98 protein-coding genes and 1 tRNA gene (1 of these 99 only partly in view) are annotated in these 112,592 nt (G+C 69.1%); 51 read left to right on the top strand and 48 right to left on the bottom strand.

Features of this window, described 5'->3' with window-relative positions:
• A protein-coding gene (locus AC0IZJ_RS11245) for an acyl-CoA synthetase (RefSeq protein WP_471849635.1) crosses the window boundary here: on the bottom strand, positions 1-487 show its 5' portion. The gene continues 1,196 nt to the left of window position 1, outside the view; 487 of the gene's 1,683 nt are visible here — the first part of the coding sequence; its start codon is at positions 485-487; the stop codon falls past the left edge of the window.
• 102 nt (positions 488-589) lie between these two features.
• Positions 590-1,120, bottom strand: coding sequence for a GNAT family N-acetyltransferase (locus AC0IZJ_RS11240; protein WP_471849633.1), 531 nt, complete (start codon positions 1,118-1,120; stop codon positions 590-592).
• Between the two features lie 40 nt (positions 1,121-1,160).
• Between AC0IZJ_RS11240 and AC0IZJ_RS11235 the strand changes: the two genes are divergently transcribed.
• Positions 1,161-2,063, top strand: a complete 903-nt coding sequence (locus tag AC0IZJ_RS11235; protein ID WP_471849631.1) for an alpha/beta fold hydrolase — start codon at positions 1,161-1,163, stop codon at positions 2,061-2,063.
• Between the two features lie 21 nt (positions 2,064-2,084).
• Here AC0IZJ_RS11235 and AC0IZJ_RS11230 read toward each other — a convergent pair whose 3' ends face one another.
• On the bottom strand, positions 2,085-2,354 hold the full coding sequence (locus AC0IZJ_RS11230; protein ID WP_471849629.1) for a DUF4212 domain-containing protein: 270 nt from the start codon (positions 2,352-2,354) through the stop codon (positions 2,085-2,087).
• A 57-nt stretch (positions 2,355-2,411) separates the two neighbouring features.
• Between AC0IZJ_RS11230 and prfB the strand changes: the two genes are divergently transcribed.
• From prfB to AC0IZJ_RS11205, 5 genes are all read left to right on the top strand, one after another.
• A protein-coding gene (gene prfB / locus AC0IZJ_RS11225; RefSeq protein ID WP_471849627.1) for a peptide chain release factor 2 occupies positions 2,412-3,516 on the top strand; the annotation gives its coding sequence in 2 pieces (ribosomal slippage) (positions 2,412-2,492 and positions 2,494-3,516; 1,104 coding nt in all).
• Positions 3,517-3,602: 86 nt separating this feature from the next.
• A complete protein-coding gene (gene pepN, locus AC0IZJ_RS11220; RefSeq protein WP_471849625.1) occupies positions 3,603-6,266 on the top strand; it encodes an aminopeptidase N in 2,664 nt (887 codons plus the stop codon).
• 6 nt (positions 6,267-6,272) lie between these two features.
• A complete protein-coding gene (locus AC0IZJ_RS11215) occupies positions 6,273-7,289 on the top strand; it encodes a class 1 fructose-bisphosphatase (protein WP_471849623.1) in 1,017 nt (338 codons plus the stop codon).
• 33 nt (positions 7,290-7,322) lie between these two features.
• Positions 7,323-7,398 (top strand) — tRNA-Thr (locus AC0IZJ_RS11210).
• A gap of 100 nt (positions 7,399-7,498) precedes the next feature.
• Positions 7,499-8,713, top strand: a complete 1,215-nt coding sequence (locus AC0IZJ_RS11205; RefSeq protein ID WP_471849621.1) for a DUF1444 domain-containing protein — start codon at positions 7,499-7,501, stop codon at positions 8,711-8,713.
• A 97-nt stretch (positions 8,714-8,810) separates the two neighbouring features.
• Here the strand turns inward: AC0IZJ_RS11205 and AC0IZJ_RS11200 are convergent, their stop codons facing one another.
• The 4 genes from AC0IZJ_RS11200 to rpoN form a co-directional block, all read right to left on the bottom strand.
• Positions 8,811-9,278 carry a hypothetical protein gene (locus AC0IZJ_RS11200; RefSeq protein ID WP_471849619.1) on the bottom strand — a complete coding sequence of 156 codons (468 nt, stop codon included), beginning with the start codon at positions 9,276-9,278 and terminating at the stop codon, positions 8,811-8,813.
• A gap of 81 nt (positions 9,279-9,359) precedes the next feature.
• Positions 9,360-10,028 (bottom strand): YiaD family glycine zipper/OmpA-like lipoprotein, encoded by a 669-nt coding sequence (locus AC0IZJ_RS11195; RefSeq protein WP_471849617.1) that lies wholly within the window; start codon positions 10,026-10,028, stop codon positions 9,360-9,362.
• Positions 10,029-10,106: 78 nt separating this feature from the next.
• The gene (locus tag AC0IZJ_RS11190; protein WP_471849615.1) at positions 10,107-10,301 is read right to left on the bottom strand and encodes a CsbD family protein; all 195 of its coding nucleotides are present in this window, start codon (positions 10,299-10,301) and stop codon (positions 10,107-10,109) included.
• Positions 10,302-10,794: 493 nt separating this feature from the next.
• The gene (rpoN, locus tag AC0IZJ_RS11185) at positions 10,795-12,324 is read right to left on the bottom strand and encodes an RNA polymerase factor sigma-54 (RefSeq protein WP_471849613.1); all 1,530 of its coding nucleotides are present in this window, start codon (positions 12,322-12,324) and stop codon (positions 10,795-10,797) included.
• 386 nt (positions 12,325-12,710) lie between these two features.
• On the opposite strand from rpoN, the gene AC0IZJ_RS11180 reads away from it, so the two are divergent.
• From AC0IZJ_RS11180 to AC0IZJ_RS11170, 3 genes are all read left to right on the top strand, one after another.
• Positions 12,711-13,028, top strand: a complete 318-nt coding sequence (locus tag AC0IZJ_RS11180) for a BON domain-containing protein (RefSeq protein ID WP_471849611.1) — start codon at positions 12,711-12,713, stop codon at positions 13,026-13,028.
• Positions 13,029-13,095: 67 nt separating this feature from the next.
• Complete coding sequence (locus AC0IZJ_RS11175; RefSeq protein WP_471849609.1) at positions 13,096-15,426, top strand: response regulator; 2,331 nt, start codon at positions 13,096-13,098, stop codon at positions 15,424-15,426.
• A 104-nt stretch (positions 15,427-15,530) separates the two neighbouring features.
• Positions 15,531-15,983, top strand: coding sequence for a PA2169 family four-helix-bundle protein (locus AC0IZJ_RS11170; protein WP_471849607.1), 453 nt, complete (start codon positions 15,531-15,533; stop codon positions 15,981-15,983).
• Positions 15,984-16,153: 170 nt separating this feature from the next.
• Here AC0IZJ_RS11170 and AC0IZJ_RS11165 read toward each other — a convergent pair whose 3' ends face one another.
• The 5 genes from AC0IZJ_RS11165 to AC0IZJ_RS11145 form a co-directional block, all read right to left on the bottom strand.
• Positions 16,154-16,636: a hypothetical protein gene (locus AC0IZJ_RS11165; RefSeq protein WP_471849605.1), complete on the bottom strand. Its 483-nt coding sequence runs from the start codon at positions 16,634-16,636 to the stop codon at positions 16,154-16,156.
• The gene (locus AC0IZJ_RS11160; protein ID WP_471849602.1) at positions 16,608-17,072 is read right to left on the bottom strand and encodes a phage holin family protein; all 465 of its coding nucleotides are present in this window, start codon (positions 17,070-17,072) and stop codon (positions 16,608-16,610) included. The genes AC0IZJ_RS11165 and AC0IZJ_RS11160 overlap by 29 nt, the downstream gene beginning before the upstream one ends.
• Positions 17,073-17,099: 27 nt before the next feature.
• Positions 17,100-17,486, bottom strand: coding sequence for a DUF883 family protein (locus AC0IZJ_RS11155; RefSeq protein WP_471849600.1), 387 nt, complete (start codon positions 17,484-17,486; stop codon positions 17,100-17,102).
• Between the two features lie 70 nt (positions 17,487-17,556).
• Positions 17,557-18,528: an SDR family oxidoreductase gene (locus AC0IZJ_RS11150; RefSeq protein WP_471849598.1), complete on the bottom strand. Its 972-nt coding sequence runs from the start codon at positions 18,526-18,528 to the stop codon at positions 17,557-17,559.
• Between the two features lie 44 nt (positions 18,529-18,572).
• A complete protein-coding gene (locus AC0IZJ_RS11145; RefSeq protein ID WP_471849596.1) occupies positions 18,573-19,070 on the bottom strand; it encodes a hypothetical protein in 498 nt (165 codons plus the stop codon).
• A gap of 117 nt (positions 19,071-19,187) precedes the next feature.
• Here AC0IZJ_RS11145 and AC0IZJ_RS11140 point away from each other — a divergent pair, with 117 nt between their 5' ends.
• Together AC0IZJ_RS11140 and AC0IZJ_RS11135 are read left to right on the top strand one after the other, a co-directional pair.
• On the top strand, positions 19,188-19,619 hold the full coding sequence (locus AC0IZJ_RS11140; protein WP_471849594.1) for a response regulator: 432 nt from the start codon (positions 19,188-19,190) through the stop codon (positions 19,617-19,619).
• A 145-nt stretch (positions 19,620-19,764) separates the two neighbouring features.
• Positions 19,765-20,211 (top strand): hypothetical protein, encoded by a 447-nt coding sequence (locus AC0IZJ_RS11135; RefSeq protein WP_471849592.1) that lies wholly within the window; start codon positions 19,765-19,767, stop codon positions 20,209-20,211.
• A gap of 63 nt (positions 20,212-20,274) precedes the next feature.
• On the opposite strand, the gene AC0IZJ_RS11130 is transcribed toward AC0IZJ_RS11135, so the two are convergent.
• The 3 genes from AC0IZJ_RS11130 to AC0IZJ_RS11120 are packed head-to-tail and all read right to left on the bottom strand — an operon-like array spanning position 20,275 to position 23,133.
• Positions 20,275-21,447 carry a zinc-binding metallopeptidase family protein gene (locus tag AC0IZJ_RS11130; RefSeq protein ID WP_471849590.1) on the bottom strand — a complete coding sequence of 391 codons (1,173 nt, stop codon included), beginning with the start codon at positions 21,445-21,447 and terminating at the stop codon, positions 20,275-20,277.
• The gene (locus AC0IZJ_RS11125; RefSeq protein ID WP_471849588.1) at positions 21,447-21,977 is read right to left on the bottom strand and encodes a phosphatase PAP2 family protein; all 531 of its coding nucleotides are present in this window, start codon (positions 21,975-21,977) and stop codon (positions 21,447-21,449) included. The genes AC0IZJ_RS11130 and AC0IZJ_RS11125 overlap by 1 nt, the downstream gene beginning before the upstream one ends.
• Positions 21,961-23,133: a glycosyltransferase family 4 protein gene (locus AC0IZJ_RS11120; protein ID WP_471849586.1), complete on the bottom strand. Its 1,173-nt coding sequence runs from the start codon at positions 23,131-23,133 to the stop codon at positions 21,961-21,963. The genes AC0IZJ_RS11125 and AC0IZJ_RS11120 overlap by 17 nt, the downstream gene beginning before the upstream one ends.
• 128 nt (positions 23,134-23,261) lie before the next feature.
• Between AC0IZJ_RS11120 and AC0IZJ_RS11115 the strand changes: the two genes are divergently transcribed.
• Complete coding sequence (locus AC0IZJ_RS11115; RefSeq protein WP_471849584.1) at positions 23,262-23,897, top strand: D-glycero-alpha-D-manno-heptose-1,7-bisphosphate 7-phosphatase; 636 nt, start codon at positions 23,262-23,264, stop codon at positions 23,895-23,897.
• Here AC0IZJ_RS11115 and AC0IZJ_RS11110 read toward each other — a convergent pair.
• Entirely contained in the window at positions 23,884-24,942 is a 1,059-nt protein-coding gene (locus AC0IZJ_RS11110; RefSeq protein ID WP_471849582.1) for a DNA topoisomerase IB, read from the bottom strand. The genes AC0IZJ_RS11115 and AC0IZJ_RS11110 overlap by 14 nt on opposite strands.
• Positions 24,943-25,011: 69 nt before the next feature.
• On the opposite strand from AC0IZJ_RS11110, the gene AC0IZJ_RS11105 reads away from it, so the two are divergent.
• Positions 25,012-26,202, top strand: a complete 1,191-nt coding sequence (locus AC0IZJ_RS11105) for a glycosyltransferase (protein WP_471849580.1) — start codon at positions 25,012-25,014, stop codon at positions 26,200-26,202.
• Positions 26,203-26,207: 5 nt separating this feature from the next.
• Positions 26,208-27,047: a DUF2334 domain-containing protein gene (locus AC0IZJ_RS11100; protein ID WP_471850013.1), complete on the top strand. Its 840-nt coding sequence runs from the start codon at positions 26,208-26,210 to the stop codon at positions 27,045-27,047.
• A gap of 18 nt (positions 27,048-27,065) precedes the next feature.
• Here AC0IZJ_RS11100 and AC0IZJ_RS11095 read toward each other — a convergent pair whose 3' ends face one another.
• Complete coding sequence (locus tag AC0IZJ_RS11095) at positions 27,066-27,317, bottom strand: hypothetical protein (RefSeq protein ID WP_471849578.1); 252 nt, start codon at positions 27,315-27,317, stop codon at positions 27,066-27,068.
• A 76-nt stretch (positions 27,318-27,393) separates the two neighbouring features.
• Positions 27,394-28,848, bottom strand: coding sequence for a sigma-54-dependent transcriptional regulator (locus AC0IZJ_RS11090; protein WP_471849576.1), 1,455 nt, complete (start codon positions 28,846-28,848; stop codon positions 27,394-27,396).
• Positions 28,849-29,515: 667 nt separating this feature from the next.
• Here AC0IZJ_RS11090 and AC0IZJ_RS11085 point away from each other — a divergent pair.
• The 3 genes from AC0IZJ_RS11085 (at position 29,516) to AC0IZJ_RS11075 (ending at position 33,062) form a co-directional block, all read left to right on the top strand.
• The gene (locus AC0IZJ_RS11085; protein ID WP_471849574.1) at positions 29,516-30,961 is read left to right on the top strand and encodes a phospholipase D-like domain-containing protein; all 1,446 of its coding nucleotides are present in this window, start codon (positions 29,516-29,518) and stop codon (positions 30,959-30,961) included.
• Between the two features lie 68 nt (positions 30,962-31,029).
• A complete protein-coding gene (locus tag AC0IZJ_RS11080) occupies positions 31,030-31,506 on the top strand; it encodes a hypothetical protein (RefSeq protein WP_471849572.1) in 477 nt (158 codons plus the stop codon).
• 296 nt (positions 31,507-31,802) lie between these two features.
• Entirely contained in the window at positions 31,803-33,062 is a 1,260-nt protein-coding gene (locus AC0IZJ_RS11075; protein WP_471849570.1) for an SGNH/GDSL hydrolase family protein, read from the top strand.
• Between the two features lie 178 nt (positions 33,063-33,240).
• Here the strand turns inward: AC0IZJ_RS11075 and AC0IZJ_RS11070 are convergent, their stop codons facing one another.
• A complete protein-coding gene (locus tag AC0IZJ_RS11070) occupies positions 33,241-36,396 on the bottom strand; it encodes a TonB-dependent receptor (RefSeq protein WP_471849568.1) in 3,156 nt (1,051 codons plus the stop codon).
• Positions 36,397-37,060: 664 nt separating this feature from the next.
• On the opposite strand from AC0IZJ_RS11070, the gene AC0IZJ_RS11065 reads away from it, so the two are divergent.
• On the top strand, positions 37,061-37,738 hold the full coding sequence (locus AC0IZJ_RS11065) for a GntR family transcriptional regulator (RefSeq protein ID WP_471849566.1): 678 nt from the start codon (positions 37,061-37,063) through the stop codon (positions 37,736-37,738).
• On the opposite strand, the gene AC0IZJ_RS11060 is transcribed toward AC0IZJ_RS11065, so the two are convergent.
• The 5 genes from AC0IZJ_RS11060 to AC0IZJ_RS11040 all read right to left on the bottom strand — a co-directional run bounded on the left by AC0IZJ_RS11060 (position 37,728) and on the right by AC0IZJ_RS11040 (position 43,966).
• The gene (locus AC0IZJ_RS11060; RefSeq protein ID WP_471849564.1) at positions 37,728-38,798 is read right to left on the bottom strand and encodes an aldose epimerase family protein; all 1,071 of its coding nucleotides are present in this window, start codon (positions 38,796-38,798) and stop codon (positions 37,728-37,730) included. The genes AC0IZJ_RS11065 and AC0IZJ_RS11060 overlap by 11 nt on opposite strands.
• A complete protein-coding gene (locus AC0IZJ_RS11055) occupies positions 38,795-39,766 on the bottom strand; it encodes an SMP-30/gluconolactonase/LRE family protein (protein WP_471849562.1) in 972 nt (323 codons plus the stop codon). Before AC0IZJ_RS11055 ends, AC0IZJ_RS11060 begins: the two co-directional genes overlap by 4 nt.
• Positions 39,763-40,608 (bottom strand): NAD-dependent epimerase/dehydratase family protein, encoded by an 846-nt coding sequence (locus AC0IZJ_RS11050; RefSeq protein WP_471849560.1) that lies wholly within the window; start codon positions 40,606-40,608, stop codon positions 39,763-39,765. The genes AC0IZJ_RS11055 and AC0IZJ_RS11050 overlap by 4 nt, the downstream gene beginning before the upstream one ends.
• Before the next feature lie 50 nt (positions 40,609-40,658).
• Positions 40,659-41,711: a LacI family DNA-binding transcriptional regulator gene (locus AC0IZJ_RS11045; RefSeq protein ID WP_471849558.1), complete on the bottom strand. Its 1,053-nt coding sequence runs from the start codon at positions 41,709-41,711 to the stop codon at positions 40,659-40,661.
• A gap of 125 nt (positions 41,712-41,836) precedes the next feature.
• Complete coding sequence (locus AC0IZJ_RS11040) at positions 41,837-43,966, bottom strand: alpha-glucuronidase family glycosyl hydrolase (RefSeq protein ID WP_471849556.1); 2,130 nt, start codon at positions 43,964-43,966, stop codon at positions 41,837-41,839.
• A gap of 238 nt (positions 43,967-44,204) precedes the next feature.
• Between AC0IZJ_RS11040 and AC0IZJ_RS11035 the strand changes: the two genes are divergently transcribed.
• From AC0IZJ_RS11035 to tkt, 7 genes are all read left to right on the top strand, one after another.
• The gene (locus AC0IZJ_RS11035; protein ID WP_471849554.1) at positions 44,205-44,510 is read left to right on the top strand and encodes a hypothetical protein; all 306 of its coding nucleotides are present in this window, start codon (positions 44,205-44,207) and stop codon (positions 44,508-44,510) included.
• A 2-nt stretch (positions 44,511-44,512) separates the two neighbouring features.
• Entirely contained in the window at positions 44,513-46,168 is a 1,656-nt protein-coding gene (locus AC0IZJ_RS11030) for a glycoside hydrolase family 43 protein (RefSeq protein ID WP_471849551.1), read from the top strand.
• A 50-nt stretch (positions 46,169-46,218) separates the two neighbouring features.
• The gene (locus tag AC0IZJ_RS11025; RefSeq protein ID WP_471849549.1) at positions 46,219-47,736 is read left to right on the top strand and encodes an MFS transporter; all 1,518 of its coding nucleotides are present in this window, start codon (positions 46,219-46,221) and stop codon (positions 47,734-47,736) included.
• Positions 47,737-47,778: 42 nt separating this feature from the next.
• Positions 47,779-49,095: a xylose isomerase gene (xylA, locus tag AC0IZJ_RS11020; RefSeq protein ID WP_471849547.1), complete on the top strand. Its 1,317-nt coding sequence runs from the start codon at positions 47,779-47,781 to the stop codon at positions 49,093-49,095.
• 183 nt (positions 49,096-49,278) lie between these two features.
• Positions 49,279-50,745 carry a xylulokinase gene (gene xylB / locus AC0IZJ_RS11015; protein ID WP_471849545.1) on the top strand — a complete coding sequence of 489 codons (1,467 nt, stop codon included), beginning with the start codon at positions 49,279-49,281 and terminating at the stop codon, positions 50,743-50,745.
• A 61-nt stretch (positions 50,746-50,806) separates the two neighbouring features.
• Positions 50,807-51,757: a transaldolase gene (gene tal / locus AC0IZJ_RS11010; protein ID WP_471849543.1), complete on the top strand. Its 951-nt coding sequence runs from the start codon at positions 50,807-50,809 to the stop codon at positions 51,755-51,757.
• A 4-nt stretch (positions 51,758-51,761) separates the two neighbouring features.
• A complete protein-coding gene (gene tkt, locus AC0IZJ_RS11005) occupies positions 51,762-53,765 on the top strand; it encodes a transketolase (protein ID WP_471849541.1) in 2,004 nt (667 codons plus the stop codon).
• Here tkt and AC0IZJ_RS11000 read toward each other — a convergent pair.
• The 3 genes from AC0IZJ_RS11000 to AC0IZJ_RS10990 are packed head-to-tail and all read right to left on the bottom strand — an operon-like array spanning position 53,762 to position 56,672.
• Positions 53,762-54,799: a PEP-CTERM sorting domain-containing protein gene (locus tag AC0IZJ_RS11000; RefSeq protein ID WP_471849539.1), complete on the bottom strand. Its 1,038-nt coding sequence runs from the start codon at positions 54,797-54,799 to the stop codon at positions 53,762-53,764. The genes tkt and AC0IZJ_RS11000 overlap by 4 nt on opposite strands.
• A gap of 35 nt (positions 54,800-54,834) precedes the next feature.
• Positions 54,835-55,809 (bottom strand): tripartite tricarboxylate transporter substrate-binding protein, encoded by a 975-nt coding sequence (locus tag AC0IZJ_RS10995; RefSeq protein ID WP_471849537.1) that lies wholly within the window; start codon positions 55,807-55,809, stop codon positions 54,835-54,837.
• Positions 55,806-56,672, bottom strand: a complete 867-nt coding sequence (locus AC0IZJ_RS10990) for a class I SAM-dependent methyltransferase (protein ID WP_471849535.1) — start codon at positions 56,670-56,672, stop codon at positions 55,806-55,808. The genes AC0IZJ_RS10995 and AC0IZJ_RS10990 overlap by 4 nt, the downstream gene beginning before the upstream one ends.
• Positions 56,673-56,735: 63 nt before the next feature.
• Between AC0IZJ_RS10990 and AC0IZJ_RS10985 the strand changes: the two genes are divergently transcribed.
• The gene (locus tag AC0IZJ_RS10985) at positions 56,736-57,656 is read left to right on the top strand and encodes a LysR family transcriptional regulator (RefSeq protein ID WP_471849533.1); all 921 of its coding nucleotides are present in this window, start codon (positions 56,736-56,738) and stop codon (positions 57,654-57,656) included.
• Here AC0IZJ_RS10985 and AC0IZJ_RS10980 read toward each other — a convergent pair whose 3' ends face one another.
• From AC0IZJ_RS10980 to AC0IZJ_RS10965, 4 genes are all read right to left on the bottom strand, one after another.
• Entirely contained in the window at positions 57,657-57,977 is a 321-nt protein-coding gene (locus AC0IZJ_RS10980) for a plasmid stabilization protein (RefSeq protein WP_471849531.1), read from the bottom strand.
• A gap of 78 nt (positions 57,978-58,055) precedes the next feature.
• Positions 58,056-59,618, bottom strand: a complete 1,563-nt coding sequence (locus AC0IZJ_RS10975; protein WP_471849529.1) for a TonB C-terminal domain-containing protein — start codon at positions 59,616-59,618, stop codon at positions 58,056-58,058.
• 113 nt (positions 59,619-59,731) lie between these two features.
• Positions 59,732-62,317 (bottom strand): zinc-dependent metalloprotease, encoded by a 2,586-nt coding sequence (locus AC0IZJ_RS10970; protein WP_471849527.1) that lies wholly within the window; start codon positions 62,315-62,317, stop codon positions 59,732-59,734.
• 109 nt (positions 62,318-62,426) lie between these two features.
• The gene (locus tag AC0IZJ_RS10965; protein WP_471849525.1) at positions 62,427-66,224 is read right to left on the bottom strand and encodes a glycosyl hydrolase family 8; all 3,798 of its coding nucleotides are present in this window, start codon (positions 66,222-66,224) and stop codon (positions 62,427-62,429) included.
• Between the two features lie 138 nt (positions 66,225-66,362).
• On the opposite strand from AC0IZJ_RS10965, the gene AC0IZJ_RS10960 reads away from it, so the two are divergent.
• Genes AC0IZJ_RS10960 through AC0IZJ_RS10940 form a run of 5 tightly spaced genes read left to right on the top strand, consistent with a single transcriptional unit; the run spans position 66,363 to position 72,566 of the window.
• A complete protein-coding gene (locus tag AC0IZJ_RS10960) occupies positions 66,363-67,520 on the top strand; it encodes an endo-1,4-beta-xylanase (protein ID WP_471849523.1) in 1,158 nt (385 codons plus the stop codon).
• 17 nt (positions 67,521-67,537) lie between these two features.
• Entirely contained in the window at positions 67,538-68,965 is a 1,428-nt protein-coding gene (locus tag AC0IZJ_RS10955; RefSeq protein ID WP_471849521.1) for an aldehyde dehydrogenase (NADP(+)), read from the top strand.
• The gene (gene araD, locus AC0IZJ_RS10950; RefSeq protein WP_471849519.1) at positions 68,962-70,686 is read left to right on the top strand and encodes an L-arabinonate dehydratase; all 1,725 of its coding nucleotides are present in this window, start codon (positions 68,962-68,964) and stop codon (positions 70,684-70,686) included. The genes AC0IZJ_RS10955 and araD overlap by 4 nt, the downstream gene beginning before the upstream one ends.
• Positions 70,687-70,697: 11 nt before the next feature.
• Entirely contained in the window at positions 70,698-71,408 is a 711-nt protein-coding gene (locus AC0IZJ_RS10945; protein ID WP_471849517.1) for a ribonuclease activity regulator RraA, read from the top strand.
• 3 nt (positions 71,409-71,411) lie between these two features.
• On the top strand, positions 71,412-72,566 hold the full coding sequence (locus tag AC0IZJ_RS10940; protein ID WP_471849515.1) for an ROK family protein: 1,155 nt from the start codon (positions 71,412-71,414) through the stop codon (positions 72,564-72,566).
• Positions 72,567-72,575: 9 nt separating this feature from the next.
• Here AC0IZJ_RS10940 and AC0IZJ_RS10935 read toward each other — a convergent pair whose 3' ends face one another.
• Positions 72,576-73,751, bottom strand: a complete 1,176-nt coding sequence (locus tag AC0IZJ_RS10935; protein WP_471849513.1) for a tellurite resistance TerB family protein — start codon at positions 73,749-73,751, stop codon at positions 72,576-72,578.
• A gap of 19 nt (positions 73,752-73,770) precedes the next feature.
• On the bottom strand, positions 73,771-75,360 hold the full coding sequence (gene garD / locus AC0IZJ_RS10930) for a galactarate dehydratase (RefSeq protein WP_471849512.1): 1,590 nt from the start codon (positions 75,358-75,360) through the stop codon (positions 73,771-73,773).
• Between the two features lie 108 nt (positions 75,361-75,468).
• On the opposite strand from garD, the gene AC0IZJ_RS10925 reads away from it, so the two are divergent.
• The 6 genes from AC0IZJ_RS10925 to AC0IZJ_RS10900 all read left to right on the top strand — a co-directional run bounded on the left by AC0IZJ_RS10925 (position 75,469) and on the right by AC0IZJ_RS10900 (position 82,102).
• Positions 75,469-76,203: a FadR/GntR family transcriptional regulator gene (locus AC0IZJ_RS10925; RefSeq protein ID WP_471849510.1), complete on the top strand. Its 735-nt coding sequence runs from the start codon at positions 75,469-75,471 to the stop codon at positions 76,201-76,203.
• Between the two features lie 112 nt (positions 76,204-76,315).
• Positions 76,316-77,227 carry a 5-dehydro-4-deoxyglucarate dehydratase gene (gene kdgD / locus AC0IZJ_RS10920; protein ID WP_471849508.1) on the top strand — a complete coding sequence of 304 codons (912 nt, stop codon included), beginning with the start codon at positions 76,316-76,318 and terminating at the stop codon, positions 77,225-77,227.
• A 35-nt stretch (positions 77,228-77,262) separates the two neighbouring features.
• Entirely contained in the window at positions 77,263-78,234 is a 972-nt protein-coding gene (locus AC0IZJ_RS10915; protein WP_471849506.1) for a Bug family tripartite tricarboxylate transporter substrate binding protein, read from the top strand.
• 12 nt (positions 78,235-78,246) lie between these two features.
• Entirely contained in the window at positions 78,247-79,578 is a 1,332-nt protein-coding gene (gene gudD, locus AC0IZJ_RS10910; RefSeq protein ID WP_471849504.1) for a glucarate dehydratase, read from the top strand.
• Positions 79,579-79,624: 46 nt separating this feature from the next.
• Positions 79,625-80,596 carry a Bug family tripartite tricarboxylate transporter substrate binding protein gene (locus AC0IZJ_RS10905; protein WP_471850011.1) on the top strand — a complete coding sequence of 324 codons (972 nt, stop codon included), beginning with the start codon at positions 79,625-79,627 and terminating at the stop codon, positions 80,594-80,596.
• A 66-nt stretch (positions 80,597-80,662) separates the two neighbouring features.
• On the top strand, positions 80,663-82,102 hold the full coding sequence (locus AC0IZJ_RS10900) for an aldehyde dehydrogenase family protein (RefSeq protein WP_471849502.1): 1,440 nt from the start codon (positions 80,663-80,665) through the stop codon (positions 82,100-82,102).
• Here AC0IZJ_RS10900 and pelA read toward each other — a convergent pair whose 3' ends face one another.
• Entirely contained in the window at positions 82,103-83,410 is a 1,308-nt protein-coding gene (gene pelA / locus AC0IZJ_RS10895; protein WP_471849500.1) for a pectate lyase, read from the bottom strand.
• Positions 83,411-83,503: 93 nt separating this feature from the next.
• On the opposite strand from pelA, the gene AC0IZJ_RS10890 reads away from it, so the two are divergent.
• Together AC0IZJ_RS10890 and AC0IZJ_RS10885 are read left to right on the top strand one after the other, a co-directional pair.
• Complete coding sequence (locus tag AC0IZJ_RS10890; protein WP_471849498.1) at positions 83,504-84,886, top strand: metallophosphoesterase; 1,383 nt, start codon at positions 83,504-83,506, stop codon at positions 84,884-84,886.
• Positions 84,887-85,284: 398 nt separating this feature from the next.
• A complete protein-coding gene (locus AC0IZJ_RS10885; protein WP_471849496.1) occupies positions 85,285-86,721 on the top strand; it encodes a S41 family peptidase in 1,437 nt (478 codons plus the stop codon).
• A 64-nt stretch (positions 86,722-86,785) separates the two neighbouring features.
• Here the strand turns inward: AC0IZJ_RS10885 and AC0IZJ_RS10880 are convergent, their stop codons facing one another.
• Positions 86,786-87,160, bottom strand: coding sequence for a nuclear transport factor 2 family protein (locus tag AC0IZJ_RS10880; RefSeq protein WP_471849494.1), 375 nt, complete (start codon positions 87,158-87,160; stop codon positions 86,786-86,788).
• Positions 87,157-87,624: a VOC family protein gene (locus AC0IZJ_RS10875; protein WP_471849492.1), complete on the bottom strand. Its 468-nt coding sequence runs from the start codon at positions 87,622-87,624 to the stop codon at positions 87,157-87,159. The genes AC0IZJ_RS10880 and AC0IZJ_RS10875 overlap by 4 nt, the downstream gene beginning before the upstream one ends.
• A 46-nt stretch (positions 87,625-87,670) precedes the next feature.
• Here AC0IZJ_RS10875 and AC0IZJ_RS10870 point away from each other — a divergent pair, with 46 nt between their 5' ends.
• The gene (locus tag AC0IZJ_RS10870) at positions 87,671-88,279 is read left to right on the top strand and encodes a TetR/AcrR family transcriptional regulator (protein ID WP_471849490.1); all 609 of its coding nucleotides are present in this window, start codon (positions 87,671-87,673) and stop codon (positions 88,277-88,279) included.
• On the opposite strand, the gene AC0IZJ_RS10865 is transcribed toward AC0IZJ_RS10870, so the two are convergent.
• Positions 88,276-89,460 (bottom strand): MFS transporter, encoded by a 1,185-nt coding sequence (locus AC0IZJ_RS10865; RefSeq protein WP_471849488.1) that lies wholly within the window; start codon positions 89,458-89,460, stop codon positions 88,276-88,278. The genes AC0IZJ_RS10870 and AC0IZJ_RS10865 overlap by 4 nt on opposite strands.
• 71 nt (positions 89,461-89,531) lie before the next feature.
• On the opposite strand from AC0IZJ_RS10865, the gene AC0IZJ_RS10860 reads away from it, so the two are divergent.
• The 4 genes from AC0IZJ_RS10860 to rocF all read left to right on the top strand — a co-directional run bounded on the left by AC0IZJ_RS10860 (position 89,532) and on the right by rocF (position 93,075).
• Positions 89,532-90,458, top strand: a complete 927-nt coding sequence (locus AC0IZJ_RS10860; protein ID WP_471849486.1) for a LysR family transcriptional regulator — start codon at positions 89,532-89,534, stop codon at positions 90,456-90,458.
• Between the two features lie 4 nt (positions 90,459-90,462).
• Entirely contained in the window at positions 90,463-91,209 is a 747-nt protein-coding gene (locus AC0IZJ_RS10855; protein ID WP_471849484.1) for a HesA/MoeB/ThiF family protein, read from the top strand.
• 65 nt (positions 91,210-91,274) lie between these two features.
• Positions 91,275-92,150, top strand: a complete 876-nt coding sequence (locus AC0IZJ_RS10850; RefSeq protein ID WP_471849482.1) for an LOG family protein — start codon at positions 91,275-91,277, stop codon at positions 92,148-92,150.
• Between the two features lie 4 nt (positions 92,151-92,154).
• Positions 92,155-93,075: an arginase gene (rocF, locus tag AC0IZJ_RS10845; RefSeq protein WP_471849480.1), complete on the top strand. Its 921-nt coding sequence runs from the start codon at positions 92,155-92,157 to the stop codon at positions 93,073-93,075.
• A gap of 107 nt (positions 93,076-93,182) precedes the next feature.
• On the opposite strand, the gene AC0IZJ_RS10840 is transcribed toward rocF, so the two are convergent.
• Both AC0IZJ_RS10840 and AC0IZJ_RS10835 read right to left on the bottom strand, forming a co-directional pair.
• A complete protein-coding gene (locus AC0IZJ_RS10840; RefSeq protein ID WP_471849478.1) occupies positions 93,183-94,502 on the bottom strand; it encodes an ATP-binding protein in 1,320 nt (439 codons plus the stop codon).
• A 59-nt stretch (positions 94,503-94,561) separates the two neighbouring features.
• Positions 94,562-95,383 carry a DUF429 domain-containing protein gene (locus tag AC0IZJ_RS10835; RefSeq protein ID WP_471849477.1) on the bottom strand — a complete coding sequence of 274 codons (822 nt, stop codon included), beginning with the start codon at positions 95,381-95,383 and terminating at the stop codon, positions 94,562-94,564.
• Between the two features lie 29 nt (positions 95,384-95,412).
• Here AC0IZJ_RS10835 and AC0IZJ_RS10830 point away from each other — a divergent pair, with 29 nt between their 5' ends.
• A complete protein-coding gene (locus AC0IZJ_RS10830) occupies positions 95,413-97,116 on the top strand; it encodes a GGDEF domain-containing protein (protein WP_471849475.1) in 1,704 nt (567 codons plus the stop codon).
• A gap of 185 nt (positions 97,117-97,301) precedes the next feature.
• A complete protein-coding gene (locus tag AC0IZJ_RS10825) occupies positions 97,302-97,499 on the top strand; it encodes a tyrosine-type recombinase/integrase (RefSeq protein ID WP_471849473.1) in 198 nt (65 codons plus the stop codon).
• A 54-nt stretch (positions 97,500-97,553) separates the two neighbouring features.
• Here AC0IZJ_RS10825 and AC0IZJ_RS10820 read toward each other — a convergent pair whose 3' ends face one another.
• On the bottom strand, positions 97,554-98,783 hold the full coding sequence (locus AC0IZJ_RS10820; protein ID WP_471849471.1) for a class I SAM-dependent methyltransferase: 1,230 nt from the start codon (positions 98,781-98,783) through the stop codon (positions 97,554-97,556).
• 180 nt (positions 98,784-98,963) lie between these two features.
• Here AC0IZJ_RS10820 and AC0IZJ_RS10815 point away from each other — a divergent pair, with 180 nt between their 5' ends.
• The gene (locus AC0IZJ_RS10815; RefSeq protein WP_471849469.1) at positions 98,964-99,626 is read left to right on the top strand and encodes a PEP-CTERM sorting domain-containing protein; all 663 of its coding nucleotides are present in this window, start codon (positions 98,964-98,966) and stop codon (positions 99,624-99,626) included.
• A gap of 82 nt (positions 99,627-99,708) precedes the next feature.
• Here AC0IZJ_RS10815 and AC0IZJ_RS10810 read toward each other — a convergent pair whose 3' ends face one another.
• Positions 99,709-100,380 (bottom strand): histidine phosphatase family protein, encoded by a 672-nt coding sequence (locus tag AC0IZJ_RS10810; RefSeq protein ID WP_471849467.1) that lies wholly within the window; start codon positions 100,378-100,380, stop codon positions 99,709-99,711.
• 53 nt (positions 100,381-100,433) lie between these two features.
• On the opposite strand from AC0IZJ_RS10810, the gene AC0IZJ_RS10805 reads away from it, so the two are divergent.
• Genes AC0IZJ_RS10805 through AC0IZJ_RS10795 form a run of 3 tightly spaced genes read left to right on the top strand, consistent with a single transcriptional unit; the run spans position 100,434 to position 102,862 of the window.
• Entirely contained in the window at positions 100,434-100,892 is a 459-nt protein-coding gene (locus AC0IZJ_RS10805) for a GNAT family N-acetyltransferase (protein WP_471849465.1), read from the top strand.
• Entirely contained in the window at positions 100,885-101,544 is a 660-nt protein-coding gene (locus AC0IZJ_RS10800) for an alpha/beta hydrolase (protein WP_471849463.1), read from the top strand. Before AC0IZJ_RS10805 ends, AC0IZJ_RS10800 begins: the two co-directional genes overlap by 8 nt.
• A gap of 58 nt (positions 101,545-101,602) precedes the next feature.
• Positions 101,603-102,862, top strand: coding sequence for a hypothetical protein (locus tag AC0IZJ_RS10795; RefSeq protein ID WP_471849461.1), 1,260 nt, complete (start codon positions 101,603-101,605; stop codon positions 102,860-102,862).
• On the opposite strand, the gene AC0IZJ_RS10790 is transcribed toward AC0IZJ_RS10795, so the two are convergent.
• The 7 genes from AC0IZJ_RS10790 to secA all read right to left on the bottom strand — a co-directional run bounded on the left by AC0IZJ_RS10790 (position 102,859) and on the right by secA (position 111,946).
• Positions 102,859-103,746 carry a LysR family transcriptional regulator gene (locus AC0IZJ_RS10790; protein ID WP_471849459.1) on the bottom strand — a complete coding sequence of 296 codons (888 nt, stop codon included), beginning with the start codon at positions 103,744-103,746 and terminating at the stop codon, positions 102,859-102,861. The genes AC0IZJ_RS10795 and AC0IZJ_RS10790 overlap by 4 nt on opposite strands.
• Before the next feature lie 37 nt (positions 103,747-103,783).
• Positions 103,784-104,224, bottom strand: a complete 441-nt coding sequence (locus AC0IZJ_RS10785; RefSeq protein ID WP_471849457.1) for a GNAT family N-acetyltransferase — start codon at positions 104,222-104,224, stop codon at positions 103,784-103,786.
• Positions 104,221-106,347 (bottom strand): prolyl oligopeptidase family serine peptidase, encoded by a 2,127-nt coding sequence (locus tag AC0IZJ_RS10780; RefSeq protein ID WP_471849455.1) that lies wholly within the window; start codon positions 106,345-106,347, stop codon positions 104,221-104,223. The genes AC0IZJ_RS10785 and AC0IZJ_RS10780 overlap by 4 nt, the downstream gene beginning before the upstream one ends.
• Positions 106,348-106,454: 107 nt before the next feature.
• Entirely contained in the window at positions 106,455-107,684 is a 1,230-nt protein-coding gene (gene argJ, locus AC0IZJ_RS10775; RefSeq protein ID WP_471849453.1) for a bifunctional glutamate N-acetyltransferase/amino-acid acetyltransferase ArgJ, read from the bottom strand.
• A gap of 93 nt (positions 107,685-107,777) precedes the next feature.
• Complete coding sequence (locus tag AC0IZJ_RS10770) at positions 107,778-108,455, bottom strand: PEP-CTERM sorting domain-containing protein (RefSeq protein WP_471849451.1); 678 nt, start codon at positions 108,453-108,455, stop codon at positions 107,778-107,780.
• A gap of 25 nt (positions 108,456-108,480) precedes the next feature.
• Positions 108,481-108,975 (bottom strand): FxDxF family PEP-CTERM protein, encoded by a 495-nt coding sequence (locus AC0IZJ_RS10765; protein ID WP_471849449.1) that lies wholly within the window; start codon positions 108,973-108,975, stop codon positions 108,481-108,483.
• Between the two features lie 226 nt (positions 108,976-109,201).
• Positions 109,202-111,946: a preprotein translocase subunit SecA gene (secA, locus tag AC0IZJ_RS10760; RefSeq protein WP_471849447.1), complete on the bottom strand. Its 2,745-nt coding sequence runs from the start codon at positions 111,944-111,946 to the stop codon at positions 109,202-109,204.
• A 170-nt stretch (positions 111,947-112,116) separates the two neighbouring features.
• Here secA and AC0IZJ_RS10755 point away from each other — a divergent pair, with 170 nt between their 5' ends.
• Positions 112,117-112,452 (top strand): hypothetical protein, encoded by a 336-nt coding sequence (locus AC0IZJ_RS10755; RefSeq protein ID WP_471849445.1) that lies wholly within the window; start codon positions 112,117-112,119, stop codon positions 112,450-112,452.
• Positions 112,453-112,592: the final 140 nt, after the last annotated feature.

Below are 112,592 nucleotides of genomic sequence, written 5' to 3'. Positions count from 1 at the left end.
GCTCGTCGGCGTCCACCGCGCACTCGCCGACGACGAGGATGCGCCGCAGCGTCGGGCAACGGCCTTTCACTTCGCGCAGCGCCGGCAGTGCCTCACAGGCCGCGATGGCCAGCACCGCGCCGCTGTCCTGCAGGCGGTACTCCAGCGCCTCGGCGCCGAACAGCATGGACAGCGGCATCGCCACCGCGCCGATCTGCTGGATGGCAATGTGGGCCACGGCCGTCTCGAAGCGCTGCGGCAACTGGATGGCGACCCGGTGGCCGCGGCGCACGCCCTGGTTGAGCAGGGCGTTGCTCAGCCGGTTGGCCGCGCGCTGCAGCTGGGCATAGCTGTACTGCGTGCGGCAGCCGCTCTCGCTGTCGAAGTAGATGGCCGTGGCCTTGGGCGTGTCGCGCGCCCAGCGGCCGCAGCAGGCCTCGGCGATGTTGAAGTCGTCCGGCACCTGCCAGCGGAAGGCGGCGTGCAGCTGCTCGTAACGGTCTTGCATGGGCCACCCCCGGTTGGGACAAGGGGGCGGATGCTAGCCAGCGGGGCTCACGCTGGCGTCATGGATTGCCCGGAGCCGACGCCGGGCTGTCAGCCAAAACCTTTACAGCCCCAACCAGGCGGAAGGCGACCACATGCTCGGGCGGTCGCCGTCGCTGTAGCGCTGCAGCGCGTCGCCGGTCAGGCGGCAGATGCGCCATTCGGGCATCACGTCGGCGCCGAGCTTTTGGTAGAAGCGGATGGCGTCCTCGTTCCAGTCGAGCACCGTCCAGTCGAAGCGACCGTAGCCGCGCTCGCAGGCGATCTGCGCGAGGTGCACGAGCAGGCCGCGCCCCAGGCCGCTGCGGCGATGGGCGGGGCGCACGTAGAGGTCTTCCAGGTAGAGCCCAGGCTTGGCCAGGAAGGTTGAAAAGTTCGTATAGAACAGCGCGAAGGCGACCACCTCGCCATTCACCTCGCCGACCATGCACTCGGCAACCGGCGAATCGCCGAAAAGATGGACGTCTAGCTTGTCAGCGGTGACCTCGAGCAGATGCGTCAGGTTCTCGAACTCGGCGAGTTCGCTGATGAGCTGGACGATGATGCTCAGGTCGCGCGGCTCGGCGGCGCGAATGTCGTGGCGGGGTGCGGGCATGGCCCATTGTCGGCGGACGGCCGTGTCCTAAAGTGCGGATATGCCCGATGTCTACACCCCCAGTCGCACGCATCGCGACGAATTTCTGAGCCTGCGCGGCCTGCGCCACCACATCCTGCGCTGGGGCGAGTCGCGCTCGGGACAGCCGCCGTTGGTCATGGTGCATGGCTGGATGGACGTCGGCGCGTCCTTCCAGTTCGTCGTCGATGCGCTGCAGTCCGAACGCGAGATCATTGCGCTGGACTGGCGCGGCTTCGGCCTCAGTGAGGCGCCCGGCACAGACTGCTACTGGTTCCCCGACTACCTCGGCGACCTGGACGCCCTGCTCGACACGTTGAGCCCCGATGCGCCCGTCGACCTGCTCGGCCACAGCATGGGCGGCAACGTGGCCATGAGTTATGCGGGGGTTCGTCCCGCACGGGTACGTCGCCTCGTCAATCTCGAAGGCTTCGGCATGCCCGACGTGGCTCCGGCTGCTGCGCCCGAGCGCCTGACGCGCTGGCTGGACGAGCTGAAGGACCCACCCTCGCTGCGCCCCTACGCCACGCTGACCGACGTGGCCGAGCGCCTGCGCAAGAACAACTCCCGGCTGGCTCATGACAAGGCCGCCTGGCTGGCCAGGCACTGGGCGCGCGAAACAACCGAGGGCTTCCTGCTCAACGCCGACCCCGCCCACAAGCTCGCCAATCCGGTGCTCTACCGCAAGGCCGAGGTGCTGGCCTGCTGGCAGCGCATCGCCGCGCCCACGCTGTGGGTCGAAGGCAGCGACGACCAGCTCAGCCGCTTCTGGGGTGGCCGCTTCCCGCGCGAGGAGTTCGAGGCCCGCCTGGCCGTGGTGCCACGTCTTGCGCGCGCCGTGCTGCAGGACGCCGGCCACATGCTGCACCACGACCAGCCCGAGGCGCTGGCCGCGGTGCTCGAACCGTTCCTGGACAGCCCCTGAAAACCGAGGCGCGCCGCCGGTTCAGGGCCGAGGCTCAGCGGCCTCGCTGACCTCGCTCGCTTCGGCATCCAGCCGCCCCATCGCCCGCGCGTAGACGATGACGATGGCGCAAAAGCCGAGCAGCGCGCCTTGCGACGCCAGCCAGAACGCCAGCGGCCAGCCAAACACCTCGACGCTGAGCTCACGGGCGAAGACCACCGGCACGAAGGCGACAACACCCCAGGCCAGCAGCAGCCAGACCGTCAGGCGGCGCGTGCGGCGCCAGTAATCGTCAGGGGGTGAAACCTTCATGAACCTATTCTGGCCCATGAGAAAATCCGCGTTTTCCCAAGAAGTAGAACGACTGTCATGGACATCGAACACATCAACCAAATTGGCAACTCGTTGGCCGACCTCACAGCGCGTACCGACGCGCTAAGGGGGTATCTTTGACTTCGATCGCAAAGCACTGCGACTGAACGAGGTCAACGCCTCCCTCGAGAACCCGAACGTCTGGAACGACCAGAAGCGCGCCCAGGAACTGGGCAAGGAGAAGCGCACGCTGGAGGCCGTGGTCGACACGATCACGCTGCTGACCAGCTCGCTCGCCGACAACGCCGAGCTGTTCGAGATGAGCCGCGAGGAAGGCGACGAGGCCGGCATGCTGGCCATCGAGGCCGATGCGGCCAACCTGCGCGGGAAGATCGAGGAGCTCGAGTTCCGCCGCATGTTCAACAACCCGGCGGACCCGCTGAACTGCTTCGTCGACATCCAGGCTGGCGCGGGCGGCACCGAGGCCTGCGACTGGGCCGGCATGCTGCTGCGCCAGTACCTGAAGTACTGCGAGCGCAAGGGCTTCAAGACAACGCTGGAAGACGAGACGCCCGGCGACGTGGCCGGCCTGAAGAGCGCGACGATCAAGGTGGAGGGCGAGTACGCCTTCGGCCTGCTGCGCACCGAGACCGGCGTGCACCGCCTGGTGCGCAAGAGCCCCTTCGACAGCTCCGGCGGCCGCCACACGTCGTTCGCGTCGCTGTTCGTCTACCCGGAGGTGGACGACAGCATCGAGATCGACATCAACCCGGCCGACGTGCGCACCGACACCTTCCGCGCCAGCGGCGCCGGTGGCCAGCACATCAACAAGACCGATTCGGCCGTGCGCCTGACGCACATCCCGACCGGCATCGTCGTGCAGTGCCAGGACGGCCGCAGCCAGCACAGCAACCGCGACGTCGCCTGGAAGCGCCTGCGCTCGCGGCTGTACGACCACGAGATGCGCAAGCGTCAGGAAGAGCAGCAGAAGCTGGAAGACACCAAGACCGACGTCGGCTGGGGTCACCAGATCCGCAGTTATGTGCTGGACCAGAGCCGCATCAAGGACCTGCGCACGAACTACGAAACGTCTGCCACGCAGAAGGTGCTGGACGGCGACCTCGATCCGTTCATCACCGAGTCCCTGAAGCAAGGCGTTTGATCGCCAACCCCGAAACGCAGCGCGCCGCCCTCATGGTCGACGCGCTGCGTTTCGATTGAATTCACCGATTCCCAAGGAAGCCCCTCATGCGTGAAGGCACTGCTCCCACGATCCAACGGCTGGACTATCAGCAGCCGGCGTTCTGGATCCGCAAGGTCGACCTGACCTTCGACCTTGACCCGGCCAAGACCCTGGTCACGAGCAAGATGCAGGTCGAGCGCAACCGCGCCGTGCCGCACGGCCCGCTGCGCCTGCATGGCGAGGAATTGAACCTGCTGCGCGTGCTGATCAATGGCGCCGGTGTGTCCTTCCGCCAGGAGGGCGACGAGCTCGTCATTGACAACCCGCCGGACGACGATTTCCTGCTGGAGATCCGCAACACCACCTGCCCCGCCAAGAACACCGCGCTGTCGGGCCTGTACACCTCGGGCGGCAGCTTCTTCACGCAGTGCGAGGCCGAGGGCTTCCGCCGCATCACCTACTTCCTGGACCGCCCGGACGTGATGGCCGTCTACACGGTCACGCTGCGCGCCGACGCCACCAAGTACCCGGTGCTGCTGTCCAACGGCAACCTGACGAGCAGCGGGGCGCTGGACAACGGCCGCCACTTCGCCGTCTGGGCCGACCCCTTCCCCAAGCCCAGCTATCTGTTCGCCGTCGTCGCCGGTGACCTGGTGGCGCGCGAGCAGCGTGTGCGCACCCGCGCCGGCAAGGACCACCTGCTCCAGGTCTATGTGCGCCGTGGCGACTTGGAGAAGACCGAGCATGCGATGAACAGCCTCATCGCCTCCATGGTCTGGGACGAGGCCCGCTTCGGCCTGCCGCTGGACCTGGAGCGCTTCATGGTGGTCGGCGTGTCCGACTTCAACATGGGCGCGATGGAGAACAAGGGGCTGAACATCTTCAACACCAGCGCCCTGCTCGCCTCGCCCGCGACCGCGACGGACGCCGACTTCGCCCGCATCGAGTCCATCGTCGCGCACGAGTATTTCCACAACTGGACCGGCAACCGCGTCACCTGCCGCGACTGGTTCCAGCTGTCGCTGAAGGAAGGCCTGACCGTCTTCCGCGACCAGGAATTCAGCATGGACATGGCCGGCACGCCGTCGGCACGCGCCGTCTGCCGCATCCAGGACGTGCGCCAGCTGCGCGCCAGCCAGTTCCCCGAGGACAGCGGCGCCATGGCCCACCCGGTGCGCCCTGACAGCTACAGCGAAATCAACAACTTCTACACGTCCACCGTCTACGAGAAGGGCGCCGAGGTCGTGCGCATGTACCAGGCGCTGGTCGGCCGCAAGGGCTTCGAGGCGGGCATGAAGCTCTACTTCGAGCGCCACGACGGCCAGGCCGTGACCTGCGACGACTTCGCGGCCGCGATTGCCGACGCCAACCCCGGCTCCGAACTCGCCACCCGCCTGGACACCTTCAAGCGCTGGTACTCGCAGGCCGGCACACCGCGAGTGACCGCCCACGGTGAGCATGACGCCGCCACCCGCACCTACACGCTGCGCCTGTCGCAGCAGACACCCGCGACGCCGGGCCAGGCGACCAAGCAACCGCAGGTCATCCCGGTTGTCATGGGCCTGCTGGACCGCCACGGCCTGGCGCTGCCGCTGGATGCGAACGGCACCACTGAACGGGTGCTCGTGCTCGACCAGGCCGAGCAGACCTTCGTCTTCGACAACATCGACAGCGAGCCCGTGCCCTCGCTGCTGCGGGGCTTCTCGGCACCGGTGGTGCTGAACGACGGCCTGTCCGACGCCGCGCTGCTGGTGCTGATGCGCCATGACAGCGACCCCTTCAACCGCTGGGAAGCCGGCCAGCGCCTGGCGCTGAACCGCATCCTGCACGCGCTGAGGGCCGGCCAGCCGCTGGTGCTGAGCCCCGTCTTCATCGACGCGATGCGCGTCGTGCTCAACCACCCCGACCTGGACCCTGCCTTCAAGGAACTGGCGCTGACGCTGCCGGGCGAGGCCTACATCGCCGAGCAGCTGGACGTCGTCGACCCGCAGGCCATCCACGCCGCCGTGATGGCTGCGCAGCAACAGCTCGCCAGCGCCCTGCGCGATGACTGGGCCGCAGCCTTCGAGGCGCACCAGATCCAGGGTGGCTACACGCCCGATCCGGTCTCCTCCGGCAAGCGCGCGCTGGCCAACCTGGCGCTGTCGATGCTGGTTCTGGACGCACAGGCCACTGGAGACACGGTCTGGCCCGGCAAGGCCTACCAGCGCTTCAAGGACGCGTCCAACATGACCGAGCGCATGGGCGCGCTGGCGGCCCTGGTCAACGCCGGCGCCGAGCTGGCCCAGCCGGCGCTGGAGCGCTTCCACGCGGTGTTCAAGGACGACGCCCTCGTCGTCGACAAGTGGTTTGCGTTGCAGGCCCGCGCGCCGGAGAGCAACGGCCGCGTGTTCGCCCGCGTCAAGTCGCTGATGAAGCACCCCGACTTCACTCTGAAGAACCCCAACCGCGCGCGCAGCCTGCTGGCGGCGCTGTGCATGTTCAACCCGGCCGCCTTCCACCGCAGCGATGCGGCGGGCTATGTGTTCTGGGCCGAGCAGGTGCTGGCCGTGGACGCCATCAACCCGCAACTCGCCAGCCGCATCGCCCGCGCGATGGACCGCTGGGCCCAGCTCGCCGAGCCCTACCGCAGCGCCGCCCGCGAAGCCATTGCCCGCGTGGCCGCCAAGCCCGACCTGTCCTCCGACGTGCGTGAGATCGTCGAACGCGCCCTAGCCTCTGGAAACTAAGCAGTCATGACCCGCCAGACCAGCCTCACCCAATACCTCGTCGAGCAGCAACGCGAGCACGGCCACATCCCGCAGGAGCTGCGCCTGCTGATCGAAGTGGTGGCCCGCGCCTGCAAACGCATCGCCATCTCCGTCAACAAGGGCGCCCTGGGCGAGGTGCTGGGCAGCGCCGGCAGCGAAAACGTGCAGGGCGAGGTACAGAAGAAGCTGGACATCATCGCCAACGAGGTGCTGATCGAGGCCAATGAATGGGGCGGTCACCTGGCGGCCATGGCCAGCGAGGAGATGGACGGCATCTACGTCGTGCCCAACCGCTACCCGCAGGGCGAATACCTGCTGCTGTTCGACCCGCTCGACGGTTCGTCCAACATCGACGTCAACGTGTCCATCGGCACCATCTTCAGCGTGCTGCGCAAGGTGGGCCATTCACGCGGCGTGTCGGAGGAGGACTTCCTGCAACCCGGCAAGCAGCAGGCGGCGGCCGGCTACTGCGTCTACGGCCCGCAAAGCACGCTGGTGCTGACGGTTGGCGACGGCGTGGCCGTCTTCACGCTGGACCGCGAGACCGGCTCCTGGGTGCTGACGCAGGACCAGGTGCGCATTCCCGAGGACACCAAGGAATTCGCGATCAACATGTCCAACCTTCGCCACTGGGCGCCGCCGGTGACGCGCTACATCGAGGAATGCCTGGCCGGCACGACCGGTCCGCGCGGCAAGGACTTCAACATGCGTTGGGTCGCCAGCATGGTGGCCGACGTGCACCGCATCCTGACCCGCGGCGGCGTGTTCCTTTATCCCTGGGACCAGCGCGAGCCCGACAAGCCCGGCAAGCTGCGCCTGCTGTACGAGGCCAACCCGATGGCCTTCCTCGTCGAGCAAGCTGGCGGCGCGGCCGTCAACGGCACCGAGCGCATCATGGATTTGAAGCCCGGCAAGCTGCACGAGCGCGTGGCCGTGGCACTGGGCTCAAAGAACGAAGTCGAGCGCATCGCCAGCTACCACCGGGAAGCCGCTCAAAATTAGTCGCTATAATCTTTGGCTGACTTCACGGTCACGGCCGGCATAGCTCAGTTGGTAGAGCAGCGCATTCGTAATGCGAAGGTCGGGGGTTCGACTCCTCTTGCCGGCACCAGAACAGAAAAGGGCCTGATCGAAAGATCGGGCCCTTCGTCTTTGGGGGTCGTCCCGAATCACGGTGACGCCGGCTAAACAAAGACCTCCAGAATGACCGCATGTCATTCTTCGACCGCCTCCTCGGCCGCCCCACCCTGGAGGGCCTGATTCAAGACGTCACCCGCTGGCTGCAAGGCCAGGGCTGCTCGGACATCCAGGCCTATCCCGAGCGCCTGGAGATCAAGGCCAGCCGGAACGGTGGCGTGCACACCATCTCCTTGACCAACCTGCGTCGCGAATACGAGCAGACGCCACGCGGCGAACGCCAGGCGCTGCTGAACAAGTTCCTGTCCAGCCTGCTGGTGGACCACGCCCTCCCCAGCAGTTACGAGCAGGCCCGACCCAAGCTGATGCCGGTGGTGCGCTCGACCGGTGGCATGGGCATCGCCCGCCAATCCACCCACCTGCCAGACGCGCAGCCGGGCACACAGGCCGCATCGCGGCCGCTGGTGGCCGACGTCGTCGTCGCCCTGGTCATCGACCTCCCCGATTCAATGATGTACGTGCAGGAGCGCTCGCTGACCGACTGGGGCGTCACCTGGGAGCAGGCCCTGCAGGACGCGCTGGACAACCTGCGCGGCCTGCCCGAGCACGGCGGCTGGTCGGAGATTGCGCCGGGCGTCTGGAGCGGCGCCTGGGGCGACACCTACGAAAGCTCACGCCTGCTGCTGCCCGACCTCATCTACCGGCTGGGCATTGCCGACCCGGTCGCCATGGCGCCGTTCCGCAACGCGCTGCTGGTCACCTCGGCCGCCAACGCCGCTGGCGTCGAGCGCCTCGTGCAGATCGCCCATGACGCGCTGGACACGCAGGGCCGCTGGGTCTCGTTCGAACTGCTGCGCCTGCAAGGCACGACATGGGCCCGCGTCGAGTTGCAGGGCGAAGCTGCGGCGCGGCAGGCGCAGATGCTCGTGCGCAGCCAGGCCGAGGACTACGAAGGCCAGCGGCAAGTGCTGGAAGGCCAGCACGAGGCGCAGAACATCGACCTCTTCGTGGCCAGCTACACGCTGATGCAGAAGGAAGGCGGCCCGCTGACGAGCTACTCGGTGTGGTCGGACGGTGTCGACACGCTACTGCCGCAGGCCCAGAGCATCGTGCTGCTCTGCCGAGACGGCGAGGAGACCTGGCACACACGGCTGGCGTGGGCGACGGTGCTGGAACAGTTCGGCCACCTGATGGAGCCCACCGAGCATGTTCCCGCGCGCTACCGGGTCAGGCAGTTCCCAGACCGCGCCGCCCTGCGGGGGCTGGCCGCTTCAGCGTCCCTCGACTAACGCACCCACCGCACGCCACAGCTGCCGGCCGTGGCCAGTCCAGTTCCAGCAAGACGCTGGGTCGTGGCTAAGGCGTTTTCGATTTGCAGGACCGCGTTCATTTGCGGCCTTCGGTCACACGCAGGCCGTGCTGCGTGATGAAGGCGATGGGAACGCCGACATAGAAGATGTGCGCCAGCAGGCCGCTGACGATGTTCCATCCCTGCGGCAGCTTCCAGCCAGGCACGGCAGACAGCGGCACCACGACATAGACCATGGCAACCCAGGTGAGAACGCCGAAGACGCTGCCCCACAGCCAGGGGCGCGCGGCCAGCACGCGCAGCTTCAACGCCGCAGCCAGGAAGATGGCCGCCATGCCCGTGGTCAGCGCAAAGTGGAGCAGCAGGCCCAGCGCGGCCATGCCGATGCCGCCCTGCATGGCCGCCGTGCCGAGCACCCCGCTGGCGATGTACTTCAGGATGCCCTCGGGTGTGGCGCCCTGGGAGGCATAGCTCGCGAACGCCGCGACGATGTCCAGCGCGCCGGATACCAGGCCGGCGACGACGACTGCAACAAGCTTGCGCATGGGGGATTCCAGTCAGATAGCCCGAGACCTTTGTATCTCGGCGCGGCCAACCGCGCATCCCAGGAATCCCCGCTCAGGGCATCAGCCCGAGGTGCCCGGCTCCGACAGGAAGATCTCCACGCGCCGGTTGGCCGCGCGGCCGGCTTCGGTGTCGTTGCTGGCCACCGGCTCGTGCGAGCCGCGCCCCGCGATGCTGATGCGCGAGGACGAGACGCCGCGGGCGCCGAGGTAGTCGCGCACGGCCAGGGCCCGTTCGCGCGACAGCGGGTCGTTGATCTGGTCGCTGCCGGTGCTGTCGGTGTGGCCGACCACGGTCACGCGCACGTTGGCGTCGAGGTTGCGGCCGATCTCGTCCAGCACCGGGCGCATCTGCGGCCTGATGTCGGCGCGGCCGGTGTCGAAGGAGACATCGCTCGGCACGTTGAGCTTGAGGCGGTTGTCGTCGGTGCGTGCCACCTCGACGCCGGTGCCCTGGCTGGCGCGGGCCAGTGCCTCGCGCTTGTCCTCCATGCGCTTGGACCAGAGGTTGCCGGCCACTGCGCCGAGCACGCCGCCGATGGCAGCACTGCGGCCCGTACTGCCGCCGGTCGCGGAGCCGATGACAGCCCCGGCCACGGCGCCGACGCCGGCGCCCTGGGCGGTGCCGCGCTCACGCTCGCTCATGGACGAACAGCCGGCAGTGAAGGCGAGCGCGGCGGCAAGCGCGACGATGCCAACGCGGCGAATGGGGGAAGAAGGGGTGGTGTTCATGCAGGCTCCTGATCGAGATGGCAGTACGGAAAAGGCCGCCGGCCCGGGTGGGCTGCGGCGGCCTTTCGGAGGGCAGGGTCAGATCTTGCGGGTCGTCGCGTGCACGTCCTTGAAGGTTTCCTTGGCGTTGCCAATGGTCTTCTGGGCCTTGCCTTCGATCTGGGTGGCGGCGCCCTTGACCTGCTGATCGGTACTGCCGATGGCTTCGCCCAGCTTGCGCTGCGCCTTGCCGGCGACGTCCTTGACGCTGCCCTTCACTTGATCGCTGTTCATGTGCTGCTCCTATGCGCTTGCCGTCAAGGCGGGATGCCTGGCGGTCTGAATTCAGCGTATGCCCGCACGAAGGCCTGCGGCGCCGGAGCGGGTCGCGTCAGGCGGTGGGTCGAGTCCTACGGCACGTCTCACTGCCGAACGTCCTACGCCACCGCCGGGCGTCGTCCGCTCCCCACGCGCTGCGGCCGAGCCGATGCTTCACCCATCGCCACTTTTTCAGGAGACTCACCATGGGCAAGTATTTCCTAGCCTGGCTGCTCGGCGTTCCGGGCATTGTGTTGCTGCTGGTCTATCTGTTCTTCCGCTAACCACTCAAGTGGCCGTTGCCGCGAGTTGCGCGGCGGCGGCCACTCAGCGTGCGCACCGTCCAGCCGGCGACCGCCGGGCTGGACTGCTCGCGCTGGCTGCCAACCGCGTCACGCTGCGCGCTGCCCGTAGCGACAACGTGGGCAACGCTGCATGGCGCGTGGCGCCCTGCTGACGCGCCACCGCGTCAGGCGACGCGGCGGCGTCGGTCGACCGCCTCGATCTTCAACATCTGCCGGTACTTGGTGACGGTGCGCCGCGCCACCATCAGCCCCTGCTCTGCGAGCTGGCGGGTGATCTCGGCGTCGGACAGCGGCGCCTCGTGTGGCTCCGCCTCGATGATGTCCTTGATCAGCCCGCGGATGGCCGTGCCCGAGCAGGCGCTGCCATTGGCGCTGATCATGGCGCGGCTGAAAAAATACTTCAGCTCCAGCACGCCCACCGGCGTCGCCATGTACTTGTTGTTGGTCACGCGCGAGACGGTGCTCTCGTGGATGCCGACCTCATCGGCAATCTCCTTCAGCCCCAGCGGCTTCATGGCCATGGCCCCGTAGTCCAGGAAGTTCTGCTGCCGCTTCACGATGGCCTCGGCCACGTCCAGGATGGTCGAGAAGCGCTGCTCGACATTGCGCAGCGTCCAGCGTGCCTCCTGCAGATGGGCGCCCAGCTCGGAATTGGCCGGCGTGCGGTGGCGCTGGAAGAGCTTGGCATAGACCTGATTGAGCCTGACCCTGGGCACCACCGCCGGGTTGAGCTGCACCGTCCACTGACCGCGCACCTTCTTCACGATGACGTCTGGCACGACGTAGGGCACATGGGATGAGCCAACGCGCCAGCCCGGCCGCGGGTCGAGGCGGCGGATGCGGTCACAGACGGCTTCGACCTGCGCCGGCGGCTGGCCGAGATGACGCGACAGCCCCGCCACGTCGCGCGATGCCAGCGCGGGCAGGTGCTCGCTGATGATGATGCGGGCCAGCGCGCGGGTTTCGTCGCAGGTGATGGCTGGCAGTTGCAGCAGCAGGCATTCGCCCACGTCACGCGCACCGACGCCGGCGGGGTCCAGCGCCTGCACGCGCTTCAGCGCGATCTGCATCTCCTGCAGGTCGGGCGCCGGGTCCACGCCGGCCACGTCGATCAACTCCTCCAGCGGCGTGCGCAGATAGCCGTCGTCGTCCAGCGATTCAACGATGGCATGCGACAGCAGCAGGTCGCGCTCGGACAGCGGCAGCACATTGAGTTGACCCCGCAGGTGGTCGTTGAGCGAGGTTTCCACGGCCATCAGGTCCAGCGCGCTGAGCTCGCCGTCCTCGCCACGCTTCAGGCCCGAACCGCCGTCGGCGGCCCACAGCTCGCGGTCGCTGTTCATGTCCATTTCCATGTCCATGTCCACCGACGACTCGCGGTCGCCGTCAGCGCCATCGGCAGGGCCTGGCAAGTCGGCATCGGCCGCCAGGCTCGTCGCCTCGGGCGCCGCGTGGGCGGCGCCATCCATCAGGCCGTTGTGCGGGGCCTCGCCGTCCAGCGCGTCGGGCAGTGGCGCCGCGCCGTCGGCACCGTCGCCGTCCTCCACCTCCAGGAAAGGGTTCTTGCCGAGTGTGTCGCGCAGCGTGGCGGCGAAGTCCAGCGAGGACATCTGCAGCAGGCGCACGGCGTGCTGCAGGCGGGGTGACAAGGTCTGCGTTTGTCGGTGCTCGGCACGGATGTCCAGAGAATTCACGGGCGTTCCTCTACTGCTTGGCTGAGGCATTTCGCGCGGTCGTGCCACGCGGTCCAGCTTGGATCTACGCAACCTCCGTGCCGCCGGTGCCCCCTAAGTAGCAAGTCCCTCGGCACCCTTGTCTGCGGGGGTGTTCCGGCGGGCCGGCAGCTTTTGCGAAACGACGGCGCGAAGGATTTACCGATCCCCTTCGGGCGGACACGTCAAATTCGGTAAAGCCTGCATCTGCCGGCGCCGCCATCCGACCAAGGGACAAAGACGCCCAACATCGAGTTACAGGGCGTCGCGGTTGAACTGAGGGTCACTGCGCCTCGATCTGAAGCCTGGGCACGCACCTTGCGTTTCCAGGTCGGCGAGCACACCGCCTCGCCTCAAGGAGACGCCCCATGAAGAACATCCTCATCGCCACCCTGGTCGCCCTGAGCGCGCTCACCACCACCGGTTGCGCCGTCACCAGCGGCCAGACCACCGTAGGCCAGTACGTCGACGACGCCACCGTGGCCACCCGTGTCAAGGCTCGCTTTGCCGAAGACCCGGGCGTCAGCGCCATGCGCATCCAGGTCGAGGCACTCAAGGGCACCGTGCAGCTCGCCGGCTTCGCCACGTCGCAGGCCGAGAAGGACCGCGCTGGGCAGCTTGCCCGGGCCGTGCCTGACGTGAAGGACGTGCGCAACAACATCATCGTGCGCGCCGCCACGAACTGACGTCCGCCGGCCGGCGACCCTGCACGTTTCGATCACCGGCAGGCGTGCAGCTTGCCGGTCTCGCGCCATGCCGCCCTTGCCACATGGCGATACGCTCGCGCCCCAGACGCTGCGCCTGCCCATGCCGGGTGGGCGGCAGCCGCGCCTCTCGATGCCCGTCACCATCCGCTCCCGTCTGCTCTTGCTCGTGCTGGCCGTGCTGCTGCCCGGCATGCTCGGTTTTGGCTGGTTGATCGCCAGCACCTACGCGGCGGAGCGCGAGGCCCACGAGCGATATCTGCGCGACACGGCGCGAGCGCTGTCCATGCTGGTGGACGGCGAACTGTCGCGCCGAGCGACCATCGCCCACGTGCTGTCGCAGTCGCCCGAGCTCGACGGCCCGGCTCCGCTGGAGCAGGACCGGCGCCTGGCTTTCGAGCAGCAGGCGCGCCGCGCCATGCAGGGACTGGGTGGCTGGGTGGAGCTGCGTGCGCCTGGCCGCGTGCTGCTGAGCACGCGATTGCCGGAGGGCAGCAGCAGCGAGGCGCCAGGCCCGGCGACGCTCAGCCCGAAGGCGTTGATGCAGCCGCTGCAGACACCGACCGGTGGCCCCGCCGGCCAGGTGGCGCCCGAGGCCTATGGCGCCTGGGTGGAGCCGGTGCAACGCAACGGTGAACTTCTCTACAACCTGGTCGTCACGGTGCGGCCGTCGGAGCTGCAGCGCGTCGTGCAGACGCAAGCCAACCCGGGCTGGATAGGGACGGTGGTGGACAACGCGGGTCGTGTCGTTGCGCGCCAGCCAGGCGGCAGCGCCTATGCCGGTCGCGTCGTGGGCGACGACATCCGCGCCAGCATGGCCACCGCGCGTGAAGGCAGCTTCCGTTCGGTCTCGCTGGACGGCGTGCCCACTGCCGGCTACTTCAGCACGTCGCCGCTGGGCTGGAGCTATGTCAGCGCCATGCCGCGCGAGGCCTTTGCCGGGCGGCTGCCCGGCGCGGTGGTGCGTCTCGTCGTCGGCGCGCTGGCCCTGCTGGCCCTGGCCGTGGCCGGCGCGATTTGGGTGGCAAGGCGCATCGAGCATCCCATCCGCACCTTGAAGGCCGCCGCGCAGGCCCTGCAGGCCGGCCGGCCGGTGCAGGCTGGCCCGACCGGCATGGTGGAGTGCGACGAAGTCGCGGACGCGCTGGCCGTCGCCGGCCGCAGCATGGCCGGCGCGCAGCAGGAGCTGGAGCACAGCGTGGTCCAGGCCGCTGAACGCACACGGCTGGTGGAGCAACGCGCCGCGCAGAGCCAACGCGTGGAGGCGCTGGGCCGGCTGACGGGCGGCGTGGCGCATGAGTTCAACAACCTGCTGGGCATCATCAGCAACAGCGTCCATCTGGTGCTGCGGCACCCCGCCGCCGGCGAGCTGCAAGGGCCGCTGGGGGCGACGCAGCGGGCCGTGGACAGAGGCAGCCAGCTCACCCAGCACCTGCTGCGCGTCTCGGGCCGGCGCCCCGGCGTGCGCCTGCAGACGCTGTCGCTGACCCGCTACCTGCCCGAGGTGCAGGAGCTGCTGCGCAGCGTGCTGGGCCGGCGCATCGAGGTCCAGGTGAATGTGGCGCCCGACGTCGAGCCCGTGCGCGTGGATGCCAGCGAGCTGGATCTGGCCCTGGTCAACCTCGCGCTCAATGCCCACGACGCCATGCCCTCCGGCGGCGAGCTGCGCCTGCGCGCCAGCATGGCGACGCCGGAGGACCTGGAAGGTTTGCCGCAACTCCTGCCCGGTGAGTACGTGTTGGTGACCCTCGGTGACGACGGCATCGGCATGGACAAGGACCTGGCCGCGCACGCCTTCGAACCCTTCTTCACGACCAAGCCGGTGGGCCAGGGCAGTGGCCTGGGGCTGAGCCAGGTCTACGGCTTTGCGACCCAGTCCGGCGGCACTGCGCGCCTGGCCAGCACGCCGGGCCTGGGCACGACGGTGTCGCTGCTGCTGCCGGTGGCCGGCAATGAAGAGCCAGGCCCGCAGGCGCCGCTGGCGCAGGCGGCCCCGCAGAGCATGAACGGCGCCACCGTGCTGCTCGTCGAGGACGACGAAGCCCTGGGCGACGTGACCGCCGCGCTGCTGAAGGCCCATGGCGCCCGCGTCATGCGGGCCGCGCAGGCCGACGCCGCGCTGCGCCTGCTTGCTGCCGGCGCCAGCATCGACGTCGTGCTGAGCGATATCGTCATGCCCGGCACGATGGACGGCGTGGGGCTGGCCCGGCGCCTGCGCGAGCAACGGCCCGGGCTGCCCGTGGTGCTGATCAGCGGCTTCACGAACCGGCCGATGGCCGAGGGCGAGTTCACCCTGCTGCGCAAGCCCTGCGCACCGACCGAACTGCTGGCGGCGCTGCAGGCCGCGCTGGCCGTGTCCCGGTCGGCAAAGCTGCCTTAGCGGCAAGGGCAAGGCGGGCACGCCACCTGCCAATGAGTGGGTCTGCGTGCTGAGCTTGCTGACTGCAGCGAAGCGCCTTTTCCACCTCCTGAAAGGACCTTGCCATGAGCAACGACGACATCATCGACACGCTGAACGACCTCATCGAAACCAGCAAGGACGGCGAGTACGGTTTCCGCACGTCGGCCGAATACCTGAAGGACGCGACGCTGAAGCAGAGCTTCACGAGGCGCGCCGAGGAATGCCGCCAGGCGGCTGCCGAGCTGCAGCAACTGGTGGTGAGCCTGGGTGGCGACGCCGAGGACAGCGGCACGGCTGCCGGCGCACTGCACCGCGGCTGGGTGGCCGTGAAGGGCACGCTGGCCGGCTACACCGACAAGGCCATCCTGGAAGAGACCGAGCGCGGCGAGGACAGCGCGCTGGCGTCGTATCGCAAGGCGCTGGACGAAGCCCTGCCGCCAGACGTGCGCGTGGTTGTCGAACGCCAGTACGAGGGTGTGAAGCGCAACCACCTGCAGGTGCGTACGCTGCGGGACGCTGCACGCGAGGCCGTTTAAGCCCCTCGCCCAGTCTTGCCTGCTGAACGCGGGCAAGACTGGTCGGTCCCCCAGGGGGACGGCGATGCATGCGGCATCGAGCCGCATGCACATCGCCAACCGGGCCGGCTTGGGAGCGGCCCGGCGTTCGGCCGAATTACAAGCGCCGAGCGGTGAAACGGCGGAGCAGCTCAGCGAGGCTCGGCAGGTTTGTCCTGGCGACGCCTCGCGAGCAAACCTTCCAGCAACGGCAGGCCGAACGTGAGGATGCTGGCCGCCGTGGCGGGATTGAGCCGGTCGCGCCAGCGCCCGGGCAACATGGGCCAGGCATGGCTGAGCAGGCGCGTCCAGGGTATGCCGGCCAGCAGCGCAAACATTGCCGGCCGCGCCATGCCTGCTGAGGCGCGAGCGCCTGGCTGCTGCTGTGACGCATGTGCCCTTGGGGTTTTGCGCGACGGCCATGCCAGCACGATCACCGCCACCGCGGCGGTCAGCAGGGCGGGCTGAAGAAACCGGCCCGGCCGCGTGGCGGTGTGAACCTGCTCACCAAAGGCCGACACGTCGCGACGCAGCCTGGCTTGGCGGGCTATAAGCCGCTGTTCAGCCAGCAGGATGCGGACATCGATATCGGCCTCGGCCTCGATCTCAGCGTTGGACAACAGCGGAGCGTTCATCGGCCGGTTCTTCCTGGCGAGGGTTGGGCGACACCATCAGGTGGCGTCGCGTGGCGGGCAGTTGCAGGCGCGGCAGCAGCTTGCGGACACGACCGACTGCGGCTGCGATGACGAGCCCGTTGATGCCGACGGTCAGCAGCAGCGCCGCCAGCAGCGGCAGGCCGGCCTGCTGCACCAGCACGGAGATCAGCGCAGCCCACAGGGCAAACCAGACCGTCACGCCGAGGATGGCGATGGCCACCGTCAGCACGACGATCTGCACCAGCGACTGCGCCGCGCGGTGCAGCTCCAGCGTCAGCAGCTCGACCCGGTCGCTGACCAGGCCTGGCAGCTCGCGCGCCAGGCCCTTCAGCTGTTGAAGCAGCGAGTCCGGGGGCGTGCTTTCGCCGGCGCCGCCCGGGCTGGGCATACCCGGTGGCACGGGCGTATCGGGCATGGAAGCGGCATCGGACAAGGCGACGCCTCAACGCGTGAGTCGGGCGATCACGACGCCGACGGCCAGCGCGGTGGCAATGGCGGTCAGCGGGTTGTCGCGCACGGTGGAGCGCAGCGTCTCGGTCCACTCGTCGCCCAGCTCGCGAGCGTCATGGGCCTTCTGGGTGATCGCCTCGCTGGCCGCGTGCACGCCGTCCTGCACGCGCTGCACGGCAGGGCCGGCGGTGCCAGCCAGGCGGTCGATGGCCTGGTGGGCGCTCTGCACGACGCGGTTCAGCGCATCGTGACCGGCGGCAGCCCCCTTGTCGACGGCGTCGTCGGCCTTGGTCGCGATGTCATTGACGGTCGCCGTGGCCGGCGCGGCGGGCGTGGCGGGCGATGCGGATGAAGTCGGGAAAGGCGTGGTGGTGGCCATGGTGATCCTCGGAAAAAGGTTGAACGAAAGAGATGAACAGACACACGAGGCAAACGGTGTGCCGCCCCCCTCAAATGGCGCCGACGCTGCCCGTCACCGGCAGCACGATGCCGGTGATGTAGCCCGCGCAGACCGGTGAGGCCAGGAAGACGTAGGCCGGCGACAGTTCCTCGGGCTGGGCCGCGCGCTTCATGTCAGTGCTCTTGCCGAACTCCGCGACCTTGTCGGCCGGCGAGTCGGCCGGGTTCAGCGGCGTCCACACCGGCCCCGGCGCAACGGCGTTGACGCGGATGCCGCGTTCCAGCAACTGGCTGGCGAGGGCCTTGGTCATCGCATGGATGGCGCCCTTGGTGGCGGAGTAATCCACCAGGTGAGGGCTGCCGCGGAGGCCGGTCACCGAGCCGGTGTTGATGATGGAGGCGCCGTTCTTCAGATGCGGCAGGGCCGCGCGCGCCATGCGCAGGTAGCCGCCGATGTTGGTGTCGAGCGTCTCGTGGATGCGCTCGTCGTCGAGGTCCTCCAGCGATTGCGCATGCTCCTGGAAGACGGCGTTGTTGACGAGTACATCCAGCTTGCCGAAGCGCGCGACGACCTGGGCCACGGCACTGTCGCACCAGGCGCTGCTTTTGACGTCGCCCTGCAGCAGCAGGCATTGCCGGCCTTCGGCCTCGATGCAGCGGCGGGTTTCCTCGGCGTCCTCGACGGAGGAATGGAAAGCCACGGCAACGTCGGCCCCTTCACGGGCGAACAGCACGGCCACGGCGCGGCCGATGCCGGAGTCGGCGCCGGTGATCAGGGCGACGAAGTCCTGCAACTTGCCGCTGCCTTTGTAATCGGGCGCCATGAAGCGCGGCGCCAGTTCCAGCTCGGCCTCGCGGCCGGGCTTCTCCACGTGCTGGGCGGGCAGGGTCTCGGGCCGCTCGCGCGCGCCGGCCTGCACGGCGCCGCCTTCGTTTTCCTTCGACGGCTGCTCGGCGTCGGCTTGATCCTGGCGCTGCTGGATGCGGCGCTGGGTCTTGAGGGTGTCATCGTCAGTGCTCATGGCTGGCCTTTCATGTCAGCGTTGCGGTAAGAAACGCCGCTGCGTCACCCGGCTGGGCGTCGCGCCTCGGCGGCCTCGCTTTCCTTGCCGGACGGCGTCTGGGCATCCAGCCCGCGGTCGGGGGACTCGGCCACCTGGGGCACGTCGCCCGGGCGCGCGATGAGCTCCTCGATGATGAAGTGGCCGTAGTGCTGGGCGCGCTCCGCGCCTTCGCGTTCAGCCACTCGGGCGATCTGCGCGGCCTGCTCGTCGCCGGTGGCATAGACCACCAGCCAGTGGAAACCGCGCTCGGCCAGCACGCGATGGGCCAGGATGAGGTTCATCTCCTGGCCGATGGCCGCGATGGGGCTGGCATTGGCGATGTCGGCGTCGATCTGGCGCAGCATCTCGCGGTCGCTGTAGCGGCGGACGGCACCGGCGCGCAGCCCCAGCTGTTCCAACGCTGCAGCGGCCTTGTCGGCGCTGGCCGCGTCCGGCATCGAGATGACCACATGGCCCACCGGCTTGAAGACACCAAAGCTCTGTTGTGCGTCGTCGGACATGGCGGTCCCTTTGTTCTGAGTTGCTGGAACCCCGACACGGCAAACGCGGTGCCAAGGCAAAAACCGTGTGCCGGGCACACCAGTTGCCTGAACAAACGGTTCGCCCTGGAGCCCGCCATGTCCGATCGCCGCACCGTCCTCTACGTTGAAGACCATCCCGTCAACGCGCTGCTGATGGCGGCCCTGTTCGAACGCTGTCCCCAGCTTGAACTGGTGATCGCCACGAACGGCGCGGAGGGCCTTCGCATGGCGGCCGACCTGCGCCCCGCGCTGCTGCTGCTGGACCTGGGCCTGCCCGACTGCCACGGCAGCCAGCTGCTGGGCCGGCTGCGTGCGCTGCCCGGGCTGGAGACGGTACCGGCCGTGGCCGTGACGGCCGATGCGCTGTTTGACATCAAGGGCACGAGCTTCTGCGAGCTGTGGTCCAAGCCGCTGAACCTCGTGCATGTGCTGGCCCGCTTGAGCGCGCTGACCGGCCTGCCGCCCACGCCGCTGCGGTCGCTGCGCGAATCACAGGTGCTGCAATCGCAATTCGGCGCATTGGCCTGAGCGCATCGGCGCCTGACGGCCTGCACTTGAACCACACCTTGTCCGACACCTCGGCACCCCTGGCCCGCACTACCGTGCAGATGTCCGCCGTGCCGCCGGGTATGGCTGAGGCGGGCGGCCTTGCAACCCACTTCAGGAGTCAGACATGAGAAAGATCGTTTCCCAAATCGCCGGTGCCGTGGCCGTCGTGTCGGCAGCCACTTTTGCCTTCGCCCAGACCAATGACCAGAACGTCACCGGCGAGAACCGTTCGGCACAGCCGCGCACGGCGACGCCCGCCGGCGACTTGAAGTCCAACAGCACGGACAGCCGCTTCGGTCCTGGTGGCAACAACGGCAGCGTCTACACCCCCGCCATCCGCTCGACGGACATCAAGGCGGGCAACGTCAGCAACGTCGAAGACCCCGTCGCCACCAAGGCCCCGGTGGCGACGCCCGCAGCCCCTGTGGCGCCCGCCGTGACGACGGCCATGCCGGAACCGGCGCCAGCTGATCCCGCACCGGTTGTCGCGGCCACGCCCGAGCCGATGCCTGCGCCGGCCGCACCCGCGACCGACACCTACGACCGCCCCGCGCGCGCCGACCGCAACTGAGCGTTGCCCAGCCAAGGCAATGGCCACCGCGAGGTGGCCATTTTTGCGTCCGGGCCCGCGAGCTCAGGCCGCCTGAAGCAGCGGCTCCGTCTTTGCGGCCGGCATCTGCGCCGGCGCGCGGATGACACGATGGACGAGATGCAGCTTGCGCACTGCGGGCAGCGAGAGCACGAAGGGATAGAAGTCCGGCACGCCCATGCTGCGAGACATCTCGTTGAGCACCCCGGTCAGCTCCATCCAGCTGTTGATGAGGCTCAGGAAGCTCTGCGCATCCGCATCCCCCGAGTCGGCCAGCGCCTCGGGCCCGAAGCGCTCGTAGCTCAGTTCCACGCGCTCGCCGTCCAGGCCGAAGCTGCGCGCCGTGTCCAGCGTGTCGGTCAGGTGCAGGTAGTGCGCCCAGGTCTCGGCCCAGTCCTCCCACGGATGGGCGCTGGCATAGGCGCTGACGAAGCGCTGGCCCCAGTCCGGCGGCGGGCCGCCGGCGTAGTGGCGTTGCAGCGCCGCGCCATAGTCCTCGCGTTCATCACCGAACAGCGCCCGAAAGGGCTCGATCCACCCGCTCGGCTCGACGAGCAGCTGCCAGTAGTAGTGGCCGGTCTCGTGGCGCAGATGGCCCAGCAGCGTGCGGTAGGGCTCGCCCAGGCAGCCGCGGCGCTCCTCGCGGCGCGCATCGTCGGCCTCGGAGGCATCCAGCGTGATGACGCCATCGGCATGGCCGGTGATGACGGCCGGCCCGCCGGGCGGCGCCAGCAGCAGGTCGAACGCCAGGCCCAGCCCGTCGGGCACCTCGGCCTTGGCCTGCACCGGCAGTTTCAGGCGGATCAGCGACGACACGAGGCGGCGCTTGGCCTGCTCGATGCGGTTCCACCAAACATCGGCGCCGGGCTGCGACAGGTCGGGCAAGGTGCGCGTGAGCCGGCAGCAGCGGCACAGCGTGAAGCCGGCCTGCACCTCGGCCGCGTCCAGCAGCCAGTTGCAGGCGGCGGCCGTGTCGAGGTTGGCGCAGCGAGCGTAGCGAGGCGCGCGGCGAGGCGCAGCGCCCGCCTGCCGCCAGCCGCCAGAGCGCATCCGCTCCAGCGCAAGCAGCACGCCACGCACGGCGTCATAACCAAGCGGTCGGTTGCACGCCAGACACTGGCTGTTCCTGAAGAACACGGGTCGGCCACAGGCGCAGCTGAAGGCCCGTGGCGTGGTGGGCACGGGCACCGAACGCGCGGCGGCGGCGAGCGGCACCATCACGCGGCCAACAGCACGACGCTGGCCGTGGCAATGCCGATCATTGCGCCGACGACGACGTCGCTCGGGAAATGCAGGCCCAGCACCACGCGCGCCAGCCCCGCCAGCACCGCAAATGCCCACAGCAGCGGCGCCACGGGCGGGTAGAAGGCCGACAGCAGCACGGCAAACGCAAAGGCATGCAGCGTGTGGCCGCTGGGGAAGCTGAAGGCATCGGGCGCCTTCAGGCAGGCATGGATGTCGGTGCAGCGCTCGAAGGGCCGCTGGCGCCGCGTCCCGCGCTTGACGGCGTAGTAGATGCCCAGGTTGAGGCCGCCCAGCGCCAGCATCAGCAGCGCATGGCGGGTCTCGCCGGACAGGGCGACCAGGCCGATGACGACGAGCCACAGCGGCCCGTCGGCCAGCCGGCTGCACCAGGTCAGCAGGCGCAGCGGCAATGGCCGCGCGGAGGCGCGGTGCAGCGCCTGGGCGCCGCGAAGGTCCAGTTCGGCGGCGGAGCGCATGCGGCCGCTGTCAAGCCATTGCGGCATAGCGCGGGGCCGTCTGGCGGTCGGCTGCGACCCGGCGCAGTTGCTGCTCGAAGCGGCGCAGCACGCCGTCCCAGTCGACCTGGCAGGCCGCCAGCCGCGCTTGCAGCCTCAGCGACCCGTCGGGTGCACTGGCATCGAGGGCTCGCGTGGCAGCGTCGAGGAAGCTGTCAGCAGCGGCCAGGCCCTCGCAGGGCGGCGCCAGGCAGCCATTGACGTCGTTGCGCACATGCTGGGCGGCGGCGCCGGTGTCGAAGGCCGCCACGGCCAGGCCGCTGGCCAGCGCCTCCAGCGTCACGTTGCCGAAGGTCTCGGTGAGGCTGGGAAAGAGGAAGACGTCAGCGCTCGCGTAGTGGCGCGCCAGCGCCGCGCCCGTCTGCATGCCGACGAAGCGCGCTCGCGGGTGGGCACGCTCCAGCTTGGCGCGCAGTGGCCCGTCACCCACCACCACCATGCGCAGGCCCGGTCGACGCGCGCTCAGGCGCTCGAAGGTCTGGAGCGCCAGGCCGGCATTCTTCTCCGCCGCGAGCCGGCCCACATGCAGCAGCACGCGGTGCTCCGGGCCAGCGCGCCATTCCTCGCGCAATGCGGTGTCGCGCCGGGCCGGCGAGAACTGACGTGCATCGACGCCGCGGCCCAGCACCTCGAGCCGCTCGAAACCGTGGCCCTGCAGCTCGCGCGCCAACTCGGGCGTCGGCACAAAGTTGAGGTCGGCCATCGCGTGCAGACGCCTCAGGTAGCCCAGCACGACCGGCTCCAGCCAGCCCATGCCGTAATGGTTGCAGTAAGCGTGGAAGTTGGTGCGGAAATCGGCGCTCGTGGGAATGCCCTCCTCGCGCGCCGCGCGCAACGCCGCCCAGCCGAGTGGGCCCGGGGTCACGACGTGCACGACGTCGGGCGGCGCGGCGCTGCTGCGCCAGAGCTCGCGCAGCGCGCCCGGGCGGGTCAGGCCGTAGCGCAGCTCGGGGTACATCGGGATGGGCGCCCCGGCGCAATGCCATTCGTCGGCATCGGCGCGGGCGGCCTCGTCATGGCGGCGTGGGCGAATGAGCTGCACGGCGTGGCCACTGGCACGCAGGTGCCTGACGGTGCGCTCGGCAGTGAGCGCCACGCCGTTGATCTCTGGAGGAAAGGTCTCGGTAACGTAGGCAATGCGCACAGGCGGGCCCTCGGTCCTGGGTTGAACCGCGCTACTGGCAAGCCCGGTGCCCGACCGGGCCAGCGTCCCGGCATGCACCTTGCTGTGGCAACCAGCATGACCAGAATTCCGCCGCACTCCACCCCGTCATGATGCTGTTCGCAGCCGGCCCGCTGCGCTGGCGCCGCACCTCGGTGCAGGCGGACCCGCCGGCGCCCGAGCGGGCGCTGCGGCCGGGGCGGCCGGCGGTTTTCATCGACAAGGACGGCACGCTGGTGGAGAACCTGCCGGGCAACGTCGACCCCGCTCTGCTCAAGCTCAGGCCCGGCGCCGCCGAGGCGCTCGCGACGCTGGCCGAGCGCGGCTTTGCATTGCTGGTTGCCACCAACCAGAGCGGCCTGGCGAGCGGCTACTACACGCGCACCGAGTTCGCCTGGCTGCAGGCGGCGCTGGAGAAGCTGCTGCACGAAGCGGCGGGCGTGCAGTTGCTGGACTTTCTCGTCTGCCCGCATGCGCCGGGGCCGGACGGCGGCCCCTCCTGCCTGTGCCGCAAGCCAGCGCCGGGCCTGCTGCTGCGCGCCGCGCGGCGCCACGACATCGACCTGACACGCTCCTGGATGGTCGGCGACGGGCTGGACGACATCGAGGCCGGCCACCGCGCCGGCTGCCGCACGGTGTTGCTGGCGGGTGGCGAGGATCTGTCCAACCGCACGCCGCTGCGCCGGCCCGATGTGGAGTGCGCGTCCTGGGCCGACCTGCCGGAGCGGCTGCTCATTTCTGCCTGAGGAAGGCGCGCGAGCGCAACAGCCCCAGCAGGCGCCGTTCGGCCGCGCTGAGACCGGCCCGGGCGGCCGGCGCGCCGACCCAAGGCAGGCCGCGCAGCGCGGCGCGCGCAGCGTCGTCGCCCAGCGCCTCGGCGGCCGCCAGCACGCGCGGATGTATGTAAGCCTTACGGCAAACGGCGGCCGTGTTGCCCAGCCGCCGCGCCACGGCAGCCACCACCTCGGCGGGCCGGCAGGCCTGCGCTTGCTCGCCGCAAGCCTGCAGCGTCAGCTCCAGCGCCAGCACGCTGCCATGCCAGGTGCGGAAGTCCTTGGCCGTCACGCGCTCGCCCGCCGCCGCGGCCAGCCAGGCGTTCACGTCCGCCGAATCGACCGTGTGGCTGATGCCGTCGCCATCGACATAACGGAACAACTCCTGGCCCGGCAGTTCCCGGCAGCGCCGCACGATGCGGGCCACGCGCCGGTCGGTCAGGCGCACGCTGTGGCGCACGCCGCTCTTGCCCACGAAGGACAGCTCGATCTGATCGCCCTTCACGCCCGCATGCCGGTTGCGAAGCGTGGACAGCCCGTAGGAACCGTTCTCGCGCGCGTAGCTGGCGTTGCCGATGCGCAGCCAGGTGGTGTCCAGCAGGCGCACCAGCGCGGCCAGCACGCGTTCGCGCGTCGGCTCGTCGGGCCCGGCCAGCGCCTGCTGCACGCGCCGGCGCAGCCGCGGCAGCACGGCGCCGAAGCGGCGCAGGCTGTCGAACTTGGTCTCGCCGCGGCCAGCCTGCCAGTCAGCGTGATAGCGGTACTGCTTGCGGCCACGCGCGTCGCGGCCGGTGGCCTGCAGATGGCTGTCGGCCCACGGACTGATCCACACGTCGACCCAGGCCGGCGGGATGGCGAGCTGGCGGATGCGCGCCAGGGTGGCATCGTCCCGCACAGGCCGGCCACGGGCGTCGCGGTAGTCGAAGCCGCCGCGACGGGCGTGGCGCGTCAAGCCGGGCTGATCGTCGCGGGTCCAGCGCAGGCCGGCGTGCCGGGCGGCAAGGGTGGGGGAAAGCATGCAGCCGCTGAAGCAGGACACATGCCGACCGTCGCGGCCACCAGGCACGCCGATTGCTCCCGTGCGCGGATGCATCAAGCCACGCTGCCTCTCGGACCTCACACGCCGCATCTGCTGGACGTGTCGATGTTCTGGGGCCCCACCGGCGGCGTGCGGCGCGTGCTGACCACCAAGCATGAGCGACTGCGCGCGCTGGGCTGGCGCCACACCATCGTCGCGCCCGGCGCGGAAGGCAGCGGTCTCATCGACTGCGGCGGCTTGACCATGCCACGCACTGGCGGTTACCGCCTGGTTCTGAACCGCGCGCGGGCCGAGCGGCAGATGGAGTTCCTGGCACCGGACGTGATTGAGTCCGCCGACCCCTACACGTTGGCCTGGGCGGCGCTGGCCACCGCACGCCGCCTGGAGGTGCCGGCCGTGGCCTTCTGCCACAGCGACCTGCCAACGCTCGCGGCGCGCCTGCTCGGCGGGCCGAGCCAGGGCCGCGCGGGCCGCCTGGCCGAGCGGCTGGCGCGGCGCTACCTCGTCAACCTCTACCGCCGATTCGACCTCGTGCTTGCGCCCAGTTCCAGCCTCGCCGAGCGCCTGAAGGCCTGGGGCGTGCCGCGCGTGGCGGTGCAGCCGCTGGGCGTGGACTGCTCCGTGTTCACGCCGCAGGCGCGCGACGACGCCTGGCGCGCCGAGTTTTGCCGCGCGCATGCCCTGCCTGCCGCGACCCGGCTGCTCGTCTACACCGGCCGCTTTGCCCCCGAAAAGAACCTCGGCTTGCTGGCCGACGCGGTGCGCCTGCTCGGCCCCGGCCACATGCTCGTCGCGGTGGGCAGCGGGCCTCAGCCACCCACCGGCGCGCAGGTGCTGGTGCTGCCAGCGGAGCACGACAGCCGTGTGCTGGCGCGCATGGTGGCCAGCGCCGATGCCTATGTGCATGCCGGTGACCAGGAGACCTTCGGCCTGGGCGTGCTGGAGGCCATGGCCTGCGGCACGCCGGTCGTCGTGGCCGACTCGGGCGGCTTGGCCGAACTGGCACGGGACGCCGGCCTGCTCGTGCACCGCCCGCTGCCCACGCTCTGGGCCGAGGCGATGACGGCCAGCCTGGCCGGCAACAACGCGGTGCTGCGCCGCGCCGCGCTGGCACGTGCGCAGGCGCAGGACTGGGCCCACGTGATGGCGCAGCTGACGCAGCACTACGCCGCCCTGCTCCACCGCCCCACGGCCCCGGCGCGCCCCGCAGGCCAATTCGCGCTGGCACGCCTGCGTTGAACGCCATGGGCGCGAGCGATGCCTCGATGCGCCTGGCGCTGCGCAAGGACCCTTCAACGCGACCGGCCACGCGCGTCTCGGAAACCTGCACCGCGCGCGACCTCTGCGTCGTGCTGCACGACGTGGCTCCTTCTCGCTGGGCTGGCTGCCAGCGCGTGATGGAAGAGCTCGACAACTGCGCACGCGAGGCCGGCGTGACGCTGCCGCTGACCCTGCTCGTCGTGCCACGCATGCACGGCAACGCTGAAGTGCCGGCGCCCTATCTGCGCTGGCTGTACGCGCAGGCCGCCGCCGGGCACGAACTGGCCCTGCACGGCCTGACGCATCGCGACGAGGGCCCGCCACCCAGCAGCCTGCGCCAGCGCCTGCTGCGCCGCGTCTACACCGCGGGTGAGGGCGAATTCGCCGCGTTGTCCCAGGACCAGGCCGCCGCCCGCCTGCGCGAGGGCCGCGCCTGGGCGAGGGCGCTGGGCCTTGACATGGAGGGCTTCGTGCCGCCCGCGTGGCTGCTCAGCCCGGCCAGCCTGAAGGCGGTGGCCACAGCGGGCTTCGGCCACACCTGCACGTTGACCGAGGTGATCGCCCTGCCCCAGTGCCGGGCGCTGGCCGCTCCAAGCCTCGTCTTCAGCACGCGCAGCGGCTGGCGCCGGTGGCTTTCGCTGGCCTGGAACAACCACCTTGCCCGCCGCAGCCGCAACGCCCGGCTGCTGCGGCTGGACCTGCACCCGGACGATGCCGATCACCCCGAAATCCTGCGCTGCTGGCGCGGGCTGCTGCTTGAGGCGCTGCGCGAGCGGGTGCCGGTGCGGCTGGGCGAAGCCGCCCAGCTCGCGAGGCGGCCATAAGGCCGCTGTGGCCCGAACTCAGCGGTCGCGACTCAGCGCGCGCACCAGCGCATAAACCAGCGTACCGGCCGCCAGCACGACCAGCGCGGAGCGCACCGGCGCGTCGTGCACATAGCCAACGGTGCGGTCCGAGGCGCGCGCAACCTGCGTGCGCATGCGGTCGACGCCGTCGGCAAGTTGATCGAAACCGCGGCGCGCGGCGCCTTCGACCTTCTGCAGGCCCTGACGGGAGGCTTCGGTCGCAGTGGCGTAAAGATCGGCATGACCCATGGTGCTGACTCCAGAGAGATTGAGGACGTCAACCCATGGCAATCGGCGGGCCCGGGCCCTGTCCCACGGAGCGGCGCTAGTCCCGCTGCAAGGGCCGCTCGGCCTCGGCGCCTTCGGCGGCGTATTCCTTCAACCGGTTGTAGAGCGTCTTCAGGCTGATGCCCAGTGCAGCCGCCGTGCGCTCCTTGTGGTGGTTGAAATGACGCAAGGTGGCCAGCATCAACATGCGCTCCGCCTCGGCCACGCTCGAGCCTATGGGCAGCGTGATGCTGGGCACCGGCTCGGCCTCAGGCGCGCGCACGGCGGGTGCCGCAGGGGCGGACGGGAGAGCGGCCTCCTGCGTGTTCCAGCCCGAGCCCATGCCCGCGCCGCCGGTGGTGGTGGTGGGCAGCCAGGTCTCGTCGATGAACTCGTCCTGGGCCATCACGAAGGCACGCTGCACGGCGTTGCGCAGCTCGCGCACATTGCCGGGCCAGGGGTACTCCGTCAGCGCCGCAAGTGCCGCCGGCGTGAAGCGGCGCAGGGCGCCCTCCTGCTCGCAGATGGCAGCCAGGAAATGGTTGGCCAGCAGCGGGATGTCGGCCGCGCGGTCACGCAGCGGCGGCAGCTCGATGGGGAAGATGTTGAGGCGGTAGAGCAGGTCCTCGCGCAGCTTGCCCGTGGCCACCGCCTGGTAGGGCGAGCGGTTGGTGGCCGCAATGATGCGCACGTCGGTTTCCTGGCTGGTGGTGCTGCCCACGCGCATGAAGCGCCCGGTCTCCAGCACCCGCAGCAGCTTGACCTGCAGCTCGAGCGGCATCTCGGTGATTTCGTCCAGGAACAGCGTGCCGCCGCTGGCGCGCTCGAAGAAGCCCTGGTGCTGGCGCTCCGCACCGGTGAAGCTGCCCTTCTCGTGGCCGAAGATTTCGCTCTCGATCAGGTTGGGGCTGATGGCGCCGCAGTTCACTGCAAGGAAGGGCTGCTTGCGCCGGCGGCTGAGGTCGTGCACGGTCTGCGCGACGACCTCCTTGCCGGTGCCCGACTCGCCCGTGATGAACACCGACACGCTGGTGCCGGCCACGCGCGAGATCTGCTGGTAGATGCGCTGCATGGGCGTGCTGCGGCCCCACAGCAGGCCGAAGTGGCCGGACTCCGCCAGGTTGGCCGTCAGGTCCTCGACCTCGGCCTGCAGGGTCGCGGGCTTCATGATGCGCGACAGCACGCCCTGCAGCTGCTTGAGGTTGACCGGCTTGATGAGGTAGTCGGCCGCACCCAGGCGCAGCGCCTGGATGGAGGTCTCGAGGTTGGCGTGGCCCGTGCACAGCACGACCTCGGAGTTGGCCACCAGTTTGGGGTCAGCCAGCAGGTCCATGCCGTTGCCATCGGGCAGGCGCAGATCGAGCAGGATGATGTCGGGCTGCTGCAGCGCGATCTGACGCCGTGCATCCCGAAGGTTATGTGCAACGGCGACCGTGAACTGCTCTCCCGCGATCAGCGCGCGCAAGGAAGCGGCTGAATCGTGATCGTCATCCACCACCAGGGCATGGGGCATCGGCGTCGGTTCCTTTACTGTTGGCTCCGCTTTGAAGCGGACCGCCATTGTCATCAAAACTGCGCGTCGCAGAGGCCATCAGCGCAATGCCAAGCGTGTAACAGGCATGCAGCTTGCTGCCCGCCATGGCATGACAAGTCAGGCTTGAGCACATCATGAACCCTTTCGGCACCTATCGGACGCGGGATCTTGCGCCTGCGCAGCTCGTTGAAGTGCTCGCGCTCGGCGCCCTGCTCGCGCTGGCCTGGCGGGCCTGTAGCGCCCGGCACCGGCGGCGCTGCTCGGCACGCAGCGCCCGAGCGCCGGAGGAGGTGCAGACGTGGGAAAGCGAAGGGGGTCGGCCTCTGCCCGCCGAGCATGCGGCCAGCACGGTCGCCTCCTCAAGGAGCAAGCCATGACATCACCAGACAAGTCGGCAGGATTTGCCGCAGCTTTTTCGCAGCCTGCGCCCGGCACTCGGCCGCGGGAGCCTCATTTGCCGGATGTCCAACCCGACGATGACTCCGTGGCCGGCGAGGAAGACCCCGGCGCGAGCCTCGGCGAGGTGCCCGAGCCCCCAGTGCCGCCGACGCCCGAGCCACGCGACCGACCCTCACCCTGACGCCAACGGCACGCCTCTTGCGGTTTGAGACTTGCAGCGACTTGCGCTGACAACTTTCAGGACCTCATGAAGCAAGCTCGGAGCCGGCGCCAAGCCGGCTGGGTAGGGATGTGGGCTGGGCTTTGCGTGCTGGCCGGGACGACAGCCTGCGGCAGCCTGCCGGCGCGCGACCGCCCCGCGCAGGCACAGCCTCTCGCGCAGCCATCGCAGCCGGTGGCCGAGCGCATCACGCTGGTGGGCCGCGACGGGCCGGTCGGCACGGCTACCGAGGCGCGCGACCTGGCGCGTGTGGGCGCCGAAGGCAATACCGCGCTGTTCGAGCGGCATCTCGGCGTGCTGGCAAGCCAGGGGGACAACCGGCTGCTGCGCGGCAACGCGGCCCGCTTGCTGATCGACGGGCCGGACACCTTCGCCGCGATGAAGACAGCCATAGCCGCAGCGCGGCACCGCATCCTGGTGGAGTTCTACATCGTCGAGGACGAGGGTGTGGCGGCCGAGGTGGCCGAACTGCTGATCCGCAAGGCGGCCGAGGGCGTCAACGTGGCGATGCTGTACGACAGCGTCGGCTCGATGGGCACCGAGCGCGCCTTCTTCGACAGGCTGCGCAGCGGCGGCGTGGCGGTCTGCGCCTTCAACCCGGTCAACCCGCTGGAGCGGCCCGGCCACTGGGGACTGATCCAGCGCAACCACCGCAAGATGCTGGCGGTGGACAGCGACGTCGCCTTTACCGGCGGCATCAATCTCAGCAACGTCTACGCAGAAGGCTCCGGCTCCTTCAGCAATGCGCGCCGCAAACAGCGCCCGCCCGACGACGCCGACCGCCAGGGCTGGCGCGACACGCAGGTGGAGCTGCGCGGGCCGGTCGTGTCGGCGCTGGCCGTCGTCTTCCGCGAATCGTGGGCGCGCCAGGGTTGCGTGGGTGAGCTGCCGCCGGCGCCCGCACCGCGCGTGGCCACGCCGGGCCAGCGCGTCGTCAAGCTGGTGGCGGGCGACCCCGAGAACGGCATCAACCCGACCTACACCGCGCTGCTGCAGGGCATAGGCGCGGCCCAGCGCAGCGTGCAGTTGACGATGGCCTATTTCGCGCCCGGTCCCGAGCTCATCGACGCGCTGTGCGCTGCGGCTCGCCGCGGTGTCGCTGTCTCCCTCGTGCTGCCGGGGCGCAGCGACGTGAAGATGGTGCTGCACGCCGCACGCTCACGCTATGCGCAGTTGCTGGAGGCGGGCGTGCAGATCAGCGAGATGTCGCAGGTCGTCATGCATGCCAAGACGGCCGTCATCGACGGGGTGCTTTCCAGCGTTGGCTCCAGCAACCTGGACTGGCGCAGCATCGTCGGCAACAACGAGATCGACGTCATCGTGCTGGGCGACGACTTTGGTGACCAGATGCAGGCGCTGTTCAAGCGCGACCTGGCCGTGTCCCAACGCATCGAGGCCACGAGCTGGGCGCGGCGCGGCCTGGGCCAGCGGTTGATGGAGGGCCTGGCGCGTGTCATCGAGCCGTTGCTCTGACGTCGGGGTGGAACACCACTTGCCACAACGCTGGGCCTCATTCTTTTTTGTAGTCAAGGAGTCATGCCATGGCTTTTGAAGGTCTCTCCGCCGGCGCAACCGCCGCAACGACCCATCGTTACGAACCGTCGCGCCCGGCGGGCATCGCCCCGAAGCTGGACGAAGCTTTCGGCAGCGAGCCACAGCCCGAACGCCAGCGCCGTCCCGGCGGCAGCACCATGGGCCGCCTGATGCGCCGCAGCCGCACGCGCACGGCCGGCATCCGCTTTGAATGGGCCATGCGCAGCTGCGGGCCGGTGCTGCGCGTCGTGGCCACCTGGACCGACCGCCAGGGCCAACCGCATCACACCTCTTACTCGGTGCAGTGCAACGGGCTGGAGGGGGCACTGGACCGCGCCATCGCCTCACGCATTTCATGCGGCGCACCGCTGCCGGACCGCGAAGATCTGCTGCAACGCCTGCAGCAAGAATTTGCCACCTCGCCGCACAACACCGGTCTTGCCGCAGCTCCCGCTGGCGCCGTCTCGGCAAACAGCGCCACCTGACGAGGCCGGGCTGTCACAGGCTGGCAGCCGCCCGCAACAACGTTCGCCTCACAGCCATTGCACCCGCACGCGCCGGCCGTGCGGCGCAATTAAAGCCAGTTGATGAGGCGCTGCAGCCATCGCGGTAGCGGGCGGTTGGGAATGTAGTTCTGGCGATACTGGCTGGGCATGGCGTTGGCTCGGTTTTGAAGGCTGTTTATTTATACAGTACTTTAAGCCGACTTGCCAAGCGTCTTCCCGAAGTGGCATGGCATTTGGTAGCGATATCATTTGCGCCCGATCTGCACGGACGCGCCATGAAGAAGCCTCTCCCCCGCTGGCCTTTGAGCCTGCTTGCCACCCTGCTGCTGGCTGGCTGCGGCCAGGTGCCGCGCGCGCCGGCTGCGGCCGATTGGCTGGCCGCCTGGGGCAGCGCGCAGTTGGCTCATGCGCCCGTGGCGGGTAGCGCGCCGCTGCGCGACGTGAGCCTGCGCCAGGTCGTGCGCACCACGGTGGCGGGCGCAACTTTGCGGGTGCGCGTGAGCAACCTGTTCGGGCGTGAGCCCCTCGTGCTGAATGCCGCCAGCGTGGCGCTGCTCCAGCCCGGCACCGAGAGCGGGCGGCCGCAGCTGCAGGCCGGCAGCCTCAAGCCGCTGAGCTTCGAGGGCCGGCGCGAGCTGAGCGTGGCGCCCGGCACTGAAGTCTGGAGCGACCCGGTGGCGCTGGCGCTGCCGCGGGTGGCCGACGTGGCGGTGCAGATGCACGTCGTCTCGGCGCCGGTGCCGGCAACCGCCCACCCCGGTTCGCGCATCAGCAGTTGGACGCTGCCGGGCAACCGCGCTGACACCGCCGACTGGGTGGACCCGACGGCCAGGGATGGCTGGTGGCACTTGGCTGCGGTGGACGTCGGCAGCAGCGCGCCGCAACCGGTGCTGGTCGCCATCGGCGACTCCATCACCGACGGCTACGGCGTGACGGCCGGCAGCTACCAGCGCTGGACCGACGCCCTCACCCGCCGCCTGGTGGCGCAGGGTCGCACAGCCGCCGTCGTCAACACCGGCATTGGCGGCAACCGCATCCTGCAGGACGGCCTGGGGCCGCGCGTGATGGACCGTTTCGAACGCGACGCGCTGGCGCGCAGCGGCGTCACGCATGTCGTGTTGCTGGAGGGCGTGAACGACCTGGGCACCAGCCACCGCCAGCGCGCCACGACGCCCGAATCCCGCGCCACCTTGCTGGCCGATCTGCAAAAGGGCCTGAGCACGCTGGCTGGCCAGGCACGCGAACGCGGCGTCTGCCTGTTCGTGGCCACCGTCATGCCCTACGGCGGCAGCGGCTACTACCAGCCCCAGGCGGAGAACGAAGCCGACCGTCAGTCGCTGAACAGCTGGATTCGCCAGCCTGGCCGCTTCGACGGCGTGGTGGACTTCGACGCCCTCACGCGCGACCCGGTCCGCCCTTCGCACCTGAGGCGCGAACTCGATAACGACGGCCTGCACCCGTCGATGGCGGGCTACCAGGCCATGGCCGATGCGTTTCCGGTGGAGTGGCTGGACAAGCGCTGCACTGCACGCTAACGACAAAAGGGCTCCCTCGCGGGAGCCCCTTTTAGGCATTCCGGGCCGAGCGCCCGGCCGCTCCCAAGCCGGCCCGCCTGACGATGTGCTCGTGGCCTCAAGGCCGCGAGCATCACCGTCCCGTCGGGGGACCGACCAGACTCGCCCGTGTTCAGCGCGGCGAGCTGGGCGAGGGGCGTCAGAAACTAGCTCGCAGACCGACTTGGTAGGTGCGACCCGGCTCGTAGATCGCGTACGGTGCGTTGGCGAACTGGAAGTTCGTGCGCTGGCTGGCGCGGGTCACGTTGAAGATGTCGAAGGTCAGCTGAAGGTCCTTCTTCCAGCCGGTGACTTCGCCGAGGTTCAGGCGCGACGTGAAGTCCACCTGGGCGTAGTCCAGGCCGTAGAAGGCAGCAGCGGTGATGCCGTTTTGGCCGGTGCCGCTGGTCTGCGAACCCTTGGTGAAGGTCTTGGTCACGCGGAAGCCGCCGAAGCGACCTTCGTAATAGGCTGCAAGGTTGTAGGTGTAGGGCGGCACACCCGTGGCTACGTTGGCACCTGACTGCTTGACCTTGGTGTAGTTGGCGCTGACGCCCAGGCCCTTCAGATAGGTCGAGATGATGTCCAGCGGCTGCTGCACCGTCAGCTCCAGTCCCTTGATCACCAGCTCGTCGGCGGTGTTCTGCGTCTGCGTCAGCACGACGCCCAGCCCGTTGATCGCGGCGAGCTGCGATGCGGTGGGCAGCGCGGCCAAATCGGTCGGCACCGGCGTCACGCCGGCCTGCGTGTACAGGCCCTGCTTCTGCGTGTCCGTCAGGCCACCCTGCGTCCAGTTGACGCCGTAGGTATTCAGGTCGGCGAAGCTGACGTTCAACGTGCGGTTCGCGGTGAACCCCTTGATGCCCTTCTTGAACCAAGCCACGGCAACATAACCTTCACGTCCCGTGTACCACTCGAGGCCCAGGTCGGTGTTCTTGGACTCGTAGGGCTTGAGGTCCGGGTTGGTCAGCTGGCCGTTCTGCGCTGCCGGGTCGGTAAAGCTGAGCGCCAGCGCGCGCAGCTGCGTGGGGTCGGCGCGCGTGATCGTCTTGGACATCGAAGCCCTAGCCAGCACGTCCTTGCGCAGGTTGTAGGCCAAGCTGGCAGAGGGCAGGAAATTGCCGTAGGTTGTCGTCGTATAAGTCTCGACGACCGCCGCCGGGTAGCGGCCGCCATCGGCCAGGTTCTGGGCGGCGTTGCGCGGGTCGGCCGGCTGCGTCAGCGAGGCGAAGGTCTGCTGTGTGGTCGCGTAGCGGGCGCCGACGTTGTAGCGCAGATCATTGCCCAGCACCGTCGTGTCGCCGTTGATCTCGCTGAAGATCGAGGTCACCTTCTCCTGGAAGAAGCCAGGGGCGACGTTATTGTTGGAGTTGGCGGTGCCGTACAGCGCAGCGTCGCGCGCTTGCTGGTAGCCGGAGTCCTTGGCGAAGCGGGCCCAGTCGAGGGTGACGAAGCCGTTGGAGGTGGCCTTCAGGTAGCCGGGCACGGCGGAGTTCGGGATGGTCGAGCCGAGGAACTGCAGCGATGCCGGGTTGGCGCCGGCGGTGAAGCCCGTGCCATAGCCGGGATACGTGCTGGCCGCAGGGCCCGCAGCGCCCGCGCCGTTGCAGGCACCCGGGTTGACGGTGTTGGGGCCCGGCAGGAACACGTTGACGTTGCGGCGGCAGGCGATGTTTTCCCAATAGCCGCTGTTGTCGAGCGTCCTGATCCGGCGCGAGACGCTGTCAAAGGCGCCGCCGAACTTGATGTCGAAGATGCCGGCATCGATGTCAATGGCGCCACGCAGGCCATGCGTGCGGATCGAACGGATCTCGTCTTGCTGGTTCAGGCGACCACCGTTCCAGCCGAAGGCCGCGGGGTTGTTCAGGAAATCCTTGTCGCCGGCCGCGTTGGTGGCGCTCAGGCGCGGGACGCCGCTGCTGTTGTCGTACTCGGTCGTGATGCCTGAGCTGCCCACGGTCTGGAACAGCACCGTCGGCGACTGGCGGTGGAAGTCGCTCTTGGTGATGTTGGCCTGCACGTCCACGCTGATCGCGTCGGTGATCTTCAGGTTCAGCCCGGGGTTGACGCTATGAAACTTCGTCTCTTCCGTGTAGGGCCGGTACTCCATGAAGTACTGCGCGTTAGCAAAGGTGCCCTTGGTGACGGTGCAGCCGTTGGCGCAGTCGCTCTTGTCCACCGTCATGTTGATCGGGATGGCGGAACCGTTGCGGCCCACCCAGTTCATGTCGACGCGCTCGAACTCGTTCTTCTTGTGGCCGTAGATGGCGTCCAGGAAGAACTTGGTCGAGCTGTTCGGTCGCGCTTCCAGCGACAGGATGGCGTTTTGGCGATCACGGCTGCCTTCGGCCACCATGGCGCGGCCCAGGCGCGGAATGATGGCGTTGTCGATCTGCTGGATCGTCAGGCCGGGGTTCTTGGACAGCAGATAGGCCTCGTCGATGACGGCGCCGGTCACCAGGCCATTGCCGGCATTGGCGGGCACGGTGCCAGGAATGGTCCAGTTGCCGCCGCCCGTGCTGTTGCGCGCCGTGCCGAGGCTGGCGCCCTGCGTGGCGGACAGGTTGGCGTTGGTCCAGCCGATGGACTCGAAGCCGGTGGTCTTGACCTTGTTGGTCGACCAAGCGACGCCGGCCAGCACGCCGAAGGTGTTGTCCCAGGTGTTGCTGATCAAAGCGGAGCCGCGGTTGCCCCACTTCTCGGCCTGCTGGTTCTTGGTACCGGTCACCGTGAAGGCGGTGCGGAAGCCCTTCTTGTCGAAGGGGCGGGCGCTGCGCATGTCGACGATGCCGGCGGCGCCGCCTTCGAGCATGGAGGCGGTCGGGCTCTTGACAACGGTGACGCGGCTGAACAGTTCGCCGGGCATGAAGTCCATGTCGACTTCACGGTTGGCGCTGCCCGTGTCGGTACGGCCGGTCGAGGCCGAGGCGACCGGCGCGCCGTTCAGCAGCACGCGGGTGAAGTTGGTGCCCAGGCCGCGGATCTGGATCTGCAAGCCTTCACCGGTGATTTCGCGGGTCAGCGTGACGCCAGGGATGCGGGAGATGGACTCGGCGATGTTGCTGTCCGGGAACTTGCCCATGTCCTCGGCGGTGATCGCGTCGATGAAGCCGACCGCGTTCTTCTTGGCATTGGCCGAGCTTTCCAGGGAGGCGCGGATGCCGGTGACGACGACGGTGTCGAGCTTGGCGGCGTCCTGGGCCGGGGCAGCCGTCTGTGCATAGGCCTGCGCAATCAGGCCGGCCAGCAGCGTGGTGCCGAAGGCCAGCTGGCCTGCGCAAGCGCGACGGCTCGGCCGCGAAAAGGTCATGTTCATGCTGTCTCCTCTATGGTTCTATAGCTCGCATTCGCGAGTAACTGATGCGGTCGCCAGCAAAATGGTAGCGCGCTCATTTCCAATTTACGGCTGCGCACGCAGGCAGTCAACCAGGGTGTGTACTAATGTATTAGTGAACAACAGCACTGGAGTACAGGTGATGACCCCAAGTTGGCAGAGTGATAGGTAGCGCTCACAATGGCGTCCATTGCGCCGAGCCTAGAGATGCCATACAGCAACACTTCTCAGCCTACGGGCCTCCCGGCAGACGCCGGCAGCGCCGACAGGGTGGGAGGCGTCTCCCTCTACGCGACGTTGCCCGCGTGGCTGGATCGGCACGATGTTGCGGGGGTCACCTCTACGGTGGGTCTGACACCGGCACGCGTGCAGGCCGGGCTGCCGACCGCGCTGGTCGCCTCGCGGCAGACCCGCAGCAAGAGCGCGGCGTTCGGGCAACCGCCACGGCAGCGCATGTCATCCTGATCTCTGGTCGGACGCCCGGGCTGGTGGGCGTCCTTTTCCTTTCGGCGGCCCGCCCTGCGCGGAGCCGCCGTTTTTTTGACTCGCTCTTCAATGCCGGTGGGGTCGAGCCAGAATCTCACCCATAAGCATTAACGCTCTAGTGCATTAGGGCATCAGTGACAAAAATCGGCTTATGGCCGAGATGAATTTCACCCTAGACCCCACCCGTCACGCAGCACCCCAGGTCGTCGAAGCGCTCAGAGCCGCCATCATCTCCATGGAACTGGCGCCCGGCATCGCCCTCGACCGGGGCGAGCTGGCGCAGCGCTTCGGCATCAGCCAGACGCCGGTGCGCGACGCCCTCATCCGGCTCAGCGAAGAGGGCCTGGTCATCATCCGGGCCCAGCACACGACCCAGGTCAGCCGGATCGACGTGCCGGCGGCTCGCGAGGCGCATTTCCTGCGCCGCTCCATCGAGATCGAGATTGCACGCCAGTTGGCCATGAGGCATGACGATAGCGTCATCGCCGACCTGCGCACGCAGTTGTCGCGGCAGGTGGCGCTCGCCGAAAAGAAGGACTTCCTCGGCTTCATCGCCGCCGACAAGGAATTCCATCGACTGATGTACGTGGCGGCTGGCCTTCCGCGTCTCTGGTCGGTGGTGGTGCGCATGTCAGGCCACGTCGACCGCCTGCGCCTGCTGCACATTCCCACCGTCGGCAAGGCCGAGTCGACCCTGAGCGCCCACCTGGCCATCCTGGAGGCCATCGAGTCGCGCGACGTCGAGGCGGCGCAACACGCCGTGCGAGACCACCTCTCCGGCACCCTCGCCTCGGTGGACGAGATTCAACAGCGCTATCCCGACTACCTCATTCTTTAGCGCCAGCGACCTGAAAACGATGCAGCGTCGCTGACCTGAACACCTCGCCCGGCCGCAGGACGGTGCTGGGCCAGTCAGGGCCGACGGGGCGATTCGGCGAGTCGGGGTTGTGCTGGGTCTCCAGGCAGACGCCGGCGCCGCGCGTGAAGGGCTGACCGCCCGGGCCCTTCAGCGAGCCGTTCAGCCAGGTGCCGGCATAGAACTGGATGGCCGGTTCGGTGGTCAGGATCTGCATGCTGCGGCCTGAAACAGGATCGTGCAGGCCGGCGGCGGCGTGCAGCGCGCCGTCCAGCGGATGGTCCAGCAGCCAGTTGTGGTCATAGCCGACCTCTGTGCCGATGGTGCGCTCACGGCGGAAGTCGAAGGGCGTGCCCTCGACAGGCACATGGCGCAGCGGGATGCCGTTCGCATCGGGCACGGTGTAGCGGCCGGCGTTCAGCGCCAGGCGATGGCCCAAGGCGGAACCTGACTCGGCACCGCCCAGGTTGAAGTAGGCATGCGAGGTTAGGTTGATGACGGTGGCCTGGTCACAGGTCGCCTCGTAGTCGACGCGCCAGCTCATGTCGGCACCCAGCGTGTAGGTCACGGCGACATGCAGCGTGCCTGGGAAGCCCATCTCGCCGTTCGGGCTGACACGCTCCAGGCGCAGGCTGACGCTGCCGTCCGCGCCGGGCTTCTGCGGCAGGCCGCGCCACAACGATGCGCCGAAGCCGGCCGGGCCTCCGTGCAGGCAGTTGCGGCCGTCGTTGATGGCGAGCTGGTGGCGCGCGCCGTCGAGTTCAAAGCTGCCCCCGGCGATGCGGTTGGCATAGCGCCCGGCGATGACACCGAGGTGGGAGCCGGCGCCGGCCAGATAGGCCTCAAGGCTGGCCAGCCCCAGGACAACGTTGTCAGTCTGGCCAGAAGAATCCGGCGTCCAGAGACCGGTGACGATGCCGCCCCAGTCCAGCGCCGTCAGCACCAGGCCGCGGCCGTTGTCGAGACGGTACTCGTGGACCTGCCGGCCGTCAGGCAGGCGGCCGTAGTCGCGCACGGAGACGCGGGGTTCGGTGTTGCTCAACGGATCACCCCGCGCGCGTTGACGTAGAGGGCATACAGCGAATGGCTGCTGGCCATGAAGAGGCGGTTGCCCTTGGCGCCGCCGAAGCACAGGTTGGCGCAACGTTCGGGCAGATGGATGTGGGCCAGCGGCTTGCCTTCGGCGCTGTAGACGCGCACGCCATCCAGCGTCGCAGCGTCCGCCCCGGGCTGACCATTGCTGCCGAAGCCGCACCAGACGCGGCCGGCGGTGTCGATGGCGATGCCGTCGAAGGCGCCTGGACCGCCGGCGTCGATGAGCATGCGCTTGTCGCCCAATCTCGCACCATGGACGGCGTAGCTCCAGATCAAGCGATTCGGCTGCGCGCGGCTCTCGACGATGAGCAGGCGGCTGCCGTCGGGCGTGAAGGCCAGGCCGTTCGGGCCGGCCAAGTCGTCCAGCACGCGCTGCAACTCACCACTGACCGGGTCGATCCGGTAGACACCGTGCGGCTGCTCGGGCGTAGCGGGTGCGCCCTCCCAGTCGCCATGGATGCCGAAGTCGGGGTCGGTGAACCAGATGGCGCCATCGGGCGCGCAGGCGATGTCATTGGGCGAGTTCAACGGCTTGCCGTCGAAGCGGTCGGCCAGCACGGTGACGCGGCCATCCAGCTCGGTGCGCGTGATGCGCCGGCCCAGGTGCTCACACGAGATCAACCGGCCCTGCAGGTCACGTGCATGGCCATTGGCATTGCCGGCGGGTTGGCGGAACACGCTGACGGCGCCGCTGCAATCGTCCCAACGCAGGATGCGGTCATTGGGGATGTCCGACACCAGCAGATAGCGGCCGTCGCCGAACCACACCGGCCCCTCCGCCCACTGCAGGCCGGTGGCGAGCTGCTCGACGCAGGCGGAGAACAGGCGCAGCTCGCGGCCCTCCGGGGCGAGAATCTCGACGGCGGCATCCGGCAGGCGCGAAGCCGGCTGGAAGGGGATGCGGGGACCGGTCATGCGCCGTCCGCGCCCGGTTGGCCGGCAAACGCGAACGGCCCCAGCACGACGAAGGCACCGCCCTGGTAGCGGGCCTCGGGCAGGGTCGGGTCGATCTGCGGCTGCTTCGCCTCGACGGCGGCGCGCCAGGGCTCGGAGCTGTCCTGCGGCCGGTAGCCGACGTGGCGGCCCTGTGAGTTGTCCCACCAGGTCGTGCGGTTGTCGCTGGCGCCATAGACGATGCTGTGGCCGACCACCGGCGCGCTCAATGCGGCGACGAGCAGGCGCTCCATGTCGTCGTGGCTCAGCCAGCTCGACAGATGGCGGCGGTCCAGCGGCTCGGGCAGGCAGGAGCCGATGCGGATGCTGACCGTCTCCAGGCCGTGGCGGTCGAAGTAGAACTGCGCCAGGCTTTCGCCGAAGGCCTTGGACAGACCGTAGTAGCTGTCCGGCCGCGGCACGACATGGGCCGGGATGGTCTCGCCCTGGCCATAGAAGCCGGTCACATGGTTGGAGCTGGCGAAGATGATGCGCTTGGTGCCGCGGCGGCGCGCGGCCTCGTAGAGGTTGTAGGCGCCGACGATATTGGCCGGCAGCACGGTGCCGAACGGCTTCTCGATGGACACGCCGCCGAAGTGCAGCACGGCGTCCACGCCGTCGAGCAGGTCGTACATCGCCGCCTCGTCTTCCAGCGGCGCGATGACGACTTCCTCGCCGTCGCCGGCCGGGTCCATCGCGGCCAGGTCAGACACGCGCAGCGTCTCGCAGTAGCGCTTCATGCGCGGGCGCAGCATGCGGCCCAGGGCACCGGCGGCGCCGGTCAACAGCAGGCGCTTGAAGCGCAATCCAGTCAGTTCTTGCATGGGGTTCTCAGGCCCGGCGTCGGGCCCCGAAGGAGAGGTGTCGTCGTGCGTCAGCTGCCGGCACCCAGGCGTATCGGAGGGCGCAGGCGGGGCGCGGCGTCGGACTGGCGTCGGACCAGTTCGAAGTCTTGGAGCTCGTGCTCGCAGGGCAGAGGCTCGCCATTGCGGCGCGCACGGATGTGGCGCACCAGCAGGTCCACCGCGGCGCCGGCCATCTCCATGATGGGCTGGCGCACGGTGGTGAGTTCGGGCCAGATCGTCGTGGCCAAAGGGGCATCGTCGAAGCCGACCACGGTCAGGTCGCTGGGCACGTCCAGCCCCATGCGGTGGGCGATGGCGACGGTGGCTGCGGCCATGTCGTCATTGCTGGCAAAGATGGCCGTGGGCCGCTGTTCCTGCGACAGCAGGAACTCGGCCGCGTCCAGGCCCGAACGGTAGGTGAACATGCCCTGAGCGACGACCTCCTCCTCAGCGATGTTGAGGCCGGCATCGGCCATCGCACCATGGAAGCCTGCCAGGCGGCGCGAGCTGCTGCTCTGGTAGGGGTCGCCGATGATGAAGCCCAGCCGGTGATGGCCCAGGTTCAGCAGGTGGCGCGTCATCTCGTAGGCGGCCTGGTAGTCGTCGATGCCGACGGCGCAGACGGCTTCAGGCGGCACGCCGCTGGAGACGACGACGGCCGGCGTGTCGGTCTCGGCCACCAGCTTGAGCAGCGGCTGGGAGTCGCAGAAAGGCGGCGGCAGGATGAGGCCGTCGATGCCGTTGGCGATCATCTCGGCCACGGGGGCTTCTTCGCCGTCGCGCGCGGCGTCGCAGCGTTGCACGACCAGCTGCACGTGGCGCAGGCTGGCCTTGTTCAGCAGGCCGATCAGGAACTCATTGAGGTAACCCGCCGTCGGGTCGATGTAGAGCATGCCGATGCGGATGGGCTCCGACCCGGCCAGGCGGCGCGCCGCCTGGTTGGGCACGTAGTTCAGCGCGGCGATGGCCGCCTGCACCTTCTCGCGGGTGGCGGGGCGCACGTTCAGCTCCCCGTTGACGACCCGCGACACGGTCATCGGCGACACCTCGGCCAGGCTGGCCACGTCGGCGATTGTGGCCACCTTGGTGCTGCGCCCATGACGCATGTTTGGCTTCAATCTGCACCTCGAGTCTTCATTGTTCTTAGGCGGCCGGCGAGCGCTGCGCGGCCGAAGTCGTGATTCTCTACCATGCCCATGCTGCCTTCTCAACGGCCCGGCGCGAAACCAAAGCGCAAGGCCTTGTAGGCCGCCAAGTCCTTTTCCGGTGGCCGCGTGCCGGCCGGCAAGGGCAGGCCCGAGACCGACTGGAAATAGGCAACGCAAGCATCGCGCCACCAGCGCGCCTCACGGGCCTGCACGGCGAGATAGGCGGTCACTTCGGCATGGCGCTCGGCGTCGACGTCGCCCTTTAGCGCGGCCCAGCGGCGGCCCATGTCGTCCACGGTCGCCACGCCACGGTCGTAGCGTGCAATCAGCTCAGCCCACAGCGTGCGGCCGGACGGCATGGCGTAGTCCCAGGGCAGATGGTGGAACCACAGCAGCAGCTCGGGCGGCGTCGTGCCTGGGTCGGCAAAGCGGCGCGCCACCGACGGCGCGTACTGGGCGACGGCATTGCTGCCGTTGGGCGAGCGGTCGAAGCCGATGCCATCGCGTGCGGCGCGGTGGAAATAGGTCGGGTTCCAGTCGGCGCGCTCCAGGTTGTTGACCCAGGGGCCGGGGCCGTAGTGGTGGCCCGTGTCCATCAGGTGGTGCAGGCCCAGCGGCGTCATGTAGTCGACGACGGCCTCGCGCGAGGCCAGCATCAGCTCGACGATGGCGTCGCGCGCGGCGGGACGGGGCGTGAATGTCTGCGCCACCCAGTCACGAGCGACCGAGGCGGCCTTCACGTCCGGGTCCCAGGCCATGCGGCCGAAGGCATACCAGTTGGCCTGGTCGAACTGCGAGCCGCTCCAGTTGCGGTCCTGGCCGATGTTGGCGACGCCGGCAATCGCAGTGAGCTTGTGGCCGTGCAGGCTGCCGTCGACGACGCGGGCGACCGTGCCGCCGTGGCCCGTGTCGGCGCGCACCACCTCCTCAAACAGCGGGCCGAGGTGGACGAGGTGGGTCGAGAAGCCCAGGTACTCCTTGGTGATCTGCAGCTCCAGCGCGATAGGCGTTTTGGGCATGGCGCCGAACAGCGGGTGGAAGGGCTCGCGAGGCTGGAAGTCGATGGCGCCGTTCTTCACCTGCACGATGACGTTGGCGGCGAACTGGCCGTCCAGCGGCTGGAACTCGGCATAGGCCTGGGCGGCGCGGTCCTTGGCGTCCGGCGCGTAGACAAAGGCCCGCCACATGACGACGCCGCCGTGGGGCGCCAGCGCCTCGGCCAGCATGTTGGCGCCGTCGGCATGGTTGCGGCCGTAGTCCTGCGGGCCGGGCTGGCCCTCGGAGTTGGCCTTGACGAGGAAGCCGCCGAAGTCCGGAATGGTCTTGTAGACCTCATCCGCCTTGGCCTTCCACCAGGCACGCACGGCCGGGTCCAGCGGGTCGGACGTCTTCAGGCCGCCCAGCTCCACCGGTGCCGAAAAGCGCGCCGACAGATAGACCTTGATGCCATAGGGCCGGAACACGCCGGCCAGCGCCGCCGCCTTGGCGAGGTAGGGCGCGGTCAGCGAGTCGGCCTTGGCGTTGACGTTGTTCAGCACCGTGCCGTTGATTCCGAGCGAGGCGTTGGCACGGGCGTAGTCGACGTAGCGCGCATCGAGGATGTCGGGCAGCTTCCACCAGTCCCACAGCGACGCACCCGAATAGCCGCGCTCGACATGGCCGTCCAGGTTGTCCCAGTGGTTGAGGAGGCGCAGACCGACCTTGGGCACGGAGCGCTGATCGACCTTGGCCAGGTCGACGCCGGTCTGGGCGGCACGCAGCCACGCGAAGCTGCCATAGAGCAGGCCGATGTCGCTGTTGGCGGCGATAACGGTCACCTCCCGGCCTTGCAGCTTGAGGCGTCGCAGCGCATAGCCCTCACGGCCAAGTTCATCCCAGGCCAGGTTCAGGCCGGCCGGTGCCTGCGCGCGCGTCGCCAGCATCAGCGTGCCAGCCTTGACATGCGCGGTTAGCGGGGGCTCACGTCCCGTCAGTCCTTTCATTCCTCGCTGGAGCTCGGCAATGGCGGCCTGGGTCGTCGCCGAGTCGGGCGCCGCCAGCATGATGGCGCCCACACCGGCCTGCACCCTCGCTTGGCCGGCGAGCGGCCGGTAGCGCAGCCACAGCTCATGCCCGTCCTCGGCCACTGCCCAGGTGGGCAACAGCGCCAGCAACAGGGCCATCACCAGCCCTTTGAAACTCGTCGTCATCTTGTCTCCCGCCATTCAGCGTGCTTCTTCCACGCAATCCCGGCTTGCGCGAATGCAAATGGTAGCGCTACATTTCATTCCCGCAAGCCGGCACAATCACGCACCAAGCCCGGTATTTCTTCGGAGACAACGTCTTGAAACAACCCGCATCCGGAATCACCCTGATGTCGCTGCCGCGGCAGGGGTATACCCGGAGCTCATCCGCTAGCGCTACCAAGCTCCCTGGGCGGAACGCGTGATGCCGGTTGGAGCGGGCGCGGCCATGGGCCGCCAGCGTTGGATCGAGCGTGGCAGCATCGCTGCCGGCCGCGACTTCATCCGCGCGCATGGTCCGCTGCCAACAGCCGGTTGCTTCAACGCCTTGCCGGGTGCCTGCGTCATCTGGCGGGATGCTGATGTCGCATCCGCCAAGTTCCCTAGCGCCGTCCAGGCCCTGACCGCTGCCGGCGGCCTGGTGCTCATCGGCGCCCTGCTTCTCCACGCCGGCCGGCCACATGCCGCGCCGGGCCTGCTGCTTCAACCCTCGCCTGAACGCCTCCTTTGACGATGATTGCCAATCCCATCCTGCCGGGCTTCCACGCCGACCCGTCCATCTGCCGCGTGCCTGGTGAAGGCGGTGACGATTACTACATCGCCACGTCCACCTTCGAATGGTGGCCAGGCGTGCGCATCCACCATTCCAAAGACCTGGTGAACTGGCGCCACCACAGCTATGCCGTCACGCGCACCAGCCAGCTCGACCTGAACGGCCACCCCGATTCGGCCGGCGTCTGGGCGCCCTGCCTGACGTATTCGCACGGCCAGTTCTGGATGATCTACACCGATGTGCGCAGCACCATCGGCGCGTTCAAGGACACGCACAACTACCTCATCACGGCGCCCAGCATCGACGGCCCGTGGAGCGAGCCCATCTACCTGAACAGCTCGGGCTTCGACCCCAGCCTGTTCCACGACGCCGATGGCAAGCATTGGCTGATCAACCAGCAGTGGATCCACTGGCCGGGCAAGCACCACTTCAACGGCATCCTGCTGCAGGAGTACGACCACGAAGCGAAGAAGCTCGTCGGCCCGATCAAGAACATCTACGCCGGCACCGAGCTGGGCGTTGTCGAAGGCCCGCACCTCTACCTGCGCAACGGCTGGTACTACCTGCTGACAGCCGAAGGCGGCACCTTCTACGAACACGCCGTGACGCTGGCCCGCTCGCGCAACCTTGAAGGCCCCTACGAGACCCTGCCCGGCAACCCGCTGCTGACGGCCTGGCAGAAGCCCACGGACGGCCTGCAGCGCAGCGGCCACGCCAGCTGGGTCGAGACGGCCAGCGGCGAATGGTTCATGGCCCACCTCTGCGGCCGCCCGCTGGAATGGACCGGCCCGAACGCGCACCAGAACAATCCGAGTGGTGGCTACGCCGGCCTGCACTGCCCGCTGGGCCGCGAGACCGCGCTGCAGCGCCTGCACTGGCGCGACGACGACTGGCCCGAAGTGGTCGGCGGCAATGGCCAGCAGCCCAGCGTCAACATCGCGCTGCCCGATCTGCCGCCGCACCCCTTCCCCGCCGAGCCCGCGCGTGACGACTTCGACTCGACCACCTTCAACGGCCACCTGAACTCGCTGCGCAAGCCCTTCGACGAAAGCTGGGCCTCGCTCACGGCCCGCCCAGGCCACCTGCGCCTGACGGGCCGCGAGTCGCTGATGAGCCTGTTCGACCAGAGCCTCGTCGCGCGCCGCCAGCAGCATTTCAACTGCCGCGTCGAAACCCGCGTGGAGTTCGAGCCCGACAGCTTCCACCAGATGGCCGGCCTCACCGCCTACTACAACACCCGCAACCACGCCTATCTGCACGTCACGCGCGACCCGGATAGCAGCGCCCGCGTCGTCTACCTGACCGTCAACCGCGACGGCGCCATCAGCGGGCCGGCCACGCCCGTTCCGCTGGCCGCCGGCCCCGTGGACCTGGCCGTCGAATTCAGCCACGACACCTACCAGTTCTCCTTCCGCCAGGGCGACGCGGCCTGGCAGCCCATCGGCCCGGCGCTGGACGCGGCCATGCTGAGCGACGAGTTCGCGACCCGCTTCATCAACGGCTTCGCCAACAGCTTCGGCTTCACCGGCAACTTCATCGGCATTGCCTGCCAGGACCTGGCCGGCACCCGCACGACCGCAGACTTCGATTACCTCTCATACGAAGCCAAGCCGTGATCAACGGCTGACCAGAGAAGACGACCTCAGAAAACCATAAGAGGAGACAAATGACTCACCAGCGCCTTTCCTTCATGGAAAAGGCCGGGTACAGCTGCGGTGACGCCGCTGCGAACCTGGTCTTCATGTCCATGATCCTGTTCCAGCTCAACTTCTACACGGACGTCGTGGGGCTTAGCGCCAGCACGGCGGCGGCCATCCTGCTGTGGCCGCGCCTGTGGGATGCCGTGTTCGACCCCATCATGGGCGTGCTGGCCGACCGTACCAATACCCGCTGGGGCAAGTTCCGCCCCTGGGTGCTGTGGACGTCGGTGCCCTGGTGCGTCGTCATGATCCTGGCCTACACCACCCCAGATCCGAGCTGGGGCTGGAGCGTTGGCATGGTGGTCGCCTATGCCGGCATCACCAACACGCTGCTGATGACGCTGTACTCGATGAACAACATGCCCTACTCGGCGATGAGCGGCGTGATGACGGCGGACCTCAACGAGCGCACCAAGCTCAACAGCTACCGCTTCGTGTCGGTCAACGCCGCGCAGTTCCTGGTCGGCGGCCTGACGCTGCCGCTGGTGGCCAAGTTCGCACAGGGGCATGACCGCGCCTACGGCTGGCAGATGACGATGACGATCTGGGCGGTGGCCTGCCTGATCCTGTTCCTCGTCACCTTCTTCACGACGAAGGAGCGCATCAAGCCGTTGGTGGAGACGCATTCGTCGCCCAAGCAGGACTTCACGGACCTGCTGAAGAACGGCCCGTGGATCGCGCTGGTGGCCTACACCGTCTTCCACTTCGGCATGCTGGCCCTGCGCGGCGGCGCCCACTTCAACTACTACCACCACTACGCCGACAAGGCGGCGATGTTCGACTTCCTGGCTGCGGTCGGGCTGACGACGCCGGATGCGGCCAGCACCGGCACGCTGGCCGACTGGCTGGGCTACATCGTGCACGGCACGCGAGACCAGCTCGGCAGCTCCAACGTGGCCGACGTGTTCAACAGCCTCATCAACATGAGCGGCACGGCGACGACCATGATCGTCATCGCGCTGTCCGTGGGCCTGTCGGCGCGCTATGGCCGCCGGGCGGTGGGCATCGTCAGCTTCGGCCTGTCGACGCTGACCGCCTTCGCGATGTACCTGCTGCCGCCCGACGCCGTCTGGGGCATGCTGGGCCTGCACATCCTCAGCGCCATCGTCTACGCACCGAGCGTGGCGGTCATGTGGTCGATGTACGCCGATGCCGCCGACTACTCCGAGTGGCAGACCGGCCGCCGCTTCACCGGCATGGTGTTCGCCACCATCGGCTTCTCGCTGAAGGCGGGCCTCGCGCTGGGCTCGGCGAGCTTCCTGTGGATCCTGGCCGGCTTCTTCGGCTACGACACGCAGATGCCCACGGCGCCCAACGCCATCGAGGGCTACAGAGTCGCGTCCAGCATCGTCGTCGGCCTGCTGTTTGCCGGATGCACCCTGAGCCTGCTGGCCAACAAGCTCGACAAGCAAACCACCATAAAAATGTCCGACGAACTCGCCGAACGCCGCCGCAAGGCTGGCATCGAGCCGACGGCCGCCTAACCTTATCCACACCACCACTTTTTCCGCAGTCAGGACCTTGCCATGAGCACCGCCTATTCCGACCTCCCCGTCGTCAAGTACGAAGGCCCCCAGTCCACCAACCCTTTCGCCTACCGCTGGTATGACGCCAAGCGCGTCGTCCTCGGCAAGACGCTCGCCGAGCATCTGCGCCCGGCCGTCTGCTACTGGCACAACTTCTGCTGGAAGGGCGAGGACATCTTCGGCCTGGGCGCCACCGCCCACGCGCGCCACTGGTTCGCCGAACCCGACTCGGTCAAGGCTGCCTACAGCAAGCTCGACGCCGCCTTCGACTTCTTCGGCAAGCTGGGCCTGCCCTACTGGTGCTTCCATGACCGCGACGTGGCCCCGGAAGGCGCGACGCTGGCCGAGTCCAACCGCATCCTCGACGGCTTGCTCGAAGCCGCCGGCAAGAAGATGCAGGACGGCAACATCGGCCTGCTCTGGGGCACGGCGAACCTGTTCTCCAACCCCCGCTTCATGAGCGGCGCCGGCACTAACCCCGATCCGGAAGTCTTCGCCTTCGCCGCGGCGCAGGTCAAGCACGTGCTGGAGTGGACTCACCGCCTGGGCGGCCAGAACTACGTGCTGTGGGGCGGCCGTGAAGGCTACGAGACCCTGCTGAACACCGACATGAAGCGCGAGCTGGCCAACCACGGCCGCTTCCTCTCCGCCGTCGTCGAGCACAAGCACAAGATCGGCTTCAAGGGCACCATCCTGATCGAGCCCAAGCCGCAGGAGCCCACCAAGCACCAGTACGACTACGACAGCGCCACCGTCTACGGCTTCCTGAAGACCTACGGCCTGGAGAACGAAGTCAAGGTCAACCTCGAGGTGAACCACGCCACGCTGGCCGGCCACAGCTTCGAGCATGAAGTGGCCACCGCCGCGGCCCTGGGCATCCTGGGCTCCATCGACGCCAACCGCGGCGACGAGCAGCTGGGCTGGGACACCGACCAGTTCCCCAACAACCACGCGGCCCTCGTGCCGGCCATGCTGGAGATCATCCGTGCGGGTGGCTTCACGACCGGCGGCACGAACTTCGACGCCAAGGTGCGCCGCCAGTCCATCGACCCGACCGACCAGCTCGAAGGCCACATCGGCGGCATGGACACGATGGCCCGCGCCTTCCTGAACGCGGCCGCGCTGTACGAGAGCGGCCAGCTGGAAACCGCGCTGAAGGACCGTTATGCCGGTTGGGAAGGCGACCTGGGCAAGAAGATCTCCGGCGGCGCCAGCCTGGATGACCTGGCCAAGATCGTGCACGAACAAGGCATCTCGCCGGTGCCGCGTTCCGGCCGTCAAGAGCGTCTCGAGAACATCGTCAACAACTTCGTCTGAACGCGAAGCCCCTCGTCCAGCTCGCTGTGCTGAACGCCAGCGAGCTGGCCGATCCCCCGAGGGGATGGCGATGCTTGCGGCATTGAGCCGCAAGCACATCGCCAGGACGGGCCGGCTTGGGAGCGGCCCGGCGCTCGGCCCGTGAAAGCACGACGGCCGCCAACAACCAGAGCTGAATCCACCATGTTCCTCGGTATCGACCTCGGCACCTCCGAGATCAAGCTGCTGCTGCTCGACGAGCAGCACAACATCGTCACCACCACCGGCGTGGCGCTCACCGTGCAGCGGCCCCAGCCGCTGTGGAGTGAGCAGAACCCCGCCGACTGGTGGGCAGCTCTTGACCAGGGCATGGCCAAACTCAAGAGCGAGCACGGCGACGCGCTCGCCAAGGTGCGTGGCATCGGCCTGTCGGGCCAGATGCACGGCGCCGTCACGCTGGACGCCGCCGCCAAGGTGCTGCGCCCGGCCATCCTGTGGAACGACGGCCGCAGCGGCCCGCAGTGCGCCGAGATGATGGCCGCCTGCCCCGAGCTGCCGGCCATCACCGGCAACCTCGCGATGCCGGGCTTCACGGCCCCCAAGCTCGCCTGGATGCGCCAGCACGAGCCCGACCTGTTCGGCCAAGTCGCCAAGGTGCTGCTGCCCAAGGACTGGCTGCGCTTCGAGCTCAGCGGCGACTACGTCAGCGAGATGAGCGACGCCGCCGGCACCTTGTGGCTGGACGTCGCGAAGCGCCGCTGGTCGCCCGAAGCACTCGCGCTGACCGGCCTGACCGAAGCGCAGATGCCGCGCCTTGTCGAAGGCAGCGAAGCCAGCGCCACGCTGAAGCCGGAACTGGCCGCGCGCTGGGGCCTGTCCGCCAGCATCCGGATCGCCGGCGGCGGTGGCGACAACGCCTCGAGCGCCGTCGGCATGGGCGTCGTCAAGCCCGGCGACGGCTTCCTGTCGCTCGGCACGTCGGGCGTCATCTTCCTCTGCAACCCCGCCTTCAGCCCCAACCCGGCTCGCGCGGTGCATGCCTTCTGCCATGCGCTGCCCGACACCTGGCATCAGATGAGCGTCGTGCTCAGCGCCGCCAGCGCGCTGCGCTGGGCCACGCTGATGCTGGGCATGCCCGGCGGCGAGGCCGACCTCATCGCCAAGGCCGCCGCGCTGACCGACACGCAGCGCCAGCAGGCGCCGATCTTCCTGCCCTACCTGAGCGGCGAGCGCACGCCGCACAACAACGCCAACGCGCAGGGCGTGTTCTTCGGCCTCACGCATGAGCATGGCGCCGCCGAGATGGGTTACGCGGTGCTCGAAGGCGTCGGCTTCGCGCTGCTGGACGGCTGGCAGGCACTGCAGGCCGGCGGCGGCAACGCCGAGCAGCTCTGGCTGGTCGGCGGTGGCGCCCGCAGCGAGTGGTGGGCCAAGTTGCTCGCGTCGCTGCTGAACGTGCGCCTCGTCAACGGCGTTGGCGCCGAAGCCGGTGGCGCCCTGGGCGCTGCGCGCCTGGCCTGGCTCGCCTGCGGCGGTTCGGTGGACGAGGTCTGCCGCACACCCGACATCGCCCGCGTCGCCGAACCCGACCCCGCACTGGCAGCAGCATTGCAGCCCCGCCACGCCCGCTTCAAGCGCCTCTACGACGCGCTGCGCAGCGAGTTCGTCTAACCCTCTTCTTCACCACCAAGGTCTGTGCCACTTCACCGTGGCAGGGCCGCGCTTTGCCCAAATGAACAGCCTCGACCTCCTTCGCCAACACACCACCGTCGTCGCCGATACCGGTGACTTCGACCAGCTCGCGCAGTTCCGCCCGCAGGACGCGACGACCAACCCGTCGCTCGTGCTCAAGGCCGTGCAGCAGCCGCGTTACCGCGCGTTGCTGGAACAGGCGGTCGCCGCAAACCCGGGCGCATCGGCCACGACGGTGACTGAACATCTGCTCGTCGCTTTCGGCGTGGAGATCCTGAAGGTCGTGCCGGGCCGCGTGTCCACCGAGATCGACCCGCGCCTGTCGCACGACACGGCGGCATCCATCGCCACCGCCAGGCGCCTCATCGAGCTGTATGCCGCTGCCGGCGTGCCCAAGGCCCGCGTGCTGATCAAGCTGGCCTCCACATGGGAAGGCATCCAGGCCGCCCGCGAGCTGGAGCAGCAGGGCATCCACACCAACCTGACGCTGCTGTTCTGCCTGGCCCAGGCGCAGGCCTGCGCGGATGCCGGCGTGAAGCTGATCTCGCCCTTCGTCGGCCGCATCTACGACTGGTTCAAGAAGACCGCCGGCCACAGCTGGAACGAGGCCGCGATGGCCGGTCCCAACGACCCCGGCGTGCGCTCGGTCGAGGAGATCTACCGCCACTACAAGCGCCACGGCATCACGACCGAAGTGATGGCCGCGAGCTTTCGCAACAGCGGTCAGATCATCGCGCTGGCCGGCTGCGACCTGATGACCATCAGTCCCGCGCTGCTGGCCGAACTGAGCCAGGCGACGACGCCGGTCGAGCGCCGGCTGAAGGCGCACGAAGACCAGCTCGAAGCCGCACCTGCCGCGCTGACGGAAAGCCAGTTCCACGCCGCCCTGGCCGCCGACGCGATGGCCCGCGACAAGCTCACCGAAGGCATCACGCAGTTCATCGCCGACACCGAGACGCTCGAGCAATTGATCCGCACTCATCAAGGCTAAGACCATGCAAGACCTCACCCTCGCCGCCAACGCGCTGCGCATGCTCGCCGTCGACGCCGTGCAGCAGGCCAACTCAGGCCACCCCGGTATGCCGATGGGCATGGCCGACATCGCCGCCGTGCTGTGGAGCCGCCACCTGCGCCACAACCCGGCCGACCCACGCTGGCCCGGCCGCGACCGCTTCGTGCTGTCCAACGGCCACGGCAGCATGCTGCTCTACGGCCTGCTGCACCTGAGCGGCTACGACCTGCCGATGGCCGAGCTGAAGGCCTTCCGCCAGATGCACAGCAAGACGCCCGGCCATCCCGAGGTGGGCTTGACGCCCGGCGTCGAGACGACCACCGGTCCGCTCGGCCAGGGCCTGGCCAACGCCGTCGGCATGGCACTCGCCGAGCAGCTGCTCGCCGCCGAGTTCAATACGCCCGATCACGCGCTGGTGGACCATCGCACCTTCGTCTTCGTCGGCGACGGCTGCCTGATGGAAGGCATCTCGCACGAAGCCTGCTCGCTGGCCGCCACCTGGGGCCTGGGCAAGCTCGTCGTCATCTACGACGACAACGGCATCTCCATCGACGGCGACGTCAAGGGCTGGTTCGGCGACGACACGCCGGCACGCTTCGAGGCCTATGGCTGGCGCGTGATCCGCAACGTCGACGGCCATGACTTCGCAGCAATAGACGCCGCGCTGAACCAGGCCGGTGAAGACATCGGCAAGCCCACGCTGATCTGCGCCAGAACGACCATCGGCAAGGGATCGCCCAACAAGGCCGGCGGCCACGACGTGCACGGCGCACCGCTGGGCGCTGCCGAGGTGTTGGCCGTGCGTGAAGCGCTGACCTGGCCCTACCCGCCTTTCGTCGTGCCCGAGGAAGCCCGCGCGCCGCTGGACGCCCGCGACAGCGGCGCCTCGCGCCAGCGCGAATGGGAAGCCGTGCTGGCCAACTACCGCGCCGCCGATCCGGCACGCGCCGCCGAGTTCGAACGCCGCGTGCGTGGCGAACTGCCCGCCGATTTCGACGCGCAGGCCAGCGCCCTGCTCGCCGCCGCCGTCGCCAAGGCGGAGACCGTCGCCTCGCGCAAGGCTTCGCAGAACAGCATCACCGCGCTGGCCCCGCTGCTGCCCGAACTGCTCGGCGGCTCCGCCGACCTGGCGCCGTCCAACCTGACGCAGTGGAAGGGCTGCCGCTCCGTCGAGAAGGCCGCAGCCGGCGGCAACTACCTGCACTACGGCGTGCGCGAGTTCGCCATGGTCGCCATCCAGACCGGCATCGCCCTACACGGCGGCTGGCGGCCCTTTGGCGGCACCTTCCTGATGTTCTCGGAGTACGCACGCAACGGCATCCGCATGGCCGCGCTGATGCGCACCAACCCGATCTACGTCTTCACGCACGACTCCATCGGCCTGGGCGAGGACGGCCCCACGCACCAGCCCGTCGAGCAGGTCGCGACGCTGCGCCTGGTGCCCAACCTCGACCTCTGGCGGCCGGGCGACGCCGTCGAGACGCTGGTGGCCTGGCAGACCGCCGTGCGCCACCGCAGCACGCCGACGGCGCTGGTGCTCTCGCGCCAGAACCTGCCGCATCAGGCGCGTGATGAAGAGACGCTCGCGGCCATCGAACGCGGCGGCTATGTGCTGGTGCGCGAATCGGCGGACAAGCCCTTGCAGCTCGTGCTGATCGCCACCGGCTCGGAGCTGGACCTGGCCGTGCAGGCGCAGAAGAAGCTGGCCGACAGCGGCGTCAATGCCCGCGTCGTGTCCCTGCCGTCCTGCCACGTGTTCGAGAAGCAGGACGCCGCCTGGCGCAGCGCGGTGCTGCCTGCCGGCGTGCCCCGGGTCGCCGTCGAGGCGGGCGTCACGGCGCCGTGGCGCCAGTACGTTGGCCTGGAAGGCGCGGTCGTCGGCATCGACACCTTTGGCGAATCCGCACCGGCCGCAGCGCTGTACGCGCACTTCGGCATCACCGTTCAGGCGGTCGTGGACGCCGGCCTGAGCTGCCTGTCCAGTTAAGGCGAACGGCGGCGCAGACCGCCGAGGCACAACAGGCCTAGGCACAGCAGCAACGCCACACTCGGCTCGGGCACGGCCACCACGCCGCCCGGGCCGTACAGCGTGCCCGAGCCTGATGTGACGGTGAAGTTGCTGACCGCTTGGCCGCCGCTGTCGAAGACCTGGATGCCGGTCAGCCTGGCGCTGCTAAAGAAGCTGGCGTCGCTGCCGCTCGGCGTCGAGAGGCCAAGGTTGGAGCGCGGCAGGGTGCTGGCCCACAAGGTCAGGCCGACATCCTGCGCAACGCCGAAGACGATGGGGATGTCGAAGGAAAACGTGGTGCTGCCCGCCACCGTGAAGCCGGTCGCCAGGTCGCCGGTGACGCTGATGCCCGGCAGTGCCGCCTGGAAGCCGCCGTTGGCATACATCGCCACCACGCCGCCCTGCTGGCTGGTGATGCGAAAAGCCATCAGCGCCGGGCCGGAGCCGGCGAAATAGCCGAACTCGATCTCGCTGTCGGCACGGCCGATGTTGAACAGCGAGCCGTCGATGGTGAAGGTCTGCCGGTAGACGCCGTTGCCGCTGCCGCCGCCAACGGTCAGGGAGTCGACCTGCCGGGCACCGGCCTGCGCGCCCGCGACCGTGCCGTTGTCCGACGAGCCGGTGTAGCTGGCCACCGCCTGTACGCCCAGGTTGCCATAGCCGGCGCGCGCCTTCGCGTTGCCGGTGAAGGTGCGGGGGTCGGTCGGCAGGCCCCAGCCCACCGCCAGTGGCGCGGCCACCTGCACGCCGCCGCCGGCTGCAGTCGCGCTGCGCGTGATGCCGCCCACGCCGCAGATGGAACCATCGGTCGGCAGGCCAATCTCGAACGTCCGGCCGAAAAGCCGCGCGGCGCTGTCGGGCGCGAAGGTGGAACAGCCGAACGGGTTGCCGTTGGCGCCGAATTGCGAGTTGCCTCCGGCGGTCAGCGCATAGACATCGAGGCCCGGCGCCGCGAACGAAGCGAAAGGCAGCAAGGCGGCAGCGCACAGTGCCAGTGACCTGAGGTGTTGCATGGACGAATCTCCTGGTGAAACCTTGGATGGATGCGCTACTCGGCCTGGATGCCGTGGGCCCTCAGCACCGGCTTCCAGTAGCGCTGCTCCGCCGCGATGCGCGCAGCCAATGCGCGGGGCGACGACCCTGCCGGCACCATGCCGGCCTGGGCGAACACCGAGGCCAGTTCAGCGCGGCCGAGGGCAGTCTCGACCGCAGCAGACAGGCCTGCAACTGTGTTGTTAGGTGTTCCGCCCGGGGCAAAGACCGCGAACCATTCCTTCACGACTAGGCCCGGATGCCCCTGCTCGGCGAGCGTCGGCGCGTCGGGCAGATAGGCGCTGCGCACCGCCCCTGACGTGGCTAGCACGCGCAGCCGACCTGAGCCGTGGTGTTGGCGCAGCAGCCCCTCGGGCAGCACCAGCGCGGCGATCTGCCCGCCCAGCAGGTCGTTCAACGCCGGCGGCCCGCCGGAGTAGGCGACGTGCTGCCAGGCGACGCCGACCTCGCCCAGCAGCATGGCTTCGAGCAGATGCGGCAGCGTGCCGGTCCCCGGCGAGCCGATGTTGGCGGCGGCCGGGTGGGCGCGCAGCCAGGCGATGAAGTCGGCCAATGTGGCCACGCTGGCGGGCACGGCCGGGCCGATGGCCAGGGCCAGCGTCATTTCGCTGGCCAGGCTCACCGGCAGCAGATCGATCGCGGCGTCGTAGGCCAGCCTGGCGTAAAGAGCCGGGTAGACCGTCGCAACGGCGCCCTGGGCGACCAGCAGCGTCGAGCCGTCCGGCGGCGCGGCCTTTAGCGCGCTGACGCTCAGCTGGCCGGCCGCGCCGGGGCGGTTGTCAACGATGACGTGCCGCCCGAGCGTCAGCGCCAGCGACTCGCCCAAGGCGCGGGCGACCAGGTCGGGAATGCTGCCGGCCGGGCCACTGCACAGCAGGCGCATGACGCCATCCGGCGCTGCGCCAACATGCCCGCAGCCCAGCGAAGCAAGCGCGGCCAGCACCCCGCGCCGTGTCATGGCCCCGGTCATGCGCTGCCCTCCGGCTTGCGCGCCGCCGTCAACAACAGCTCGTTCGGTCCGGCCCAACCGGCTGGCGTGCCGAAAGCCTCCAACTGCTGGCGGATGTCGCTCCACGCGGCCTGAGCCGCCGCCTCACCGAGCCCGTCGAGGATCTGCAGCACGGGGCTGGCGGAGGTGCGCACGAAGGCGAGGTAGTCGTCGACGGTCGGCATGTGGAAGACGGCGTCCATCGCCGTCGTCGCGACGTCGCGGAAACCGGCCTCATGGAACAGCGCGTCGAGCTGGCCGGGGCGGGACAGGCTGAACAGGCCGCCCGGCACGCCCGGGTCCCTCGGCGGCAGCCCGGCGTGGCGCAGCGCCGTCGTCGTCAGCGCCGTGATGCAGGGGTTGCGCGGCGGTGCAGAGAACACGACGGTGCAGACGCGCCCGCCGGGCCGCAGCGCACGGTGCATCTCGCGCAGGCCCTGCAGCGGGTCGGGGAAGAGCATCAACCCCAGCCGGCAGACCGCCGCGTCGAAGGATGCCGGTTCGACGTCCAGGTCCTCGCCATCACCCACGCGCCACCGCACCTGCGCAAGACCGGCAAGCCGTGCACGTTGCTCGCCCAGCGCGACCAGGGCCGGCGACAGGTCGACCGCCACGACCTCGCCGGACGGCCCGACACGTTGGGCGATATCCAGCGTTTGATCACCGGCACCGGCGGCCACGTCCAGCACGCGCGCGCCGCGCTGCACGCCCGCCATGGCGATCATTGCTTCGGTGGTCTGACGCAGCCATGCGTGGAGGGCCGGCGTATGCTGGTCCCAGCCTGCGGCGGCGGCGTCCCAGTGGCTGCGCACGGCGGCCTTGAAGTCGGTGACAGATGCATCCATGGCTTCAGCCTAGGGCCCGGCGCACGCTGCCGTCAGCCGCAAATCTGCAGAACAGGAGCCGCAATGGCGCATAGCCCGCAAGACTTCGACTGGGACGACCTCAAGCACCTGCTGGCCGTGGCTCGCCATGGCAGCACGCTGGCTGCTGGCCGCGCGCTTGGCCTGGACCAGTCCACCGTGCAGCGGCGCCTGACGCAGTTGGAGAAGCGCTTCGGCCTGCCGCTGGTGCAGCGTCAGCCGAGCGGCTACCGGCTCACCGAGTTCGGCCAGTCCCTGCTGCCCCATGCCGAACGCGTCGAGGAGGCGATCACGCAGTTCAAGCAGCAGCTCGTCGCTGCTACCGCCGAGGTGTCGGGCGTCATCCGCGTGACCTGCCCCGAGCCCATCGTCTTCCGCATCACCCAGTCGACGCTGCTCAAGCGCTTCAACGAGCGCCATCCCGCGCTGCAGGTGCACTTCGTCATGAGCGACAAATACGTGGATCTCGCAGCCGGCGAGGCCGATGTGGCGCTGCGCTCGGGTGACACCGGAGACGGGCCCGCCGGCGATCTTGTCGGCCGCAAGATCGCCGACTCCATCTGGGCCGTTTACGCCAGCAACGGCTACATCGAGCGCCACGGCCGGCCCGCGCGCGTCGAGGATCTGCCGGCGCATGCCCTCGTCGGCTTCGACGAGACCATGGCCAGGCACCGCATCGCCGGCTGGCTGCGCACGGTGGCGCCCGACGCGGTGCTCGTGGCGCGCAGCAACAGCGTGCTGGGTCTGGTCTATTCAGCCAAGGCCGGGGTCGGCGTCGCGCCCCTGCCCACAGCGCTGGGCGACGCCGAGCCCGACCTCATTCAGGTGATCGCGCCGGTGCCCGAGCTGACACGCATCTGGCGGCTGCTGACGACGACCGAGCTGCGGCAGACGCCGCGCGTCGCCGCCTTCTTCGACTTCATCGTCGACGAGATCGACGCGTTGCGGCCGATCCTGACCGGCTGATCAGTGCGCGCGGGCGCGGGCGGCCGCGTTGCGCTTGCGCGTCTCGGCGCCCTTCTTGGCCGACGCCGAGCGCTCGGCCGCCGTGCGGCTGGCTGCGGCCTTGCCGCCCAGCCGGCCGCCCTTGCGCGAGGGCTCGTGGTTCTCGGGCTGGCCACGGCCCGAGCCGGACTTCTTGCCGCCGCCGGTCTCCTTGTTGACCGTGGCCCAGGCGCGGGCCTCGGCCTCCTTCTCGGGCACGCCGCGGGCTTCGTAGCCCTTTTCGATGTGCTCGGCCTGCCGCTTTTGCTTGTCGGTATAGGACGACTTGTCACCGCGAGGCATGGCGTTCTCCGGGAGTTGAAAAGCGCAACCTTGCAACCCTCGCGTTTGCTCAGGCGTAGGACGGCGCCTTGCTTACGTTCAGTACAGGCGCACCGCCATGTCGAAATGCCAGCTGCGGCGAATCTCGACAACGTCGAAGTCCTTCAACAGCGCCGCTGGAAAGGCCGGGTAGTTCTCCTGGCTGCGCACGATGCGCGTGATGGCATCGTCGACGGCCGGCACTCCGCTGGAGCGCACGAAGGTGATGCTCTCCACCGAACCGTTGCTGCGCACGGCCACGGTGACGACGGCATCGCTGTGCGGCTGCCGGGCCACCTCGCGCGCCTGTTCGACACCGAGGTTGGACTCGATCTTGCGCGACCAGGCCTCGCCATAGGCCACCAGGTCGGCATTGGCATCCGTGCGGCCGAGCAAGCGGCCACGGCGCGCGGGCGCCCAGTCGGGCCGTTTGCGGTCGCCGTCACGTTGAGCGTCGCGTTGGGCGGCTTCTGCATCCAGCTGGCGGCCGATGGCGCGCTTGCGGGCTTCCCGCTGCTCTTCCTCGGCCCTGGCCTGCGCCTGGGCTGCAGCCAGCCTGGCCGCATCGATGCGGCCGGCTTCCAGCCGCGCGGCCTCTGCGCGAGCCGCCTGCTGCCGGCCAGCTTCCTCGCGCGCTGCCTCGGCGCGGGCCGCCTCGGCCCGCGCCGCGTCCTGGCGGGCAGCCTCCTGCCGGGCCGACTCCTGCGCGGCGGCGGCCTGGCGGGCCGCTTCCTGGCGCGCGGCCTCCACGCGCGCAGCCTCGGCACGTACGGCCTGCTGGCGCGCGGCTTCCTGCCGGATCTCATCCTGCCGCAGGGCTTCCTGGCGTGCCGATTCCAGTTGCCTGGCGCGCTGCTGCACCTCCTGCCGGGCGGTGTCGAGCTGGGCCAGCTCGGCCATGCGGCTCCGTTCGGTGGTCACGCGCAGCGCATCGCTGGCACCGCGCAGCCGCTCCATGGCCGGGCTGGATGCGGCGCCGAAGGCTGCCACGACGGCGGCCGGCCTGGCCGTGGCGAGCTGCGCCAGTTCCGCGCTGCGCCCACTGTTCGCCGCCAGCCGCTGCACATCGGCCGGCCGGCGCAGCGCCTCCACGGCCGGGCTGGACGCAGCGGCAAAGGTCGCGATGGGGGCGGCCTGCTTGCTGTCGAGCGGCGCCAGCTCGGCAATGCGCTGCTCTGCCTCCCGCTCGTTGGCCGGACGCGGGCTGTCGGCGCTGCGGCGCAGCGCTTCGACCACCGGTGCCGATGCGGCGCCCAGGGACGCGAAGACAGCGCTGGGCACCGCCGATGCCGCCGGCACGGCCCAGGCCGCGGGGCGTTCCACGGCCAGCGGCGCGGTGCCGCGCTCGGGCGGCGATGGCTCGGTCGGCGCGCTGTGCCTGGCCTCGGCCACGGCTTGCGCCTCGGGCGGCGCGGGCGCGGCCTCCGGTGCCGGGCGCTCGCTTGCCACAGGCGCTGCCGGCGCCAGCACCACGCGCAGATCGGGCAGCTCAAGCGCCCGCAATGCGCCAGCGCTGCCACCAAAGGTGAGGCTCAGCAGCAGCGCATGCGCCAGCAGCGACAGCGCCAGCGCCGGTGGCAACCGTCGGCGGCGGATCAGACGCAGCGCGGCGGCGCCGGTCATGCGCACGCCGCCGCCCTCCCCTGTCCTGTGTCAATGCCCCTGCATGTCATCAGGGCGATTGTCAGTGCCAGGCCCGTGCGGGCGGCATGCACACGCCCCCTCAAAGCCGGGTCTCAATGCGTGTCGTGGCCCCAGCAGGTCTGGGCGGCCGCGGCTTCATCGGCCTGGTAACCCATGACGCGCAGCAGCGCCGCACCCGGGTTGGCCGCCGGCGCGGAGCGCGGGTCCAGCGCCTTGGCGATGGTGTCGGCCAGACCCAGCAAGTGGGCCCGGCGCGTGCGGTCGCCACGGGCGGCGCCGGCACTGATGACACCCTTGAGCTCGACCAGTTCCGCCCTCATGCCGGCCTGGCCGTCGTCCTGGCCCAGCGGGTTGCCGAGGCTGAGGCGGGCGGTCAGGGTGTCGACATGGTGGCGCTGCAGGCTGCGGCGCGCCGCCGTGATGGGCGCGCTGCCGGGCAGCTCGGTGAACACGCCGCGGCGCAGGTCGGCCAGCAGGTCCTCCAGCCGATAGGCCCGGGCGCCGAGCGCGGCCTCCTGCGCCATCAGGCGCTGCGTGCGCGACGGTGCCAGCAGCTGGCGCAGCAGGGTGCGCTGGTTCATGCTGAGCGACATCGGCGCCTCCGAGGCACTGAGGCGCTGGACGATGGCCTCGTCCAGCAGCCACTGCGGCGTGGCCAGCGCCTGTTCGGCCAGGAACTTCATCGCCCTCACCTGGCGCTCGCGCGACACCGGCTCGGCGATGGCACCCGGCTGGTCGTTGTGCTTGTTCTGCACGTCAGAGCCGCCCACGACGGCCACGACGTGCGCCATCTCTCGGGCCCACTGCTGCCACACCCCGCGGTACAGCCGCTCCAGCAGCTGGTCGTCCTTGCCGTCCTGCGGCACGACGCCGGGCAGCATCTTCATGACGCGCTGGAGGTTGAGCAGGCCCAGGCCCGTGGCCGCCACCGCGTCGGCGTCGCCCACGGCCTCGACGTTCTCGCCAACGTCGCCGCCCTCGGCCTTGGGCGCATTGAAGCGCAGCCAGGGCGTGGCCTCCTGCTCGCGCGCCCACAGGTTGAGCTGCTGGCGTTCTTCTTCCGCCGTCTTGGCGCTCGGGATGGGCATATAGCCCCAGCGGGCGGCGAAGACGTCGTACGGCCCGATCCTGGGAATGAGCAGCGCCGGGTCGACCTTGTCCTGCGGCTGCACGACATAGTTGAAGCGGCTGTAGTCCATCAGCGACGGCGTGTGTCCCATGGACTTGAGCCATTGCGGGTCGCGCAGCCTGGCCACGGGGTAGAGCGAACTGGCCTTCATGTTGTGCGGGAAGCCCAGCGAGTGCCCCACCTCGTGCGTGACGACCATCGCGACGAGGTCGCCCACCAGGTCGTCCGGCAGCGGCAGCTTGCGGGCACGCGGGTCCAGCGGCCCGACCTGCGTCACGTACCAGTCCTGCTGCAGCTGGAGGATGTTGTGGAACATCACGATGTTGGCGTTCAGGATCTCGCCGCTGCGCGGGTCGGACAGGTGGGGGCCGTAGGCATTGGGAATGGGCGACGGCACCCAGCGGATGACGCTGTAGCGCACGTCCTCGGGGTCGAACTCGGGGTCTTCCTCGGCTGTCGGATAGGGCCGGGCCTGCACGGCGTTCTTGAAGCCGGCGGCCTCGAAGGCCGGGTTCCATGCCTCGATGGCCTTCTTCACATGGGGCACCAGCGCGGTGGGCGTGGCCTTGTCGATGTACCAGACGATGGGCTTGACCGGCTCGCTGATGGCCGCATCGCGGTCTTTCTTCTCCAGCCGCCAGCGCGTGATGAGACGCTCACGGCGGGCTTCCTGCAGGCCGTCGCCGAAGTCCATGCGGCTGATGCTGAAGAAGCCGACACGGTCGTCGAACAGGCGCGGCATCATGGGCTGCTTGGGCAGCTGCACGATGTTGTAGGCGAGGTTGAGCGACACGCTGCGCGAGGGCTGCATCGGCGGCACGATCGTCACGCCCGGTATTGCGGGCAGGGGCGCCGGCTGCGCCGCGATGTTGTAGGTCTGCACCGCGTCCACCCGCACGCTGCCGGGGAAGGCCTTGGTCTTCTCGACATAGCTGCGGCTGCTGTCCATCGAGCCGCGCACCATGGTGCGGGCGCTGAAGTCGCCTACCTCCGAAGCGAACAGCCGCGTGACCTCGATGACCGGCGCACCGCCCTTGCCGAAGGCCTCCACGGGGAAGACAGCCAGGATGGCATCGCGCTGGGACTGTCGCACGGCATCGGCCAGCACGTTGTCGGGCGCCGTCACGGCGCTGTGTGACACCAGCTGCAGCAACACGCGGTTCTGGTGCAGCACGAAGCGCAGCACGTCCTGGTTGATCGCGCGCCCGAGGTGATCCAGGCCCGCCGGCACAGCCGTGGCGTTGGCCACCATCAGCAGGGGCTGCTCCAGCAGCGTCTTGGGAATCTCGAAATACAGCTTGTTCTTGAGGCTGTGGACCGCGAACAGCCCCTGCTGCGTCTTGGCCTCCGCGGTGATGACCTTGTCGAAGGGCTTGGGCTCGCCCGGGTCCGGCAGGGTCAAACCGGGCCGCACCGGCAGCGTGGGGGCGGACGCTGCCGATGCGGGCGGCGCAGGCGGCGCAGGTGGTGTCTGCGCCAGTGCCTGGCCGGCGGCCAGGGTGAAGGTCAGCAGCGCGAGGCGGGCACGGCTGCAGCAGTTGTTGTTCATTGCATCCCTTGTCAACGTGCACCGCATGGTGCACGGCCGCGATGTTAGGGATGCCCGCAGCCCGCAACTGCTCAGGGGCTTGAGATTTATTACCGTCAGCGCGGCGACTTCACCAGGCCTTGAAGCGCCCCGTGATGTGGAGCATGTTCATGAACTGCAGCAGCCCGTCGTAGTAGCGCCACTTGCCTGTGGGCGGGTCGAGCGCCCAGAAGGCGTTCACAAAGGGCGCGGCCTGCGCCTCGTCGACGAGCAGCGCGGCCACGGCATTGCAGGCGATCAGGCCCTTGGACGGCTCGTCGTTGAGCGGCTTGCCGTCGACCGTGTAGAGGTGCGTGTAGGGCTGCTTCTGCGCGGCGAAGAAATTCAGCAGCTTGTGGCTGAGGCCGATGGCGGACGGGTTCTTGCCCCACCAGGCCTGGTCGACGCTCCAGTTCACCGCCGTGCGGAAGGCGTCGTAGCGGAAGTCCTCGTGGCCCTCCAGCACCTTGGGGCGGCCGTCGAAATGGGCGTAGTCGGGCGTCAGACCGGTCTTCGGGTGGGCAGCCTTGTTGAAATAGGCGCGGCTGATGTCGGCGATCTCGCTCCAGCGCTTGCGGTCCTCGGGCTTGGCGGCGCGGCGGGCCCAGATCTCGTAGAACGCCGGCAGGTGGTAGGACGGGTCGCTGAAGTCGGCGGCGTCGCCCACCGGCACGAAGACGACCTGGCCATGCTGCGGCGAGAACATCGAACGCGCGCCTTCCTTGACGCCGCCGTTCATCGTCTCCTTGTGCAGCATGGCCGTCAGGATCTCCTGCGCCTGGGCGTTGTAGTCGTAGACGCCCTTGCCGTTGCCCCAGCGCGAGGCCGCCATCAGCAGCGCGGTGGCGAAGTACTCCTCGCCGTCGGAGGCGGGCACGGCGTCCTTGCCGAAATCGCCGCAGCCGGCGGGCTGGCACTGCCAGCGGAAGTAGCTCTGGCGCGGGCCGGAGCGGTAGCGCATGTGCGTCCAGGTCCAGTTCCACAGCGCGTCAAACTCGGCCTTGCGGTCCATCTGCACCGCAATCATCATCCCGTAGGACATGCCTTCGCTGCGCACGTCGTTGTTGCCCACGTCCAGCACATAGGACGCCGGGCCGTCGGGCGTGGCCGCGGCGGGGAAGACGATGCGCTCGTCCTTGCCGCCTTCGAACAGCGAGGTCCAGTACGTGGCCAGCCTGGCGTTGATGGCGGCGTCCGTGATGTCGGGCCGCAGTTCGCGCAGCAGGTTGCGGTACTGGCCGGTCTGGGCGGCCGCCTTCGACACCTGCGGGGTCGTCGCCACCACGACGGGCTCCAGTTCCAGGCGCTGCAGCACGGCGTTGTCGTCCAGGCGCCAGACGCGGATGGTGTGCTTGCCGGCCGGCAGCGACACGGCGTCGGTGCGCAGCACGAAGTTGTTGTTGATGACGGCGCGCGACCAGTCCTTCTGCGGTTGCGTATCGGCTGCACCGGCGGTGGGGATGAGGTTGAGCTTGAGCGTCTGCGGCTTGCCGTCGCCGACGGCCACGGCGATGCGGATGCCATCGGCCTTGCGCACGTCGATGGTGGGGGCCATGTGCAGCAGCAGCGACCAGTTGCCGCGCTGGGGCATGTCGATGTCGTACTCCACGCGAACGTCATCGGCCACAGTGGTGGCGGCGCGGCCCTGCGGCAGCGCCATCGCGGCGCCCTGATGCTGGCCGAGGTTGGGAACGGCCGTCCACGTCAGGCCCTTGGCGCTGTTGGCGCTGTTGGCGCGGGCGAACTGCGTGGCCTCGATGACGTGCGAGTCAAAGGCGCCGGCGCGCTGCGCCACCGTCAGCTGACGCCGCACCGCCGCGGCATCCGCCGTGCCGGTCACGCGCTTCACGGCCGGCATGAGGTTCTTCTCCGGCTGCTGCCAGTTCGTGTAGCCGATGTGGACCTGCAGCATCATGCCGGCCCACTTGCCATTGGCGATGGCGTGGTACTGGTCGCTGATGGCTTGGTCGCGCGCGAAGGCGGCCTCGGCCTGGTCGGCAAAGACGTTGGCGCGCGGGTCGTTCTTCGCGGCCAGCGTGCGGTTCCAGGCCACCGCGTAGTACAGGCGGTAGAGGTTGCCCAGCGCGATGACCGGATGCTCGACCAACTGGAAGTACGCATCCAGCTGGTCGGGCCGCAGCGCGGACTTGACCTTCGCGACGCGCGCCTCCAGCGCATCCCACTCGGCGATGCGACGGCCGAAGTCGCCACCGTCCAGCGCGTCGGCCGTGGCCAGGCCAAGCCGGAAGCTGTTGGCGTCCACCAGTTCGGGCTTGCGGCGCGCGGCGTACTGGCTGTAGCGCGTCACAAGTTCGCCGATCTCGGCCGCATGCGCAGCGCCGAAGGTCGCCGCCGCCCAGTCCTTCGGGTAGGCCGCCAGCGCCGCCGGCGTCATGCGCTTGGGCGACCAGGCCATGTCCAGGAAGAAGCTGATGGGGAACTCGACCGGCTTGATGTCACCGACGTTGACGATCCACAGCGCATCGGCGCCATGCTCGCGCGCCAGGTCCATCTGCTGCCAGGTCTTCTCGATCTGGTTGGTGTTCAGCCACTTGTAGTTGCGCGGGCCGCCGACGTAGTCGAAGTGGTAGTAGACGCCGTAGCCGCCCGGGCGCTTCTTGTCCGCCTCCGGCAGGCGGCGGATCTGGCCCCAGTTGTCGTCGGCAAACAGCAGGAGCACGTCGTCGGGCACCTTCATGCCCTTGTCGTAGTAGTCCTGCACTTCCTTGTAGAGGGCCCACATCTGCGGCGTCTTCTCGGCGGGCTGCTTCGTCACGTCGGCAATGATCTGGCGCTGGTCCTTGACGACCGTTTCCAGCAACGTCGTCGCGGTGTCCTCGCTCATCGGCTCATCGCCGTCGCCGCGCATGCCCACGGTCACCAGCGTGTCGAAGGCCTTGCCGTCGGGCCGGCCCATCATGCGCTGGACACCGCCGCGCCAGAACTCGCGCAGCTGCGGTGCGTTCTTCGCGTAGTCCCACGCACCGCCCTTGAAGCGGTGCCACTCGTCGTGGGCACGGGTCAGCGGCTCGTGGTGGGAGGTGCCCATGACGATGCCCATCTCGTCGGCCAGCACCATGTTCCTCGGGTCGTCGGCATTGAAGGCGCGTGGCGGCCACATGGCGGGCCAGAGGTAGTTGCCCTTCAGGCGCAGCAGCAACTCAAACACGTGGGCGTACATCTTCGAATTCGCGCCGCCGAATTTCTTCTCGGCCCAGGTGCTGAGGGCCGGCGCCTCGTCGTTGATGAAGATGCCGCGGTACTTGACGCCCGGCTGGTCGCCGCGCGCACCGGGGGTGATGAAGACCTCTCGCTGCTTCGCGACCGGCACGTCCGCCCACCAGTGCCAGGGGCTGACGCCGATGCGCGCCGACAGGTCGTAGGCGCCAAAGACCGCGCCGCGCCGGTCCGAGCCGACGATGACCAGCGCCCGGTCCACGCCCTTGAAAGGCTTGTCGACGACGACCTGCCGGAAGGCTTCCCACTCACCCTTCAGGCCCTTCAGGTCGGCGCTCTTGAGCTTGCCGGCAGCCACCAGGCCATCGACCAGCGGGCTGCGCCCCAGTTCGCCCACGAGCACGACCTCGCGCGGCGCACCCGCCACGCCGGTCAATTGCGCGGCCGGCTGGCCGGACACGGCCCCCAAGTCGGCGGCAAAGCTGCGGCCGACATGCTTGAGCGCCGGATCGGCACCGGCCTCGACGATGACGGCCGCCGGTTGGCCGGCGCGCACCAAGCCGAAACTCTGCCCTACGTCGCGCGCGCAGACCGACGCCGGGTTGTCGCAGGCCGCGGCGCCCGCGCCGGCTGCGGCCAGCCCGAAACCAAAGGCGAGCTGCTTGAGCCGGGACACAAACAGCCGGGTCCCGGCTTCAAAAAGGAAGGTCATGGAGTCAAATGGTTGCGCGATCATTTGCAGTTTACGGAGATATAGTCTTGCGACCCCTCCAGGGAAACCACTAAGTTCAGCGGCCGAACCAATCCGTATGATAGCGATACCAGTGTGAAGACATATCCTCAAAACAAGATGTCGCTGTCACGGCGCTCCGCCACCCAAGCTCTGGCCCTCGGCGCCGCCTCTGCGGCACTCGGAGGTTGCGCCACGACGCCCGCGGGTGAGCCGACGCTGGACCAGCTGGCCCGCGCCAAAGGCCTGCGCTTCGGCAGCACGCTGGGCAGCATCGGCCGCAGCTCCCGGTTTCACGACCTCGCCTACCGCGACCTCACCGGCCGCGAGTGCAGCGTGCTCGTTGCCGAAAACGAAACGAAGTGGCAGGCGCTGCGCCCCGACCCCACCAAGCCCTACAACTTCGCCCCCGCCGACGAGATGTTCGCCTGGGCCAAGGGGCGCGGCATGGCGCTTCGCGGCCACACGCTGCTGTGGCTGGAGCCCAAGTGGCTGCCGGGCTGGGTCAATGCCTTGAACTACGGCGCCGGTGATGGCGAGGCCGCCCGCCGCGTGCTGACCGAGCACATCCGCACCACCTGCGGCCATTTCGGCAACAGCCTGGAGAGCTGGGACGTCGTCAACGAAGCCATCTCCCCCGAGACCGGCGAGTTGCACAGCAACGTCTTCAGCGCGCCCTTCGGCGGCGGCAGTGCCGGCGGCGTGGCGCAGATCGACTTCGCCTTCCGCCTCGCGCGCGAACACGCACCCACGGCCCAGCTGGTCTACAACGACTACATGAGCTGGGGCCATGGCAGCGCAAAGCATCGCGCCGGCGTGCTCAAACTGCTGACCGACCTGAAGCGGCGCGGCACGCCGGTGCAGGCGCTGGGCGTGCAGGCGCACATCGGCAACTGGGTCAAGCCGGGCGACCCCGTCGACGTGCCCGCGCAGCGCGCTGCCGAATGGCGCCGCTTTCTCGACGACGTGATGGCCCTGGACCTGGACATCCTCATCACCGAGTTCGATGTGAACGACCGGGGCATGCCGGCCGACATCGCCCAGCGCGATGCCGCCGTGGCCGCCTATGCGCGCGAGTGGCTGGACGTGACACTCGCGGTGCCGCGCCTGCGCCGCTTCCTGTGCTGGGGTCTGGCTGACAAGCACAGCTGGCTGCAGGGCTTCGACCCGCGCGAGGACAAACTGCCCAAACGCGGCCTGCCCTACGACGATCAACTCAACGCCAAGCCCCTTCGCGCAGCCATAGCCGCCGCCCTGCGCGCAATGCCCGCGCGCTGACCGCACCGCCACCGCCCATGACCACTCTCACCGACAGCTCGCCCGAGCAGATCCGCGCCGCCTGCGCGGCCGCGGCCGAAGCAGCGCCCACCTGGGCCGCCGCCCCCATCGCCCGCCGCGCTGCGCTGCTGCATTCGCTGGCCGGCGTGCTGCAGTCCGCCCGCGAGGCCCTCGTCACGCTGGCCGACGAGGAAACCCACCTGGGCCCGGCGCGCCTGAACGGTGAGCTGGACCGCACCTGCTTCCAGCTGCGCGGCTTTGCCGAACGCCTGGACGCCGGCGCCGCCCAACCCGTGCAGGACGACCCCGCCGTGCCCGGCGCGCCGCCCGCCGGCCGCCCGCGCCTGACGCGTGTGGCCGTGCCCATCGGCCCGGTGGCCATGTTCGCGGCCAGCAATTTCCCCTTCGCCTTCAGCGTGCTGGGCGGCGACACGGCCTCGGCGCTGGCCGCCGGCTGCACGGTCGTCGTCAAGGCCCACCCGGGCCACCCGCTGCTGTCGCGCGCCATGTTCGAGCTGGCCGCCGCCGCCATCGCCGCGCAGGGCCTGCCCGCCGGCATCCTGCAGATGGTGGAGGGCGCCGGCATCCCGGTCGGCGTGGCGCTGGTGCGCGACCCCGCGATTGCCGCGGCCGCCTTCACCGGCAGCGTGCGTGGCGGGGTGGCCTTGTGGCGCGAGGCCAATGCCCGGCCTCGCCCCATTCCCTTCTACGGCGAACTGGGCTCCATCAACCCGGTCGTCGCCCTGCCCGGCGTGCTGGCCACCCACGGCGCAGCGCTGGCCACGCAGCTGGCCGGCAGCATCGTGCAAGGCTGTGGCCAGTTCTGCACCAGCCCCGGCCTCGTCATCGTCCGCGACGACGAAGCCAGCCAGGCCTTCGTGCGCCAGCTGGCCGAGGCCCTGGCCGCCGCCACGCCACACGCGATGCTGAACGCCGGCATACGCGCCGGCTTCAACGCCGGTGTGGCCCGCCTGCACGGCCGCACCGGCGTGAAGTCGCTGGTGGCCTTGCCCGCACGCGAAGCGGCACCGGGCGCCCATCTCTTCGCCACCGATGCCGCCAGCTTCCTGGCCGACGAGCTGCTGCACGAAGAAGTCTTCGGCCCGAGCTGCATCGCCATCACCGTGCGCGATGCCGCCGAGACGCTGCGCGTGCTGCAGGCCGTCCAGGGTACGTTGACCGTCACGCTCTGGGGCGCCGACGCAGACAGCGCCGAGAACCGCGACCTGGTGCGCGCCGCCCAGGCCATCGCCGGCCGCGTGCTGTTCGCCGGCGTGCCCACGGGCGTGGCCGTCACCGCCGCCCAGCAGCACGGCGGCCCGTGGCCGTCGTCGACGAATGGGTTCAGCACCAGCGTCGGCTATGCCGCGATGGAGCGCTTCTTGCGCCCGGTCGCTTTGCAGGACGCGCCGGCCTGGCTGATCGATGCGCGAGGCCAGGCATGAGGAAAGTGGAAAATCTGCGCAGCGCACGCTGGTTCGCCAAGGACGACTTCCGCAGCTTCGGCCACCGCAGCCGCGTGCTGCAGATGGGCTATGCGCCGGAAGACTTCATCAACAAGCCGGTCATCGCCATCGTCAACACCTGGAGCGATGCCAACCAGTGCCACACCCACTTCAAGCAGCGGGTGGAGGACGTCAAGCGCGGCATCCTGCAGGCGGGCGGCTGGCCGCTGGAGCTGCCGGCCATTTCGCTCAGCGAGAGCATGGTCAAGCCGACCTCCATGCTCTACCGCAACTTCCTGGCGATGGAGACCGAGGAGCTGCTGCGCAGCCACCCGGTGGACGGCGCCGTGCTGATGGGCGGCTGCGACAAGACGACGCCTGGCCTCTTGATGGGCGCGCTCAGCATGGGCCTGCCTTGCATCTACCTGCCGGCCGGCCCCATGCTGCGCGGCAACTGGCGCGGGCAGGTGCTGGGCTCGGGGTCGGACGCCTTCAAGTACTGGGACGAGCGCCGCGCCGGCCGCCTGACTGACCAGGCCTGGGCCGAGATGGAGGCCGGCATCGCCCGCAGCCATGGCACCTGCATGACCATGGGCACGGCGGCCACCATGATGGGCATTGCCGAAGCCATCGGCTTCACGCTGCCCGGCGCCAGCAGCATCCCCGCGCCTGACGCGAACCACGTCCGCATGTCGGCCGAGTGTGGTCGGCGCATCGTGCAAATGGTGTGGGACGACCTGACCCCGGCGAAGCTGCTCAGCAAAGGAAGTTTCGCCAACGGCATCGCCGTCGCGATGGCCATGGGCTGCAGCACCAACGCCATCATTCATCTGGTGGCCATCAGCCGCCGCGCGGGGCTGCCCGTCACGCTGGACGACTTCGATGCGGCCAGCCGCCACGTCGGCGTCATCGCCAACATCCGGCCCAGCGGCGACCGCTACCTGATGGAAGACTTCTTCTATGCCGGCGGCCTGCCGGCCATGATGAATGTCATGCGCGACAAGCTCGACTTGTCGGCACTCACCGTCAACGGCCGCACGGTGGCCGACAACATAGCCGGCGCCGAGGTCTTCAACAGCGACGTGATCCGCCCGCTGGACAACCCCATCTACGCCGAAGGCGCGCTGGCCGTGCTGCGCGGCAATCTCGCGCCGGACGGCGTCGTCATCAAGCCCAGCGCCGTCGCGCCCCACCTGCTGCAGCACACCGGCCGCGCGCTGGTGTTCGACGACTACCCCAGCCTGAAGGCCGCGGTGGACGACCCGGCTCTCGACGTCACCGGCGACGACATCCTCGTGCTGCGCAACGCCGGCCCCAAGGGCGCCGGCATGCCGGAGTGGGGCATGCTGCCCATCCCCACCAAGCTGCTCAAACAAGGCGTGACCGACATGCTGCGCCTGTCAGACGCCCGTATGAGCGGCACCAGCTACGGCGGCTGCCTGCTGCACTGCAGCCCCGAGGCCTTCGTCGGCGGGCCACTGGCGTTGGTGAAGACGGGCGACCGCATCACCGTTGATGTACCTGCTCGCACCATCCACCTCGAAGTCAGCGACGAGGAACTGGCCGCCCGCCGTGCCGCGTGGACGCCGCCGCCCGCCCGCTACGAACGCGGCTACGGCTGGATGTTCGGCCGCCACATCCTGCAGGCCCACGAGGGTTGCGACTTCGACTTCCTCGAAACCCAGTTCGGCGCCCCGGTGCCGGAGCCGGTCATCTACTGAGCATCGACGCCATGAATCCCGATACCCGCAAGAAGCTCATGGGCGTCAGCACCGCCACGCTGTGCACCGCCCTGTTCAAGCGCGGCCTGAAGAACCAGTTCATCCAGGGCGTGCTGCCTCTCAATCCCGGCCTGCCCAACATGGTCGGCCCCGCCTACACGCTGCGCTACATGCCGGCGCGTGAAGACCTGAACGACATCAGCGTGTTCAAGGACCGTGCCCATCCGCAACGCGTCGCGGTCGAGCAATGCCCAGAAGGCGCCGTGCTCGTCATCGACAGCCGCAAGGACGCCCGTGCTGCGTCGGCCGGCGGCATCCTCGTCGCACGGCTGATGGTGCGCGGCGCGGCCGGTGTGGTCACCGATGGCGGCTTCCGCGACAGTCCCGACATCGCGAAGTACACGATGCCGGCCTACCACTCGCGCCCGAGCGCGCCCACCAACCTGACGCTGCACCAGGCCATCGCCATCAACGAGCCCATCGGCTGCGGCGACGCGCCGGTGTTCCCCGGCGACGTCATCGTCGGCGATGCCGAAGGCGTCATCGTCATCCCGGCGCACCTGGCCGACGACATCGCCAACGAAGCCGTCGAGATGACCGTGTTCGAGGACTTCGTGCAGGAAACCGTCATGGCCGGCCGCAGCGTGCTGGGCCTGTATCCGCCCACAGACCCCGACGTCGCCGGCCTTTTCGCCGCGTGGCGCCAAGCCAAAGGTCGTTAACCCATGCTGATGAAAGCCATGTCGATGAAAGCCGAAAGCAGCAGCGGGCAGGCCCAGCTCAAGCGCGGCAACCGCATGGCACTCATCCGCCAGCTGCGCGTGCAGCCGGGCCAGTCGCGTGTCGACCTCGCCAACGCCCTTGGCCTCACCAAATCCACCGTCAGCGCGCTGGCGCGTGAGTTGATCGACGAGGGCTGGCTGGTGGAGCGCGAGGTGCTCGTCACCGGCGACATCGGCCGCCGCCCGACGCCGCTGTTCGTCGACCCGACGCGGCTGCTGCTGTTGGGTACCCAGGTCGGCATCGGCCATGTGCGTGTCGTGCTGACCTCGCTGACGGGCGAGGTGCTGGCGGCCCAGAGCGGCAGCTACGACACCGGCATGGACGTCGAGGTCTGCATCCAGGAATTGACCCACACGATGCTGGACGTGGCCGCCGGTTGCGGCGAGTCGCAACGCATCATCGGCATCGGCGTGGGCCTGCCCGGCGGCGTGGACCAGGCGCGCGACCAACTCGTCTTCGCACCTCATGTGCACTGGCACCAGGCGCCCTTTGGCTCCCTGCTGCGGGACGCACTGCAGGGCACGCCGCTGTCCGGCGTGCCTGTCTTCATGCAGAACGACGCCGATGTCGCCGCTTTGGGCGAGAGCGAGTTCAACCCATCACCGGTGGCCGACCCGCTGCTGCTGGTTCTTGTCGGCGAAGGCGTCGGCGCCGGCCTCATCGTCGGCGGCCGCTTGCTGACCGGCGCACGCGGCCTGGCCGGCGAGGTCGGCCACATGGTGCTGCAGATCGACGGCCCGCTTTGCTCCTGCGGCCGCCGTGGCTGCGCGGAGGCGCTGATCGGCAACCGGGCGCTGCTGCAGCAGGACGGCGACGCGGCCTCTGCACCCGACGTGGCCAAGGCCGGGCAGTACCTGGGTGTGCTGTTGCAGAACCTGGCCGTCGCCTACGACCCGGCCTGCATCGTGCTTGGCGGCCCGGCTGTGGCACTGGGCGACGCGCTGCTGACGCCGGTGCGCGCAACGCTGCGGCAGTATGCCCAGGCGGCGCGGCTGCCCGAGCCCACCCTGCGCGTGGCCCGCTTCGGCGCCGACCTCATCGCCGTCGGCGCTGCGGCATTGGCCGGCTACCGGTTGACGCAGCCGACGCTGGCCTGAGTTCGCTGCTCAGCGGCCCGACCGTTTCTTGATCTTGTCGATGCCGGCCTTGGCCAGGCCGAGCGTGCGCTTCGCGGCTTCCTCGACCCGCTCGGGTGCGGGCAGCTTGTCCTGGGCCCACGCGGCCGCCTTCTGCACCGACTGCTGAACCTGGGTCGCGGCCGTGCTCGTCGCGGCCTGCAGCTGTTCAGGCGACGGCAGGCGCTCACGCGTCCAGTCGGCGGCATCCTTGGCCGACGTGCCCAGTTGCTCGGCACCCGACCTGGCGCCTTGCCAGGCCTTGCTCGCCACGGTGCCGGCCGCAGCCTGCAGTTCCTCCGGCGAAGGCAGGTGCTCGCGCGTCCAGCCGGCCGCCTCCCTCGCCGACGTACCCACCTGCTCGGTCGCCTTGGCCGCGCCCGCCATGGCCATCGAACTGGCCGTCATCCAGGCCTTGGTCAGCGGCCCGTCCGGCTCCTCAAGCAGCAGCGCGAGGCTGGCCGCCAGCGCCGCCTCCTCCTCGTCGGACAGCGGCCCGCCGGCCTCCAGCAGCCGGCGCAGGAACTCGCCCAGATCGGTGGCGATGGCCTTGTGGTTGCAGTCGGGGTTGGCATGCAGGAAGGCCGACAACTCGGCCGCCATCTCCTCGACCGAGCCCTGCATGACGCCCGGCTCGATCTGCGTGATGGCTTGCGTGACGAAGCTGTCGTCCAGGCCCCAGTCGTCCACCAGGTGCTGCACCAGCGCCTGCCGCTCGGCGGGCTCGATGACGCCATCCACCGCGGCCAGCCGCAGCGCCAGCGGCGCGATGAGGTCGAACAGCGCCAACCCCAGCGTGTCCAGCGGCGTGTTCAGGAACTTGGGGATCTCGATGATGCGCGAGCCCTTGGTATCGCCCAGCCAGCGGTACAGGCCGTAGCAGGCGCCGCCGGAGGCGACCGCAGCGAGCGCCACCCAGCCAATGGGCGTGGTGGCCGCGCCGATGCCCAGCACGCCTGACTTCACGAGGGCTGCGCCCGCGCCTGCGGAGCCCAGCACGTCCCAGACCTCGCGGGTGCGGTTGATCATGCGCAGCGAGGCATATGAGTTCTCGCCAATCGCCAGCCTGGCCTTGAAGCGGAGGGGTTCGGAGACGACTTGCGCGACGCCCTCAAGCGCCGTTCCGGTTTCGGCTGAGTTCAATGTCGGCTGCTGCTCAGTGCTCATGGCAGCCAATATAGAGGGATCAGGTGACGGGCGCCGGATTGAACAGCACCAGGCTGTTGTGCAGCTTCCAGTGCTCAGCCCAGGTCTTCCTGCGGCCGCTGGCGACGTCGAGAAGCAGGCGGAACATTTCCCAGCCCGTCTCCTCGATCGTTGCCTCGCCGTCGGCGATGCGGCCGGCGTTGATGTCCATCAGGTCGTGCCAGCGGCGCGCGAGGTCCGTGCGCGTGGCGACCTTGACGACCGGGCATTCGGCCAGGCCATAGGGCGTGCCGCGGCCGGTGGTGAAGATGTGCAGGTTCATGCCGGCCGCCAGCTGCAGCGTGCCGCAGATGAAGTCACTGGCGGGCGTGGCGGCATAGACGAGGCCGCGCTGGTCGCGCTTCAGCTTCTCGCCCGGCGACAGCACATGCGAGATGGCCGAGCTGCCGCTCTTGATGATGGAGCCCATCGCCTTCTCGGCGATGTTGCTCAGGCCGCCGGCCTTGTTGCCGGGCGTGGTGTTGGCCGAGCGGTCGACGCGGCCTCGGTCGAGATAGCGGTCGTACCAGCCGAGTTCGCGAATGATGGCGTCGGCCACCTCGGGTGTGGCAGCGCGGCTGGTGAGCTGCTCGACGGCGTCGCGCACCTCGGTGTTCTCGCTGAACATGATGGTGGCACCGGCGCGCACCAGCAGGTCGGCGCAGAAGCCCACGGCGGGGTTGGCGGTCACGCCGGAGAAGGCGTCGCTGCCGCCGCATTGCACGCCGACGACCAGCTCGCTGGCGGGCACCGTCTCGCGCCTGCGGGCGTTCAGGCGTTCCAGATGCGGCTTCGCGCTGTTGAGGATGTCGTCCAGCATGGACATGAAGCCCACATGCGCGTCGTCCTGCAGGCAGATGGTCTCGGGGCCGCTGGCCGGGTCGCGCTCATCGGTGATCGGGAAGGAGCCCGGCGGCAGCAGGCGCGCCGGCTGCAGCTTCTCGCAGCCCAGGCTGACCACCATCACCTCACCGCCGAAGTTCGGGTTCAGTGAAATGTTTTTCAGCGTGCGGATGGGAATGATGGCGTCCGGCGCGTCGATGGCCACGCCGCAGCCATAGCTGTGTTCAAGGCCGATGACGTCGTCGACGTTCGGGTAGCGCGGCAGCAGCTCGGCCTTGATGCGTGCCACGGCCTGGGCAACGACGCCGGCGACGCACTGCACGGTGGTCGTGATGGCGAGGATGTTGCGCGTGCCGACCGAGCCGTCCTTGTTGCGATAGCCCTCGAAGGTGTAGCCGGCCAGCGGCTCCAGCTCGGGCGGCTTGACGGTGGCGATGGGCAGGCCCTCCAGCGCGCGGGCGGCGGGCATCTGCAGCAGGCGCTCGTGCACCCAGCTGCCGGCAGGAATGGGTTTGAGTGCGTAGCCGATGGGCACCGCGTAGCGCAGCACCACCTCACCCTCGGCGATGTCGTGCAGAGCCACCTTGTGGCCTTGCGGCACCTTGTCGCGCAGCACGAGCCCGGCGCCGGGGACGCCGTCCGGCAGCACGGTGCCCTCGGCCAGGCCGCCGTCATTGGCGACGATGGCGACGTTGTCCTCGGCGCGCATGCGCAGCGTCAGGGGCGGGCGGGGGGAAACAGCAGTCATGGCGGGCCGAGGCGGAGCTACAGTTGATGTCGTACGTCGTCTAGTTGTCGTACAACTTGCGTCACTTTAGACCGCCATCCCACTTCGAAACTCCGGGAAAACCCGCGAATGCACGCCCCTCTCTCGCCGTCTGCCCGCCGCCGGCCGCGCACGCTGGCCCTTGAACTGGTCGATTCGCTGGGCGACCGCATCCGCGCCGGCCAGCTGCAGACGGGCGACAAGCTGCCCACCGAGGCGGCCATCATGGGCGAGTTCGAGGTCAGCCGCACCGTCGTGCGCGAGGCCATCTCCAAGCTGCAGGCGGCGGGCCTGGTCGAGACGCGGCACGGCATCGGCACCTTCGTGCTGGGCGCGGGCGACGGCCCGTCTTTCAAGATCACGCCGGAACAGTTCAGCACGCTGCAGGACGTCATCGCCGTGCTGGAGCTGCGCATCGGGCTGGAGACCGAGGCCGCCGGCCTGGCCGCCCAGCGGCGCACGCCAGGCAACCTCATCGCGCTGCGCAAGGCGCTGGACGCGGTCATCGCCGCCGTCGAGGCCGGGCAGGATTCGGTCGCCGCCGACTTCCAGTTCCACCTGGAGATTGCCCGCGCGACGCAGAACGGCCACTTCGCCGAGCTGATGGCCACGCTGGGCAGCCAGATCATTCCGCGCGCCCGGCTGGAGCCGACCGTCGACATGAGCGCCGAGCGGCAGGCCTATATGCGCCGCGTGAACGCCGAGCATGAAAGCATCCTCGACGCGATCACCAGCCAGGACGCCGAGTCGGCCCGCGCGGCGATGCGCACCCACCTGTCGAACAGCCGCGAGCGCCGCCGAAGGGCTCAAGCCGAAGCGGCCTGAGCGGTCGCAAAGAAGGTCGAGTTGCGGGTTATCCCCAGGATTTGTGGATTTGAATGTAGTTGTACGATGACCTACAACTTCTGCATCCCAACACCTCACGGAGACCTCGCCCATGTCGCCCCAAGAACTCAAAGCCGTCCTGGAAGCCGGCCTCCTGTCCTTCCCGCTGACCGACTTCGACGCGCAGCTGAACTTCGCGCCCAAGCCCTATGCCGAGCGCCTGGAGTGGCTGCAGCCCTACGGCGCCTCGGCGCTGTTCGCGGCCGGCGGCACGGGTGAATTCTTCTCGCTGGAACCGGGTGAGTACAGCGACATCATCAAGGTGGCGCTGGACACCTGCAGGGGCCGCACGCCCATCCTGGCCGGCGCTGGCGGCGGCACGCGCGTGGCGATCCAGTACGCGCAGGAGGCCGAGCGCCTGGGCGCGCAGGGCGTGCTGCTGCTGCCCCACTACCTCACCGAAGCCAGCCAGGAAGGCCTGATCGCCCACGTCGAGGCCGTCTGCAAGAGCGTCAAGTTCGGCGTCGTCGTCTACAACCGCGGCGCCTGCAAGCTGACGCCCGCGTCGCTGCTGGTGCTGGCCGACCGCTGCCCCAACCTGATCGGCTTCAAGGACGGCCTGGGCGACATCGAGAAGTTCGTCTCCATCCGCCAGACCCTGGGCGACCGCTTCGCCTACCTGGGCGGCCTGCCCACGGCCGAGCTGTTCGCCGGTGCCTACAAGGCCATGGGCTGCCCGGTCTACTCATCCGCCGTCTTCAACTTCATCCCCAAGACGGCGATGGAGTTCTACAACGCCCATGCGGCCAACGACACGGCGACCTGCGACCGCCTGATCCGCGACTTCTTCATCCCCTACGTCGCGCTGCGCAACAAGGGCGAGGGCTATGCCGTGTCCATCGTGAAGGCCGGCGCCACGCTCATCGGCCATACCGCCGGCCCGGTGCGCCCGCCGCTGTCCGACATGCTGCCCGCCGAGGTGGACCAGCTCAGCGCGCTGATCTCCAAGCTCGGCCCGCAATAAGCCTGTTCCAGCCAAGACCACCAGGAGACAAGACGATGAAGCGACTGCTGACCTCCGTGCTGCTGAGCCTCGCGGCCCTTTCCACGGCAGGCGCCGCCATGGCGCAGGCCTGGCCCGCCAAACCCGTGACCCTGCTCGTGCCCTTCCCGCCCGGCGGTTCCACCGACGCCATCGCCCGCATGCTGAGCGTCAAGCTGCAAGAGAAGCTCGGCGGCAGCTTCGTCGTCGACAACCGCGGTGGCGCGGGCGGCACCATTGGCACCGTGGCCGTGAAGCGCGCGCCCGCCGATGGCTACACCGTCCTCGTCACGTCGCTGGGCCCGCTGGTCATCGGCCCGCACCTGATGAAGAACATCGGCTACGACCCGACCAAGGACCTGGACTTCATCAGCGTTGCGGTGCAGGCGCCCAACGTGCTCGTCGTGCCGGCCGCGTCGCCCCACAAGACGATGGCGGACGTGCTGGCCTTCATGAAGGCCAACCCGGACAAGATGAGCTTCGGCACCTCGGGCAACGGCAGCAGCGACCACATCACGGCCGAGCTGTTCTGGCAGCAGACGGGCACGAGCGGCCTGCACATTCCCTACAAGGGCGGCGGCCCGGTGATGACCGACCTGCTGGGCAACCAGGTGGACTCCAGCTTCATGAACATCAACACCGCGCTGCCCCAGATCAAGGCCGGCAAGCTGCGCGCCCTGGGCATCACGAGTGCCAAGCGCTCGCCGGTGCAGCCCGATGTGCCGACGCTGGACGAACTGGGCATCAAGGGCGTGCAGGTCTATTCCTGGCAGGCCGTGGCGGCGCCCAAGGGCGTGCCGGCGGACATCAAGGCCAAGCTGCACGGCGCCATCGTCTCCGCGCTGAATGCGCCGGACGTCAAGCCCAAGCTGCTGGAGCAGGGCTTCGAGATCGTCGCCAACACGCCCGAGCAGTTCACCGCCTTCCAGGCCGCCGAGTTCGAGCGCTGGAAGAAGGTGATTACGGACCGCAAGATCACCGCAGACTGACTGACCTTTCCCATGAGCGGTACCACCCCAGTCATCACGGAGCTGCGTGTCATCCCCGTCGCCGGGCGCGACGGCATGCTGCTCAACCTCAGCGGCGCGCATGCGCCCTTCTTCACTCGTAACTTGGCTGTCCTGACCGACAGCGCCGGCCGCACCGGCGTGGGCGAGGTGCCCGGCGGCGAGAAGATCCGCCAGACGCTGGAGGACGCGCGCGCCTTGGTCGTCGGCCAGCCCATCGGCGCCTACAAGGGCCTGCTGCAGTCCGTGCAGAAGACCTTCGCCGACCGTGACGCTGGCGGCCGCGGCCTGCAAACCTTCGACCTGCGCACGACCATCCATGCCGTCACGGCCATCGAGTCGGCGCTGCTGGACCTGCTGGGCCAGCATCTGGAGGTGCCCGTCTGCGCACTGCTCGGCGAAGGCCAGCAGCGCAGCCACGTGCCCATGCTGGGCTACCTGTTCTACGTCGGCGACCGTCGCAAGACCGACCTGCCATACGACAGCCAGCCGGATGCCGCCGACCCCTGGCTGCGCCTGCGTCATGAAGAAGCGCTGACGCCCGAGGCCATCGTCAAGCTGGCCGAGGCCGCTCAGGCCCGCTACGGCTTCCAGGACTTCAAGCTCAAGGGCGGCGTGCTGCGCGGCGAAGAGGAAGTCGAGGCCATCAAGGCCCTGAAGGCGCGCTTTCCACAGGCCCGCATCACGCTGGACCCCAACGGCGGCTGGCTGCTGCGTGACGCGATTCGCCTGCTGCGCGACATGCACGGCGTACTGGCCTATGCGGAGGATCCCTGCGGCGCCGAAGGCGGCTTCTCGGGCCGCGAGGTGATGGCCGAGTTCCGCCGCGCCACCGGCCTGCTCACAGCCACCAACATGGTCGCCACAGACTGGCGCCAGCTGGTGCATTCGCTGTCCCTGCAGTCGGTGGACATCCCGCTGGCCGACCCGCATTTCTGGACCATGCAGGGTGCGGTGCGCGTGGGCCAGACCTGCCGCGACTTCGGCCTGACCTGGGGCTCGCATTCCAACAATCACTTCGACGTTTCGCTGGCCATGTTCACCCATGCCGCTGCCGCCGTGCCAGGCCGGGTCACCGCGATCGACACACATTGGATCTGGCAGGACGGCCAGCAGCTGAGCGCCAACCCATTGCAGATCGTCGGCGGCGAGGTGGCCGTGCCCACTCAACCGGGCCTGGGCGTGACGCTGGACATGGCGGCCGTCGACGCCGCGCACCAGCTCTACCTGCAGCATGGCCTGGGCAGTCGAGACGACGCGATTGCGATGCAGTATCTGGTGCCGAACTGGACCTTCGACAACAAGCGCCCCTGCCTGGTGCGCTGAACCCGCGCCGGCCCCGAGGTCGGCGCCCACGGAGACCTTCCCCATGATGAAACTTCCCCGCCTTGGCCTGGTCCTGCTCGCCAGCCTGACCGTGTCCACGCTGGCTACGGCCGCGCCGGCGTCTCCCGCCTGGCCGACCGGGCCCATCAAGCTCGTCGTGCCCTACCCGCCTGGCGGTTCGTCGGACATCATCGCCCGCGCCATCAGCACCCAATTGGGCGCGGCGCTGAAGCAGAACGTCATCGTCGACAACCGCCCGGGCGCCAGCGGCAACATGGGCGCGGACGCGGTCGCCAAGTCCACCGATGGCCACACCCTGCTGCTGTGCGACGTCGGCGCGCTGGCCATTGCCCCCTCGGTCTACACCAAGCTGCCCTTCGACCCGTCCAAGCACCTGCGCGGCGTGACCATGCTGGCCTATTCGCCCCATCTGCTGGTGGTCCATCCCGGCGTGCCGGCCAACAACCTGGCCGAACTGGTGGCGCTGTCCAAGACCCGGCCGTTGAACTTCGCCGTCACGGCGCTGGGCAGCGCGCCCCACCTGGCCGGCGTCGCGGTCGAGCAGGCCAGCGGCGCGAAATGGACCTACATCCCCTACAAGGGCGGCGCGCAGTCGGTGGCCGACACGATTGCCGGCCAGACCGACCTGACGATGAACGGCATGCTGGCCACCCTGCCCCACGTGCAGTCCGGCAAGCTCAAGGTGCTGGCGGTGTCCAAGGGCACGCGTGTGCCGCTGCTGGCCAACGTGCCCACCGTCGCCGAGCAGGGCCTGAAGGGCTTCGAGTCCGGCACGTGGCAGGGTGTGCTGGCGCCGGCCAGCATGCCGCCGGCCGCGCTCGCCAAGCTCAACGCCGTGCTGACCGAGATCATCCGTTCGCCCGAGGTGCGCGAGCGCCTGGTCTCGCAGGGCGCCGAGGTCCACACCATGACGACGGCTGAATTCGCCAGCTTCTTCGACGCCGAGCGCAAGCGCTGGGCCCAGGTGGTCACCAAGGGTGGCGTCAAGCTCGACTGACGTGACGGCACGCCGCCTGCTGCTGGCGTCCGCTCGGCCCTTCCTTTTTTTCATCGCGGAGTCCCCATGAAACCGAACTACATCGCCGGCGCCTGGATCGAAGGCCCCAACGCTTCCCGCAACATCAACCCGTCCGACACGCGTGACCTGATCGGCGAATACGCGCAGGCCGACGCCGCGCAGGCCGATCAGGCCATCGCCGCCGCCAGCGCCGCCTTCCCGTCCTGGAGCCTTTCGACGCCGCAGCAGCGCTTCGACATACTGGACGCCGTCGGCGCCGAGATCCTGGCGCGCCGCGCCGAGCTGGGCGACTTGCTGGCCCGCGAGGAAGGCAAGACGCTGCCCGAGGCCATCGGCGAAGTCGCCCGCGCCGGCTACATCTTCAAGTTCTTCGCCGGTGAGGCGCTGCGCCCGGGCGGCGAGACCATGCCGTCCGTGCGCCCTGGCGTCGGCGTGGAAGTCACGCGCGAGGCCATCGGCGTCGTCGGCCTCATCACGCCGTGGAACTTCCCCATCGCCATCCCGGCCTGGAAGATCGCGCCTGCCCTGGCCTGGGGCAACTGCGTCGTCTTCAAGCCGGCCGACCTGGTGCCCGGCTCGGCCTGGGCGCTGGCCGAGATCCTGTCGCGCTCCGGCCTACCGGCCGGCGTCTTCAACCTCGTCATGGGCCGCGGCTCGGTGGTCGGCGAGAAGCTGCTGAACGATGCCCGCGTGGCGGCCATCAGCTTCACCGGCTCGGTCGGCACCGGCCAGAAGGTGGCGGCCGCCTGCGTCGCCCGCATGGCCAAGTTCCAGCTCGAGATGGGCGGCAAGAACCCGATGATCGTGCTGGACGACGCCGACCTCGGCGTGGCCGTGAATGCCGCCGTCAACAGCGGCTTCTTCTCGACCGGCCAGCGCTGCACGGCCTCGTCGCGGCTGATCGTCACCGAGGGCATCCACGACCGCTTCATTGCCGCGATGGTCGAGAAGATGAAGGGGCTCAAGGTCGACGACGCCCGCAAGGCCGGCACCGACATCGGCCCCGTGGTGGACGCCAACCAGCTCGGCCAGGACACCGACTACATCGGCATCGCCAGAACCGAGGGCGGCACGCTGGCTCATGGCGGCGAGCGCATCGAGACGAACGCCGCCGGCGCGCCGGGCTTCTACCTGACGCCGGCGCTGATCACCGACACGACGCCCGCCATGCGCATCAACCGCGAGGAGGTGTTCGGCCCGGTCGTCAGCGTGATCCGCGCGCGGGACTATGACGAGGCACTGGCGCTGAGCAACGACACGCCGTTCGGCCTGGCCGCCGGCATCGCCACGACTTCGCTGAAGTACGCCACGCACTTCAAGCGGCACTCGCAGGCCGGCATGGTGATGGTGAACCTGCCGACGGCGGGCGTGGACTATCACGTGCCCTTCGGCGGCCGCAAGGGCAGCAGCTACGGCCCGCGCGAGCAGGGCCGCCACGCGGCCGAGTTCTACACGACCGTCAAGACCGCTTACACGCAGGCCTGATCACCGCCCCACCGCCCAGGCGTCGTAGGCGGCGAGCGTCTTCACCGGCCAGTTGCCCCACCAGGCATAGCCGCGGCGGCGCTCGGCGCTGATGTCGTGCACGTCATCGTGCAGGGTCTTGTCGCGGTCGCCGAAAACGGGCTTGAGCGAGGTGGCGTCGTAATAGCGTGACCACAGTGGCCCGGCACCGGGCTGCGCGATGAGCCGCTTGCCCTGCACCGCGTCCACCATCACCCAGGCGCGGTCTTGCACGGCCAGCTGCTTCAAGAGCGCCACGCCACCCTTCACGGCCTCGACGACAGCCGCAGACGGATTCGGCAGGCTCATCAGATAGGCCAGCGCGCGGGCGCTTTCGCCACTGCTCAGCGCGGGCGGCTCGTAGTTGCGGGCCGAACTCGGCGCCAGCGTCAACGCATCATGCTGCTGGGCCCAGAGCGCAGGCTTGCCGGCGATCCGGATCTGCATCGTCAGCAGCAACTGGGCGGCACGGGCTTCGGCAGCAGCGGCCGCCGTGCGCAGCGTCGCCGGCAGGGCGCCCAGGCCGGCCTCACCGCGCGCGACAGCGCCCATCAGCTCGGCGACGTCGATGAAGGAGTTGTCGTTGAGCGTGATCGCGTCGTGATAGCCGCCCTGCAACGGCCACACCTGCGGCCAGCCGCCGTTGGGAAACTGCGCGGCCAGCAGATAGCTCACGCCGCGCTGGGCGCCCTGGCGGAAGGCCTCGCCGGCTTCCCCGGGCTGCGCCGCCGCCACGAGCGCCAGGAAACGGATCTCCGTCACCGTCGCATCGTTGTCGATGGTGCCGACATAGCTCCACTGGGCGTCCTCGGCCTTGTCGAAGTCGCCCGCTCCCGCAGGCCTGGCCGGGCTGTTGTCGGCGACGAAAGACTGGCCGGGCTGGCGCGGCGCGACGTTGCGCGGCTGGTTCTTGCCCCAGCCGCCGGCGGGCGTCTGGTAGCTGAGGATGTTGCGGGCGACGAGCAGGGCCGCGTCGCTGGCGTACCAGTCGGCCGGCTTGTCCAGCGGCATGGTGGCCGCGCCGTTGCCGGTGGCAGGCGCTGCGGGCCAGGCCGACAGCCCCTTGCGCTCGGCGGCCAGTGCGGCGCGGTCGGCGGCGCGCCGGGCGTCGGAGCGGGCCAGGTAGTCGGCCCAGGCCGCACGCTCGGCCGCCGGCAGCGCCGCGACGCGTTCGGCCGTCACCGCCTGGGCGGGCTGGATGGTGCCGATCTGCGCCGCATGGAGGGTCGGCACAAACACCGCCGACGAGAGGGCCAGGGCGAGCGCGGCAACACGGTGGACGACAGGCATGACGGGCAGCGAAGTTGGGGGTGGCGGCAATCTACAGGCTCGCGGCCGCCGCAGCGGCGCTAATCTCCCGCCGCTCACACGGTTGATCGACACATGATTCATTGCGCGCGTTTCACCCGGCTGGCCACGCTGGCCGCCCTGATGACACTGGCCGGCTGCGCCACGCCCCCACCCCCGCCGCCACCCCCTGCCCCGGTCGGGCTGCAGCAGGCCTGGGTGCAAGCCGTCGCAGGCCCTGGCTGGGCGGTGCGCGCACTGACCGACCAGGCCTGCCCGACCATGCGCTGGGCCACCGCCGCCGCCGCCATGCAGGAGCGCAGCGCCCCCGGCGACGAGCCGCCACCGCCCGGCAACACCCAGCCCGAGGGCAAGCCGACGAGCTTCACGCTGCGCGCCTGCGAGGCGCCCTGGCCGGCGGGCGCCACCAGCGTGCAGGTGGGCGCCATCACGCTGCGCGCGCCCGCCGCCGAGCCGCGCCGCATCGTCGTCATCGGCGACACCGGCTGCCGCTTGAAGGCCTCGGACCGCGATTTCCAGCCCTGCAACGACGCCGCGGGATGGCCCTTCCCGCGCGTGCTGGCGCGGGCGCTGGCGCTCAAGCCCGACCTCGTCATCCATGTGGGCGACTACCACTACCGCGAGAGCCCCTGCCCCAGCGGCATGGCCGCCTGCGCCAACAGCCCCTGGGGCTATGGCGACGACGCCTGGCAGGCCGACTTCTTCCGGCCGGCCCGGGCGCTGCTGGCGGCCGCCCCCTGGGTCTTCGTGCGCGGCAACCACGAGGCCTGCTCTCGCGCCGGCCAGGGCTGGCTGCGCTATCTGGATGCCGAGACCGGCACCGCGCGCGCCTGTGCACCCGATGGCCCGGGCGTCAACGACGGCGACTTCACCACGCCCTTCACCGTCCCGCTGTCGTCGCGCGGCCAGCTCATCGTCTTCGATTCCGCCGAGGTGGGCAGCCGGACGCCGCCTGAAGGCTCGCCCGCCTGGGCGCGCTGGCGCGGGCAACTGGACCGTGTCGCCGAACTGGCAGGCGGCCGCGCTCAGAGCCTGTTCCTGAGCCACCACCCCAGCCTGGCTTTCAGCCCCAGCCTGGCTGGCACACCCGGAACAGCCCGCTCCGGCCTGACAGCGCTGCTGAAAGACGCCTTCGGCGCACGCCTGTTCCCGCCCGGCGTGCAGGCCACGATCCACGGCCACCTGCACATCCACCAGGTGCTGGGTTTCTCGACCAACCAGCCGGCCAGCCTCGTCATCGGCAACGGCGGCTCGGCGGCTTCCGGCCGCATCGCCGCGGCGGCCGCGCTGAAGGCCGAGCCCCTGCCCGGTGCCCGGCTCGAAACCTTCCAGAGCCACACCGACTTCGGCCTCACGCTGCTGACCGCGACGCCCCAGGGCTGGTTGCTGCAGGCCTTCAACACGCTCGGCCAGCCGCTGGCCACCTGCTCGCTCGCCGGCCAGAAGTTGCGCTGTTGAGCAGGAAATAAGCCCCTCGCCCGGTCTTGCGCCGCTGGACGCGGGCCAGCCCAGTCGGTCCCCCGCGGGGACGGCGATGCCTGCCGGCTCGACCGGCAGGCACATCGCCCACCGGGCCGGCTTGGGAGCGGCCCGGCGCTAGGCCCGCAAGCTGCATGCGCAGCTAATGCGCAATGGCCGATTGATATGCACGTCACCCACCGTGACTTTCGGCAGCGTTTTCCGCCTCGGTCACGACATCGGCCACGAGACGTAACGCCCGCGAAATCCATCACTGCATGCCCGATCTGAAGGGTTTCTGGCGGGTAAATAGACCTTCGCCTACACCCCCCACCGCTACACTGACCGCACCTGTCAAGCTGTTTTTGCAGGACTACGTTGATAGAGGACTCTGCCTGATGAGCTCCAAGTTGAAAGTCGCCGGTTGGGTTGCCCTCGGTGCCGTCGCAGGTGCATTGACCACGATGCAGCTGCAAGCCAATGCGCGCAGCAGCCTGTCCCCGCTGCCGCTGGACGAGATGCAGCAGCTCGCGGCCGTCTTCGGCCTCGTGAAGGCGGAATACGTCGAGCAAGTCGACGAAAAGAAGCTCATCAACGACGCCATCGGCGGCATGGTGGCCGGCCTCGACCCTCACTCCCAGTTCTTCGACAAGAAGACCTTCAAGGAATTCCGTGAAGGCACGTCCGGCAAGTTCATCGGTGTCGGCATCGAGATCGGCATGGAAGACGGCCTGGTCAAGATCGTCTCCCCCATCGAAGGCTCGCCCGCCTTCCGCGCCGGCCTGAAGAGCGGCGACCTGATCAGCCGCATCGACGACACCGCCGTGCGCGGCCTGTCCATCGACCAGGCCGTCAAGAAGATGCGCGGCGAACCCTCCACCAAGGTCAGCCTCACCATCTACCGCAAGCTCGAGAACCGCAGCTTCCCGGTGACCATCACCCGCGAGGAGATCAAGGTTCAGAGCGTGCGCGCCAAGGTCATCGAGCCCGGTTACGCGTGGCTGCGCGTCAGCCAGTTCCAGGACCGCACGGTCGACGACTTCGCCAAGAAACTCGAAGAGATCTACAAGCAGGAACCCCACCTGAAGGGCCTCGTGCTCGACCTGCGCAACGACCCGGGCGGCCTGCTCGACGGCGCCGTCGCCATCTCCGCGGCCTTCCTGCCCAAGGACGTCGAGGTCGTGTCGACCAACGGCCAGATCGCCGAGTCCAAGGCCAGCTACAAGGCCAGTCCCGACGACTACCGCCGCCGCGGCGGTGACGACCCGCTCAAGCGCCTGCCTGCCGCGTTGAAGAACGTGCCGCTGGTGGTGCTGGTGAACGAAGGTTCGGCCAGCGCCAGCGAGATCGTCGCCGGCGCGTTGCAGGACCACAAGCGCGCCATCGTCATGGGCGCCCAGACCTTCGGCAAGGGCTCGGTGCAGACCGTGCGCCAGCTGGGCCCGGAGACCGCCATCAAGATCACCACGGCACGCTACTACACGCCGGGCGGCCGCTCCATCCAGGCCAAGGGCATCGTGCCCGACATCGCGCTGGACGAAACCGCCGAGGGCAATGTCTTCGCCGCGCTGCGCACCCGCGAGGCCGACCTCGAGAAGCACCTGAACAACGGCCCCGAGGATGACAACGAAGCCCGCCAGAAGGCCCGCGAGGAAGCCCGCACCAAGCTGGAGGCCGAGTACGCCAAGCGCGCCGAGCCGCCCAAGCCGCTGCCCGAGTTCGGCTCGGCCGAAGACTTCCCGCTGATGCAGGCGCTGAACAAGCTCAAGGGCCAGCCGGTGATCGCCTCCAAGGCGCCGCTGGAGCGCAAGGCGGAAGCCAAAACCGGCGAATGACGGCATAGCCGACCGGTTTCACGCCAACGGGCCCTGCGGGGCCCGTTTTCATTGCGCGGTCCGCTCAGCCGGCAGGCGTCAGATGCGTCAGCACGCAACGCCACTGGCCCTGCGCCAGTCGGTAGACATCGGTGACCCATTCATCGGCGCTGATGGGTGCGCCCCTGAAGGTGCCGGTGTTGCTGCCCCGCCCCGTGACGACCGCCATGTCGCCGTAGACCTCGGCACGCACCACCTGCTTCGTCATCGAGTCATGCGCCAGCATGCCGCTGGCGATGGCCTGGAGGATGGCTTCGCGCGTGATCGGGCCCCTCTCCGGCGTGACGAGGGTCCAGTCGTCCGAGATGCATTGCGCGATGCGCTGCACGTCGTTGCTGACCATGGCCTCGTTGAAGCGGTCCTCGATGGCCTGGAAGGTCTTCAGCGCGTCGTCGCTCACGACGGGTTCCCGGCGGTCATCGCATCCCAGCGGCGCTGCATTTCCTCGGCGCTGACCTCCTCCACCTTGCTGGCGATGAACCAGCTGTAGCCGAAGGGGTCGGCAATCAGCCCGCTGCGGTGGCCGTGGAACTCGAGCTTGACGGCCCGAAGCACGCTGGCGCCGTGCCGCACCGCGTTGGCGACGAAGGCGTCGGCGTTGGCCACGTCGAGGTGGAACTTGACGGGCGACCCACCGAGCGTCTCGGGCCCGACGGCGCCGAAGTCCGGATACTCGTCGGCGATGAAGACGCGCGTGGTGCCGAACAGCAGCTCGGCATGGCCGATGCGGCCGTCGGACGGGTCGACCAGCTTGAAATCCAGCGTGGCGCCCAGCGCCTGGACGTAAAAGTCGATGGCCGCCTGGGCGCCTCGGACCGCCAGATAGGGCGACAGGCTTGCGGGTGAAGTGGCGACTGCGGGCATGATGAATCTCCGGTGATGTCGCAATTAGATTACGATACGTCACGTAATGAGTCAAGCAACCGATCCACCGATACCGCGCAAGCCCGGCCGCCCGCCCAGCGAGGAAGCACGTCGCCTGGCGCTGGCCGCCGCCTACCGCATCCTGATCGAGGAAGGCCTGGGGCGGCTGACCATCGAACGCGTGGCGGCCGAGTCGGGCGTCAGCAAGCCGACGATCTACCGCACCTGGACCAATGCCCAGGACCTGGCCATGGCCGCGTTCATGGCGAACCCGCCGTCGGACGAACCGCTCACGCGGGCGAATTCCGTGCGGGCCGCGCTGCGGGCGCACCTGAGGGATGTGATCGGCACCTTTGCCACGGCGCGCGGGCGCCAGATCACGTTGACGATGGCCTCAGCCGACCCCGACAGCGAACTGGCCAAGGCCTTTCGCAACCAGGTGATCCTGAAGAGCCGTGAGGCCGGCCGCCAGCTGATGGAGCGTGCCATGGCCGAGGGCGAGATCCGGGCCGGCATCGACGTCGACGTGGCGCTCGACATGATCTACGGGCCCCTGTTCTTCCGGCTGCTGGCGGGCCATCGGCCGCTGTCACTGCCACTGGCGGAGCAGTTGGTCGAGACCCTCTTCAACGGCGTGGCCAAAGCGGCGGACTAAGCTCGCCGCGCAAGCGCCACCGCGCCGAGCGCCGCCACGGCGCCCAGCATCGGCACCGCGCGCCAGCCGAAGCCCGCCAGCAACGTGGACCCCAAGGCTGCGCCGCCCGCCATGCCGACGAACATCACGCTCACGAGCACCGCATTCAGACGGCTGCGCGCCCCCGCGTCCAGGCTGTAGACCACGCTCTGGTGCGACACCAGCGCCGCCTGCACGCCAAGGTCGAACACCACGGCGACGCCCACCAGCAGCCAAAGCGATGCCGGCGCCAGGGCCTGCACGGCAAAGGCGAGGAACACCAGAAGTGCGCCCACGCGGATGACGGCCTGCGGTCCGCGCCGGTCGGCAAGACCGCCCGCCAAGGGCGCGATCAAGGCGCCGGCCGCACCCGCCAGGCCAAAAGCGCCGGCCACCGCGCTGCCCTGGCCAAACTCCGGCCCCGCCAGCACCAGCGCCAGCGTCGACCAGAACGCGCTGAAGGCGACCGACAACAGGCCCTGCGCCAGCGCCGCGCGCCGCAGCGGCGGATGCTTCACCCACAGCGCAGCCATGGACGCCAACAGCGAGCCATAGCCAGCCGACGTTGCCGGCACGAAGCGCGGCAGGCTGCGCCACAGCAGCGGGATCAGCAGCGCGACGACAACGGCGGCCACCCCGTAGACCGCCCGCCAGCCAGCCAGGGCCGCGAGCGAACCGGCCGCCACACGGGACAGGAGAATGCCCAGCAGCAGGCCGGTCATCACCTGGCCGACGCGCTTGCCGCGCTCTGCCTCGGGCGCCAGCGTGGCCACGGCGGGCACGATGTCCTGGGCCAGCGTCGCCATCAAGCCGATGACGACGCTGGCCACGCACAGCGCCGCAAAGCCGGGCGCCAGTGCCGCAAAAGCCAGCGCCGCCACCAGCGCCGAGGCCTTGATGACGATGATGCGGCGGCGGTCATAGCGGTCGCCCAGCGGCGACAGCAGCAGGATGGCGGCGGCATAGCCCAGTTGCGTCAGCGTGGGCAGCAGGCCAATGGTGGCGCTGCCGACGCCGAACTGGTGCGACAGCAGGCCCAGCAGCGGCTGCACGTAGTAGATGGATGCGACGGCGAGGCCGGTCGCGGTGGCGAGCAACAGCGTCAGCGCGGTGCCCAGCGGCGCCGGGGCGGTAGGCGATGCGGAGGTTGGAGTGGCTTTCATGGCCGCAGTGTCGCGAGCCGCTGCAAGCCCCGCTAGACGCAGGCGCCGACTGACTGCCATACGCTAGGCGCATGAGCACACCATCAGACCGCCTGCAACTGATGCAAACCTTCGTCCGCATCGTCGAGGCCGGCAGCCTGTCTGCGGCCGCGCGCCAGCTTGGCACCACCCAGCCCACGGTCAGCCGGCGGCTGCAGGCGCTGGAGCAGCAGTTCGGCAGGCCGCTGATCCAGCGCTCCACGCATGCGTTGCGGCTGACCGAGACGGGCGAGCGCGTGCTGGAGCGCGCGAAGGCGCTGGCAGCCGATTGGGAGGACTTCGAACAGTCGCTGCGCGCCGAACCCGCACGACCGACGGGGCTGCTGCGCGTGCAGGTGCCGCACGCCTTCGGGCAGGAGCACTTGGTGGCGCCGCTGGTGCGCGCACTGCAGGAGGCGCCGGGCCTGCGGGTGGACTGGCTGTTGAACGACAGCACGCCCAACTTCATCCAGCAAGGTCTGGACTGCGCCATCCGCGTGGGCGGCAAGGCGGAGGGCGCCGTGGTCGCCATCCCGCTGGCCCAGGTGCCGCGCGTGCTGGTGGCTGCGCCTGCGCTGCTGAACGGCCGCTCGCCCCATGAGTTCCAGGAGCCCGACGACATTGGCGCCCTGCCCTGGATCGCGATCTCACTGTTCGAGCGGCAGGAGCTGCAGCTCAAGCACGACGACGGCGCACGACGGCGCCTGCCCATCCGCCCGGTGCTGGCCACCGACAGCCTCTATGCCGCGCGCGCCGCTGCCCGGCTCGGGTTGGGCGCGACGCTGCTGTCGGGCTGGACGGTGCAGCAGGACATCTCCGAAGGCCGCCTTGTGCGCCTTCTGCCACGCTGGCGGGGCACGCCGCTGCCGGTGCACCTGCTCTACCCCAACCCGCCCGCGCCCTCGGCCCGGCTGCGCTATTTCATCGAGGCGATGCGGCGCAGCATGCGCGAGCCGCTGTGGCCCGACCCACTATCCTGACGCCATGACCGACGACGACCTGCTGCGCTACGCCCGCCACCTGATGCTCGACGAAATCGGCATCGAGGGCCAGCAGCGGCTGCTGGACGCCAGCGCCCTGGTCATCGGCGCGGGCGGCCTGGGCTCGCCGGTGGCGCTCTACCTCGCCTCGGCCGGCGTCGGACGCATCACCCTCGTCGACCACGACACCGTGTCGCTGACCAATCTGCAGCGCCAGATCGCCCACGACATGGCCAGCCTGCACCGGCCCAAGGTCTTGTCCGCCGCCGAGCGCATGGTGGCGCTGAACCCCGGCGTCATCGTGCGCGCCCTGCCCGAGAAGGCCGATGCCGAGTTGCTGGACCTCGAAGTGCCCGAGGCCGACGTCGTCATCGACTGCACCGACAACTTCGCCACCCGCCACCTCGTCAACGCCGCCTGCGTGCGGCACGGCAAGCCGCTGGTCTCGGGCGCGGCCATCGGCTTCGACGGCCAGATCAGCGTCTATGACAGCCGCTCCCGACAGCACCCCTGCTACGCCTGCCTGTTCCCGCCCGAGTCCGGCTTCGAGGACGTGGCCTGCTCGACCATGGGCGTGTTCGCGCCGCTGGTGGGCATCGTCGGCAGCATGCAGGCGGCCGAGGCGCTGAAGCTGCTCGCGGGCGTGGGCGAGCCACTTGCCGGCCGTCTGCTCATGCTGGATGGCCGGCGGATGCAGTGGAGCGAGATCGCCCTGCAGCGCGACCCGGCATGTTCAGTGTGCAGTGGATGAAATCCAGCGCCCGCCTCGCTTTGCGCCACAAAATCCAGCGTTGACCTGCCCACAATCCCCCGCCCATGAAGCCCACCGAAGCCCCGACGCGCAATTTCCCGACCGCCAAGGAAGAAGTCCGCACGCTCCAGCCCCATCCCGACTACGACGGCCCCGGCAGCGCTTATGAACTGGCGTTCAAGGACGAGAGCTTCCTGCTGCGCGAGGACATGCGCGGCGTGCGCATGCAGCTCGAACTGATGAAACCCGAGCTCGTGCAGAACGAGCACGGCGTCAAGTCCACCATCGTCATCTTCGGCAGCGCGCGCATCCTGTCGGCCGACGCCGCCGCGGATCTGATGGCCGCCGCCGAGGCCAGCGGCGACGAGACCGCCCTGCGCATTGCGCGCAGCAAACTGGCCATGAGCCGCTACTACGAGGAGGCGCGCCGCTTCGCCCAGATCGCCACGGCCGCCTGCGCCGAGCGCGGCCGGCCCGTCGTCATCGCCACCGGCGGCGGCCCCGGCATCATGGAAGCCGGCAACCGCGGCGCCTACGAGGCGGGCGGCAAGAGCGTGGGCCTGAACATCGTGCTGCAGCACGAGCAGTACCCCAACCCCTACATCACGCCGGAGCTGTGCTTTCGCTTCCACTACTTCGGCCTGCGCAAGATGCATTTCCTGATGCGCGCCGTGGCCCTGGTGTGCTTCCCAGGCGGCTTCGGCACGCTGGACGAACTCTTCGAGACGCTGACGCTGATCCAGACCCGCAAGAGCCGCCGCCGCCCCATCCTGCTGTTCGGACGCGAGTTCTGGACCAAGCTCATCAACTTCGAGCTGCTGATCGAGACCGGCATGATCAATGCGGGCGACGAGAAGATGTTCCAGTTTGTCGAGACAGCCGAAGAAGCCTGGGCGCTGCTCGAGGCCGAGCCTGAACTTTCAAGCATCAACGCACCCTGACGCCATGACGAAACTGCGCAATGTCTCCCTCATCGGAGCGCCCACCGACATCGGCGCCGGCGCGCGCGGCGCCAGCATGGGCCCCGAGGCCATGCGCGTGGCCGGCCTGGCCGAGGCGCTGCGCGCGCGCGGTGTCGACGTGATCGACCGCGGCAACCTCGTCGGCCCGTCCAATCCCTGGTTGCCGCCGGCCGAGGGCTATCGCCACCTGGACGAAGTCGTGGCCTGGAACCAGACGGTGCACGACGCCGTCTACGACGAGCTCAAGACCGGCCGCATGCCCATCCTGCTGGGCGGCGACCACTGCCTGGGACTGGGCTCCATCGCCGCCGTGGCCCACCATTGCCGCGACACCGGCAAGAAGCTGCGCGTGCTGTGGCTGGACGCGCACACCGACTTCAACACCAGCGAGCTGACCCCCAGCGGCAACATCCACGGCATGCCCGTGGCCTGCCTGTGCGGCTTCGGCCCGAAGGAGCTGATCGAGATCGGCGGTCATGTGCCCGCCATCAGCCCGAAGTGGGTCCGCCAGATCGGCATCCGCAGCGTCGACGAAGGCGAGCGCGCCTTCGTGCACAAGCATGACCTCGAAGTCTTCGACATGCGCTTCATCGACGAGATGGGCATGCGCCACACCATGGAGCTGGCCCTGGCCACGCTGGACGACAACACTCATCTGCACGTCAGCTTCGACGTCGACTTCCTTGACCCGGTGATGGCGCCCGGCGTCGGCACGACGGTCGGTGGCGGCCCGACCTACCGCGAGGCCCACCTCTGCATGGAAATGATTGCGGACACCGGCCGCATGGCCTCCATGGATCTGATGGAGCTGAACCCGGCGCTGGACGAGAAGAACCGCACGGCGGTGGTGGCGGTGGACCTCATTGAATCGCTGTTTGGCAAAAGCACTTTGATGAGGAAATGAGTTTGCCCTGCTGCGCAGACGGCAAAAGCACTTTGATGAGGAAATGAGTTTGCCGTGCTGCGCAGACGGCTGACTCACCGCGGGTCGCACGTCCGCGCAGTTGAGGGCTACCCCGCCGCGCCGTCCTCGTACTGCCGCGGCAACAGGATGCGGAACGTCGTACCGACACCCATCTCGGACTGCAGCTCGGTGGTCGCGTCGAGCAGGTCGCACAGCCGTTTGACGATCGACAGGCCGATGCCTTCGCCGGGTTGCTGCTGAACGGGCCGCGGGTCCTCGGGCGAAGGGTGTGCCTCCGCCAGGTCCACATTGACATGAGTCACGGCGCCACTGGCGTGGTCGGCGGCGACCTGCCTGGCCTGGTCGGTCGCCTCTTCGAGCGCACCTGCCAGCTGCGAGCCCGGCCCGGCGTGAAAGCCCGGCCCGGTGTCGCTGACCTCGAAAAACCAGCGCTCCAAATCGCCCGACGCGCAGTTGCCACAGCTGACCGTCACGCCGCCGCGGCGCGTGTACTTGATCGCGTTGATGATGAGGTTCTGGGCAACGCGCCGGGTCTTGACCACGTCACCATCCACGGGCAGCGCCGCGGTGCCATTGAACTTCAAGTAGAGGCCGCGCTCCTGCGCATGGGGCTGCAGGTCGTCGCAGAGCGTGGCCAGAACCGCAGCCGCATCCATGGGCGCCAGCTGGCGGTGCTCGAAGCCGCCCTGCAGGCGCGCGAGGCTGGTCACATCGTTGAGCAGATGGCTGAGCGAGCCGACGTTGCGGTCGAGCAGACGCAGAAAGCTGCCACGCATCGGTTCGGACGCCTTGGGCGAAGCCAGGCCCGCGGTGGCGGTGGCGACGACGCCCAGGCCGCCGCGCAGGTCGTGCGCCGCCTGCTGCCACAGATGGGCGCGCTCCTGCTCCAGCTCGCGCAGGGACAGCAGGGCCTGCTCGAGGTCGCGGATATGGCTGCTGGCTTCCATCTGCTGAAGCTGGAAGTACTGCGACACGCTGGCACTGATCGCGTCGCCGCACTGCTGGGCCCAGATCCGGCGCGCCTGCGCCATCGCTGCGGGCTCTGGCCCGGGCTGGCTGGTTGCGTAGCTCTCCAGTTCCACCACAACGCACTCATTCAGGCGGCCCAGCTCCCGCGTCACCTCGCCCAGGTCGAAGCCCTGCTGCCAGCGGTGCAGGCCGTGGGCCGCCGCGTCGCCCTGATGGGGTTCGACGTCGTTGTCGCCCGCAGTGACCGCGCCACCGATCAGCCTGCGCTCGAAGTCGGCCAGCAGCGCCGGGATGTGGTCATGGAGCTGCGCGCGGGGCAGCGCTGCGCCACTCGTTAGCGTCGGGTCCGCCGTCACGGCGGTGCGCCACGCCTGCAGGATGGCGCCGCGCCGACGCTTCAAATAGGCGCCCAATGCCGCGTGTTCCATGGTGTGCATCGATGCATCCTCTGTTTGCCCGAATCGGGCAAGAGCCGCCATTTTGGGTGAATGGCGCCTCAGGCGCTGACGATCCACCCCTCCAGCGGGTCCACGCCCGCCGGCCAGCCCCAGTCCGGCCGCTGTGTCGCCCAGGCCGCCTGCAGCATCGCCAGCACCGCGTCCAGGCTGTCGCCGCTTGCGTCCGCCACCAGTTCGTCGCGCTGCGCATGGCTGAGCTTGAGGCGCAGGCCCAGCCTGGAGCGCCCCTGCTCCAGCGCCTCGACGATGTCCTTGCGCGCAATCAGCCGCTCCGGCGTCTGCATGGCCTTGCTGTCGCTCTTGTACGAACGCCGGGCGATCAGCTCGCGCGCCAGCAGACCGGGGTAGGCCTCCAGCGCCACGCGGGTCTCATCGCCAGGCAGGTGGCCAGGCAGGTGCACCCCGGCCGCAATCAGCCGCGGCACACCGGCGTGCAGCATCCAGGCCACCGGCGGGTTGACCCATTTCATGCTCGTGCTGGACCCCGCAGGGCCGTCGCAGGCGCGGTGCGCAAACTTGGCGCCCACCGGCCGTGCATTGCAGAAGGCGGCAAAGCGGGCGCGGATGTCGGCGCGGTCCAGGGCCGCGTAATGGCTCATCAGCGCTGCGTAGTCGGTTGGCCAGCCCAGGTGCTCGACCAGCTCGCGCGGCAGGCCGAACGGCAGGTCCAGACCGGCCACCCAGGGCCCGGGCTGGGCCAGCCAGGCGGAGAAGGCGTCCAGGCTGTCCAGCGCTGTCAGCCGCTCCAGGCGCACGACGGCGCCATGGCGGCGGCCCGCGGCAACGCGGATGGGCTTGGCTGCCCGGGGCGCACTCGTGAAGTCGACCCCGAAAACGCTGTAGTCGTGCATGGCCGTCATTCTGCGGCTGGGCAGAATGGCCAGCCCCCATGTCAGACCTGCTCGATCTCCCCAGCCTCCCTGCCGACGATGCCGGCTTTGACGCTGCCGCATTCGACGCCGCCTTCGCCTCGCAGCGCCAGCTCGCAGCGGCAGGGGCCTACCAGGCGTCCAACGACGTGCTGGAACTGCTGCTGCAGGCCTGCCCGCCCACGGACCTGCGCCGGCGCGGCGACGCCCTGGCGCTGCTGGCCCACCAATACCCGCGCACCGGCCGGCTGACGGCCAGCGCGCGCTGCGCCACCGAGGCCCTGGCCGTGGCCGAGCGCCTGGGCGACGACCTGATGCTGGCCGACGCGCTGACCGCGCAGGCCTATGTCTACGGCCAGCTGCTGATGGGCCGCGAGGCGCTGGAGTCCGGCATGCGCGCCCTGGCCGCGGCGCGGCGCGCGGGTGATGCCGTGCGCGAGGCCTGGGCGCTGTGCCGCGTCGGCATCGGCTACTCGGCCCTGGACAACCAGGCCCAGGCCTGCGCCTCCGTCGAGCAGGGGCTGGAAATCGCCAGCGGCGACGGCTCGGCGGAGGTGCGCTTCTCCTGCCTCAACAACCTCGCCTACTTCTGGCTGAGGCGCGTCGAGGACGCCAGGACCGAAGGCGACGCCGCCGCGCTGGCCGAGGCCCTGGCGCAGGCCCGCCTCACAGCCGAGCAGGCGACCGAGCTGGCGCGCCGCTCAGGCAGCCCCTTCCAGGTCGCCGTGGCCGTGTCCAACCTCGTCAACGCACTGCTGGCTGGCGGCCTGCTGGACGAAGCCCTGCCCCTGCTCAACGAGTTCGGCCACCTCGCCCACGACCACGGCTACCGCACGCTGGCCATCGAGGCCGACGCGCAGCGCGCCATCTTCATGCGGCTGAAGGGCGAGCCGCTGCAGGCTGCGCGCGTCATGGAGGCGCTGCTGAACGCCGCCAGCGCGCCGCCGCCCAAGTTGCGCCGGCTGCTGGTGCGCTCGCTTTACGAGACCCACAAGGCCTGCGGCCAGTACCGCGAGGCGCTGGCCTGGCTCGAAGAACTTGTCGGCCTGGATCGACAGATCAGCCGTGACAACCTCGTGCTGCAGACCGAGGTCATCCTCATCCGCGACCAAGTCGAGCAGGCGCAGGCCCGCGCCGACAGCGCCACCGCCGACGCCCGCCGCGAGCGCGCCCGCGCGACTCATCTCGAGACCGAGCAGCAGCGCCTGCGCGAACACGCCAACGCGCTGGACCGCGCTGCCCACGAGGACGTGCTGACCGGCCTGCACAACCGCCGCCATGCCGAGTTCGCGCTGCCGCTGCTGGTGGAAGGCGCGCGCATGGCCGGCCAGGTCATCAGCGTCGCCTCGCTGGACATGGACCACTTCAAGCGCATCAATGACACCCACGGCCACGCCGTGGGCGACGCCGTGCTGCAGCAGCTCGCCCAGCTGCTGCGCCACCGCCTGCGCAGCGCCGACCTGCTCGCCCGCATCGGCGGCGAGGAGTTCCTGGCCGTGCTGGTGGGCATCGCGCCCCAGCAGGCCGCCGAAATCTGCGAGCGCCTGCGCCTGGCCGTCGCCGAGCACGACTGGGCCGCCACCGCGCCGGGGCTGACGGTGCGCATCAGCGTCGGCATTGCCGGCGGCATGCCGCCGCTGCAGGCCGATGGGCTGCTCAAGCGGGCCGACCAGGCGCTGTATGCGGCCAAGCACGGCGGGCGCAATCGGGTGCATGTGGATTGAGGTGCGGCTGAGGGAGGCGGCGTCTGCCTGGGCGCGGGAGGCTGGATGGTCGCCCGTGACGCTCAACGTGCGAGCTCAGCGGACGGCGAAGCCGTCCGCTGCAGCGAAAGGTTAGAGCGCAGATCGCTGCGGCGATCTCTTGTCATGGCAAGCCGGTCACACAGACAAGCAGCGCCAGCGGCACCATGACGCCGAACAGAAAGGAGACGGTTGCTTCGAACACCGGCCTGCGCATTGCCGAGGCGCTGCAACTGCGCGTCAAGGACGTGGACTTCGGTCAGCGCGCGCTGATCGTGCGCGAACGCAAGGGCGCCAAGGACCGAGTGGTGATGCTGCCGCAGTCTCTGACCTCCAACCTGCGTGCGCAGTTGGCACAGGCCTGATTGACGTTTGCGCGAGACGTCAAGGCCGGCACGGCACAGCCCGGCTTGTACCTGTCAAGCCGCCAGCAACTGCTCCAGCCGCTGCTCCCGCAGCCCGTAAAACCGTTTGATCTCCGCAATCTGCGACAGCAACTCGGGCCGGCGTGCGGCCAGGGCCTCGGCGGCGAGGCCTTGGGCCTTCACGGCCAGGATCATCTTGTTCTTGCTGGTGTGCTCCAGCGCGATGAACTCGAACACCTGGGTGCGGTAGCCCTGGCTCTCCAGCAGCAGCGCGCGTAGCGAGTCGGTCACCATCTCGGCCTCCTGGCCGAGGTGGATGCCGTGTTGCAGCATGGGCCGCAGCACCGCTGGCATCGTCATCTGCGGGCGCAGTTCCTTGTGGCAGCAGGGCGAACTCATGATGACGCGGGCGCCGGATTGCAGGCCGACGTGCAGCGCGTGGTCGGTGGCGATGTCGCAGGCGTGCAGCGCGATCATCACGTCCAGCGGCTGCACGGCCTGAGTGCGCACGTCGCCCTCGTCGAAGCGCAGGCCGACAAGGCCCTCGCCTTCGACGATGCCCGTGCAGAGCTTGACCATGTCGCTGCGCAGCTCGATACCCGTCACGCGGGGACTGAGACCGTGTGACTGCAACCAATCGTGCACGGCAAAGGTCAGGTAGCCCTTGCCGGAGCCGAAGTCGGCCACCCGCACGGAGCCTTTCAGCTCGGCCTCGTCAACGGCCGAGGACAGGATTTCGACGAAGCGGTTGATCTGCTTCCACTTGCGCGCCATGGCCGGCACGAGGGCGGGCTCGCTCTTGACAAGATGAGTCAAACCCAGCGCCGACCAGACCGGGCGGGCCATGTCCAGCGGGCGCTGCTTGGCCTTGTCGTGTGAGGCGGGTACTGGCGCTTCGGTCGCGCCATCGACACGCGTGACCCGCAGCGTCTCTCGGCCCTTGCGGCTGACAGCGAACTGCACTTCCTCGGTCGCCGTGTGCAAGTGGGCATTGCGGAAGCGCGCGCCCAGCAGCGTGGCGATCTCGGCGATGGCGGCCTCCGGGGCATGGTTCTTGGTCACGTCCTTGGTGCGGTGCCGCCACAGGAAGCTCAACGCCGGCTCGCCCCGCAGCTCGACAAGGCGCACGGTCAGGCGCTCGATGCCCTCCTCGTCCCCCACCGGACCTGACAGCAGCAGCTTGCCGAATTGGCTGCTGGCCAGGGCCAGACGAACGAGGTGAAGGAAGCGCTCATGCGCGGGCGCCGTGGCGGCAGGGGGCGGGGTGATCAGGCGCGTGAACATCAGACAGGCATTGTCTCTGCGTCCCTCAAAAGCCTTTCGGCGCCGCACGGCATGTGCGAATCAGCACATCCGGAGCACACCGCCCCCCCGCCCTGCGGGATGGGCCCCGACACAGCCCTTCCCTACAGTACCCCCTAGTTTGAAGTCACCGACCGCGCCCACGCAGGGAAGCACAAAACCATGAAAAACACCTCCCTCGGTCTTCTGGCCGCCACTGCCCTGATGGCGCTCGCCGGCACTGCACGCGCGGACTTCGTGCACTCGTCGCAGGGCGTGGATTTCACCTATCACGGGGTCGACGCCAACACCTTCACGCTGCGCATCGAGCACGCGCTCGACGCCACCGGCAACTGGGCGCCCGCGACGCATCTGGGCTATCTGGGCTTCAAGAATCTCGGCAGTCTCGCCGGCCTGACCGGCGTGAGCGTCAACGTGACGCCGGCACCGGGCAGCAGCGTCAACTGGACCTATGCGCTGGGTGAGCTGACCGGCAATGGCTGCAACGGCAACGCCAACTCTGGCGGCATCTGCCTGGAAGCCACGCCCGACCTGCCGCTGACCAACGACCTGCTGTTCACCATCGACCTGCTCGGCAATGGCATCGACATCAGCGCTGCCTCGGCGCCGCTGCTGAAGGCCAGTTTCAGCGGGTGGCAGGAAGCCTCCGGCCGTGTCGGCACCAACGGCTACAAGCCGGCGGATTTTCGCAGTACGGGCGACCTGTTGGCCCAGACGCTCACTCCGCGCGCCGCAGCGGCAACGGTTCCGGAACCGGCGTCCCTTGCCCTGACCGGCCTGGCGCTCGCCGGCTTGATGGCCGCGCGTCGCCGCACACGCGCCTGAATCTCATCAGCGAAGCCCACTCTTCTCGCCGCCGGTGCGCAGCGAGGGGTTCAACCAGCGCGCCGCCGGAGTCCGGTCCGCGTCAGGCGTGTGTGATGTGCGGCCGCGTGTCGGCCGTATCCAGATGCGGCAGCGTGTTGAACGTGATGAGGTGATGCCGCTTGGGGTTGAACGCGAACTCGGTCACCGCCGAGTTGCGGATGCGCAGGTTCAGCTCCACAAACGTTTCGGGCGGCGCTGCCAGCACCTGGGCCACAGCCGTGGCGATAGGGCCGCCGCTGGAGACCATGAGGACCTGCTTGCCCACGCCCAGGGCGAGCACGCGCGCCAGCGCATCGGCCACGCCGGCGGCGAAATCTGCGTGCAGCGGCATGCCCGCCGGTGCCGTCTCGCCGCGCATCCAGGCCAGCAGGCCCTGGCGCAGCAGGCGGAAGTGCTGCTTGACGGCCTCAGGGTCGGTTGGCACCCCCAGCGGCTCAGGGTGGACGGCCCGTACGACGGCCTCGCTGTCGTATTCGTTCAGGCCCGGCAGCGCCACAGCAGACAGCGCCTCGCCATAGCCTTCGACGATGCCGGCCAGCGACTGCGCGTGCCGCTTCAACGTGCCGGTGAAGACGGCGTCGAAGCGCTGGCCGCGTTCGCGCCAATAGGCGCCGAGATGGCGGCATTGCTCGTGGCCCCTGGCGCTGAGCTGGTCGTAGTCGGCAGCGCCAAAGCTGGCCTGGCCGTGGCGAACGAGGTAGAGGCTTCCCATGGCCAACATCATGGCCGGCCGAGCCGCCCGCCACTGTCGCGACAATGACGGCCATGCTGCTCAGACAAGCCACCCGCGACGACGCCGCCGAACTCTGGCGCGTGCGCTACGCCGTCACCGAGAACAAGCTGACGCCCGGCCGCATTCCGGACACCGAACTGCATGCCTATCTCGAGCAGCACGGCCGCGGCTGGGTCATCGAGCTGGCGCCGGCCCCCAACCTGCGGATCGCCGGCTTTGCCATCGGTGACGCCCGCGACGGCCACATCTGGGCAATGTTCGTGGACCCCCCGCTTCACGGTCAGGGCTACGGCCGCCAGTTGCACGACGTGATGGTGGCCTGGCTGTTCGCCCAGGGCCACAAACGGCTCGACCTGGGCACTGAACCCGACTCCCGCGCCGAAGCCTTCTACCGCCGCGCTGGCTGGCAGCCTACCGGCGACGGCCTGGATGCCTACGGCGACCAACCCTTTGAATTGCACATCGAGGACTGGACCCCAACCCATGCTTGAAACCCACGAGATCGAAACCGGCCCCAACCCCCGAACGACGCTGATCGTGCTGCACGGCCTGGGCGCCGACGGCCATGACTTCGTCTCCATCTGCGGCGAACTGAACCTGGCGAGCCTCGGCCCCATTCGCTACGTGTTCCCACATGCGCCACAGCGGCCGGTGACCATCAACAACGGCTATGTGATGCGCGCCTGGTACGACATCCGCGTGACCGACCTCGTGCGCGAGGAGGACGAAGGCGGACTGCGCGAGTCGAACGAGCAGATCGCCGAGCTGATAGCCCGCGAGCGCGAGCGCGGCGTGCCGGCGGAGCGCATCGTGGTGATGGGCTTCTCGCAGGGCTGCGCAATGACGTTGATGACCGCGCTGCGCTACCCCGAGCGGCTGGGCGGTGCCGTGGGGATGTCGGGTTATCTGCCGCTGGCCGCGCTGGCCGCCGCCGAGCGCTCGCCGGCCAACGCCGATCTGCCCATCTTCCTGGCCCACGGCACGCATGACCCGGTCGTGCCGCACGCACGCGGGGCCGCCAGCCGCGATGCGCTGCGCGCGATGGGCCATGACGTCGAATGGCACGACTACCCGATGCCACACTCGGTCTGCGCCGAGGAGATCGAAGACATCAACGCCTGGCTGCTGAAGCAACTGAGCTGAATTCCGACGCCTGTTCCGGGCGCTGTCCGGAACAGCGCTGGGCGATGATCCATGAGTCATGGAGCGCCTGGCCGAACAGATCGTTGACTGGCACAACCGCCACCCCCTCGCACGCCGCATCGGCGTGGAGGATGTGCACACCATCGGCGTCGTCGCCCTGCCCTTCGTGCGCGCATCCGCGCAGGCCGGCGGCTTCGTCGAGCCGGTGCTGACCGATGCCGTCAGCGCCTTCGACGAACTCGTCGGCACGCCGCCCGCGTCGCGCTGGGCCGTCTGGCTGCAGCGGCTGAAGGGGCTTGCCCGGCTGCCCACGCGGCACAGTCGACAGCAGTGGCGGGCCTTCAACGAGAAATTCCTGCCCGGCCTGAGCGCGCGTCAGATCGAGCGCTTTGCGCTCGCACATGGCTATGCAGAGCCGCCCGCAGCGCCGGACTCGCGGCCATGGCGCGTCATCGTCATCGACGAGAAGAAGGCCAGCGCCCACGGCGGCTGGCCCTTCGAGCTGTATCTGATGAGCGCCGGCGTCGATGTCGGCAGCGCGCGCACACGGGTGCTGTGCGGGCGGGGCATACCGTCGCAGATCGCCGGGCGGCGCCTGTGGGACCCGCTGCGCCTGGGGCTTGCTGCAGGCGTACTTGCGCTGCTGATGGCGGCCGCCGTTTGGGCGCTGTGGCCGCGCCGCGCTGCCGAGCCGGTGGTGCCGCCGCCAGCCGCAGCATCCGCTGTTGCTGCCGCCTCGACTCCCTCGGCCCCGGCTTCAACGGCAGCCGCACCGGCCGAGTCGGCGTCCGAGGCCGCATCCGCGCCGGAACCCGGCGCCAGCGAGCCGGTCGAACCGCAACCGGACATCCGCCCGCGCCTGGTGGAGCGCACCGACGGCATCAAGCGCCCGCCCCTGCGGTCCACCAAGGTCGACGAGCAGCCCGCAGAGAAGCCCGCAGAAAAGCCCACGGACAAGGCGCCCGAAAAGCCAGCGGAAGCGTCTTCCGCCAAGGCTGTTGAGAAGCCGGCCGAGCCCAACCGCAAGGCCGAGCCACCCGACCCGCGTCTGACCCGTCTCGCCGCCGCGCCGGACAAGCCCGCCGTCGCCCTCGTCGGCCCGCCCGGCAGCAAGGCCGATGCCGAGGCGCTGCTGAGGAAGATGCAGGCCGGCCTGGTGGGCGTGCACAGCAACCCCGAGGCGCTGCAGGCCGACGTCATCCAGACGCCGGAGGGCTGGCGCGCGACGATCTGGCCCTTCCCGAGCCGTGAGCAGGCGCAGCTGATCAACGCGACGCTGGTGGCGCGCGGGCTCAAGACCAAGGCTGTGAACTTCTAGAGTTCAGAACCGAAGCGCTCGGCCAGGAAGTCCAGCAGCAGGCGCAGTGCCAGGGGCTGGTACTGCCGCGACAGGTAGACCCCATGGATGGCATGCGACTCGGGCTCGTAGCCTGGCAGCAGGCGTTCAAGCCGCCCCTCACGCAGGTCGTCATCGACGAGATAGCTCGGCAGGATGGCCACGCCCGCGCCGGCCAGCACGGCGCGATGCATGACGCCGGCGTCATTGCTCTGCAGCACCGAGCGCACCGGTACGCGCAGCCACTGGCCCTGGTGCTGCAGCGCGTAGTCGTTGCGGTTGACGTAGGCATGTGTCACGCAGCGATGCTGGCGCAGGTCCTCGGGCGTCAGCAGCGGCGCGGCCTTGGCGAGATAGGCCGGCGCCGCGCACAGCACCGAGCTGAAGCGCCCGAGCGGCCGGGCAACTAGGCTGGGGTCGAGCTGGTTGCTGATGCGCACGGCCAGGTCGATGCGCTCCTCGACGAGGTTGACCGCGCGCTCCAGCACGACGAGTTCGACTTCGCAGTCGGCATGCAGCGCCAGGAAGTCGGCCACCGCAGCAGCCAGCCGCGCCTGGGCCAGGGACGCGCTGGCCGTCACGCGCAGCCGGCCACGTGGCGCCACGCGCTGCTCGCCGGCAGCCGCCTCGGCCTCGCCGGCCAGCTCCAGCATCTGCTTGCAGCGCAGCAAAGCGCCGGCACCGGCCTCGGTCAGGCTGACGCGCCGCGTCGTGCGCTGCAGCAGCCGCGCGCCCAGCCAGCGCTCCACGCTCTCCAGGTAGCGCGAGACCATGGCGCGCGACATGTCGAGCGCGTCGGCTGCTTGTGTGAGGCTGCCGCGCTCGGCCACCTCGACGAAGACCTGCATCGCAGTCAGGCGGTCCATGGCGTGCTCGATCCCGTTGACGAAAGCGCTGTGGCTCTCAGGGCGCGCGGATGACGAAGGCGCGCTTGTCGCCACTGTCGAAACCGCAGCGCTCGTAGAAGGCCCAGACGGCCGGGTCCTTGCGGCTGGTCGTCAGCACGACCTTGTAGCAGCCAGCAGCCCAGGCCTGTGCAACGGCATGGCGGATGACGGCCTGGCCGTGACCCTGGCCGCGCTGGTCGGCATGGGTCACGACGTTCTCGATGACGCCGTAGCTGCGGCCGCCGCGCGTCAGGTTGGGAATGGCGGCGAGGTTGCAGCTGGCAATGAGCTGCGCCCCGGCGAACAGGCCGAAATGGCGCAGCCCCGGGTGTGCGAACACGGCGCGCACCGCCTCTTGCGAAGGCGGAGCGTCGCCGGCGTTCAGGTGCTCGTAGAGCCCGATGAGGGCGTCGACATCGCCGACGCCCAGGTCGCGGATCGCGACCGCCTGGCTCACTTCACGTCCAGCTTCATCGTGTTGGCAATGAAGGCCAGGATGTCGCTGCGCTCCTCGATGATCTTGGACGTCGGCTTGCCTGCGCCATGGCCGGCATTGACTTCGATGCGGATCAGCTTGGGCGCAGCCCCGGTGTCGGCGGCCTGCAGCGTGGCGGCGTACTTGAAGCTGTGCGCCGGCACGACGCGGTCGTCGTGGTCGCCCGTCGTGATCATCACGGCCGGGTACTTGGCGCCGTTCCTGATGTTGTGGATGGGCGAGTAGGCGTACAGCGCCTTGAACAGGTCCGGCTTGTCGCTGGTGCCGTAGTCCGTGGCCCAGGCCCAGCCGATGGTGAAGTTCTGGTAGCGCAGCATGTCCATCACGCCCACCTGCGGCACGGCGGCGGCGAACAGGTCCGGGCGCTGGTTGGCCACGGCGCCGACCAGCAGACCGCCATTGCTGCCGCCATTGATGGCCAGCGTCGCCGGGCTGGCCACCTTGTTCTTCACCAGCCATTCGCCGGCGGCGATGAAGTCGTCAAAGACGTTCTGCTTGTTGAGCTTGGTGCCGGCCTCATGCCAGGCCGAGCCGTATTCACCGCCGCCGCGGATGGCCGCGATGACATAGACGCCGCCCATCTTCAGCCAGCTGGCCGACGTGACCCCATAGGCCGGCGTGATGGGGATGTTGAAGCCGCCGTAGCCGTAGAGCAGCGTGGGGTTCGTGCCGTCCAGCTTCAGGCCCTTCCTGGCGGCGATGAAGATGGGAAAGCGCGTGCCGTCCTTGCTGGTGACGAACTCGCGGCGGGTCTCGAACTCGTCGGCGTTGAAGGCCGTCTTGGGCTTCTTGAACAGCGTGATTGCGCCGGTCTTGACGTCGTAGCGATGCACCTCGGCGGGCGTCGTCAGGCTGGTGTAGCTGAAGAAGGTTTCGCTGTCGCTCCAGCGGCCACCAAAGCCGCTGGCCGTGCCCACGCCGGGCAGCTTGACCTCGCTGAGCGGCTTGCCATCGGCGCCATGCACGCGCACCAGCGTGGCGGCGTCGTGCAGATAGCTCAGCAGGTAGCGGCCGCCCACGGCCGAGGCGCTGGTCATCGCGTCGGGGCCTTCGGCCACCAGCGTCTTCCAGCCGGCCGGCGCGGGGTTCTTCAGGTCGATGGCGATGAGCTTGCCACGCGGCGCGCCCTTGTCGGTCTTGACGATGAGCCTGCCGCCGGTCACGGCGACGGGGCTGTAGAGCGCGTCGAAGTCCAGCGTGATGGGCTGCGGCTTGCCGCCGGCGAAGGCACCCTTGGGCAGCGGCAGCACCAGCAGGCCGTTCTTGCTGCCGGCGCTCTTCCAGATGTTGATGAGCAGCAGCTGGCCGTCGTCGGACACGTCGGCGCCAAAGCCCCATTCCTTGTCGTCGCGGTTCTCGGTGACGAGCACGTCCTCGGCCTGGGGGGTGCCCAGGCGGTGGTAGTAGAGCTTCTGGAAGTAGTTGGCGCCGGTCAGCTTGGTGCCGTCCTTGGGCGCGTCATAGCGCGAGTAGAAGAAGCCCTTGCCGTCGGCCGTCCATGCAGCGCTGCTGAACTTGACCCAGTCAATCTTGTCTTCCAGGTCCTGGCCGGTGGCGAGGTCGCGCACCTTCCAGACCTGCCAGTCGGAGCCGGCGCCGGCAATGCCGTAGGCCAGCAGCTTGCCGTCGCGCGAGGGCACGAGGCCGGTCAGCGCCACCGTGCCGTCCTTGGACAGCAGGTTGGGGTCCAGCGCGACGACCGGCGCGTCCTTCAGCGACTTGGCCGTGTAGATGACGTTCTGCTGCTGCAGGCCGTCGTTGCGGCTCCAGAAGTAGCGGCCGCCCTCGCTGAAGGGGATGCCGTAGCGCTCGAAGTTGTAGAGCTCGGTGTAGATGCGGCGCGCCGGCAGGCGCTGCGGCATGGCTTCGAGGAACTTGTCCGTGACCTTGTTCTGCTCGATGACCCAGGCCTTGGTCTCGGCGCTGTTGTCGTCTTCCAGCCAGCGGTAGGGGTCGGCGACGGCCGTGTCGTGATACGCGTCAATCTGGTCGACCTTGCGCGTGACGGGGTAGTTCAGACCTTGAGCCTGGGCGCTTGTGGCGACAACGGCAGCAAGGGCGAGGGAAGTCAGGGGCAGCTTCATCTGGGGGTGTCCCGGGATCGAGAAGCCGCCGATTCTCGACGCCCCTTGCCGGCGGCGCCGATGGTCATGCGAGGAAAGCCCTGACGGCGGTAACCCTTAGGCGACGCTCAGCTGCGGTAGTCGGCGTTGATGGTGACGTAGTCGTGGCTCAGATCGCAGGTCCACACCGTCGCGCTCGCGGCTCCGCGGTTGAGGCCCACCCGCACCGTGATCTCGCTCTGCTTCATGACGCGCTGGCCGTCTTCCTCGCGGTATTCCGGCCGGCGGCCGCCGCTCGTCACGACATGGACGTCGTCCAGGTGCAGGTCGATGAGGCTCTGGTCCAGGTCACCGATGCCCGCATAGCCGACGGCGGCGAGGATGCGGCCCAGGTTGGGGTCGCTGGCGAAGAAGGCCGTCTTGACCAGCGGCGAGTGGGCGATGGCATAGGCCGCCAACTTGCACTCGGCCTCGTCGCGGCCACCTTCCACGGTGATGGCGATGAACTTGGTGGCGCCCTCGCCGTCGCGCACGATGGCCTGGGCCAGCTCCTGCGCCAGCGCGATCAGCGCCTCGCGCAGGGTATGCGCATCGGCGCTGTCCAGTGACGTGATCTCGGCATGCGCGGCCTTGCGGCTGGCGATCAGCAGGAAGCAGTCGTTGGTGGACGTGTCGCCGTCGATGGTGATGCGGTTGAAGGAGGCGTCGGCAGCTTCCTTCACCAGCGGCTGCAGCAGGGCTGGGGCGATGTTGGCGTCCGTCGCGACGAAGCCCAGCATGGTCGCCATGTTGGGCCGGATCATGCCGGCACCCTTGGAGATGCCGCTCAGCGTGACCGGCACGCCGCCGATCGTGATGCGGCGCGACGCGGCCTTCGGCAGCGTGTCCGTCGTCATGATGCCCAGGGCGGCCTCGCCCCAGCCGTCGTCGCGCAGGGCGGCCAGCGCGCCGGGCAGGCCGGCGGTGATGCGGTCCACCGGCAGCGTTTCCATGATGACGCCGGTGGAGAAAGGCAGCACCTGCTGGGGCTGGCAGCCGATCAGGTCGGCCAGCGCCTGGCAGGTCTGGCGCGCCCGGGCCAGGCCGTCGGCCCCGGTGCCGGCATTGGCATTGCCGGTGTTGATGAGCAGCGCCCGCACGCCCGAACCGGCGGCCAGGTGCTCGCGGCACACCTGCACGGGCGCGGCGCAGAAGCGGTTGCTCGTGAAGACGCCGGCCACGGCAGCGCCTTCTTCCAGCGCGATGACGCTGAGGTCACGCCGGTTGGCCTTGCGCACGCCGGCCATCGTCACGCCAAGGCGAACGCCCGGCACGGGCAACAGGGAGGCGGGATCGGGGGCGATGAGATTGACGGGCATGGCGCGCTCGGTAGGAGTCAGGGAAAGCGCGCAGATTCTAAGAAGTGAAAAAGGCTCCCGAAGGAGCCTTTGCAAGCGAATGCGCTTGTTCGATCAGCGCGGCAGGCGGCGGCGGGCCAGCATGCCGATGGCACCCAGGCCGGCCAGAAACAGCGCGTAGGTCTCGGGTTCCGGCACGGCCGTCACTGCGGTGGCGACAACCAGATCCTGCAGACCGTTGTTGGTCAGCTTGGTCAGCGAGTAGTGCGCCGAGCCGCTGTAGCTCAGCGCCTGGGCCAGGAAGGAGTTGGCCAGTGTCGACACGGTGGCGTCATTACCGAGCACGTGGAAGCTGCCAGCACCAACGCTGAAGGTGCCGCTGGTCTCACGCACCAGTTCCCAGATGGCCAACTGGAAGGCGGCCTTCTCGTTGTAGGTCGACAGGCTGGCGTAGCTGCTGGAGAACAGGCCTTGCAGTTGCTGGGCCTGGGCGCCGGAGAAGCTCTCGACGTTGTAGATGCGATCGCGCATCGCCCGGCCATTGCCCTCGCTCGGCTCGATGCAGTAGGCGATGAAGCTCTCGCCCGTCGCCACGTAGCTGTAGTTCAGCGCTGTGGTGGCGTAGTTGGACGTGGTCGGAACACTGGTGGAGACGTTCTCGTCCATCGTGCTCAGCTGCGTGCCGGCCGTGTCGACGCCTGCCCATTTGATGGCAACAGTGTTCGCTGCAACCGCAGCTTGAGAGGCCAGTGCGCCGACGGTCAGGAGGCTTGCAACAACAATGCTTTTCATGGATGTCATCCGGTTTCTGTGGGGCTCAGGCCTTGCGGCGGCGGGCGCTGGCGAGGCCGGCACTTGCCAGGGCCAGGGCGGCCAGGGCCACGCTGGCGGGCTCGGGAAGTTCGACGCTGGCGCTGTAGCCGTTGCCGGTCTTGTCGGCGTAGCTGACGCCCTTCACCTCAAGCTGCCACTGGCCAGCGGCGAGTTGCACGGGGGTCAGGGCCCACTTTTCGATGCCGCCGTCGGCGACGTCCCAATCAATGGCGACCGTCTCGGCCCAGTCCAGGTCGGTGCCAAGGCGGCGCAGCGTGACCGACTGGATGTCGATGCCGGGCAGGCCGCCGAGCTGGGCGCTGGTGGTCAGCAAACCTTTGACCCAGGTGTTGCCGCCGAGATTCAGTGTGTAGACGTCGTCGAAATCGGTACCGAAGCCGGTCGCGTCCTGGTGGCTGAAGTTGCTGAGCGTGACCGTGCCGGCAGCGGCACTGGTGGCAAAGACGACGGCGGCGACAGCGGTGAGCAGGGCTTTCATGACGGGCTTTCAGGAACTTCTATCGGGCTAACCCCAGTAGCGGGGCTCTCTAGGACTGCACTCTAGGGGGGTGAACCTGACCCGAGCACCCCTCATGCACGTGGCGAGCAGCGTGGTTTGTGCTCAAACGCACGTGTTTCCCCCTAGATGGGTGGGGTTCCGGAATGCGGCGCCGAATGAAAACGGGCCGGCAGAGCCGGCCCGTGAGGCATTCACACCTGCAGGATCAAGCCAGCTTGCCGTGGCAGAGCTTGAACTTCTTGCCGCTGCCGCAGGGGCAGGGGTCGTTGCGGCCGACGTGGCCGTACTCGGCCAGCAAGGTGTCGGGGTCGACGTCGCGGCTGATGGAGCCGTCCTCGTTGGGGTGCTGGTAGGTCACGTTGGACACCGCTTCGGCGCGGCGCTCCAGAGCCTCGGCGGCGAGGTCGGCCTCTTCCTGGCTCTGGATGCGCACATTCATCAGCGTGCGGGTCACTTCCATCTTCACGACGTCCAGCAGCTGCGAGAACAGCTCGAAGGCCTCGCGCTTGTATTCCTGCTTGGGATTCTTCTGGGCGTAGCCACGCAGGTGGATGCCCTGGCGCAGATAGTCCAGCGCGGCCAGATGCTCGCGCCAGCGCTGGTCGATGCTTTGCAGCAGCACCATGCGCATGAAGGGGTTGAACTGCTCGATGCCGACGCGCTCCAGCTTGCCGGCAAACTGCTCCGCGCCCGCCTTGATGACGGCTTCGAGGATTTCCTCGTCGGTGATCGAGTCGCTCTTCTGGACGAGCTCGGCCAGCGACAGCTCGACCTGCCATTCCTCCCTGAGCACCTGCTCCAGGCCGGGCAGGTCCCACTGCTCCTCCAGGCTTTCCACCGGCACATAGGTGCGCACGACGTCGGTCAGCGTGGATTCGCGCAGCGAGCCGATCTGGGCGACCAGGCTCTGGGCCTCCAGGATGTCGTTGCGCTGCTGGTAGATGACCTTGCGCTGGTCGTTCGACACGTCGTCGTACTCGAGCAGCTGCTTGCGGATGTCAAAGTTGCGCGCCTCGACCTTGCGCTGGGCACCTTCGATGCTGCGCGTGACGATGCCGGCCTCGATGGCCTCGCCCTCGGGCATCTTGAGCCGATCCATGATGGCGCGCACGCGCTCACCGGCAAAGATGCGCATCAGCTGGTCGTCCAGCGACAGGTAGAAGCGCGAGCTGCCCGGGTCGCCCTGGCGACCGGCGCGGCCACGCAGCTGGTTGTCGATGCGGCGGCTCTCGTGGCGCTCTGTCGCGATGATGCGCAGGCCGCCCTCGGCCTTGACCTTGTCGTGCAGGCCCTGCCACTCGTCCTTGAGCTGCTGGATGCGGCGCGCCTTCTCGTCGGCGGGAATCGCGTCGTCGGCCTCGATGAACTTGACCTGGTTCTCGACGTTGCCGCCCAGCACGATGTCGGTGCCACGACCGGCCATGTTGGTGGCGATGGTGATGACGCCCGGGCGGCCGGCCTGGGCGACGATCTCGGCTTCACGCGCATGCTGCTTGGCGTTCAGCACGTTGTGCGGCAGGTTGGCGGCCTTCAGCAGGTTGGAGATCAGCTCCGAGTTCTCGATGGACGTCGTGCCCACCAGCACCGGCTGGCCGCGCGTGTGGCAGGCGCGGATGTCCTCGATGACGGCGGCGTACTTTTCCTTGTCGGTCTTGTAGACCAGGTCCAGCTCGTCCTTGCGGATGGTCGGGCGGTTCGGCGGAATGACGACGGTCTCGAGGCCGTAGATTTCCTGGAACTCATAGGCCTCGGTGTCGGCCGTGCCCGTCATGCCGGCCAGCTTGCCGTACATGCGGAAGTAGTTCTGGAACGTGATCGAGGCCATCGTCTGGTTCTCGGCCTGGATCTCCACCCCTTCCTTGGCCTCGACGGCCTGGTGCAGGCCATCGCTCCAGCGGCGGCCCGACATCAGGCGGCCGGTGAACTCGTCGACGATGATGACCTCGCCGTTCTGCACGACGTAGCCTTGGTCCTTGTGATAGACGTGGTGGGCCCGCAGCGCTGCATTCAGGTGATGCATCAGCGTGATGTTGGCCGCGTCGTACAGGCTCGCGCCCTCGGCGATCAGGCCGGCCTGGCTCAGCAGGCGCTCGGCGTTCTCGTGGCCGTCTTCGGTCAGGTGGATCTGGTGCGACTTCTCGTCCACCGTGAAGTCGCCCGGCTCGATGACGCCTTCACCGGTGCGCGGGTCCAGCTCGCCGATCTGCTTCTTCAAGCCCGGCACGATCGAGTTGATCTTCAGGTAGACGTCGGTGTGGTCGTCGGCCTGGCCCGAGATGATCAGCGGCGTGCGCGCCTCGTCGATGAGGATGGAGTCCACCTCGTCGACGATGGCGTACGACGTGCCGCGCTGCACGCGGTCGGCCGTCTCGTAGACCATGTTGTCGCGCAGGTAGTCGAAGCCGTACTCGTTGTTGGTGCCGTAGGTCACGTCGGCCGCGTAGGCCGTCTGCTTCTGCTCGCGCGGCATCTGCGGCAGGTTGATGCCGACGGTCAGGCCGAGGAAGGTGTAGAGCTTGCCCATCCACTCGGCGTCGCGGCGCGCGAGGTAGTCGTTGACCGTGACGACGTGGACGCCCTTGCCCGTCAGCGCGTTCAAATAGACCGGCAGCGTCGCCATCAGCGTCTTGCCTTCGCCGGTGCGCATCTCGGCCACCTTGCCGGCGTTCAGCACCATGCCGCCGATCAGCTGCACGTCGAAGTGGCGCATCTTCAGCGCACGCTTGCTGCCTTCGCGGCAGACGGCAAAAGCCTCGGGCAGCAGGTCGTCAACCGTCTCGCCGCCGGCGATGCGCTGCTTGAACTCCTCGGTCTGGGCGCGCAATTCGTCGTCGCTCAGTGCCTCGTACTTCGGCTCCAGCGCGTTGATCTGCTGCACGGTGCGGCGGTATTGCTTGAGCAAGCGCTCATTGCGGCTGCCGAAAATCGAGGTGAGAAGCTTGGGCAACATGCTGCGGAGTGGGGCTGGGCGGGGGCCGGCAAGAACCGGTGCGACGCGCGAATCTGAGGGCGGTGCGAGGCAATACAAGGCGGAGTTGCCCGGCCGCGCAAAACGGCGCAGTTTAGCAGCGCCCCCAAACGGGGCACCCTCCCCGCCGGCCCGCTGAATACACTGCGTCCATGTCGGCTCCACGCTATCTCGCGCCCAAGATCCAGCGCGTCAGCGTGCCCGATCCGATGCCGGTCGCGCAGGCGCTGCGCGCCCACGAAGGCCTGGTGCGGCTGGGCGAGCGCCTGGAGGCGTCGCGGCGCCGCCTGCGCGTCATCACGCCGGCCCTGCCCGGCAGCCTGCTCGCCAGCATCCAGCCTGGCCCGATCGACGAGGACGGCTGGAGCCTGCTCGTCGCCAATGCGGCCGTCGCGGCCAAGCTGCGCCACCTGCTGCCGCGCCTGGAGGCGCTGCTGGCCCAGGCCGGCCTGCGCGGACGCATCCGCGTGAAGCTGGCGCAGAAGTAAAGCGGCGGTGGGTTGAACGCCGGAGAGCGGGTAGACCTGTTGCTGCGTGTCCCCCGGCCGCTTCGCGACCTCCTCCTTTACCTTCGCAACAGGCCTACCCGCTCTCCGGCTTCGCGGTGCATTGGGCTTGCTCGTCCCGG

Source organism: Roseateles sp. AC306 (assembly GCF_979253795.1).
The sequence above is the reverse complement of the archived record's forward strand: the minus strand, read 5'-3'. Positions and strand labels throughout refer to the sequence as shown.

Bases quoted from the DNA above. Each gene is read 5' to 3' on its own strand.
- AC0IZJ_RS11240 (WP_471849633.1), bottom strand. From the start codon at position 1,120: ATGCCCGCACCCCGCCACGACATTCGCGCCGCCGAGCCGCGCGACCTG.
- AC0IZJ_RS11235 (WP_471849631.1), top strand. From the start codon at position 1,161: ATGCCCGATGTCTACACCCCCAGTCGCACGCATCGCGACGAATTTCTG.
- AC0IZJ_RS11230 (WP_471849629.1), bottom strand. From the start codon at position 2,354: ATGAAGGTTTCACCCCCTGACGATTACTGGCGCCGCACGCGCCGCCTG.
- pepN (WP_471849625.1), top strand. From the start codon at position 3,603: ATGCGTGAAGGCACTGCTCCCACGATCCAACGGCTGGACTATCAGCAG.
- AC0IZJ_RS11215 (WP_471849623.1), top strand. From the start codon at position 6,273: ATGACCCGCCAGACCAGCCTCACCCAATACCTCGTCGAGCAGCAACGC.
- AC0IZJ_RS11205 (WP_471849621.1), top strand. From the start codon at position 7,499: ATGTCATTCTTCGACCGCCTCCTCGGCCGCCCCACCCTGGAGGGCCTG.
- AC0IZJ_RS11200 (WP_471849619.1), bottom strand. From the start codon at position 9,278: ATGCGCAAGCTTGTTGCAGTCGTCGTCGCCGGCCTGGTATCCGGCGCG.
- AC0IZJ_RS11195 (WP_471849617.1), bottom strand. From the start codon at position 10,028: ATGAACACCACCCCTTCTTCCCCCATTCGCCGCGTTGGCATCGTCGCG.
- AC0IZJ_RS11190 (WP_471849615.1), bottom strand. From the start codon at position 10,301: ATGAACAGCGATCAAGTGAAGGGCAGCGTCAAGGACGTCGCCGGCAAG.
- AC0IZJ_RS11180 (WP_471849611.1), top strand. From the start codon at position 12,711: ATGAAGAACATCCTCATCGCCACCCTGGTCGCCCTGAGCGCGCTCACC.
- AC0IZJ_RS11175 (WP_471849609.1), top strand. From the start codon at position 13,096: ATGCCGCCCTTGCCACATGGCGATACGCTCGCGCCCCAGACGCTGCGC.
- AC0IZJ_RS11170 (WP_471849607.1), top strand. From the start codon at position 15,531: ATGAGCAACGACGACATCATCGACACGCTGAACGACCTCATCGAAACC.
- AC0IZJ_RS11165 (WP_471849605.1), bottom strand. From the start codon at position 16,636: ATGAACGCTCCGCTGTTGTCCAACGCTGAGATCGAGGCCGAGGCCGAT.
- AC0IZJ_RS11160 (WP_471849602.1), bottom strand. From the start codon at position 17,072: ATGCCCGATACGCCCGTGCCACCGGGTATGCCCAGCCCGGGCGGCGCC.
- AC0IZJ_RS11155 (WP_471849600.1), bottom strand. From the start codon at position 17,486: ATGGCCACCACCACGCCTTTCCCGACTTCATCCGCATCGCCCGCCACG.
- AC0IZJ_RS11150 (WP_471849598.1), bottom strand. From the start codon at position 18,528: ATGAGCACTGACGATGACACCCTCAAGACCCAGCGCCGCATCCAGCAG.
- AC0IZJ_RS11145 (WP_471849596.1), bottom strand. From the start codon at position 19,070: ATGTCCGACGACGCACAACAGAGCTTTGGTGTCTTCAAGCCGGTGGGC.
- AC0IZJ_RS11140 (WP_471849594.1), top strand. From the start codon at position 19,188: ATGTCCGATCGCCGCACCGTCCTCTACGTTGAAGACCATCCCGTCAAC.
- AC0IZJ_RS11135 (WP_471849592.1), top strand. From the start codon at position 19,765: ATGAGAAAGATCGTTTCCCAAATCGCCGGTGCCGTGGCCGTCGTGTCG.
- AC0IZJ_RS11130 (WP_471849590.1), bottom strand. From the start codon at position 21,447: ATGGTGCCGCTCGCCGCCGCCGCGCGTTCGGTGCCCGTGCCCACCACG.
- AC0IZJ_RS11125 (WP_471849588.1), bottom strand. From the start codon at position 21,977: ATGCCGCAATGGCTTGACAGCGGCCGCATGCGCTCCGCCGCCGAACTG.
- AC0IZJ_RS11115 (WP_471849584.1), top strand. From the start codon at position 23,262: ATGATGCTGTTCGCAGCCGGCCCGCTGCGCTGGCGCCGCACCTCGGTG.
- AC0IZJ_RS11110 (WP_471849582.1), bottom strand. From the start codon at position 24,942: ATGCTTTCCCCCACCCTTGCCGCCCGGCACGCCGGCCTGCGCTGGACC.
- AC0IZJ_RS11105 (WP_471849580.1), top strand. From the start codon at position 25,012: ATGCATCAAGCCACGCTGCCTCTCGGACCTCACACGCCGCATCTGCTG.
- AC0IZJ_RS11100 (WP_471850013.1), top strand. From the start codon at position 26,208: ATGGGCGCGAGCGATGCCTCGATGCGCCTGGCGCTGCGCAAGGACCCT.
- AC0IZJ_RS11095 (WP_471849578.1), bottom strand. From the start codon at position 27,317: ATGGGTCATGCCGATCTTTACGCCACTGCGACCGAAGCCTCCCGTCAG.
- AC0IZJ_RS11090 (WP_471849576.1), bottom strand. From the start codon at position 28,848: ATGCCCCATGCCCTGGTGGTGGATGACGATCACGATTCAGCCGCTTCC.
- AC0IZJ_RS11085 (WP_471849574.1), top strand. From the start codon at position 29,516: ATGAAGCAAGCTCGGAGCCGGCGCCAAGCCGGCTGGGTAGGGATGTGG.
- AC0IZJ_RS11080 (WP_471849572.1), top strand. From the start codon at position 31,030: ATGGCTTTTGAAGGTCTCTCCGCCGGCGCAACCGCCGCAACGACCCAT.
- AC0IZJ_RS11075 (WP_471849570.1), top strand. From the start codon at position 31,803: ATGAAGAAGCCTCTCCCCCGCTGGCCTTTGAGCCTGCTTGCCACCCTG.
- AC0IZJ_RS11070 (WP_471849568.1), bottom strand. From the start codon at position 36,396: ATGAACATGACCTTTTCGCGGCCGAGCCGTCGCGCTTGCGCAGGCCAG.
- AC0IZJ_RS11065 (WP_471849566.1), top strand. From the start codon at position 37,061: ATGAATTTCACCCTAGACCCCACCCGTCACGCAGCACCCCAGGTCGTC.
- AC0IZJ_RS11055 (WP_471849562.1), bottom strand. From the start codon at position 39,766: ATGACCGGTCCCCGCATCCCCTTCCAGCCGGCTTCGCGCCTGCCGGAT.
- AC0IZJ_RS11050 (WP_471849560.1), bottom strand. From the start codon at position 40,608: ATGCAAGAACTGACTGGATTGCGCTTCAAGCGCCTGCTGTTGACCGGC.
- AC0IZJ_RS11040 (WP_471849556.1), bottom strand. From the start codon at position 43,966: ATGACGACGAGTTTCAAAGGGCTGGTGATGGCCCTGTTGCTGGCGCTG.
- AC0IZJ_RS11035 (WP_471849554.1), top strand. From the start codon at position 44,205: ATGCCGGTTGGAGCGGGCGCGGCCATGGGCCGCCAGCGTTGGATCGAG.
- AC0IZJ_RS11030 (WP_471849551.1), top strand. From the start codon at position 44,513: ATGATTGCCAATCCCATCCTGCCGGGCTTCCACGCCGACCCGTCCATC.
- AC0IZJ_RS11025 (WP_471849549.1), top strand. From the start codon at position 46,219: ATGACTCACCAGCGCCTTTCCTTCATGGAAAAGGCCGGGTACAGCTGC.
- xylA (WP_471849547.1), top strand. From the start codon at position 47,779: ATGAGCACCGCCTATTCCGACCTCCCCGTCGTCAAGTACGAAGGCCCC.
- xylB (WP_471849545.1), top strand. From the start codon at position 49,279: ATGTTCCTCGGTATCGACCTCGGCACCTCCGAGATCAAGCTGCTGCTG.
- tal (WP_471849543.1), top strand. From the start codon at position 50,807: ATGAACAGCCTCGACCTCCTTCGCCAACACACCACCGTCGTCGCCGAT.
- tkt (WP_471849541.1), top strand. From the start codon at position 51,762: ATGCAAGACCTCACCCTCGCCGCCAACGCGCTGCGCATGCTCGCCGTC.
- AC0IZJ_RS11000 (WP_471849539.1), bottom strand. From the start codon at position 54,799: ATGCAACACCTCAGGTCACTGGCACTGTGCGCTGCCGCCTTGCTGCCT.
- AC0IZJ_RS10995 (WP_471849537.1), bottom strand. From the start codon at position 55,809: ATGACCGGGGCCATGACACGGCGCGGGGTGCTGGCCGCGCTTGCTTCG.
- AC0IZJ_RS10990 (WP_471849535.1), bottom strand. From the start codon at position 56,672: ATGGATGCATCTGTCACCGACTTCAAGGCCGCCGTGCGCAGCCACTGG.
- AC0IZJ_RS10985 (WP_471849533.1), top strand. From the start codon at position 56,736: ATGGCGCATAGCCCGCAAGACTTCGACTGGGACGACCTCAAGCACCTG.
- AC0IZJ_RS10980 (WP_471849531.1), bottom strand. From the start codon at position 57,977: ATGCCTCGCGGTGACAAGTCGTCCTATACCGACAAGCAAAAGCGGCAG.
- AC0IZJ_RS10975 (WP_471849529.1), bottom strand. From the start codon at position 59,618: ATGACCGGCGCCGCCGCGCTGCGTCTGATCCGCCGCCGACGGTTGCCA.
- AC0IZJ_RS10970 (WP_471849527.1), bottom strand. From the start codon at position 62,317: ATGAACAACAACTGCTGCAGCCGTGCCCGCCTCGCGCTGCTGACCTTC.
- AC0IZJ_RS10965 (WP_471849525.1), bottom strand. From the start codon at position 66,224: ATGACCTTCCTTTTTGAAGCCGGGACCCGGCTGTTTGTGTCCCGGCTC.
- AC0IZJ_RS10960 (WP_471849523.1), top strand. From the start codon at position 66,363: ATGTCGCTGTCACGGCGCTCCGCCACCCAAGCTCTGGCCCTCGGCGCC.
- AC0IZJ_RS10955 (WP_471849521.1), top strand. From the start codon at position 67,538: ATGACCACTCTCACCGACAGCTCGCCCGAGCAGATCCGCGCCGCCTGC.
- araD (WP_471849519.1), top strand. From the start codon at position 68,962: ATGAGGAAAGTGGAAAATCTGCGCAGCGCACGCTGGTTCGCCAAGGAC.
- AC0IZJ_RS10945 (WP_471849517.1), top strand. From the start codon at position 70,698: ATGAATCCCGATACCCGCAAGAAGCTCATGGGCGTCAGCACCGCCACG.
- AC0IZJ_RS10940 (WP_471849515.1), top strand. From the start codon at position 71,412: ATGCTGATGAAAGCCATGTCGATGAAAGCCGAAAGCAGCAGCGGGCAG.
- AC0IZJ_RS10935 (WP_471849513.1), bottom strand. From the start codon at position 73,751: ATGAGCACTGAGCAGCAGCCGACATTGAACTCAGCCGAAACCGGAACG.
- garD (WP_471849512.1), bottom strand. From the start codon at position 75,360: ATGACTGCTGTTTCCCCCCGCCCGCCCCTGACGCTGCGCATGCGCGCC.
- AC0IZJ_RS10925 (WP_471849510.1), top strand. From the start codon at position 75,469: ATGCACGCCCCTCTCTCGCCGTCTGCCCGCCGCCGGCCGCGCACGCTG.
- kdgD (WP_471849508.1), top strand. From the start codon at position 76,316: ATGTCGCCCCAAGAACTCAAAGCCGTCCTGGAAGCCGGCCTCCTGTCC.
- AC0IZJ_RS10915 (WP_471849506.1), top strand. From the start codon at position 77,263: ATGAAGCGACTGCTGACCTCCGTGCTGCTGAGCCTCGCGGCCCTTTCC.
- gudD (WP_471849504.1), top strand. From the start codon at position 78,247: ATGAGCGGTACCACCCCAGTCATCACGGAGCTGCGTGTCATCCCCGTC.
- AC0IZJ_RS10905 (WP_471850011.1), top strand. From the start codon at position 79,625: ATGAAACTTCCCCGCCTTGGCCTGGTCCTGCTCGCCAGCCTGACCGTG.
- AC0IZJ_RS10900 (WP_471849502.1), top strand. From the start codon at position 80,663: ATGAAACCGAACTACATCGCCGGCGCCTGGATCGAAGGCCCCAACGCT.
- pelA (WP_471849500.1), bottom strand. From the start codon at position 83,410: ATGCCTGTCGTCCACCGTGTTGCCGCGCTCGCCCTGGCCCTCTCGTCG.
- AC0IZJ_RS10890 (WP_471849498.1), top strand. From the start codon at position 83,504: ATGATTCATTGCGCGCGTTTCACCCGGCTGGCCACGCTGGCCGCCCTG.
- AC0IZJ_RS10885 (WP_471849496.1), top strand. From the start codon at position 85,285: ATGAGCTCCAAGTTGAAAGTCGCCGGTTGGGTTGCCCTCGGTGCCGTC.
- AC0IZJ_RS10875 (WP_471849492.1), bottom strand. From the start codon at position 87,624: ATGCCCGCAGTCGCCACTTCACCCGCAAGCCTGTCGCCCTATCTGGCG.
- AC0IZJ_RS10870 (WP_471849490.1), top strand. From the start codon at position 87,671: ATGAGTCAAGCAACCGATCCACCGATACCGCGCAAGCCCGGCCGCCCG.
- AC0IZJ_RS10865 (WP_471849488.1), bottom strand. From the start codon at position 89,460: ATGAAAGCCACTCCAACCTCCGCATCGCCTACCGCCCCGGCGCCGCTG.
- AC0IZJ_RS10860 (WP_471849486.1), top strand. From the start codon at position 89,532: ATGAGCACACCATCAGACCGCCTGCAACTGATGCAAACCTTCGTCCGC.
- AC0IZJ_RS10855 (WP_471849484.1), top strand. From the start codon at position 90,463: ATGACCGACGACGACCTGCTGCGCTACGCCCGCCACCTGATGCTCGAC.
- AC0IZJ_RS10850 (WP_471849482.1), top strand. From the start codon at position 91,275: ATGAAGCCCACCGAAGCCCCGACGCGCAATTTCCCGACCGCCAAGGAA.
- rocF (WP_471849480.1), top strand. From the start codon at position 92,155: ATGACGAAACTGCGCAATGTCTCCCTCATCGGAGCGCCCACCGACATC.
- AC0IZJ_RS10840 (WP_471849478.1), bottom strand. From the start codon at position 94,502: ATGCACACCATGGAACACGCGGCATTGGGCGCCTATTTGAAGCGTCGG.
- AC0IZJ_RS10835 (WP_471849477.1), bottom strand. From the start codon at position 95,383: ATGACGGCCATGCACGACTACAGCGTTTTCGGGGTCGACTTCACGAGT.
- AC0IZJ_RS10830 (WP_471849475.1), top strand. From the start codon at position 95,413: ATGTCAGACCTGCTCGATCTCCCCAGCCTCCCTGCCGACGATGCCGGC.
- AC0IZJ_RS10825 (WP_471849473.1), top strand. From the start codon at position 97,302: ATGACGCCGAACAGAAAGGAGACGGTTGCTTCGAACACCGGCCTGCGC.
- AC0IZJ_RS10820 (WP_471849471.1), bottom strand. From the start codon at position 98,783: ATGTTCACGCGCCTGATCACCCCGCCCCCTGCCGCCACGGCGCCCGCG.
- AC0IZJ_RS10815 (WP_471849469.1), top strand. From the start codon at position 98,964: ATGAAAAACACCTCCCTCGGTCTTCTGGCCGCCACTGCCCTGATGGCG.
- AC0IZJ_RS10810 (WP_471849467.1), bottom strand. From the start codon at position 100,380: ATGGGAAGCCTCTACCTCGTTCGCCACGGCCAGGCCAGCTTTGGCGCT.
- AC0IZJ_RS10805 (WP_471849465.1), top strand. From the start codon at position 100,434: ATGCTGCTCAGACAAGCCACCCGCGACGACGCCGCCGAACTCTGGCGC.
- AC0IZJ_RS10800 (WP_471849463.1), top strand. From the start codon at position 100,885: ATGCTTGAAACCCACGAGATCGAAACCGGCCCCAACCCCCGAACGACG.
- AC0IZJ_RS10795 (WP_471849461.1), top strand. From the start codon at position 101,603: ATGGAGCGCCTGGCCGAACAGATCGTTGACTGGCACAACCGCCACCCC.
- AC0IZJ_RS10790 (WP_471849459.1), bottom strand. From the start codon at position 103,746: ATGGACCGCCTGACTGCGATGCAGGTCTTCGTCGAGGTGGCCGAGCGC.
- AC0IZJ_RS10780 (WP_471849455.1), bottom strand. From the start codon at position 106,347: ATGAAGCTGCCCCTGACTTCCCTCGCCCTTGCTGCCGTTGTCGCCACA.
- argJ (WP_471849453.1), bottom strand. From the start codon at position 107,684: ATGCCCGTCAATCTCATCGCCCCCGATCCCGCCTCCCTGTTGCCCGTG.
- AC0IZJ_RS10770 (WP_471849451.1), bottom strand. From the start codon at position 108,455: ATGAAAAGCATTGTTGTTGCAAGCCTCCTGACCGTCGGCGCACTGGCC.
- AC0IZJ_RS10765 (WP_471849449.1), bottom strand. From the start codon at position 108,975: ATGAAAGCCCTGCTCACCGCTGTCGCCGCCGTCGTCTTTGCCACCAGT.
- secA (WP_471849447.1), bottom strand. From the start codon at position 111,946: ATGTTGCCCAAGCTTCTCACCTCGATTTTCGGCAGCCGCAATGAGCGC.
- AC0IZJ_RS10755 (WP_471849445.1), top strand. From the start codon at position 112,117: ATGTCGGCTCCACGCTATCTCGCGCCCAAGATCCAGCGCGTCAGCGTG.